Annotated in this window: 105 protein-coding genes and 5 pseudogenes (1 of these 110 cut by a window edge); 38 read left to right on the top strand and 72 right to left on the bottom strand. The window is 63.6% G+C overall.

Annotated features, from left to right (window positions below; translation table 11 throughout):
- The first annotated feature begins 553 nt into the window (after positions 1 to 553).
- From ABL838_RS32760 to ABL838_RS32775, 4 genes are all read left to right on the top strand, one after another.
- Complete coding sequence (locus ABL838_RS32760) at positions 554 to 913, top strand: DUF2958 domain-containing protein (protein ID WP_418126510.1); 360 nt, start codon at positions 554 to 556, stop codon at positions 911 to 913.
- A 129-nt stretch (positions 914 to 1,042) separates the two neighbouring features.
- A complete protein-coding gene (locus tag ABL838_RS32765) occupies positions 1,043 to 1,459 on the top strand; it encodes a hypothetical protein (RefSeq protein ID WP_418126512.1) in 417 nt (138 codons plus the stop codon).
- 198 nt (positions 1,460 to 1,657) lie between these two features.
- Positions 1,658 to 1,867, top strand: coding sequence for a hypothetical protein (locus tag ABL838_RS32770; protein WP_418126514.1), 210 nt, complete (start codon positions 1,658 to 1,660; stop codon positions 1,865 to 1,867).
- Positions 1,868 to 1,874: 7 nt separating this feature from the next.
- The gene (locus ABL838_RS32775; RefSeq protein ID WP_418126516.1) at positions 1,875 to 2,480 is read left to right on the top strand and encodes a type IV toxin-antitoxin system AbiEi family antitoxin domain-containing protein; all 606 of its coding nucleotides are present in this window, start codon (positions 1,875 to 1,877) and stop codon (positions 2,478 to 2,480) included.
- On the opposite strand, the gene ABL838_RS32780 is transcribed toward ABL838_RS32775, so the two are convergent.
- From ABL838_RS32780 to ABL838_RS32800, 5 genes are all read right to left on the bottom strand, one after another.
- A complete protein-coding gene (locus ABL838_RS32780) occupies positions 2,459 to 2,830 on the bottom strand; it encodes a helix-turn-helix domain-containing protein (protein WP_418126518.1) in 372 nt (123 codons plus the stop codon). The genes ABL838_RS32775 and ABL838_RS32780 overlap by 22 nt on opposite strands.
- A 294-nt stretch (positions 2,831 to 3,124) precedes the next feature.
- The gene (locus tag ABL838_RS32785) at positions 3,125 to 3,364 is read right to left on the bottom strand and encodes a hypothetical protein (RefSeq protein WP_418126520.1); all 240 of its coding nucleotides are present in this window, start codon (positions 3,362 to 3,364) and stop codon (positions 3,125 to 3,127) included.
- A 9-nt stretch (positions 3,365 to 3,373) separates the two neighbouring features.
- Positions 3,374 to 3,553, bottom strand: a complete 180-nt coding sequence (locus tag ABL838_RS32790; protein ID WP_418126521.1) for a hypothetical protein — start codon at positions 3,551 to 3,553, stop codon at positions 3,374 to 3,376.
- Entirely contained in the window at positions 3,543 to 3,854 is a 312-nt protein-coding gene (locus ABL838_RS32795; protein ID WP_418126523.1) for a type II toxin-antitoxin system Phd/YefM family antitoxin, read from the bottom strand. The genes ABL838_RS32790 and ABL838_RS32795 overlap by 11 nt, the downstream gene beginning before the upstream one ends.
- A gap of 511 nt (positions 3,855 to 4,365) precedes the next feature.
- Positions 4,366 to 4,641 (bottom strand): nucleotidyl transferase AbiEii/AbiGii toxin family protein, encoded by a 276-nt coding sequence (locus tag ABL838_RS32800; protein ID WP_418126543.1) that lies wholly within the window; start codon positions 4,639 to 4,641, stop codon positions 4,366 to 4,368.
- Between the two features lie 429 nt (positions 4,642 to 5,070).
- Between ABL838_RS32800 and ABL838_RS32805 the strand changes: the two genes are divergently transcribed.
- Both ABL838_RS32805 and ABL838_RS32810 read left to right on the top strand, forming a co-directional pair.
- On the top strand, positions 5,071 to 5,652 hold the full coding sequence (locus ABL838_RS32805) for a hypothetical protein (RefSeq protein ID WP_418126524.1): 582 nt from the start codon (positions 5,071 to 5,073) through the stop codon (positions 5,650 to 5,652).
- Positions 5,645 to 6,751 carry a relaxase/mobilization nuclease domain-containing protein gene (locus ABL838_RS32810; protein WP_418126526.1) on the top strand — a complete coding sequence of 369 codons (1,107 nt, stop codon included), beginning with the start codon at positions 5,645 to 5,647 and terminating at the stop codon, positions 6,749 to 6,751. Before ABL838_RS32805 ends, ABL838_RS32810 begins: the two co-directional genes overlap by 8 nt.
- A 197-nt stretch (positions 6,752 to 6,948) precedes the next feature.
- Here ABL838_RS32810 and ABL838_RS32815 read toward each other — a convergent pair.
- A pseudogene (locus ABL838_RS32815) lies at positions 6,949 to 7,046 on the bottom strand (integrase); the annotation flags it as partial.
- Positions 7,047 to 7,231: 185 nt separating this feature from the next.
- Between ABL838_RS32815 and ABL838_RS32820 the strand changes: the two are divergent.
- A pseudogene (locus tag ABL838_RS32820) lies at positions 7,232 to 7,635 on the top strand (VOC family protein).
- Between the two features lie 178 nt (positions 7,636 to 7,813).
- On the opposite strand, the gene ABL838_RS32825 reads toward ABL838_RS32820, so the two are convergent.
- Positions 7,814 to 7,936: an excalibur calcium-binding domain-containing protein gene (locus ABL838_RS32825; protein WP_418125935.1), complete on the bottom strand. Its 123-nt coding sequence runs from the start codon at positions 7,934 to 7,936 to the stop codon at positions 7,814 to 7,816.
- A 159-nt stretch (positions 7,937 to 8,095) separates the two neighbouring features.
- Positions 8,096 to 8,332 carry a hypothetical protein gene (locus ABL838_RS32830; RefSeq protein WP_418125936.1) on the bottom strand — a complete coding sequence of 79 codons (237 nt, stop codon included), beginning with the start codon at positions 8,330 to 8,332 and terminating at the stop codon, positions 8,096 to 8,098.
- Positions 8,333 to 8,692: 360 nt separating this feature from the next.
- Here ABL838_RS32830 and ABL838_RS32835 point away from each other — a divergent pair, with 360 nt between their 5' ends.
- Entirely contained in the window at positions 8,693 to 10,159 is a 1,467-nt protein-coding gene (locus ABL838_RS32835) for a PLP-dependent aminotransferase family protein (protein WP_418125937.1), read from the top strand.
- Between the two features lie 216 nt (positions 10,160 to 10,375).
- Here ABL838_RS32835 and ABL838_RS32840 read toward each other — a convergent pair whose 3' ends face one another.
- Genes ABL838_RS32840 through ABL838_RS32850 form a run of 3 tightly spaced genes read right to left on the bottom strand, consistent with a single transcriptional unit; the run spans position 10,376 to position 11,771 of the window.
- Positions 10,376 to 10,567 carry a hypothetical protein gene (locus ABL838_RS32840; RefSeq protein ID WP_418125938.1) on the bottom strand — a complete coding sequence of 64 codons (192 nt, stop codon included), beginning with the start codon at positions 10,565 to 10,567 and terminating at the stop codon, positions 10,376 to 10,378.
- A 40-nt stretch (positions 10,568 to 10,607) separates the two neighbouring features.
- Complete coding sequence (cynS, locus tag ABL838_RS32845; RefSeq protein WP_418125939.1) at positions 10,608 to 11,078, bottom strand: cyanase; 471 nt, start codon at positions 11,076 to 11,078, stop codon at positions 10,608 to 10,610.
- A 30-nt stretch (positions 11,079 to 11,108) separates the two neighbouring features.
- Positions 11,109 to 11,771 carry a carbonic anhydrase gene (locus ABL838_RS32850; protein ID WP_418125940.1) on the bottom strand — a complete coding sequence of 221 codons (663 nt, stop codon included), beginning with the start codon at positions 11,769 to 11,771 and terminating at the stop codon, positions 11,109 to 11,111.
- A 123-nt stretch (positions 11,772 to 11,894) separates the two neighbouring features.
- Between ABL838_RS32850 and cynR the strand changes: the two genes are divergently transcribed.
- Complete coding sequence (gene cynR, locus ABL838_RS32855; protein WP_418125941.1) at positions 11,895 to 12,776, top strand: transcriptional regulator CynR; 882 nt, start codon at positions 11,895 to 11,897, stop codon at positions 12,774 to 12,776.
- Between the two features lie 152 nt (positions 12,777 to 12,928).
- On the opposite strand, the gene ABL838_RS32860 is transcribed toward cynR, so the two are convergent.
- Positions 12,929 to 13,516: a TetR/AcrR family transcriptional regulator gene (locus ABL838_RS32860; protein WP_418125942.1), complete on the bottom strand. Its 588-nt coding sequence runs from the start codon at positions 13,514 to 13,516 to the stop codon at positions 12,929 to 12,931.
- 117 nt (positions 13,517 to 13,633) lie between these two features.
- Here ABL838_RS32860 and ABL838_RS32865 point away from each other — a divergent pair, with 117 nt between their 5' ends.
- Complete coding sequence (locus tag ABL838_RS32865; protein WP_418125943.1) at positions 13,634 to 14,101, top strand: DUF1348 family protein; 468 nt, start codon at positions 13,634 to 13,636, stop codon at positions 14,099 to 14,101.
- A 405-nt stretch (positions 14,102 to 14,506) separates the two neighbouring features.
- Here the strand turns inward: ABL838_RS32865 and ABL838_RS32870 are convergent, their stop codons facing one another.
- The 3 genes from ABL838_RS32870 to ABL838_RS32880 all read right to left on the bottom strand — a co-directional run bounded on the left by ABL838_RS32870 (position 14,507) and on the right by ABL838_RS32880 (position 16,551).
- The gene (locus tag ABL838_RS32870; RefSeq protein ID WP_418125944.1) at positions 14,507 to 15,136 is read right to left on the bottom strand and encodes a DsbA family oxidoreductase; all 630 of its coding nucleotides are present in this window, start codon (positions 15,134 to 15,136) and stop codon (positions 14,507 to 14,509) included.
- Positions 15,137 to 15,153: 17 nt separating this feature from the next.
- Positions 15,154 to 15,795: an NAD(P)-dependent oxidoreductase gene (locus tag ABL838_RS32875; RefSeq protein ID WP_418125945.1), complete on the bottom strand. Its 642-nt coding sequence runs from the start codon at positions 15,793 to 15,795 to the stop codon at positions 15,154 to 15,156.
- Positions 15,796 to 15,933: 138 nt separating this feature from the next.
- The gene (locus tag ABL838_RS32880) at positions 15,934 to 16,551 is read right to left on the bottom strand and encodes an FMN-dependent NADH-azoreductase (protein ID WP_418125946.1); all 618 of its coding nucleotides are present in this window, start codon (positions 16,549 to 16,551) and stop codon (positions 15,934 to 15,936) included.
- 111 nt (positions 16,552 to 16,662) lie between these two features.
- Between ABL838_RS32880 and ABL838_RS32885 the strand changes: the two genes are divergently transcribed.
- The gene (locus ABL838_RS32885) at positions 16,663 to 17,097 is read left to right on the top strand and encodes a winged helix-turn-helix transcriptional regulator (RefSeq protein WP_418125947.1); all 435 of its coding nucleotides are present in this window, start codon (positions 16,663 to 16,665) and stop codon (positions 17,095 to 17,097) included.
- Positions 17,098 to 17,683: 586 nt separating this feature from the next.
- Here the strand turns inward: ABL838_RS32885 and ABL838_RS32890 are convergent.
- From ABL838_RS32890 to ABL838_RS32900, 3 genes are all read right to left on the bottom strand, one after another.
- Complete coding sequence (locus ABL838_RS32890; protein WP_418125948.1) at positions 17,684 to 17,968, bottom strand: hypothetical protein; 285 nt, start codon at positions 17,966 to 17,968, stop codon at positions 17,684 to 17,686.
- A gap of 126 nt (positions 17,969 to 18,094) precedes the next feature.
- Complete coding sequence (locus tag ABL838_RS32895; protein ID WP_418125949.1) at positions 18,095 to 18,655, bottom strand: suppressor of fused domain protein; 561 nt, start codon at positions 18,653 to 18,655, stop codon at positions 18,095 to 18,097.
- A 119-nt stretch (positions 18,656 to 18,774) separates the two neighbouring features.
- A complete protein-coding gene (locus ABL838_RS32900) occupies positions 18,775 to 19,155 on the bottom strand; it encodes a winged helix-turn-helix transcriptional regulator (RefSeq protein WP_418126545.1) in 381 nt (126 codons plus the stop codon).
- 325 nt (positions 19,156 to 19,480) lie between these two features.
- Between ABL838_RS32900 and ABL838_RS32905 the strand changes: the two genes are divergently transcribed.
- Positions 19,481 to 20,305 (top strand): SDR family oxidoreductase, encoded by an 825-nt coding sequence (locus tag ABL838_RS32905; RefSeq protein ID WP_418126547.1) that lies wholly within the window; start codon positions 19,481 to 19,483, stop codon positions 20,303 to 20,305.
- Positions 20,306 to 20,750: 445 nt separating this feature from the next.
- Here the strand turns inward: ABL838_RS32905 and ABL838_RS32910 are convergent, their stop codons facing one another.
- From ABL838_RS32910 to ABL838_RS32975, 14 genes are all read right to left on the bottom strand, one after another.
- Positions 20,751 to 21,350, bottom strand: a complete 600-nt coding sequence (locus ABL838_RS32910) for a TraX family protein (RefSeq protein WP_418125950.1) — start codon at positions 21,348 to 21,350, stop codon at positions 20,751 to 20,753.
- A gap of 142 nt (positions 21,351 to 21,492) precedes the next feature.
- Positions 21,493 to 22,074 (bottom strand): phospholipase D family protein, encoded by a 582-nt coding sequence (locus ABL838_RS32915; protein ID WP_418125951.1) that lies wholly within the window; start codon positions 22,072 to 22,074, stop codon positions 21,493 to 21,495.
- A complete protein-coding gene (locus ABL838_RS32920; RefSeq protein ID WP_418125952.1) occupies positions 22,061 to 23,173 on the bottom strand; it encodes an LPD7 domain-containing protein in 1,113 nt (370 codons plus the stop codon). The genes ABL838_RS32915 and ABL838_RS32920 overlap by 14 nt, the downstream gene beginning before the upstream one ends.
- A 47-nt stretch (positions 23,174 to 23,220) precedes the next feature.
- Positions 23,221 to 25,125 carry a type IV secretory system conjugative DNA transfer family protein gene (locus tag ABL838_RS32925; protein WP_418125953.1) on the bottom strand — a complete coding sequence of 635 codons (1,905 nt, stop codon included), beginning with the start codon at positions 25,123 to 25,125 and terminating at the stop codon, positions 23,221 to 23,223.
- On the bottom strand, positions 25,091 to 26,239 hold the full coding sequence (gene virB11, locus ABL838_RS32930) for a P-type DNA transfer ATPase VirB11 (RefSeq protein WP_418125954.1): 1,149 nt from the start codon (positions 26,237 to 26,239) through the stop codon (positions 25,091 to 25,093). The genes ABL838_RS32925 and virB11 overlap by 35 nt, the downstream gene beginning before the upstream one ends.
- Positions 26,208 to 27,533, bottom strand: a complete 1,326-nt coding sequence (gene virB10 / locus ABL838_RS32935) for a type IV secretion system protein VirB10 (RefSeq protein ID WP_418125955.1) — start codon at positions 27,531 to 27,533, stop codon at positions 26,208 to 26,210. Before virB10 ends, virB11 begins: the two co-directional genes overlap by 32 nt.
- Positions 27,530 to 28,360 (bottom strand): TrbG/VirB9 family P-type conjugative transfer protein, encoded by an 831-nt coding sequence (locus ABL838_RS32940; protein ID WP_418125956.1) that lies wholly within the window; start codon positions 28,358 to 28,360, stop codon positions 27,530 to 27,532. The genes virB10 and ABL838_RS32940 overlap by 4 nt, the downstream gene beginning before the upstream one ends.
- Positions 28,357 to 29,079, bottom strand: coding sequence for a virB8 family protein (locus ABL838_RS32945; RefSeq protein WP_418125957.1), 723 nt, complete (start codon positions 29,077 to 29,079; stop codon positions 28,357 to 28,359). Before ABL838_RS32945 ends, ABL838_RS32940 begins: the two co-directional genes overlap by 4 nt.
- 153 nt (positions 29,080 to 29,232) lie before the next feature.
- The gene (locus ABL838_RS32950) at positions 29,233 to 30,285 is read right to left on the bottom strand and encodes a type IV secretion system protein (protein WP_418125958.1); all 1,053 of its coding nucleotides are present in this window, start codon (positions 30,283 to 30,285) and stop codon (positions 29,233 to 29,235) included.
- Positions 30,286 to 30,556: 271 nt separating this feature from the next.
- Positions 30,557 to 31,294: a P-type DNA transfer protein VirB5 gene (virB5, locus tag ABL838_RS32955; protein ID WP_418125959.1), complete on the bottom strand. Its 738-nt coding sequence runs from the start codon at positions 31,292 to 31,294 to the stop codon at positions 30,557 to 30,559.
- On the bottom strand, positions 31,287 to 33,794 hold the full coding sequence (locus ABL838_RS32960) for a VirB4 family type IV secretion/conjugal transfer ATPase (protein ID WP_418125960.1): 2,508 nt from the start codon (positions 33,792 to 33,794) through the stop codon (positions 31,287 to 31,289). Before ABL838_RS32960 ends, virB5 begins: the two co-directional genes overlap by 8 nt.
- A 23-nt stretch (positions 33,795 to 33,817) precedes the next feature.
- A complete protein-coding gene (locus ABL838_RS32965; RefSeq protein WP_418125961.1) occupies positions 33,818 to 34,183 on the bottom strand; it encodes a type IV secretion system protein VirB3 in 366 nt (121 codons plus the stop codon).
- 11 nt (positions 34,184 to 34,194) lie between these two features.
- Complete coding sequence (locus ABL838_RS32970; RefSeq protein WP_418125962.1) at positions 34,195 to 34,572, bottom strand: TrbC/VirB2 family protein; 378 nt, start codon at positions 34,570 to 34,572, stop codon at positions 34,195 to 34,197.
- Positions 34,569 to 35,114 (bottom strand): hypothetical protein, encoded by a 546-nt coding sequence (locus tag ABL838_RS32975; protein WP_418125963.1) that lies wholly within the window; start codon positions 35,112 to 35,114, stop codon positions 34,569 to 34,571. The genes ABL838_RS32970 and ABL838_RS32975 overlap by 4 nt, the downstream gene beginning before the upstream one ends.
- A gap of 157 nt (positions 35,115 to 35,271) precedes the next feature.
- Here ABL838_RS32975 and ABL838_RS32980 point away from each other — a divergent pair, with 157 nt between their 5' ends.
- A complete protein-coding gene (locus ABL838_RS32980; RefSeq protein WP_418125965.1) occupies positions 35,272 to 36,078 on the top strand; it encodes a ParA family protein in 807 nt (268 codons plus the stop codon).
- Complete coding sequence (locus tag ABL838_RS32985) at positions 36,032 to 36,982, top strand: ParB/RepB/Spo0J family partition protein (protein WP_418125967.1); 951 nt, start codon at positions 36,032 to 36,034, stop codon at positions 36,980 to 36,982. The genes ABL838_RS32980 and ABL838_RS32985 overlap by 47 nt, the downstream gene beginning before the upstream one ends.
- Positions 36,983 to 37,013: 31 nt before the next feature.
- On the opposite strand, the gene ABL838_RS32990 is transcribed toward ABL838_RS32985, so the two are convergent.
- A complete protein-coding gene (locus ABL838_RS32990) occupies positions 37,014 to 38,006 on the bottom strand; it encodes a GlxA family transcriptional regulator (RefSeq protein ID WP_418125968.1) in 993 nt (330 codons plus the stop codon).
- A 246-nt stretch (positions 38,007 to 38,252) separates the two neighbouring features.
- On the opposite strand from ABL838_RS32990, the gene ABL838_RS32995 reads away from it, so the two are divergent.
- A complete protein-coding gene (locus ABL838_RS32995; protein WP_184642318.1) occupies positions 38,253 to 38,963 on the top strand; it encodes an autoinducer binding domain-containing protein in 711 nt (236 codons plus the stop codon).
- A gap of 50 nt (positions 38,964 to 39,013) precedes the next feature.
- On the opposite strand, the gene ABL838_RS33000 is transcribed toward ABL838_RS32995, so the two are convergent.
- A complete protein-coding gene (locus ABL838_RS33000) occupies positions 39,014 to 39,598 on the bottom strand; it encodes an acyl-homoserine-lactone synthase (RefSeq protein ID WP_418125969.1) in 585 nt (194 codons plus the stop codon).
- Positions 39,599 to 40,069: 471 nt separating this feature from the next.
- Between ABL838_RS33000 and ABL838_RS33005 the strand changes: the two genes are divergently transcribed.
- On the top strand, positions 40,070 to 40,642 hold the full coding sequence (locus tag ABL838_RS33005; RefSeq protein ID WP_418126549.1) for a helix-turn-helix domain-containing protein: 573 nt from the start codon (positions 40,070 to 40,072) through the stop codon (positions 40,640 to 40,642).
- Positions 40,643 to 40,720: 78 nt separating this feature from the next.
- On the opposite strand, the gene ABL838_RS33010 is transcribed toward ABL838_RS33005, so the two are convergent.
- The 3 genes from ABL838_RS33010 to ABL838_RS33020 all read right to left on the bottom strand — a co-directional run bounded on the left by ABL838_RS33010 (position 40,721) and on the right by ABL838_RS33020 (position 45,810).
- Positions 40,721 to 41,545 (bottom strand): DMT family transporter, encoded by an 825-nt coding sequence (locus tag ABL838_RS33010; RefSeq protein ID WP_418125970.1) that lies wholly within the window; start codon positions 41,543 to 41,545, stop codon positions 40,721 to 40,723.
- 31 nt (positions 41,546 to 41,576) lie between these two features.
- Entirely contained in the window at positions 41,577 to 43,718 is a 2,142-nt protein-coding gene (pabB, locus tag ABL838_RS33015) for an aminodeoxychorismate synthase component I (RefSeq protein WP_418125971.1), read from the bottom strand.
- Between the two features lie 382 nt (positions 43,719 to 44,100).
- On the bottom strand, positions 44,101 to 45,810 hold the full coding sequence (locus ABL838_RS33020) for a tannase/feruloyl esterase family alpha/beta hydrolase (RefSeq protein ID WP_418125972.1): 1,710 nt from the start codon (positions 45,808 to 45,810) through the stop codon (positions 44,101 to 44,103).
- A 237-nt stretch (positions 45,811 to 46,047) separates the two neighbouring features.
- Here ABL838_RS33020 and ABL838_RS33025 point away from each other — a divergent pair, with 237 nt between their 5' ends.
- Positions 46,048 to 47,751, top strand: a complete 1,704-nt coding sequence (locus ABL838_RS33025; protein ID WP_418125973.1) for a phage integrase family protein — start codon at positions 46,048 to 46,050, stop codon at positions 47,749 to 47,751.
- 150 nt (positions 47,752 to 47,901) lie between these two features.
- Positions 47,902 to 48,337: pseudogene (locus ABL838_RS33030) on the top strand (helix-turn-helix domain-containing protein); the annotation flags it as partial.
- Here ABL838_RS33030 and ABL838_RS33035 read toward each other — a convergent pair.
- Together ABL838_RS33035 and ABL838_RS33040 are read right to left on the bottom strand one after the other, a co-directional pair.
- A pseudogene (locus ABL838_RS33035) lies at positions 48,329 to 48,445 on the bottom strand (IS3 family transposase); the annotation flags it as partial. The pseudogenes ABL838_RS33030 and ABL838_RS33035 sit on opposite strands and share 9 nt — an antisense overlap.
- A 74-nt stretch (positions 48,446 to 48,519) precedes the next feature.
- Positions 48,520 to 49,440, bottom strand: a complete 921-nt coding sequence (locus ABL838_RS33040; protein ID WP_418125974.1) for a LysR substrate-binding domain-containing protein — start codon at positions 49,438 to 49,440, stop codon at positions 48,520 to 48,522.
- An 83-nt stretch (positions 49,441 to 49,523) separates the two neighbouring features.
- Between ABL838_RS33040 and ABL838_RS33045 the strand changes: the two genes are divergently transcribed.
- The 5 genes from ABL838_RS33045 to ABL838_RS33065 all read left to right on the top strand — a co-directional run bounded on the left by ABL838_RS33045 (position 49,524) and on the right by ABL838_RS33065 (position 53,938).
- Positions 49,524 to 50,492 carry a Bug family tripartite tricarboxylate transporter substrate binding protein gene (locus tag ABL838_RS33045; protein ID WP_418125975.1) on the top strand — a complete coding sequence of 323 codons (969 nt, stop codon included), beginning with the start codon at positions 49,524 to 49,526 and terminating at the stop codon, positions 50,490 to 50,492.
- A 22-nt stretch (positions 50,493 to 50,514) separates the two neighbouring features.
- A complete protein-coding gene (locus ABL838_RS33050) occupies positions 50,515 to 51,435 on the top strand; it encodes an SMP-30/gluconolactonase/LRE family protein (RefSeq protein ID WP_418125976.1) in 921 nt (306 codons plus the stop codon).
- 71 nt (positions 51,436 to 51,506) lie between these two features.
- Positions 51,507 to 51,932, top strand: coding sequence for a carboxymuconolactone decarboxylase family protein (locus tag ABL838_RS33055; RefSeq protein ID WP_418125977.1), 426 nt, complete (start codon positions 51,507 to 51,509; stop codon positions 51,930 to 51,932).
- A gap of 14 nt (positions 51,933 to 51,946) precedes the next feature.
- Entirely contained in the window at positions 51,947 to 52,936 is a 990-nt protein-coding gene (locus ABL838_RS33060; RefSeq protein ID WP_418125978.1) for a tripartite tricarboxylate transporter substrate binding protein, read from the top strand.
- Positions 52,937 to 52,993: 57 nt separating this feature from the next.
- Positions 52,994 to 53,938 (top strand): LysR family transcriptional regulator, encoded by a 945-nt coding sequence (locus tag ABL838_RS33065; RefSeq protein WP_418125979.1) that lies wholly within the window; start codon positions 52,994 to 52,996, stop codon positions 53,936 to 53,938.
- Between the two features lie 16 nt (positions 53,939 to 53,954).
- Here the strand turns inward: ABL838_RS33065 and ABL838_RS33070 are convergent, their stop codons facing one another.
- The 15 genes from ABL838_RS33070 to ABL838_RS33140 all read right to left on the bottom strand — a co-directional run bounded on the left by ABL838_RS33070 (position 53,955) and on the right by ABL838_RS33140 (position 69,742).
- A complete protein-coding gene (locus ABL838_RS33070; protein WP_418125980.1) occupies positions 53,955 to 54,662 on the bottom strand; it encodes a substrate-binding domain-containing protein in 708 nt (235 codons plus the stop codon).
- 89 nt (positions 54,663 to 54,751) lie between these two features.
- Positions 54,752 to 55,585 carry a Bug family tripartite tricarboxylate transporter substrate binding protein gene (locus ABL838_RS33075; protein WP_418125981.1) on the bottom strand — a complete coding sequence of 278 codons (834 nt, stop codon included), beginning with the start codon at positions 55,583 to 55,585 and terminating at the stop codon, positions 54,752 to 54,754.
- 330 nt (positions 55,586 to 55,915) lie between these two features.
- The gene (locus ABL838_RS33080) at positions 55,916 to 56,644 is read right to left on the bottom strand and encodes an alpha/beta fold hydrolase (protein ID WP_418125982.1); all 729 of its coding nucleotides are present in this window, start codon (positions 56,642 to 56,644) and stop codon (positions 55,916 to 55,918) included.
- Positions 56,645 to 56,696: 52 nt separating this feature from the next.
- Positions 56,697 to 58,580 (bottom strand): glycoside hydrolase family 3 protein, encoded by a 1,884-nt coding sequence (locus ABL838_RS33085; protein WP_418125983.1) that lies wholly within the window; start codon positions 58,578 to 58,580, stop codon positions 56,697 to 56,699.
- 79 nt (positions 58,581 to 58,659) lie between these two features.
- Positions 58,660 to 59,703, bottom strand: a complete 1,044-nt coding sequence (locus ABL838_RS33090) for a porin (RefSeq protein ID WP_418125984.1) — start codon at positions 59,701 to 59,703, stop codon at positions 58,660 to 58,662.
- A 183-nt stretch (positions 59,704 to 59,886) separates the two neighbouring features.
- Positions 59,887 to 60,981, bottom strand: a complete 1,095-nt coding sequence (locus tag ABL838_RS33095) for an ABC transporter ATP-binding protein (RefSeq protein ID WP_418125985.1) — start codon at positions 60,979 to 60,981, stop codon at positions 59,887 to 59,889.
- A 34-nt stretch (positions 60,982 to 61,015) separates the two neighbouring features.
- The gene (locus ABL838_RS33100; protein ID WP_418126551.1) at positions 61,016 to 61,876 is read right to left on the bottom strand and encodes a carbohydrate ABC transporter permease; all 861 of its coding nucleotides are present in this window, start codon (positions 61,874 to 61,876) and stop codon (positions 61,016 to 61,018) included.
- A gap of 48 nt (positions 61,877 to 61,924) precedes the next feature.
- Positions 61,925 to 62,809, bottom strand: a complete 885-nt coding sequence (locus ABL838_RS33105) for a carbohydrate ABC transporter permease (RefSeq protein WP_418126553.1) — start codon at positions 62,807 to 62,809, stop codon at positions 61,925 to 61,927.
- A 63-nt stretch (positions 62,810 to 62,872) separates the two neighbouring features.
- Complete coding sequence (locus ABL838_RS33110) at positions 62,873 to 64,108, bottom strand: ABC transporter substrate-binding protein (RefSeq protein WP_418125986.1); 1,236 nt, start codon at positions 64,106 to 64,108, stop codon at positions 62,873 to 62,875.
- A gap of 166 nt (positions 64,109 to 64,274) precedes the next feature.
- Positions 64,275 to 64,697, bottom strand: a complete 423-nt coding sequence (locus ABL838_RS33115; protein WP_418125987.1) for a cupin domain-containing protein — start codon at positions 64,695 to 64,697, stop codon at positions 64,275 to 64,277.
- Positions 64,698 to 65,005: 308 nt separating this feature from the next.
- Positions 65,006 to 65,299: a tripartite tricarboxylate transporter substrate-binding protein gene (locus tag ABL838_RS33120; protein ID WP_418125988.1), complete on the bottom strand. Its 294-nt coding sequence runs from the start codon at positions 65,297 to 65,299 to the stop codon at positions 65,006 to 65,008.
- 160 nt (positions 65,300 to 65,459) lie between these two features.
- A complete protein-coding gene (locus tag ABL838_RS33125; protein ID WP_418125989.1) occupies positions 65,460 to 66,770 on the bottom strand; it encodes an NAD(P)/FAD-dependent oxidoreductase in 1,311 nt (436 codons plus the stop codon).
- A 142-nt stretch (positions 66,771 to 66,912) separates the two neighbouring features.
- Complete coding sequence (locus tag ABL838_RS33130; protein WP_418125990.1) at positions 66,913 to 67,923, bottom strand: 2-dehydropantoate 2-reductase; 1,011 nt, start codon at positions 67,921 to 67,923, stop codon at positions 66,913 to 66,915.
- A 12-nt stretch (positions 67,924 to 67,935) separates the two neighbouring features.
- Positions 67,936 to 68,703, bottom strand: coding sequence for a class II aldolase/adducin family protein (locus ABL838_RS33135; RefSeq protein ID WP_418125991.1), 768 nt, complete (start codon positions 68,701 to 68,703; stop codon positions 67,936 to 67,938).
- A 160-nt stretch (positions 68,704 to 68,863) separates the two neighbouring features.
- Positions 68,864 to 69,742, bottom strand: coding sequence for an alpha/beta fold hydrolase (locus ABL838_RS33140; protein WP_418125993.1), 879 nt, complete (start codon positions 69,740 to 69,742; stop codon positions 68,864 to 68,866).
- Between the two features lie 158 nt (positions 69,743 to 69,900).
- Here ABL838_RS33140 and ABL838_RS33145 point away from each other — a divergent pair, with 158 nt between their 5' ends.
- Together ABL838_RS33145 and ABL838_RS33150 are read left to right on the top strand one after the other, a co-directional pair.
- Entirely contained in the window at positions 69,901 to 71,202 is a 1,302-nt protein-coding gene (locus tag ABL838_RS33145) for a protoporphyrinogen/coproporphyrinogen oxidase (RefSeq protein ID WP_418125994.1), read from the top strand.
- A gap of 67 nt (positions 71,203 to 71,269) precedes the next feature.
- Positions 71,270 to 71,995 carry a TetR/AcrR family transcriptional regulator gene (locus ABL838_RS33150; protein ID WP_418125995.1) on the top strand — a complete coding sequence of 242 codons (726 nt, stop codon included), beginning with the start codon at positions 71,270 to 71,272 and terminating at the stop codon, positions 71,993 to 71,995.
- A 107-nt stretch (positions 71,996 to 72,102) separates the two neighbouring features.
- Here the strand turns inward: ABL838_RS33150 and ABL838_RS33155 are convergent, their stop codons facing one another.
- From ABL838_RS33155 to ABL838_RS33190, 8 genes are all read right to left on the bottom strand, one after another.
- Positions 72,103 to 73,071: a WD40/YVTN/BNR-like repeat-containing protein gene (locus ABL838_RS33155; protein WP_418126554.1), complete on the bottom strand. Its 969-nt coding sequence runs from the start codon at positions 73,069 to 73,071 to the stop codon at positions 72,103 to 72,105.
- 14 nt (positions 73,072 to 73,085) lie between these two features.
- Positions 73,086 to 75,467 (bottom strand): efflux RND transporter permease subunit, encoded by a 2,382-nt coding sequence (locus ABL838_RS33160; RefSeq protein ID WP_418125996.1) that lies wholly within the window; start codon positions 75,465 to 75,467, stop codon positions 73,086 to 73,088.
- Between the two features lie 25 nt (positions 75,468 to 75,492).
- Positions 75,493 to 77,202: a DUF1302 domain-containing protein gene (locus tag ABL838_RS33165; protein WP_418125997.1), complete on the bottom strand. Its 1,710-nt coding sequence runs from the start codon at positions 77,200 to 77,202 to the stop codon at positions 75,493 to 75,495.
- A 19-nt stretch (positions 77,203 to 77,221) separates the two neighbouring features.
- The gene (locus ABL838_RS33170; RefSeq protein ID WP_418126555.1) at positions 77,222 to 78,577 is read right to left on the bottom strand and encodes a DUF1329 domain-containing protein; all 1,356 of its coding nucleotides are present in this window, start codon (positions 78,575 to 78,577) and stop codon (positions 77,222 to 77,224) included.
- 701 nt (positions 78,578 to 79,278) lie between these two features.
- On the bottom strand, positions 79,279 to 80,667 hold the full coding sequence (locus ABL838_RS33175; protein WP_418125998.1) for an L-serine ammonia-lyase: 1,389 nt from the start codon (positions 80,665 to 80,667) through the stop codon (positions 79,279 to 79,281).
- Between the two features lie 115 nt (positions 80,668 to 80,782).
- Positions 80,783 to 81,946: an MFS transporter gene (locus tag ABL838_RS33180; protein ID WP_418125999.1), complete on the bottom strand. Its 1,164-nt coding sequence runs from the start codon at positions 81,944 to 81,946 to the stop codon at positions 80,783 to 80,785.
- Positions 81,947 to 82,061: 115 nt separating this feature from the next.
- On the bottom strand, positions 82,062 to 82,841 hold the full coding sequence (locus ABL838_RS33185) for a class II aldolase/adducin family protein (protein ID WP_418126000.1): 780 nt from the start codon (positions 82,839 to 82,841) through the stop codon (positions 82,062 to 82,064).
- A gap of 50 nt (positions 82,842 to 82,891) precedes the next feature.
- Positions 82,892 to 83,389 (bottom strand): VOC family protein, encoded by a 498-nt coding sequence (locus ABL838_RS33190; RefSeq protein WP_418126001.1) that lies wholly within the window; start codon positions 83,387 to 83,389, stop codon positions 82,892 to 82,894.
- Positions 83,390 to 83,766: 377 nt separating this feature from the next.
- On the opposite strand from ABL838_RS33190, the gene ABL838_RS33195 reads away from it, so the two are divergent.
- Both ABL838_RS33195 and ABL838_RS33200 read left to right on the top strand, forming a co-directional pair.
- The gene (locus tag ABL838_RS33195) at positions 83,767 to 85,362 is read left to right on the top strand and encodes a GMC family oxidoreductase (RefSeq protein WP_418126002.1); all 1,596 of its coding nucleotides are present in this window, start codon (positions 83,767 to 83,769) and stop codon (positions 85,360 to 85,362) included.
- 118 nt (positions 85,363 to 85,480) lie between these two features.
- The gene (locus ABL838_RS33200; protein WP_418126003.1) at positions 85,481 to 86,803 is read left to right on the top strand and encodes a D-serine ammonia-lyase; all 1,323 of its coding nucleotides are present in this window, start codon (positions 85,481 to 85,483) and stop codon (positions 86,801 to 86,803) included.
- 129 nt (positions 86,804 to 86,932) lie between these two features.
- On the opposite strand, the pseudogene ABL838_RS33205 reads toward ABL838_RS33200, so the two are convergent.
- Positions 86,933 to 87,574 (bottom strand): annotated as a pseudogene (locus ABL838_RS33205) (integrase core domain-containing protein); the annotation flags it as partial.
- A gap of 61 nt (positions 87,575 to 87,635) precedes the next feature.
- On the opposite strand from ABL838_RS33205, the gene ABL838_RS33210 reads away from it, so the two are divergent.
- A complete protein-coding gene (locus tag ABL838_RS33210; RefSeq protein WP_418126005.1) occupies positions 87,636 to 88,121 on the top strand; it encodes a hypothetical protein in 486 nt (161 codons plus the stop codon).
- A gap of 339 nt (positions 88,122 to 88,460) precedes the next feature.
- Here the strand turns inward: ABL838_RS33210 and ABL838_RS33215 are convergent, their stop codons facing one another.
- On the bottom strand, positions 88,461 to 88,991 hold the full coding sequence (locus tag ABL838_RS33215; RefSeq protein WP_418126006.1) for a hypothetical protein: 531 nt from the start codon (positions 88,989 to 88,991) through the stop codon (positions 88,461 to 88,463).
- Positions 88,992 to 89,410: 419 nt separating this feature from the next.
- On the opposite strand from ABL838_RS33215, the gene ABL838_RS33220 reads away from it, so the two are divergent.
- On the top strand, positions 89,411 to 89,713 hold the full coding sequence (locus tag ABL838_RS33220) for a hypothetical protein (protein WP_418126007.1): 303 nt from the start codon (positions 89,411 to 89,413) through the stop codon (positions 89,711 to 89,713).
- A 113-nt stretch (positions 89,714 to 89,826) separates the two neighbouring features.
- Here the strand turns inward: ABL838_RS33220 and ABL838_RS33225 are convergent, their stop codons facing one another.
- From ABL838_RS33225 to ABL838_RS33235, 3 genes are all read right to left on the bottom strand, one after another.
- Positions 89,827 to 90,420 (bottom strand): DJ-1/PfpI family protein, encoded by a 594-nt coding sequence (locus ABL838_RS33225; RefSeq protein WP_418126008.1) that lies wholly within the window; start codon positions 90,418 to 90,420, stop codon positions 89,827 to 89,829.
- Between the two features lie 400 nt (positions 90,421 to 90,820).
- Positions 90,821 to 91,960 carry an ABC transporter substrate-binding protein gene (locus ABL838_RS33230; protein ID WP_418126009.1) on the bottom strand — a complete coding sequence of 380 codons (1,140 nt, stop codon included), beginning with the start codon at positions 91,958 to 91,960 and terminating at the stop codon, positions 90,821 to 90,823.
- Positions 91,961 to 92,084: 124 nt separating this feature from the next.
- Entirely contained in the window at positions 92,085 to 92,579 is a 495-nt protein-coding gene (locus ABL838_RS33235; protein WP_418126010.1) for an ABC transporter transmembrane domain-containing protein, read from the bottom strand.
- Between the two features lie 415 nt (positions 92,580 to 92,994).
- Between ABL838_RS33235 and ABL838_RS33240 the strand changes: the two genes are divergently transcribed.
- Complete coding sequence (locus ABL838_RS33240; protein WP_418126011.1) at positions 92,995 to 93,684, top strand: response regulator; 690 nt, start codon at positions 92,995 to 92,997, stop codon at positions 93,682 to 93,684.
- A gap of 53 nt (positions 93,685 to 93,737) precedes the next feature.
- Positions 93,738 to 94,883, top strand: coding sequence for an ATP-binding protein (locus ABL838_RS33245; protein WP_418126012.1), 1,146 nt, complete (start codon positions 93,738 to 93,740; stop codon positions 94,881 to 94,883).
- 824 nt (positions 94,884 to 95,707) lie between these two features.
- Here the strand turns inward: ABL838_RS33245 and hmpA are convergent.
- Positions 95,708 to 96,892 (bottom strand): NO-inducible flavohemoprotein, encoded by a 1,185-nt coding sequence (gene hmpA, locus ABL838_RS33250; protein WP_418126013.1) that lies wholly within the window; start codon positions 96,890 to 96,892, stop codon positions 95,708 to 95,710.
- A 131-nt stretch (positions 96,893 to 97,023) separates the two neighbouring features.
- On the opposite strand from hmpA, the gene norR reads away from it, so the two are divergent.
- Positions 97,024 to 98,628 (top strand): nitric oxide reductase transcriptional regulator NorR, encoded by a 1,605-nt coding sequence (gene norR / locus ABL838_RS33255; protein ID WP_418126014.1) that lies wholly within the window; start codon positions 97,024 to 97,026, stop codon positions 98,626 to 98,628.
- A 123-nt stretch (positions 98,629 to 98,751) separates the two neighbouring features.
- Here norR and ABL838_RS33260 read toward each other — a convergent pair whose 3' ends face one another.
- Positions 98,752 to 99,078: a YkgJ family cysteine cluster protein gene (locus ABL838_RS33260; RefSeq protein ID WP_418126015.1), complete on the bottom strand. Its 327-nt coding sequence runs from the start codon at positions 99,076 to 99,078 to the stop codon at positions 98,752 to 98,754.
- A 914-nt stretch (positions 99,079 to 99,992) separates the two neighbouring features.
- Between ABL838_RS33260 and ABL838_RS33265 the strand changes: the two genes are divergently transcribed.
- From ABL838_RS33265 to ABL838_RS33280, 4 genes are all read left to right on the top strand, one after another.
- Positions 99,993 to 101,030: a tyrosine-type recombinase/integrase gene (locus ABL838_RS33265; protein WP_418126016.1), complete on the top strand. Its 1,038-nt coding sequence runs from the start codon at positions 99,993 to 99,995 to the stop codon at positions 101,028 to 101,030.
- 349 nt (positions 101,031 to 101,379) lie between these two features.
- The gene (locus ABL838_RS33270; protein WP_418126017.1) at positions 101,380 to 102,582 is read left to right on the top strand and encodes an efflux RND transporter periplasmic adaptor subunit; all 1,203 of its coding nucleotides are present in this window, start codon (positions 101,380 to 101,382) and stop codon (positions 102,580 to 102,582) included.
- Between the two features lie 2 nt (positions 102,583 to 102,584).
- Positions 102,585 to 104,534 carry a MacB family efflux pump subunit gene (locus ABL838_RS33275; RefSeq protein WP_418126018.1) on the top strand — a complete coding sequence of 650 codons (1,950 nt, stop codon included), beginning with the start codon at positions 102,585 to 102,587 and terminating at the stop codon, positions 104,532 to 104,534.
- Between the two features lie 35 nt (positions 104,535 to 104,569).
- Entirely contained in the window at positions 104,570 to 105,994 is a 1,425-nt protein-coding gene (locus ABL838_RS33280) for an efflux transporter outer membrane subunit (RefSeq protein ID WP_418126019.1), read from the top strand.
- Positions 105,995 to 106,436: 442 nt separating this feature from the next.
- Here ABL838_RS33280 and ABL838_RS33285 read toward each other — a convergent pair whose 3' ends face one another.
- The 3 genes from ABL838_RS33285 to ABL838_RS33295 all read right to left on the bottom strand — a co-directional run bounded on the left by ABL838_RS33285 (position 106,437) and on the right by ABL838_RS33295 (position 110,179).
- Positions 106,437 to 107,390 (bottom strand): ChbG/HpnK family deacetylase, encoded by a 954-nt coding sequence (locus ABL838_RS33285; RefSeq protein ID WP_418126020.1) that lies wholly within the window; start codon positions 107,388 to 107,390, stop codon positions 106,437 to 106,439.
- 157 nt (positions 107,391 to 107,547) lie between these two features.
- The gene (locus ABL838_RS33290) at positions 107,548 to 108,570 is read right to left on the bottom strand and encodes a glycosyltransferase family 2 protein (protein WP_418126021.1); all 1,023 of its coding nucleotides are present in this window, start codon (positions 108,568 to 108,570) and stop codon (positions 107,548 to 107,550) included.
- Between the two features lie 49 nt (positions 108,571 to 108,619).
- Entirely contained in the window at positions 108,620 to 110,179 is a 1,560-nt protein-coding gene (locus ABL838_RS33295) for a glycosyltransferase family 39 protein (RefSeq protein WP_418126022.1), read from the bottom strand.
- A 925-nt stretch (positions 110,180 to 111,104) separates the two neighbouring features.
- Between ABL838_RS33295 and ABL838_RS33300 the strand changes: the two genes are divergently transcribed.
- Positions 111,105 to 111,599, top strand: coding sequence for an ABC transporter ATP-binding protein (locus ABL838_RS33300; protein WP_418126023.1), 495 nt, complete (start codon positions 111,105 to 111,107; stop codon positions 111,597 to 111,599).
- Between the two features lie 162 nt (positions 111,600 to 111,761).
- Positions 111,762 to 112,959: the 5' portion of a type IV pilus secretin PilQ gene (gene pilQ / locus ABL838_RS33305; protein WP_418126024.1), read on the top strand. The gene runs 959 nt beyond the window's last position; the window shows 1,198 of its 2,157 coding nt (coding positions 1-1,198); the start codon lies at positions 111,762 to 111,764; the stop codon falls past the right edge of the window.

Below are 112,959 nucleotides of genomic sequence, written 5' to 3' on the forward strand. Positions count from 1 at the left end.
CCGTGCTGGACCTCCAGCCCGGAGGCCGGCCGTCACGCGCGTCCATGGCGCGCGTGCGTCGCGAACCTTCGGCTCTGGCCGAGACGGCTACCGATCGCCGGGCGGCGCGCCAGTCTTGCGCGTGTGCGATTTCTCGCACAACCGGTGCGAGAAATGCCGGCGCGTTGCAGACCGGATGGAATCGGCGTCTGCGCGCTGGCCCGCTATCGACAAGCCGCCGCCACGGGCTACGGGGTGCGAGGCGGTCCGGGTTGGCGGCGGGCTCAGCGACACCGACGGCCCGGCGTGTGCGAACGAGCGATCACCGGCGCGCACCGAAGCTGAGAAAGCGGGGAAGGCAGCATCAGGGAGAAAGAAGAAAGAGGCCGTGATGTGAGTGAGTGGCTGGCTAGCTGGCTCCTTCAGCGTGGCACACCGTTCTCGCCGTCAAGGTCTGCGCGCGCCGCTGGCGCGCTCGCGGCCTCTCGGCCGTCTTCGAACCTTGACCGCTGCGCTGCGGCGTGCCGGCGACGGTGCCGGGCCATCCCGCCCGCAACCGTTCAAGGAGAACGTCATGGCTGCTTCCAGTTTTCCCTTTCTCACCGATGCGCAGTTCGACCAGCTGCTGGCCAACGGCCGGCAGTCGCAGGTGCAGTCGGACTTCTATCCGCTGCCCGTGGTCAAGCTGTTCACGCCCGATGCCGGTGCCACCTGGCTGCTGGGCGGGATCGATCCCGATGCACCCGATATCGCCTTCGGCCTGTGCGACCTCGGGCTGGGCTTTCCGGAGTTGGGCTGCGTGAGCCTCGCCGAGCTGTCCCAGCTGCGCGGGATGCTGAATCTGCCGATCGAGCAGGACCTGCATTTCCGCGCCGACCGGCGCCTGAGCGTCTATGCGAGGGAGGCCCGCAGTGCGGGGCGCATCCAGGCCTGACGCGCTGGTCGACGCACGCCGGGGCATGCGCGTTCTTCATGTGCGTGCCTTGCGAGCGTTTTTCGCGCACCGTGTGGCGGCGCGCGATCTGCGCCAGGTGCCAGCACGCGTCCGGCGTGCGCATTTCCTGTGTCGTGCATCATTCCTTGGCGTCAACTGAATTTGGTACTGGTGGTGGAGGCCGCGCAGCGCATTGCTGGCGAGTTCGCCCGGGTGGGCGAGGCGGTCGAGGCGATGCGCGGTACCGTGCTTTCGGGCGCGCAGCAGCTGGACTTCGCATGCGAGGCGCTCGCGCTGCGGTACCCGGGGCAGGAGGCGCCGCCGGTGCAGCCGGCGCAGTGGCTCGAGCGGCGGCGCCTGGCCGACGTCGGTGACGATGTCTGGCGGACCTTCAACGCGATCCACGAGCATGCACTGCGCGGCGGCGTATGCGGCCGTACGGCCGCGGGACACGCCATGCACGCGCGCGGCATCCGCGCCATCCGTGAGACCGTGCGGCTGAATGCGGGCCTGTGGCGTCTTGCGCTCGCGCGCATCGGCCGCTGATCTGGCAGGCCGGGGCCTCGGCTGCGGCCTTTTCTTTTTCCTTCTCCTTTGCGTCTCGGCCCCGGCGGACAGCAGGCGCCGAGGCCTCTGGTTCATTTCTTGATGCAAGGGTGGTGGAATCTTTCAAGCGCCGTGCACCGATCGCCCTGGGGGCGCAGCGCGGACCTCGTGGCTTCCTTCTTTCACGTTCTCAGGAGCATGGACATCAGCACCCTGGAAAAAACCTGGCGGCTTCTCTCGCCCGCGCAGATGAGTGCACATCCGAACGCGCTGGCATGGGCCGGCAGTGCGCGCCATGCAGGCATCCTGGATGAGCGAGCGCGTGGCCCGGGCCCCGGTGCGCACGCGCCGGCGCGTCTCGCCATCGGCGCGGGCTCATGCCTGCCTGCGTCCCATGCTCGCAACTGACAACGACATGGCCCCTGCTGCCCGGGTCGTCCGGCGGGACATCCGCGACCGGCGCACCCTCGATCTACCCACCCGCGAGGGGATCCTGCGTTCGGACGATGGCCATGCCATCGGGGCGTCCTGGGCCGCCCTCGCGGATGCCGGACTCGGCCGGTACCCGCATCGCCTGTCTGTGGGCGACGATGCCGAGCACGCGCGCCTCGCGGCCGTCGCGACCAGGATCCCGCGGGCGGTCTTCTGCCTGCTCAGCGCACTGCATCTCCATGGACTGACCACACAGCCGCCGCGCGATGTCTGGATCGCGATGCCCAGTGGCAGCCATGTGCCCCGGGTCGATCACTTGCAGTTGCAGATCGTCCGGGCCTTCGGCGATGCCTATGTGGCCGGCATCGAGACTATCGAACGGGGCCATGTCCCGCTGCGCGTCCATGGTGTGGCCAAGACGGTGGCGGACTGCTTCAAGCACCGCAACAGGGTCGGCCTGGACGTGGCGCTGGAAGCCTTGCGGGAGGTGCGCACCCAGCAGAAGGCCTCGGTGGCCGAGCTCTGGCACTACGCCAAGATCTGCCGCGTTGCCCGCGTGATGCATCCCTACCTGACGGTGATCGGCTGAGCAGCGCGTCCTGCCGTGGACCTGCGCATTGTCTGCGCGAGCCTCGGGCCGTTGGCGATCTCATCGGTTTGGATCCTTTCCGGAAACGGGTCAGGTGGGGAAGTGGGTGGCAGCGCCCGTGTGTGCAGGTCGATCGAAAGCCCCAGCGCTTCCAGCGCGTTCATGTAGGCCCCCATCGTGACCGAGGGCACGCCGCGCTCGATCCTGAGCAGCGTCACACGCGAGATGTTCGCGGCTTGTGCGATCGCCTGGGCGCTGATCTTCATCGCCTTGCGATGTGCGTGAATGCGTTGGCCCAAGGCGGCGAGGTGGTTCGCCTCGGCAATGAGGACGGGGGAAGGAGAGGGCATCTGGGGTTCCTGAATCGGTCCGCAACGCAAGGCATCTTCTCATCAAGTCTGGGGCCGAATTGCTCCGTCGGTCGCGCCGCAACTGCGACGAGGGCTCGGCGCATGCCTCCTCTGACCGCCGATAGGACGCCGCAGACTGGGCGGCTGGCGATCCGGCAGCGAAAGACGCAGCCTTACCGAGGCAAGGCATTAGGGAGTAAGGTCAGGCCGCACTGCGGCGTGCCTGCGGGCAGGTGAACAGATTGCAGGCGGGTCTTCCTTCGGGCAAGGCACGAGAAGCGCTGCTTTTTTCGATCATCGTCCTGTAAGCAGGTCAAAGCCGAGCTGCTTCTGATGCCTGATCGCCAGTAAATGCACAGCGCTTGATTGCTTGGCCTTGGCAGGGAAGTGAACGTAGAGAACCAAGTACTCGTCCATCACGTATTCTCGAATCTGGGCATTTCGTGCCAGGCCGGTCAGTCGAGACGCAATGCGCTTGACGATTCGTTCGGCTTCAACCGAGCCGATAACTCTTTCGAAAAACGGGCGCCCCATGCCTCGATGTCACTCCAGATTGAGAACAACGACTCCGCTCAATACGTCCGGGAGGCGGTCGTAGCCTTCGGCCAAACCGTTCTCCGACCAGTACGCCTCGATATTCTCAATATTGAGCGCAAAGTTGGCCGTGTACAGCACGGCCGTCAGCGACTGGTCCTCGCCTGCGTGCCGCATCTCAGCCGGCAACACGCCCGCCGGCCGCCTTGCGCGCCCGCTTCAAGGCGTTGATGCCTGCCTTGGCGTCAACGGTACGCCCAGCCTTGACATCCGCCAAACCCTGGTCTACTTCTTCCAGCAAGAGCAAATGAATGCGCGCGCGCTCCAGCCGGTGGTAGTGATCAAGCCGCTTGGCATCGATCACCGCCACTGCGGGCTCACCGTTTTTTGTGATGATCTTTTCCGCGCCATTCTGAACTTCCAGCACAAGATCAGACAAATGCGTTCGAGCCGTAGAGAAAGGGACGATGTCGCGCACCGCAATGGCCATGAGATGTTCTCCTGTGAGCCTGAAATTGCTCACTATTTTGCTCATCAAGAAGAAGTCCTGCTCTTGGGGAGTGGATGGAGCTCGTTCCTTGGGCAATGTTTCCACTGCGCACAGCCTCTGGCCTGTGAGGCGGTCTGCTTGGAAAACGTGGACTTGTTGCGGCATTGCACTGTCAGGCTAGAGGGCTTGCGCGGGCTATCTGTACTGCTGCGCGTGCTCGCGACAGCCACGCTGCTCGACGGGAGGTCAGGGGGCGGAGTCGTCTGCGTCTTTTCACCTTTCGCCTTCCGCGAGATGTTCGGCATGCCGAACACCCCGCAAGGCAAGCGGTGCCGGCGGCCGGGCGGTTGTCGACGATCACGCTTTGCCCCAGCTTCTGTGCCAGCAGCCTCGCCTGGACGTCGCCACCGCCGCCCGGGGGAAAAGGGATCACGAGGGTGATCGCCCGGGTGGGGAAGCTGCCCTGGGCCGGGGCGGCCTGCATGCCCAGGGTGCTAAGCGGCACAGCTCATCAGCTATCCGGCGCCAACGACGTAGTAGCGATGCGCATCACGGATATGGGGATTCCGAATGCCGTCTCCATACTGAAGCAGCGGGAAATCCAGCGCTTCCAGCAGCTTGGCAATTCGGCGTGAAGCCTCTTGAGGCGGGCATGATCGCCGCGCCCCTTGGTAAACGGCTTTTCCGGCGGGGTGAGGAGAAGTTTGATGTCGACGTCCTCGGACATCCGATTGGTGAGGCTGTGCGCCTGTGACAGGCAGGTGCCGCCCGCGAATACAAGCTGAATCCCTGTGTCGTGCCGAGCTTTCTAGCCCCTCTTCATGTCGCTGAAAAAGTCATGCTCGACACGCAAGTCTCCTAGCGCGCGAAGGACCCCGTCTGGTACACCGCGCAAGCTGCGCGCCGTCCATCACGCGGATTGGTGCCCTCTGATGTTGCTTGGGAGATGAACTGCTTTTTGCATCTCTCCAGACTTGCAGCATGAGGCCAAAAAGGAGGCCCCGAGACGTGATGGAAAAGTACGTTGCTCACCTGGCAACGCATGATTCTTAACGAGCGCGGCGTAGTGAGGTGAAGTGCGGCAGGCGTGGCGCTCAGCCGGTGCGAGCTTGGACGGAAAGCGAAAGAAAGACTGGCTGCCAACCGTCGGGTTCTTGTGCGGCGATGAGGGCAGGATAGACTGCCGTCAGACATTGTCTACAGCGATGGTGTTGCGATGGCCCAGATCCCTCAATCAAGCAGCGTGATCAGTACGCGAGTGCCACTCGGCATGAGGGCGAGCTTCGCTGCGCTGGCCTCGCACCATCAACTCAGCGAATCCAGCTTGCTGGCCAAGTTGATCGACGATGTACTGACAGCCCACGGCGCAGGCGCGAGCAACATGAGCGGACGGTGGGGCTCGCGTGATGCGACCGCCGATGCCGCCGCTGCGGATCGCATCACACTGCGGCTTCGTCCCGGCGACCGAGCGCTGGCGGCGCAGCGCGCCGAGGCCCGCGGGATGAAGACGGGCAGCTACCTGGTCATGCTGATCCACAACCATGTTCGCGGCTCGACCGTGATGCCGCCGAACGAACTGGGCCAGATCAAGGCGGTCTGCGCTCAGCTGGCGGCGCTCGGGCGGCAGCTCAAAGTGTTCGGCATGCCGAACACTTTGGCTCAAAAAGTGGATTTGGAGCCGGGTGATGTGCTCGAATCGATTCGGCGAGAGGTCGAAGCTGCGCGCGAGGCCACCGCTGCCGTCGTGCGCTGGAACCTCATGAGCTGGGAAAGCGATCGCGAGGCAGGCCATGCCTAAGCAGACCGTGCGCATGGGCAGAAGCCGTGGCGGGCCGAACGGTGCATCGCGCGACATGGCGCTGGACATCGTGAGCTACGGCCGGCGCGGACCCGGCGGCACCCTGCGCCTCGGTGCCGGCGAGATCGCGCAGATCCAGCGCACGGTGGGCCGCACGCCCGAGGTGATGGTGAAGGTCTCCGGCGGTGGTCGCGATGCCGGCGGCGTCAAGGCGCATCTGGACTACATCGGACGCCACGGCAAGCTGCCCATCGAGACCGACGAAGGGCTGCCGCGTCAGGGGCGAAGCGCAGCCGGGGAGATCACGCTCGACTGGCAACTGGACCTCTGCAGAGGCCAGTACAAGCCCAGGCCGGAGCCCGGCCAGAAGGACACCCGCGCGAAGCTCGCCCACAACATCGTCTTGTCGATGCCGGCGGGCACGCCTCCGGAGAAGGTGCTGGCCGCGGCGCGCATCTTTGCGCGCGAGAACTTCGCGCTGCAGTACCGCTACGCCATGGTGCTGCACACCGACCAGGCGCATCCACACGTGCATCTGGTGGTCAAGTGCGAGCACGAGTTCGAGCCAGGCAAGCGCCTGTTCATCCGCAAGGACACGCTGCGTCAGTGGCGCGAACAGTTCGCCGCGCTGATGCGGGAGCAGGGCGTGGCGGCCAATGCGACGCCGCGGCAGGTGCGCGGGCAGATCCGCAAGCCCCAGAAGGACGCCATCCATCATCGGCTGCGTGCACTTCGGGCGTTCGGGCAACTGCCGACGGGCGAGCGGGCAGGGCAGCGGCCGCCGAAGACCTCGACCTTCATGCGCGCCAAGCTGGGGGGCGTGCTCCAGGTTCTTCGGACGAGGCGAGGCGCCTTGAATGCTGGTCAGGACGTGATGCAGGGTACCCGCGAGCAGGTCTTGGCAAACTGGCGCGAGACCGCCGAGGTCCTGCGACGGCAGGGTGAATCCGGACTGGCGGTTCAGGTGGAGCGCTTTGTCCAGCGCATGCCCTCTGTGCGGACCGATGCGCAGCGCATGGCCGAGCGCTGGGGGGAGGCGGAGAGAAACCGAGTGCAGGAGCGTGCGGATGCCAAGTTACCGGGGGCGCCTGTTCGGTGACCCTGGAATTCCTGCAACGGCCGATAGCTTTTCGCAAGGCCGTAGCTCTGCGCTGTTAGTGAGAGCCACCGATTTGGCTGACGGTGCCCTGTGAGACCAGCGTGCCGTTCACGCAGCGCGCGACAGCAGTCTCTGCTTCATTTGCTCCAGTTGCTGTCACGGGCTGCGATAGAAGATCCAATGTTGCAGCCGCATCCGAGCGCCCAAATGTCCTTGAGCTTGAAGGGCGCCTTCTGGCCGACAATCTTGCCTTTGTCCAGGGCGCGCGGCAGGTTGCAGTGTTTGCTGATCCCATGAAGGTCTCCCATTGAGTTGAGGGAGTCTCAGCATGCGCGCGCCGGAGTGCAGTTGTCCTTGATGCAGCGCTTGCTTTCCATGGCAGGCATCAGCTTTCGCGGCTATGTCTGACCCACGGCAAAGGGCACAATCGGCCAACACCTGACAGTCGAAGCTGTCCTCCAGATTTCCTGAGGAGCCAACGTGTTTTCCCACATCTTTGTGAGCGTCAGTGATTTCGAACGCGCCTTGCGCTTCTACGGCGCGGTGATGGGTAGCCTTGGTGTGGAGCTGCGCTTCTGTGAGCGAGACAGGCCGTGGGCCGGCTGGCACAGCGCAGGTGGCGCTCGCCCCTTCTTCGTCATCTGCAAACCGTACGACGGACAGCCGCACGAGCCCGGGAATGGGCAAATGGTCGCCTTTGCCGCTGCCACGAGGGCGGTGGTCCGAGCTGTGTACCAGACCGCCTTGGAGTATGGCGGCACATGTGAAGGCCCTCCAGGGCTTCGCCCGCACTACCACGACAGCTACTACGGCGCTTATTTTCGAGACCCCGACGGGACAAGCTTTGCGCTGCCTGTCATGCTCCGCCGCCCGACGACGCATGAGGGGGTCAGCGAACGCCTCGGATGGCTACAGTCGGCCAGTACCGGCCGGCCGCCGACCCCGCTCAATTTGACTGTAAGCAGACATTCGCGACGCGTGCTCGCAACGGGTTGAGTGCGGGCCGCTCAAGCTTCGCTGGAAGCGCGCGCGGACCAAGAGCGGCCGGTCAGATGCGCGGGCCTATTTGGGAAGAAGGCCGGTGCACCATCGCTGTTCGCAAGGCACGCCATCATGGTTCCTATCCATTTGGGTGCCGGGGCAGTTCTTGAGGAAGAACTTTGCCTCAGTGCATGACGACGTCATCTGCGAGCATTACCTGCATCCGTCGCACTAGCGGCTGCCAGACAGGGGCATCGAGGCCTGCCGCGTCTTGTGACGCCACCGCAGGACTTTGGCCGCGACCTTTGAGGCGCACCGGTCGTACTTCCCATAGCTGAATGCGCCCAATGCAAAACGAAAACATCACCGCATGGTCAGGTCCAGACCGATCCACTTGCAAAACTCAAAGGTGAGGAAGAGCACGAGGAACGCAGAAGCGACGAACGCCGAGCCCACCTTGATGGATGTCAGGACCACTGCAGCTGTCTTTTGATTCTTGTACTTCTGTCCCCGTTCGTAATGCCACTTGACGGCCAAATACATGCCCACGCTGAGCACGAGAACCTTGAAAATAACAAAGGAGACAGGGATTGAATTCATGATTGAAAAGACATCAGGTGACAGACCAAGAAATGCCCGAGTGCGGCGAGCAGCTCAATAGACCGATGAAGAAGCGGAAAGATTAATTAATTGGTTGATTAATCAATCCAACGAAACGGGAACGGTCACGTGAATGGGCGTCTGCAAGACGCGTCGAAAGGCGGAGCGGTCCGCCTGCACACAGAAGCACTCTCATCGTGCTGTCGAGTGTTCATCTTCCAGTCTGATACGTACAGAACCAGATCAGCTGAAAATTTCCGTATCAGATGCAAGGAGGCCGGTAGTCGCGTCGGGCAGGCCGACGTCTGATACGACAATCTCGGGAGCGGTCCAGAACGCCCGTATCAGAAAGAGATTCCCATGAACCGCTACGAGAAGCTTGCCGACAACATCGCCCAGCGTATTCGCGCGGGTAGCCTGAAGGCGAACGATCGCCTTCCCTCCGTGCGCGAACTGAAGTCGCAAATGGGCATCAGTGCGTCCACCGTGTTCTCTGCCTACTACCTGCTGGAGGCGCAAGGGCTTGTCGAAGCGCGGCAGCGGTCGGGATACTTCGTTCGAGCGGGGGCGGAAATGCCGACCAATGAACTCGCCGCCAGCGAGCCTGTCCTCCGGTCCATGCCGGTCGACGTCTCGTCGCTTGTCTTTCAGGTCCTTGCGCAGGCTCGCGAGCGCGACATGGTCCCGCTCGGCTCGGCCTTTCCGTCGCCAGAGCTGTTTCCCTTCGAACAACTTGCCGCCGGCCTGACGCGAGCGCTCAAGCGGATGGATCCCTGGCAGACCGTCGAAGATCTGTCACCAGGAAACGCCCAACTACGCCATCAGATCTCCCTGCGTTACGGCAGCGTCGGAATGAATGTTCCTGCGTCTGAACTGGTCATCACCAGCGGGGCGATGGAGGCCCTCAATCTTGCGCTCGAATCGGTGACGCAGCCGGGCGACGTCGTGGCGATCGAAACGCCGACCTTCTATGGTGCGTTGCAGGCACTGGAGCGGCGCGGTCTTCGCGCGGTCGAGGTCGAGACCCACCCGCGTACAGGCGTAGATCTCAGCTCTCTTGCTCGGGTGATCGACCAGCATCCGGTGAAGGCCTGCTGGTTCATGCCGACCTTCCAGAATCCAATGGGCTGCACTATGAGCGACGGAGCCAAGGAGCAACTGGTCAGCATGCTCGCCACCCGCGCCATACCGCTGATCGAAGACGACGTGTACGGCGAGCTCGCGCATGGGGCTCGGAGACCGCCACCAGCCAAGGCCTGGGACCGGGCTGGCTGGGTGCTGCACTGCAGTTCCTTCTCGAAATCCCTGGCACCCGGATATCGCATCGGTTGGGTAGCGGGCGGTCGCTTCGCGGCCACTTTGGGTCGGAACAAGTTGATGAGCTCGCTGGCGACGGCACTCCCCTCGCAACTGGCGTTGCAGGAGTACCTCCAACACCGGAGTTTTGATCGTCACCTGCGCGTCCTGCGGCGTTCGCTTAGCCGCCAGCAAGCTGCATGCTTGCGACTTATCGATCGATACTTTCCGACTGGAACGCGGGTCACACGCCCCGAGGGTGGCTATTTCCTGTGGCTCGCGCTGCCAGAAGGCGTCGACTCGCTCGCACTGCACCAGGACGCTCTTCAGCTCGGCATAGGCGTAGCGCCGGGCCATTTGTTTTCAGCCGACCGCCGATACACCCGGCACCTGCGCATCAACTACGGGCATCTCGGCGACCCGCGCTTGGAAGGGGCTATAAGAAATCTTGGAGAACTCGCCAACGCGCAGCTTAAATCTACAACCGGAAAATCGGGGCCGATCTTCGAGGAGCGTTCGTCGAGACCCTAGTTGGCGTCGATGCAGGTCGAGGTTCGCTGCCTTCGACTGACTCTCAACGTCACGCGCGCCGCTTCTGTCCAGTCGTCGGCGCTTCGCCGCAAGATTGACGGGCACCTCCAAGTCTTGGAAGGTGCCCGCCGAAATGGATGCAGGGGGCACGCTGCCCGCCCACCGGTCCGATCAGCGATCCGATCACGAAACACGAGATCAGACCGACGACCGCGATCACTCATAGGCCGATTTGTGACTCATGATGAAGGTCCACGTCACCGCTACGCGCGGCGTTTCCCCGTACGACATCGGGAAGCCGTCCAGACTCGCCAGCCACCCCTCGGGGATCTGGTGAAGGGTGAGGCGCCGCGCCGTCACCAGTGGCTTGCTCCACGCAAGCATGAGTTCGTTTTCGTCCGTATTCATCGCGGCGCCCTTCATTCATGTGGGAAAGACCGATGGCGAGTCAGAAGGGCTTGTTGGGCAGGAACTTCCCATCCAGCGTGATCACTGCTCGTGAGCCGCCTTCGGGATCCTCTACCTTCTTGATGTCGAGCTTGAAGTTGATGGCGCTGATGACGCCGTCGCCGAACTGCTCGTGAACGAGCGCCTTGAGCGTGGTGCCGTAGATCTGGACCATCTCGTAGAAGCGGTAGACGGTGGGGTCGGTCGGCACTCCGCCGGGGATGCTGCCGCGCAAGGGAATCGCCCGCAGTTCTTTGGCATCGGCAGCGTCCAGGCCAAGTCGGCTGCAGACCAACTCTGCGGCGTGCTGCGGCAGGGCGTGCTGCCCCAGCAGTGCGGCGGTGACATAGGCCACCCGAAGGCCGGTGCCTTCTGCCAATTCACCGAAGCTGATGTCTTTGCTTGCCTTTGCACCAAGCACGCGGGAGGTCAATTCGACGCGAGAATCTTGGGTCACATTGGAATGAAGCATTGCAGTTTTCCTTTCAAAGGGGAGGGAGAGTCAGGCCGCTTTCAGCTGCGGGTGGGGCTCGGAAGCGACGGTGTCGGGATGCTTGGCAAGGCTGACAAAAATGCCGTGCTTGCCATCGAGAGCTTTGACGTCACCGGATTCAATGTCGTAGACCCAGCCATGCAGACTGAGCCGGCCCTGTTCGAGCGCAAGCGCAACGGTCGGGTGGGTCCGTATGTTGGCCAGCTGGGCCACCACATTGGCGTACACCATGGAGCTGACCTTTGCTATCGGCGTGTCATGGGTATGCGCCTCGTTCACCGCCTTGGCGGCGTCGGCATGGCGCAACCAGCCTGCTACCGCGGGAAGGTGATCCAGACAGGTATGCTTGGCGATGGCCGTCATGGCGCCGCAGTCGCTGTGACCACAGACCACAATGTCGGTCACACCCAGCACACCGACCGCATACTCGACGCTGGCGGTGACGCCGCCAGATTCTGAGCTGTAGGACGGGACAATGTTGCCGGCGTTGCGGATCACAAAGACATCGCCAGGCTGTTGTTGGGTCAGCAACTCCGGAATGACGCGGCTGTCGGAGCAGGTGATGAAGAGGGCACTGGGGTTCTGGCTAGTCGCCAGTGTCTTGAACAGGCTCGACATCTTGGGGAAGACATCGGCCTGAAACTTCATCGCGCCTTTGATGAACGGTTTCATGTTAATCACCGTGTTGTTGCGAGGAGTTCATCGTCAATCGTTTCCTCCGGCCGGTCCAAGACCGGTTTCGGATGGACCCGATAGGAACCACCAATAGCACTCTCACCACCGGAAAGGCTGGGCATGCAGCTTCGTCATATTCGCTATCTACTTGCCGTTGCTGAACACGGAAATTTCACGCGCGCCGCGGAGGCCCTTCATGTCTCCCAGCCAACCCTGTCGCAGCAGATCATCCAACTGGAGGAGACGCTGGGTGTGGCGCTTCTAGACCGCAGCGGCAGGACCGTGAAGGTGACAGACGCGGGCAGCGTCTACATTGACCATGCGCGCCGGGCGCTGTATGAATTGGCTGCTGCTCGACGGGCCATCCATGACGTGCAGGATCTCCAGCGCGGCGAACTGCGTCTGGCGACGACGCCGACCTTCACCGCCTACCTGGTCGGCCCCTTGGTGACGGCCTTTCATTTCAAGTATCCCGGGATCGTTATTCGGCTGAAGGAGATGTCTCTCGACACCATTGCTGCAGCGGTTGCGGCCGACGAGGTGGACCTGGGCATCGCGTTCCATGTCTCGCCACCTGCGGACAACATTGAGTGCGAGACCGTTCTGGTGGAGCGACTGAGCGTCGTTGTTGGCCGCGGCCACCGCTTCGCCGCTCTGGGCGAGGCCGTCACGCCTCAGATGTTGTCGGTTGAACGGCTTGGGGTGCTGAGTCCTGATTTCGCAACGCGCGCCCACGTGGACGAGTATTTGAGGTCTCAGGCCATATCGCCATCCATCGCCATAGAGGCCAACACCATCAGCGCCCTGCTTGAGGTCGTCAGGCGTAGCCATGTGGTCACCATTCTTCCCGAAGCCATTGGCGAGCAGCATCCGGATCTGTGCAATATCGCGATCTCCCCGGCACCCGACCCGCGCACAGCCGCCCTGTTACGTCGAAGGGATGCTTACCAGTCTGCAGCCGCCTTGGCGTTTGCACAGCTGTCCAGGACTGTTTGCGGGTGAGCAAGATTGCTCTTGCTCCCACTCCTTGCGGGTCTTCTTGGATAGCGGCTCAAGGCCAAGCGTGATCTGTCCATGCCCAGCATCGTCCTATTCGCTTACGCCTCTCGCCGCCGGACTGACGCGAGGCTTTGCAGACCTTTCCTCAACGGCACTCAGGCTTTGTTGGTCACCTTGTCAGCAATGAATTGGAGGGCTCGCAGAGCGGGTGCCGGATCACCGCTGTACTGGGCCTGCACGATGGCGCCATCCACGGCGCTGGCCAGGGCCTCGGCCGTCCGCTTTCGCTGACCCGACTGCGGCAGCAACGCTTCGATGACGTCGGTCATCTGCTGCTTGTGCTGGCGAGTGGCTTGGACGACAGCTGGCATCGTGGGTCCCATCTCGCTGACGCCATTGAGGAAGGCGCAGCCTCGGAAATCGCCGAGCGCCCTGCCACGGAACCATTCCTTCATCACTGGCGGGAGCGCCTGAGCGCCTTTTGACGCGCCGCCGTGGCGCTCCAATGCCTCAGTGAACCACTTCATCCACCGTTCGTGGCGAAGGTTCAGGTACGTCAGGATGAGGTCGTTCTTGCTCGGAAAGTGCCTGTAGAAGGTCACCTTGGTCACGCCCGCCTCGGCGATGACGCGGTCGATCCCGGTGGCTCGAAGGCCTTCGGCGTAGAAGAGGTCGTGCGCGGTGCGCAGGATGCGTTCTCTAGCCGGTAGGTCACTGTTGCTGATGCTGACAACTTTATTCATGGGTCGACTATAGACAGACTTGTCTACTTGCGCCAGAATGCGCCCACGTAGACAGAGCTGTCTACCTGCCGCAGGTCTGCGGCTCACGACAGACCCTTGATTGATAAAGGAATTGCCATGGAAACCCGTCCCCCCCTGCCCCCGTTCACTCTCGAAACTGCGATCCAGAAGGTTCGCCTAGCGGAAGACGGCTGGAACAGCCGTGATCCGGCCAAGATCGTGTTGGCCTACAGTCCTGACACCAACTGGCGCAACCGGGCCGAGTTCCCGCAGGGCCGTGCCGAGGCCAAGGCGCTGCTGGAGCGCAAGTGGGCACGAGAGCTTGACTACCGCCTGATCAAGGAGCTCTGGGCCTATACCGGCAACCGCATCGCGGTGCGCTTTGTTTATGAATGGCACGACGACGCCGGCAACTGGTTCCGCAGCCACGGCAACGAGAACTGGGAGTTCGACGAGAACGGCCTGATGACCGACCGCCATGCCAGCATCAACGACAAGCCCATCAAGGCCGAGGAACGCAAGTTCCACTGGCCGCTCGGCCGCCGTCCGGACGACCACCCGGGTCTGACCGAACTGGGTCTTTGACGGCGACGCACTGTGCCATCTTTTCGCAAGCTATGCGGAGCACACTTGCGAACGAGGTCGGCATTAGGCCCATGGGCTAACGCCATCTGCGCGGCAGGCGCTGCACGTTGCGGGCATGTTGCCTGCACGTGCCGCTTTAGATCGGGCACGTGGCGCCGCGGGCTCACGCGCTTGAAGTGGGTCACCGCGTGCTTAGCTTCGTCATCGATGGCCTGACGTTCTACCACCGCGGGCAGCGGCAGCTCAAGACGAACGCTGCATCCAGCCTTGACCGCATTCGAGCGGGGCGCGATGACCACTAAGAAGCAGCCCGATGACCGATGGGGGCCCAAAGCCGTCCTTCGGCCACCCTATCGGAGTGCCTGGTACCGGTACCGATCGCGCTGCCACCACCGCGGCATTTGGTCAACGCGATGCTACTTCGCAGATGGCCTGGGCAATCTCGTCTTCACTCCGGCCGCCATTGATTGCGACATGGCCGCCAAAGACGAAGTGCGGAACGGAGTGCACGCCGGCGGCAGCGGAGGCGGCCGCCGACTGCTCGACCCGCGCGCGCCATGCCGGATCACGCGCAATGGCGAGAGCTTCGTCGCGCTCGAACCCGTGTGCTACGGCGATGTCGGCCAGCACATCGGCCTTGCCAATATTCCTCGCCTGCAGGAAGTGGGCCTCCGTGAACGCGACCGCGAGCTGGTGCTGCGTGCCGCGCGCACCCGCCGCCTTGATGAGCGCATGGGCCGCCTGCGTCGGATAGGCATAGGGTTGACGCCCAAGATCGAGGTCGAGCCCGGACGCACGGGCTTCGGCTTCGGCTCGAGCAAAGGAGGCCTTTGGGTCGGTCACCCCATATCGCTTGAACAGCAAGTCAGGGATATACAGCCCCTCAGCCGGTGTGTCCGGCATCAGCAGGACGGGATGGTGACGAATGTCTACCGGGAGGTCCGGAAAGCGCTCTTTCAGAACCTTGTCGAGGCGGTGCTGGCCGATGATGCACCAGGGGCAGGTGATCTCGGTATAGAGGTCGATTTGCAACATGCTGGTCTTCCCTTGTTTCAGTCGTCAGCGATGCCGGGCGCGGAGCGCACGAACCGTTTGTCGGCAATCTGGCTCACAAGGAACTTCGCCAGATTGCCCCGCGAGAGCTTCGAGCCGAGCTTGGCTCTTCCGTACCAGCCCACAGCGATCCCTCCGTGCGCAGGGCCGTCTTGGAGGAACGGAATCCGCACGATCGTCCAGTCCAGGTCCGAATTGGCGATCAGTTCGCCAGTCGCTCTGATGTCGTCGTAAGCCTTGCGAACAACCACCTTGAAGAACAGCACGGCCGCGCGCGAGCTGAGGTCGAAACCATCCTTGGGGTCGCGATAGCTCGCCGTGGAGACCTGGAGAAGACGCCGCACGCCCAATCGCCGCATTGCGGCCATGATGTTGGACAGGCCGTGCATGATGGGTCGGTCACCCTGCACCTTCAAACCGTTCGGGCCCAAGGCGCTGATGACAGCGTCAGCACCCTGGACACACTTCGCAATCGCGTCCCGGTCTTGCAGATCACCAACAACGATTTCGACTTTCCCGGCGAACGCGGCGAGCTTCTTGGCATCGCGCGTATAGACAGACAAGGCGTAGCCTTGCTTCAAGGCTTCTTCGATGATGTGCCGTCCGGTCGACCCGGTGGCTCCGAATAGGGCGAGCTTCATTACGCCCCTCCCTGATGGTTCGCGGGCATGGCCGGGAGATTCGAGTCCACACGATCGCGTTTGGTGACAAGCGACCAGATCTCTTCCGCGATCACGTCGGGATCGATAAGCGGCAGGGTTTTGCTCGCTGCCATGGCTTCACGCCGCTTCCGTCAACAAGGACTGCACGGTCGCTTCGGCCTTCGTGATGGCGGCCCTGACGGCGTCCGGACCGAGCACTGTGCCTTCGATGCGCACGAGCTCGACGTTGGTCAGCCCGATGAAGCCGAGCAGGTGCAGGAGATAGTTGGTCTGAAAATCGAAGGGTGCATAAACCCCCTCGGAGAACACGCCGCCGGCAGCGGTGACCAAGTAGACCTTCTTGCCCGTCAGCAACCCCTGAGGCGCACCGGTCCCGTAGCTGAAAGTGACGCCTGGCCAAGTCACGTGGTCGAACCAAGCCTTGAGTTGCGAGGACGGACCGAAATTCATCATGCCTGAGCCGAGCACGATCACGTCGGCGCCCTGCAGTTCATCGACCAGCGTCTGGGCGTTCCCGACGGCCTCGACCTGCTGCGGGGTGCGCGCTTCGGGGGACGTGACGCGGCCTTGGATGTAGGCCGCTGTGATGTGCGGCGCCGGGTCCGCGGCAAGGTCGCGAACCGTCAGCGTAGCGCCGAGGCGGGCCTTGACGCCTTCGGCAATCTCGGTCGCGAAGCGGGTGGACAGACTGTCGGCCCCGCGAGGGCTTGAAGTGATCAATAGAACGTTGCTCATAGCATGGATCCTTGGTATTTGAGAGGAACTAGGTACCTCATAGACTCTGAATTACTAAACAATACCAAGGAGGGTAGGATTCCCGCCTGCGTTCCACAAGAAGGCACATCCATGTCACTGAGTCACACAGCCCTGCCCGCCGAACTGCCGGCCCCTGAAACCGGGGGCTGCCGCGCGACCCGCGAAATCCTGAATCGCGTAGGCGACAAATGGAGCCTCTACATCGTTGCCTCGCTTGCCAACGGAACGCGGCGCTTCAATGAGTTGCGGCGCGGGATCGACGGCATCTCCCAGCGCATGCTTACGCTGACATTGCGGGGAATGGAGCGTGATGGATTGGTTACCCGGACGATCTACCCGACCATCCCGCCACGCGTCGACTACGACCTCACCGAATTGGGTCGGACACTGTTAGAGCCGGTTATGGCGCTCGTCAACTGGGCGAACGACAACCAGTTCGCCATCGCCGAAGCACATCGCCGCTTCGACGAAGCGCCAGAGCCGGGGACCGTCCCTGCACAAGGCGTTGTCCATCGACGGCGCTAAGGCGGCGGAAACATGCGCGAACCTGCCGGCTGCTGGCTCCGCGACATGCGGCTGAACAAGGAGAAGATGAAGCCGCTGCCGGCAATCAAATCGACGGGCTTGACGTTGACGTTACGCCACGCATCTGATGAAGGCTCTCGGAGCCACCAAAGTCGTCGCCTGTACGTAGCGGCGCCACACAAAGTTCGGCGGCTGCTATGAAGGTGGCGCATTAGGTAGCTGAACGCCACTTTGTCGCCGACGCGTCTGCATTCACTCGCGCCGGCGACCGCGCCGAAGGTATCGCACCAATGCTGCCGTCCGCGAATGTCGGGAAGTGGCCGGGAGTGTCTACATCTGCTCGACCAGTTCGCAGCAACCCGTTGACGTGAATACGCGCACCCGAACGTCTGGGGGATCAACTACCGCTACCGCTGCATCCAAGGCTCCAGGCACTGAAGATGACTTCTGCGAAGCCCTGGCTATCCTCGACTACCCCTTCCAGCCGCTCGAAAGCAATACGACGTGAGGCCAGGAATTGGGCCGCATATGCGACGGCTTCAGAATTTTTCATCAGAGAACGGGGGCGAGTGTCTGGTTTTGGCCGTCAGACGTCGGCGGAGCCGAGAAGGTACACCTTCGAGCCTACGGGAAGACTGGACTTCGCGACCGCACGAGGCAAGGAAAACGGCGCGTGAACCATAGGCCGCCCTCGGTTAATCATCTCGAAGGCGACGATGTTCGTCCGAACCTGCGTGCCCTGCGGAGTCTCGATGAGGAGCTGCGCCCCAGTCTTCACGTCCTGTCCGAACGCATACGGGACGCCCGGCACGAGCACACAACCTCGGCCGCCGATATCAAACACGTCTTCGATTTCGAACAAGAACTGCATCTTGATGGTCGTTGGGGAAGAACTGGAGGGCCGAGGCGAACTTCTGCTTTTGGCCGCATTCTGCCGCAGGCGCGTTGGCGTCAGCGGGCTCATACCGGGTGTACGACGGGGACCTAAACCGGACCTTCACTGGACCATTCTCATGACCTCGCGTTGCGGGTTAAGCGGATCCCAACCCGGGTGATGCCAGAACGCTTCGAGTTGAATCTGCTCGTATAGATCAAGCTCAGAGCCGTACAGCGGGTATACGCCGGCAATGAAGCAGTCGTATTTGTTCATCCGCACAGCTTTTTGCTCTCGGTCCAGATGGGGCGGAGCAAAGATCAAGAAGGCGTCCATATCGGATTCTTCGCTGATCGAGCGCCCATATTTGATCGTGTTCCCGTAACTAAAAGGGCAGCGACCGCGAAGACGGCTTACAAGAAAGCCGATGGCGAACGGCCAGGCATGTACCAGTGACTCCATTGAGATCATTAGCTCACATCGCCCTCGCTTCCAATCGGGGTGATTGGCCAGAGACAAACCGTATGTGAATGCCGTTATGAACCCCGGCTTCGGCCAATTTTCATAGGTCAGCACCGCTACATCGGGAAGCTGCGCATCTTCCGACTGAACCATGCGTATGTCCGGCTCCAGATTTCCGGTAATGCTGGCGAGATGGGCGAGAAAGATTTCTTTGTCTGTCATTTGCTCGATGCGAGTCGCCAGTTCTGGCCGCATTCTTCCGGAGTGGTGAATGGCCGCTCCTGGCCGAATGCCGAGCTTGGAGTTCCAAACGGCTCCCGCTTCGGCGGCCGCTTGACATCCTATTCAACGCTGTACTGCTCCCGTAGTTCAGCCCATTTCAGCATGCTGTCCAATGCCGGGCACAGCTGTTGCCCCCAGGCCGTCATCCGATAGTCGACCCGGGGTGGCACTTGCGAGTGGACGGTGCGTTCAACGATGCCGTCCGCCTCAAGCTGTCGCAATTGCTGGGAGAGCATTTTCTGGGAGATACCGGTGATGCATTTCTCCAGGTCCGAGAACCGCAGCACCTTCCCACCAAAGAGGTGGAACAAGATGACGAGCTTCCAGCGCCCCTCCAGAAGGCTGAAGCAAGCCTCGACGTCGATGGCGGCAGTGAGCGGCGTGTAGGCCTTGCGCTCCGCGGCGGGCCGAGCACTAACTTTTTGGTGCGTACTTGTCATGAGGTGAGCGTAAGCCGAGCATCCGTGCATTGCAACTTGCTCACCGATTTCCATGAAAGTCCAAGCTCCTTCCGCTATCGCCCGCTACCTTGAATCTTGTGGAGTAGACGACGGGGTCTCGCTCAACGAATATTTCCACGCGGATGCCATTGTTCGAGACGAGGGCGAGACCCTCCGCGGCCTGGACGCAATCAAGGGCTGGAAGACGGCAGCTGAAGCCAGGTACCAGTATCGGCTGACGCCACTCGGCCTCTCGCGGGTAGGCGACACGTTCAAACTGCTGGCGCATCTCGAAGGCAACTTCCCCGGCAACCGAGTCGAATTGATGCACGTCTTTGGCCTCAAGGACGGCCTCATCGACTTTCTTGAAATCCGTACACCTGTCGACCTCGAGGGCCGCAGGGTGCTCGTTACGGGCGGTACCAAAGGAATTGGAGCCGCCGTGGTCGCGCAACTGAGCCAGGCTGGAGCCACGGTGTTGACCGCAGCCCGCTCCGCGCCTGCAAACCTTGGGAAAGCGGCCTTTGTGGGCGCAGACCTGTCCACTGCAACTGGCTGCGACGACGTTGTGCGCGCCGTCGAGGAACAGCTCGGCGGCGTGGACGTCGTGGTCCATGTGGCGGGCGGCTCTTCGGCACCGGCCGGCGGCTTTGCCGCGCTCGATGACGACGAATGGCAAAAGGCCCTCGCCATGAACCTCTATGCTGCCGTGCGCATTGACCGAGCCCTGCTGCCAGGCATGCTTGCCCGCGGTGTTGGCGTCATCGTTCATATCACCTCCATCCAGCGGCAGATGCCATTGCCGGAGGCGACCACCGCCTACGCGGCCGCGAAGGCCGGCCTGTCGACGTACAGCAAGAGCCTGTCCAAGGAGGTCAGTCCAAAGGGGGTGCGCGTGGTGCGCGTGGCACCCGGTTGGGTGGAGACCGAAGCTGCGGTGAGTCTTGTCGAGAGGATCGCCTCGGAGAACGGGACAGACTACGAGGGTGCACGCCGCTCCCTCATGAACTCCCTTGGCGGCATACCGCTTGGGCGTCCTGCCAAACCTCAGGAAGTCGCAGACCTGGTCGGATTCCTAGTGTCACAGCGTGCCGCCTCCATCACGGGGGTCGAGTACGTTATCGACGGGGGAACAGTCCCTGTTGTGTGAGGCATGGTGCAGCGCAGGGCCGGTCTACGCGGAGTGCGACCGGCAAGGGCCAGGAAGCCAAATGAAGCACTCGAGCTCGAATCAGAAGGTCGGGCCGAACGTCAACTTCTGCCCGGCTACGGTAGTTCGCGAGCATAACCCAAGGGCTACTCTCGCTGCGAAGCGGGCATCGCTCTCGTTGAGTGACCGATAGGTAAACGCAACGCAGACGCGGCTGGAAAGATATCCGGTCGTAGCCTGCGCCCATTTCCCCGCCGCCGAATCGTGCGATGAACTTAAGAAGTTCTGTGGAAATGTGCGACTCGAGATTTGCATTTCACGGGGCCTTGGGCGGTCTGGCGTATCCCAAGGCGTACCTGGAGAAAAGGAATAGAGAGCGAAAGCGCTCGCTCGAGCGGGCCGCGCGAGCTTTTCGATCCAGACCCAGCCCCGTCCCCAGGAAATTTCACGCCCATCGTTGCACGATCGCGATCAGCAGGAGGTGCAGTGGATAGAGAACATAGAAGATCCATCGGCTGCGTGGGACCGAAATGTCGATCTGACCCGCCCCCCAGATCAGAGGTAACGCGGCCAAGGCCGCGAAGTTGCCATTGATGATGACGAGCGAGGCCGTCGCCAGAATCCACAGCAGAAGCCGAAGACGTCCCGGGCTGCGCACGAAGGCCCAGGCGCCTAGACAGTAAAGCAGTGCTGGCCACCAGAACTCGACGATCGAGCCACCGAAGAGAAAGACGATCGCTGCGGTGCATCGGCGGAGCCGTCCGCCACGTTCGATCAGCCAGACGATCAGCACGGCCAGCAGGAGTGTGGCCAAGATATTCAAGGGCCACCAGCCCACCAGTTGAACGAAGGGCGGTGTGGCCAGCAACGCAAAGACCGCCAGTCGTTTCATGGTACGCACATGCACGCCGATCGCCAGAGAGGTGGCGTGCGCCAGATGGGCCATGAGCACGAAGCCGAAGAGCGGCATCGCCATGCGTCCGAGTGCATAGAGCGCCGGGATCGCTCCATGCAGCAGGTACTTGTTGATGTGGTCGCCTGTCATGAGCGCGAGGCCTATCCACTTGAGTGCTTCGAGAGAGCGGGCCGAGATCGACCAAGGGGATATTGCCGCCGGAAGGTTCGTTCGGGCGCGCGCGGCTGGGTTTCGTGCCATGGAGAGAGCGGGCTGGGGACGCTGGCACGTGTCAGTACCCAGGGCGCAGGTCGATGCCTTCGTCCCACGGCTTTTGCCATTCAGTGCCGTACTGTGCGGCGAGTGCCGGTGCGTTGCGCACCACCAGCACATTTTCGGCGTTGCGTTGTGCCGCCGAGGAGGTGTGGTTGAAGCTACCGGTCTGCACGAAGGTTCCATCCGCAACGATGAACTTGTTGTGCTGTTGCGCGTAGCGCGCATTCGTGCGGATCGGTACCCGTCCATCGGTCAGGAAGCGGGCAGCGGAGTAGGCCTTGGCAGCCTCGTCGGCATCGATCACCACGAACACCCGGACACCCCGGCGTTGTGCGTCGCGCAGGGCGATGGCCACGGGGCGGCTGGTGAAGCCGTAGGCCGCAACCAGGAGTGTCGAGCGGGCGTTTCGTATGGTGTCCAGCACGAGTGGCAAGGCCGAGCCGGGAATGAAGGCTGCCGTGTAGGGCACGGTCTGCGTGAGGGGCGGGGCAGGTGTTGCGAGTTGCGCAAGCCCCGTTGAGGGCGCGACACAGGTGAAGCTTGCGACGGTGGCCGCGAATTTCAGTGGCACGCTCGCGCAGAGCCTAGACACGCTCATGGCTCGGCTCCCCGCGATCGCGCGTCGGATGCAGGCGGACATGTTGCGCCGCATGACGAAGACGTCGCTCCGGAAGGTGAATGGAGCGACCCTGTGCCAATGCATCGGCCATCCGCACGCGAATCAGCTGCATCAGTCGCTGCTGTCCAGCCTGATCTGTGGTCAGGCGGTCGGCGTATTGCTCGGCCAGCCTGAGGCATTGGGTCGCCGTGCGCAGTTCCGGTTGTTCGGGCGCCGCCGCGTCGGGCTGAAGCGCTCCGGTGCGCACTTGGTGGATGAACCGTTCCATCGCCTGGATGTGATCCGGCGTTTCAATACGCCACCGGGTACGTTGCACGACGATCTTCTGCTCGCCGATCGTTTCGCCTTCCGTGTTGCGGGTCGCCACGCGAACGTTGACCGGATGGGTGCCTTGCTGCGTGAGCACGACCTGGTCGCCCATGTGCGGTTGCGAAACCGATTCAGCAAGGGCGCGTTCGAGATCGGATCCCCAGATTGTGCGGTCGCCGTCCTCCGTACGAAGCTGCACGTAGAAGGACATCCGCTCGCTCGGATCGAACCGGTACGGCGCCGGCGCGGCTGCCAGCAGGATGCCCTGCATCTGTTGCTTTGAAGAGGCGCCATCTTCGTGCGTCGTCGCTGCCTGCGGGGTTGGCTTCCGTTCGGTCTCCTGCGGGGGCTGTGAGCTCTTTAGAGTACGTTGGACCTGAAGTACTTCGGGCGGGGTTGGCTTGTAACCCTGGACCTCGATGCCGCGCAGGGTGGCTTCGCGCCACATGCTTTGCCGAAAGGACTCCGTGCCCTTGATCCTGAGCACCTGCCAGCCGCGCGCTTGGGCAATCGCCACGACCCCCTGCAGCACGGCGCGGTTTTCGGTTTGCACGCGGATGCGATCACCATCGTCGATGAAGGCCAGGGTGCGGTCGGGGAAGAAGTAGCGATCGCCGATATGCAGGTAGAGACGCTCGACGGCATCGGGCACTCTGGGGCCGCCGTGGCTCGCAGCAGGCTTGTCACCCTGGGCTTCACCGGCAAAGCCTTGTGAGGCGGTGTCCTCGATGTCCGTCGGGGACTTTTCGGGGGAGGGATCTCTGGGCATAGAAGTTGTTCCAGGCGGGCGCAGCCATGCGAGCGTGAGGTTGTCCGTCAGTCCAGGATTCGCGCCATGAACTCATCGGCGTGGCGCCGGAGTTCCCCGTCGCTGAGCTGCTCGGCGGGGATCACCACATCTCCGAAGTCGAAGGAGAAGTCGTCCAGATTCAGGTCGCCACCTGTTGTGTGGCTGGTAAAGGGTTGGACACGCCTGTCGGTTGTTCCCTGTTCGGCATCGGCCGGGGCCGCGCAGGCGGGTGTGGCGAGCTGGCCGTGTTGGCCCACGTCCAGCTTCGGGACCGATGGCGGCGGCAGCTCGCGCGCGGCAAAGAACCTGTCGCGGAAATAGAAGATGCGGCGCGCGAGCACCGGGCGCAGGCCTTCGTAGAACAGGATCATCCGATCCGGTCCCAGTTCCTTGACCTCCTGGGGCAGGAGCAGGCGACGTGCCTGTTCGCTGATGCTGACCGTCGACGCCCTGCCTGGACCGTCGGTGCCGCCCCACATCGGCCTGCTCACGGTCTTCTGGCGAACGGTACATGTTCCCAGTTCGCGCGAGATCGCTTCCGCATCCTCGTATTCCTTGGGCGGGAACACGATGCGCGCGGCCAGCATCTTGCGGATCGACTTCGCGCCCTCGCTGCCGTATTTCTCGATCAGCTGCGAGCCGGACTGCACGATGACGACGGTGCGCACGTTGTAGCCGGGCAGGAAAGCCGTGGATTCGGCGATGACGGGAATGCGACCGAGGGCGGGGAACTCATCGAGCATCAGCAAGAGCTGCAGACGAAGCTCTGGGTTGGCCTCGGGGAGTTCCCGTGTCTGCAAGCCGATGGCCTGCTGGAAGAAGAGATTGAGCAGAGGCTGCAGCCGGGCCATGTTGTCGGGATTGATCTGCACGTAGATCGAGATCGCTCGCTTGCGCAGATCCCGCAGATCGAAGTCGTTGGCCGAGGTCGCGGCATCGATCATCGGGTTGAGCCACAGGTCCAGACGGCTGGTGAAGGTCTTGCGGATGCTGGATGCTGTGGTCGGTGCCAGGTCGATCACGTCGTAGAGGCTTCGCACCGCCTCCTGCGACAAGGGGTAGCCGGCACGCTCGCATGCCTCGATCACGCGCTTCCAGTGCTTCTGGAAGCCCTCGGCATCGCTGGCCATCCCTTGACGCAGCACCTCGCCCAGGGTCCGAGTCGCGCCCTCGGTCTCGAAGAGATAGAGGGCGATGCCCAGGAACAAGGAGCGGGCCGACGAGGTCCAGAACGGATCGCCGGCGAACGGGTCGGGAAAAAGCATCGTCCCGATGCGCTGCAAGTCATCGATGCAGCGGTAGGGCGATTCGGACACATAGCCGAGTGGATTCCAGCGCGCCGAGCACTCGCGTTCCGACAGGGGGTCGAACAGATGCACCTGCTGGCCGTGCGCGGTTCGAAAACCCGCCGTGCGCATGAAATTCTCGCCTTTGATGTCGCTCACGATGGCGGAGCCGGGCCAGTTCAGCAGGTTGGGAATCACGACGCCGACGCCTTTGCCGCTGCGCGGTGGCGCCTCGAGTTCGACGCCCTGCTGGCCGGGCAGGACCAGGTAGCGATGCCCCAGGCGCCCGAGAATGATGCCGTTCTCCTTGAGAAGGCCCGCCTGTCCGATCTCGCGCCGGGTGGCGAAGCGCGCATTCCCGTGCAAGGGCCGGCGCTTGGGGCACATCGCCACACCCACCAAGCCCAGCGCCAGTGCCTGAGAGCCAGCCAACGCCATGATCAGCGTACGCCGCACATCAGGCCGCTCGCCGTGGGCCCTCCAGTAGCGGTGAAGCGTGAGCAACGGGGCTTCCTGTGTCGGCAGTCCCAAAGCCATCAGAAAGACATGGGCCGAGACATACAGGCCGACCGCCGCCGCAACCAGCAGCGCGACCGCAATCCTGAACGGGCTAGGCCAACGCTCGGAGCTTGGTGCCAGGGTCATACCAGATCTCCCGCACGATGCGCCGCTGCCGGCCGTCCTGGCGGTCTCTCGCGCATTGCACGACGATGTCCACGCTCATCTGCGCCAGCTCCACGCCCTCGCGGGTGCTCATGCCATGGCCCGCCTGGCTGCGCTTCATGAGCTGCGCCAGCGCCACGAAGGCCAGTTCGGCGCTGTCCGCGTGCACGCTGGTGATGGAGCCCGGGTGGCCGGTGTTCACGGACACCAGGTAGTCGTAGACCTCCTCGCCCGTACGCAACTCGGACACGAACACCCGGTCGGGTCGCTGTCGCTTTGCGCTGGCCAGCAACTGGCCGGGCGTGACTTCGGCCTGCCCCTGGGCGCCCTGCGAATAGAAGAGCCTCACATGGTTCGGCTGGTTGCGCAGCGAAAGCTCCTTGACATCCTCGATGGTGATGAGGCGGTCCTCGGCAGGCACCTCGAGAATCAGTGCCTTGCTGACGGTCGTCTTGCCGGACCCGGTTGCACCGGACAGGAGAATGTTCTTGCGCAGTTGGACGGCGCGGCGCAGGAACGGTGCGAACTGCATGCGCGCGAGAAGGGCCGCCAGTTCCCTGTCTTCGCCAGATCGGGCTGTGGCGTCCGATTGCCTCTCCAGCGTCGCGGGAATACAGCGTGTCGGCGCGAAGATCTGCATGCCCTCCAGGTCTTCGAGCGTCCAGAGGGCGTTGGACGGACGGCGCACAGTGATCGAAACTGTCCGCTCCAGCGTTGCGGGCGGCAGCACGACCTGGATTCGCTCGCCACCTGGCAGGGTTGCAGACAACAGGGGCTCGTTCGCCGAGACACGCTGCCTGGTGAAGTTGGCCACAAGCTTGGCGATAGCCATGCACCAGTCGAAGCTGGCGAACGGCAGTGCCTCGCGGGTCCAGCCCGATTGTCGTTCCACGAAGGCCACACCGGGCTCGTTGATGCAGATCTCGGTGACTTCGGGATCGCCAAGGAGACGGTCGAGCGGGCCCAGGAAGAGGGCGAGGGAGGAGGGCGTCTCCGCGGATGCCGCGGTCAGCGCGGACTCACGCGCCGCTTGCCCGTTTTGTGCGGCGCCGCCGCACTCCCGGTCAAGGTGTGGTGGGGGTCGCTCGAAGCGCATAGACGCTCCTGAAGTCCATGTCGCGGGCGACCAGGATCTGGATCCGCTCGCCCTGGTTCTTGATGACCGTGGGCGGGATCGCGATGGTGTTGCGCAGCACCTCCGTGATGACGTCCCGGTTGCCCTGAGGCGCCAGCACCACGCCGCTGCCGAGACGGGGACCGCGCTGCTGGTGGGCGGTGATGGCCTGCATCGTGCCGTCGATCACCGAGATCAGGATCGCAGCACCGAAACGATCCCAGAAATGGGTGTCGACGAATCCCGGGAGGCCGTTGCGTCCCAGCTCATCCGTGCCAGGTGAGGCCAACTGAACCACCACGCCAGCAGGCGTGCGGGCTTCGTTCCACACGACGAAGACCCGGCCCTGTCCCTGGCGCGGAACGCCACGCTGCTCGCCGACGTACTTCGTGCCGCGCTCCAGCAGGACGACCTTCCCGTCCGCACCGTAGATGTCGCTGCTGCCGATGCAGGTGGTCATGCCTTCGTAGGTCGAGTCGATGGCTGTTTCCAGAGTGCAATCGATGAAAGCCCCCCTGGGCAGCAGCATTCGCCGCGTGGGAAGCATCTGGGCTGCAACCGCCGGGGTGGAGGTGGAGCGAAGGCTGGTGGCGAGGCCACCGCTCCCGGTCGCTGCCGAGACAGCCTGAGGCGCCTGCAACGCCCCGATCAACTGCGCCATCCCCGGAACGCCACTGGACGCCATCGCCGGCTCTGCCGATGCCTGAGATGTCAGGGCTGCTCCTTGCGATAGCGACTGGGCGCGTCGCAGCACAGGGAGGCCCAATTGGCGCTCCAGAGCGATCTGCTCGGGCGTCTTTGGTGGTGGTCCCGCGTTGGGAGGTGTTGCCGACGGTGGTGCGGACGGGTTGACGGCCACCGGCGCCGGGCCTGGCGGCGCCCCGGGAAGGGCCAAGCGGCCCAGCGGCGGCACTTTCATCTCTCCGTCAGCGCGGGCCGCGTTCGTCTTTTGCGCGGTCTCTTCGGCATCCTTTGTTCTGGCGTACTGCGTGCTGTAGTACCAGAAAAGGAATCCAGCACCCAGAAGGATGATTGTGGCCAGCGCCAGGGATCCGCTGACCCGGGATTGGATGGAGCGCTCGCGATTGACCGAGGGGATGGTGCGCTCGCCCGGGATCGCCGCATTTCCTTCGGTTGAAGAAGAAGGCTCGCGCTGTGAACTCGAGGCACGTCGTGATGACAGGATCTCCCCGGTGTCCGGGTCGACATCAGGCACTGTGGATTCCTTCGAAGGCTCGATCCGGGCGTTGTGGGGGAAGCGTTCTGGATCGGTCATGGACCGTCTCCCGTGATGACACGCTGTACGCTGGGGGCGGTGGTGTGATTCGGCGCGCGTGCGCCACCGCCGGCGAAGGATCGATTGACGATGCAGCCGACCAGCATGCCCCGGCGCGCCACCAGGCGACGCGCGACGCGGTGGACGACGACCTCGTCTTCTTCGACATGGAAGTTCAGCAGCGATTCGGATCCGTCGTCGTTCTGAACGAAGAGCGCCGGGAATTCCGAGCGCGCCTGGAAACGCAGCCGGGTGTGCACGCCGTCGTCATAGACGCTCACAGGCCTGAGCGAATCGCTGCCGCAAAACCAGTAGTCCGTGTTGCGCGGCCGGTCGGCCGCCTCCCGTTCCAAGCGGGTCTCGGCGCGGCGATGTTCCCGAGCCGCTGCCGCCGCGCGTGCGTCGTCTTCCGGATAGACGAAGCGCACCGAATAGATCATCCGCCTGGTGGCCGCGCCGGCGGGCGCCGTCGTGGAGACGGCGTAGTCGAAGTGGTAAACCCGACGGTTGGTCAGCACGGTGAAGTTGGTGGAGGCGTGCGACTCCTTGGGCTTGATGAAGAAGTGATTGCGCTCGGTGCCGACGTCGAAGGCGCCGTTGTCGCCCGAGCCCAGGTTCACGAACTCCTCGCCCTCAGCGAACTGCAGGTGGATCTGGTAGCCGACGTAGCCCTGCAGTGTGACGACATCGTTGGCGTTGTAGGCGACCACCCGCACCCGTGCGTCGACCTTCCCGGCCGGAGGTACGGTGGCAGCCGTGACGAAGGGCGCGGCGAACACCAGGCTCACCGCAAAGCCGATCGCGCGCTGTGCGCCTTGGGGCGTCATCGTCCATCCTGCCTGCCGGATGCCACGTCCGTTGCGGTGACCTCGGGCTCGCGTCGGTACTCCACGACACGGAAGCCCAAGGGATTGAGCGAGCGCGTCTTGTTGTCCTTCGACGGGCGTACATAGGCGAACTCGATCGTGGAAACCCAGTGACTGGACTGCTCTTCCCCCGTGCCGCCCGGCCGCATGAGGCGGGTGAAGCGTACCTGCGCCAGGCGGTCCTTGCCGCTGTCCAGCTTCAGGAAGGTGATCGAGCGAACTTGCGTGCGAATGGAGGTCCCATCCTTGTAGACGTTCAGTGGTGAGACCGGGTTGTCGACGGCCCACAGGTTCGCCCATTCCTGGTTCAGTCGCGGCGAGTTCTGGGAGGCGACCAGTTCGTAGTCCGCCTCCGCGGTGCCGGAGAAGTAGCGCTCGCGCGCGAGCACATAGTTCTGCAGGAGGTTGCGGGTCACCAACGGCTCGATGTCGGCTGTTCCTTCGTAGGTCGGAACGATGTCGACGATCCCGCTGCTGCTGTCGACTCGGATCAGAACGGGGACGGGTTGCTTCAGGGGCGTGAGGCCCCCGACGGCAACGACCGCGAGGACTGCGATGACAGCCGCCACGGCGGCAACGATCCAGGCGACTCTGATAGAGCGTTCTGCTCTACGCGCGCGATCCAGTTCCCAGCTCTGGGCCTCGAGCAGGTAGGTCCGCGGCGCGGTGTCATGGGACATTGGCGGCTCCCGAGCGAAGCGCACCGACGGGCGCGTTGATCGGCGTGAGCGGGCCTTCGCATTGCGGCGGCCGGGGTGGGTGGGTGCCACATGCCGTCAGGAGTACGGTCAACAGGACAAATGCGATGGAGGGCTTCATTGCGTGCTCCACGGCTAGCGACCGCGAAGTGAGCCCGGCATGACTCGCTCCCTGGGAACAACAGTTCCGCCGCGGCGCGATGCTCCGATCTGACCGATGGAAGCGATGCCAGCGCCGGCGCGATTCCCCGCCAGGCGGCGCAGTGAATCCCATCGTCCGCCTGGTTCTCGCCGCAGGCCGTCGAGTACGCCACGGCCGAATTCGTTGCTGGTTCGCTTCGTGGTGCCGAGCCCCCATTGAAGCGCGCCGCTGATGACCCCGTAGGTACTCAGCGCGACACCGCTCGCAAGCCCGGCCGCGATCGGCATGACTTGGCGCATCACCAGGAAGACCAACGCTGAGGCGATGCAGACTCGCGCACTGGCTGCGATGGTGATTCCGGCACCTGCTGCCGCGGCACTGGCCGCGTAGGCTTTCACAATGTTGAGAAGCAACGCGGCGGCAAGTACAGTGAGCACGCCGACGAGCGCGTAGTTCGCCAACTGAGCGGTCCAGGATTCGAAGAATCGCCGGGTGGCGTCAAAGAAGAGCAGGACAATGAAGATCGGACCCAGGGCGAGCAGGACCGCAACGGCCACCTTCGAGAGACCGAGCATGAATGCCGTGACGACCACAGTCAGGCCGACCAGCAGATAGACCAGGAAGCCTGCGATGTAGAACGCGAAGTCGCGATCAAACACGCTCCCTTTATTGAGAAGCTGCTCGGCAACTGACGTTCCGTCAAGCCAGACCTGATCAATCACATTCACGACGGTTGGCTCCCCAACGGCAGATGCCGCCAGCTGCTCGGGCGCGCGATAGAACGTATCCGTGATGACCTGGTTGTAGGTCCACAAACGAAGGCCTACGCCCAGAACGATTGCGATGGTGAGGATGCGTTTGACGCCCTCCCAGATGGGCTCTTGGATTCGCCCGGCGAGGCTGAGGCAGCCCCAGATCATCACGTAGATGGTCGCAAGCGTCACGGCCGCAGGCTCGATGGCGGACGCGACCCGCGTCGAGTGCAAACCAACGTAGTTAGCAAGCTGGCCGTCGAGCCACGAGAAGAATTGCGCAAAGAAGCCCATGATCAATCTCACTACTGAGCAACAGCCTCTGGTACGAGGACCGGCTTCAGCTCGCGCGTGTTGCTGATTCCTTCTGACTTTCGTCTGATCAGGTCGCCATCAAACGGTTTCGATGATGGCGCTCGGGAAATGGCTGGCCCTGCGTGTGCTGGCGGTGCCGTCTCCGCAGACCGATGTTGACCGAATTGATGCGCCCCGATTCCTGCCGTTGTAGCCACGATGATCGCGACGAGGAGTGAGTTTGGTTTCCGCATGGATCGGCCCTGCAGCACTAGTAGGTGACGGTGGAAAGAGACCTCGTGGAGCCGATGTCCGAGGCGGACTGCTCCCGGATGCGCTGTTTGCGCATGAGCTCTTCCGATTGAGCGACCTGATAGAGGCTCTGCAGCTTCGTCTGCTCATTGGTGAGCATGCTTTGTTCGGCCTGGATCCGCGCCTGAAGATCCTGGATGGCCTTGGGGTCCTGCGCGGTGGCGATGCGGTTGATCAGTTGCTGCAATGCCGAGAAGCGCTGGCTGGTGTTTTGATACGCGCTTTGGGTCATCCCGTTGAGCAGGGCTGCGGACTGTCGACCTTGCTCGACGATTTGGCGCAGTTCGGGGCTGAGCGCGTTCATCTGCGTTCCGGAGAGGACGCTGTTCGCTCTCATGATCGACTGCACGTGGTTCGCCAGCCCGGCATAGCCGGTCGTCGAGCCGTTGAGTGTGCTCATCAGCTCGCCGTAGCTGGGCGGCAGGTAGTTGCGCGCGAGCTCCGGGATCGGCAGCAACTGCTCCATGCCTCGTGTGCCCGTCATGGCGCCGTAGGTCTGGGCCAGTTGATCCTTTGAAGCCTTCAGCTGGTCGTAGTGTTTCTGCATGGAGGAGATCTGCTGCTGCCAGTACATGATCTGCTGCATCAGGTTGGCGACGGCCGTGACGTCGATCACCGGGATGCCGGCTTTCGCCCCCGGAGATGCCATGAATGCTGTTGCGGCAAAAAGAAGAGCAAGGAGAAGACGCCTACGCATGGGAGACCTCCCGGGGCGGGGTTGAACTTGCAGGGTTGCCGGCCAGGGCCGCACGGAAAGGAGGCAGCCATCGATCGGGATGAGGGCCGTGCCTTTCGATGAGCTCGCGCATGAGACGGACGTTGCCGGTGCGTCCGGAGATGACGTGCAAGGCTTCGTCGAAGCCTCGCAGATCGAGCTGTGCGACCACGCTCGCATGGTTCTGCTTGATCAGGAACTGGCGTGAGCCGGGCTCGAGCTCCTGCTTGATGAGCGCGAACTCGCGGTCCGTCAGGTTGAAACCACGGGTGTATTCGTCGTAGTCGGCATCCGGGTTGGGAAACAGGATCTTGGTCGGCGTCTGCTCGACAATGGTCCGGGCGATGCTGGACCCGAGCACGTGGCTGGTGCTCTGGGTGAAGGTGGCGATGTTCGCGTTCTTCTTGCGCCAGGTCTCCAGCCCGTTCTTGGCGAACTGCGCGAAGGCCGGGTCGCTGAGGAGCTTGGCGAACTCGTCCATCCAGCACACCAGGGGACGACCGTCCACCATGTGATGGACCAGATGGAAGAGGTACATGGTCAGTGGTGCCCGGACTGTCTCGTTGTCGAGGAAATCGGTCACGTCGAAGCCGATCAGGGCGTGACGAGCCAGCAGGGACGCCACTTCGTCGCGGTCGTTGTCGAAGACCCAGGCGTAGTCCCCGCGCTCCGAGGCACACCACTTGCGAAGGCGCGCGTGCACGCCTTCCGGGTCCGTGATGTCGAGGAAGGCCGCGAGCCGGGACAGCCGTCTGAAGGGCCTGGCAAGCTCGAGAGTCCCGCGCAGGGCCTGCTCGAGGTCGTCCTCCTGGCGCACCGTCAGGAGATCGTGCGGTGAGCGCATGACAAGGCGCCTGAGCCAGTGCCGCATGAACTCGAGGTTGTCGGGGACGGTGTCGTCCAGCTGAAGCGGATTGCAGCCGGTGGGCGCACCGTTCTTCAGCGGCAGATACTGGCCGCCGAGCGCCCGCACGAGGATATGCAGTCCCTCGTCCTTGTCGAAGATGATCTGGGTGGCATCGAGGCGGTTGCAGATGGCGACCATGCAAAAGCCCAGCAGGGTGGTTCGGCCGGAGCCGACCGGCCCCAGGGCCGTGATGTGCCCGACGTCCCGCCGGCTGCCGCCTTCCGGACTGCGCGGATCGCTGGTGTGCAGCGAGAAATAGTAGGGAGAGCCGGCCCTGGTCATGAACATGGTCAGCGCGTCGCCCCAGTAGTTGCCTGTCGCGCGGCCGGTGGGGAAATTGTGGAAGGGCGACATGGCCGCGAAGTTGCGGCTGGTGATGGGAGCCTTGCGGCTGCGGTAGGTGAAATTTCCCGGCAATTGGGCCCAGAAGGCCGCCTCCAGCGCCAGGTCCTCCCTGGCCACCACCATGCCGGTGTCGCCGAGCAGGTAACGGGCCCGCGCCACGCTGTCGTTGAGCTGCTTCAGCCTGTGGGTCGGTGCTGATTCGCCGAGGGTGTCGTCGCTGTCGGACAGCACATGAAGGCTGAAATGGTGGTCGCCCACCACGAACCGGTTGCTCATCAGGTCGTCGAGTGCATCCTCGAGTTCTTCGGCCTGCGAGACCGCCAAATCCCCCGCGGCCGCCATGCGGTGGTGCTGCCGGCTCATCATGTCGGTGGCGGTGCCCTTGGCGAGGAAGGTGAAACTCTGGGTCAGGACGAACGGGAAAGGGGCTGTCAGCAGGGCGCTCAACATCCCGGGCGCGGTGGGCGTCGGATATTCCTTGATTCCCAGGAAAGCGCCGATGCGGGTGCGCGTATCCATGCGGTACTCCATGGCCTCGTTGCCGAAGAAGGGGCGGGTGGTGGCCAGGACTTCATTCAGTGCGGTGCGAGGCAAGGGCATGCGCCGCCACTCCCCGTTGACCAACAGGCCGTGGAACTCAAGCAGTGAGGAAAAAAGCGCGTCCTTCTCCGGCAACCGGTAGATGCCCAGTACCTCGGGGTCATAGCGCTCCAGGGCTGCAAGCAATTCCTGGCGCAGCTTGCCGCAGGCATCGAGGGCATCGTCCAGTTCCATTCGTGCGCCTGCCGGATCCGTGCGCCTGAGAACGCGCAGCGCAGCGCTGCCGATGTGCGTGGGTTGCGGCCGGAAGACCAGCGACAGGTACAGCTCGTTGACCATGAGCCGCTCGCGGGCCATCTTCTGGCGGTAGCGCTGTTCCACCTCGCGGGCGAAACCGGGCACCGTCCGGCCCTGCGGGCAGGTCATCTCGCGGCGCCGGATCACGTGGGTCCACAGCGCCAGGTTGGGGGAGGCGATGTTGCGCAGCAGGACATTGAGCCGTTCGTGCCAGTTGTTGATGTCCTCGTCGTCCGCGCTCTCGAAGGAGGCGCCGGCCAGCCGCAAGGTCTGGACATAGTCGCCTGCACTTGCCCGGGCCACATGCTCGTCCACATGGGCCACGAGCGGGATCATGGCTGCCGCTCGGAGCTCGCGGCGCAGGGTCTTCTCGGATCGGGAGAGCAGTGGCATGGCGTACACCCCGGACTGGACGCCTAGACGACGACGTCGGCACAGCTTGAGCGCCGGCGGCCGCGGTGGTCCGGAAGATCCACGCCCAGCGGGCTGTAGGAGCTGGCACGCCAGAACCGCAGGTTGCCAACCAGCAGCGCCCGCAGGCGCGTGCGCCCCCACAGGTGCAGCAGATCGAAGAACCTGGGCTCGTACAGGCACACCAGGTAGAGCATCCCGTGGATCGGCACGAAGGCCAGGAGCCAGGCAAGATTCGTTGTCACGATGAAGGATTCGGTCGTGACGACGATGTTGAACATCATGGCCGCGTAGGTCACACCGCAGACCATCGGGGGCCGGGTCATCCCCACGAACAGCGGATCGGCGACGATGCCTTGGCTGCGGCTCATGGTCGATCTCCTCAGACCCCGAACAGGCCCCGGATCCAGGACACGATCTGCGGCCCCCCGAAAACCAGCACGGTGCCGATCACCACGGCGACCATCCACCACCAGCTCAGGCGTCCGAACCAGGCCATCGCCCCGGAAACCATCACGGCGACCGCTGCCAGCGGCGTCAGGATCGCCACCAGTTGCTGCTGCGTGGCGTTCGCGCCGGTGGCGAAGGGGCTGCCTCCGAAGGCGATCGCAGGGAGACTCGCTGCGAGCACCACAACCAGCAGCAGCGCGGCGCGGCCGGGACGGCGATCCCTTGCATGCAAGGGGCTTGGATGTTCCGGCGCGGCGATGCTCCCGGAGCAGGTGAGGGGTTTCGCCCTGTGGATCAGGTAGGCGGTCATGGGGTTGCTCCGGCGGATGGGAGGGGAAGAGCAGGAGCGACTCGGGCGTCCTGCTCCGGCGCGGCGGCCTCAGCGGGCATCACAGGGCGCTTGCTGCCGTGGTCGTTGCCGTAGACATCCCACCAGGGGCGTGGTGCTTCGGTCCAGCCCGCGATCGCGCGATGCCTGCCTGGGGCGACGATGGGTTTCGTCGGCAACGCACGCCCGGCATCGCGGAGTGCCGAGGCTGTCTCTCGCTGGAGGGCTGCGATGTCACCGAGCAGACGGGCATGCTGTTCGTCGGCCTCGCGGACGGCCTGCATGTCGGACAAGGCCAGGCGCTCTGCCCTGCGGCGGGCGAGGCTTTCAAGCTGCTCCTCGGATTTCTTCAGCTCCTGGCGAAGAATGTCGATGCGTTCCTGGTCGCGAGTTTCCTGTCCGGCCGCAGCGATCGCTTGCGCCGAGGCGGGGCGGGACTGCGCGGACAGGTCGCTTGCGAAGGCAACCTGTCCCACGAAGGCGCTCAGCAAGAGGCAGGCGGCTCGTCCGCCTTCCAGTGTCATGCCGATGCGGTGAGCATTCCTTGCGTGCATGGCCGCACTGTCTACCCGTGACTGCGCGCGTGTCCACTGACTCTTTTATCAGTGGCGGTGCAGCGAGTCCGGGCGCTAGATTCGCGCGATCGACCCCAGCGCGGGCACGAGTCGCGAGGAACAAGCCATGGGCCATGTGGTCGTCTTCGGCAATCAGAAGGGCGGTGTCGGCAAGTCGACACTGGCCGTTCTGTACGCATACTGGCTGGCCGAGATCCGTCGTCAATCCGTGTGCCTGATCGATCTCGATGCGCAGGGCAACAGCTCGAAGTCGCTAAGCCGGTTCGCAACCGGCACCGGGGCGATCGCTTTGTTCGGGGAGGCAGAGACCTCGGTCGAGATGCCCAGCGGGCAAGCCATCGCGATCGCGACGATGGCAGGCTGCAAGCAACTGGCCGATGTCGAACTCGCGAGGCCGGAGGTGGTGATTCCCGCATTCCGCAGGCAAGTGATCTGCTTGGCGCGGGACTTCGACACGGTCGTGATCGACACACCGCCGGCGCTCGGTTTGCGCATGAGCGCGGCACTGATCGCCGCGACAGCCGCAGTCTGTCCGATCGAGCTGGAGGAATACAGCATCGACGGTGTCACTGACATGCTCAAGACGATCTTCGGCGTCAGGCAGCGCTACAACCCGCGGCTGCGGCTGGCTGGCATCGTGCTGAACCGGTTCAACCCGCATTCGCTGCGGCAGAAATCTGCGATGCAGGAGCTGGCCTTGAACTTCCGCGAATTCGTCATTCCTGCTCGTATCTCGATTCGGTCGGCGATTCCGGAATCGCTGGCCGAGGGGCTCCCGGTGTGGCAGTTGCCGAAGAGCGCAGCCCGCGCGGCGAGCACCGAGGTGATGCAGGCGTTCGAGTTGCTGCAGCAGCGCGTCGAGGGGGATGGCGAAGTCGTACGGGCAGGGACGGGAGGTGAATGTGGGCGGTAGCCTGGATCTGAGTGCGCTGTGCCAGTTCAGGGCAACCGACCTGCTGGCGCAGGCGGCTGCCGTCCATACCGCGGCGGGCGCGCCGCTGCACGTGATGCTGGACAGCATCGAGTTCGATCCTGCCCAACCGCGTCGTGCCATGCGGGATGAGGGGCTTGCGGAGCTCGCCGAGTCGATTCGACTGCACGGCGTGCTGGAGCCGGTGTCTCTTCGATCGCATCCGGGGCAGGCGAACTGCTACATCGTCAATCGAGGGGAGCGCAGGGTGCGTGCCGCACGCCGGGCCGGTCTGAGCGTCATTCCTGCTTTCTTGGACGAGCGCGTCGATCCATTCGCCCAGGCATCCGAGAACCTGCATCGCGAGGACATGTCGCCGTTCGATCTGTCCACTTTCATCATGGAGCGGGAGAGGGAAGGGCATTCGCGCGCAGAGATCGCACGCCGGCTGGGCAAGCCGCGCTCTTTCATCACCGAGGTTGCAAAGCTCTGCGAGGCACCGCAGGACCTGCGCCGAGCGGTGCAGGAAGGACGTATCGGTGGGGATGTGCGGTTGCTGTATCGGCTGGTAGGGGTCGCGCGCGACCGGCCGGAGGCGGTTCAAGCACTTCTGGCGGAAGGTGAGCCGATCAGTCGGGCCGTCCTTGAAGCGATGGCTGCTGGGCTTCCGCCTCCAGCGCCAAGAAGTTCCCCTGGGTCGACGACAGCGTCGGTGGACATGCGCGCGCCAACCAAGGTGGTCAGCGGTGGCCACACGGTCTTGGTGGTGGAGCACGATGGGCGACGCGGAGCCCTGCGCCTCAAGGCCCAAGATGGCAACGTTGGCGAGGTTCGCTTCGGTGATGGCCAGCACAGCCTGGTTCCCCTGGCGAATCTGCGGCCGGTGTGCTGGGCGACGGAGGAATAGCGACGCGGCCGTCCTGTCTCGCTGCTGCCGGCTACGAGGACGGTAGGGCGCTCGTTGTTGTCGAAACGGCGTGAAGGCGCCGGTATTCACGGGGCGTCATTTTCAGGCCGCGCACAAAGGCTCTGCGCATCACTTCCTGGGACCCATAGCCGCATTGCGCGGCAACGGCCTTCAGAGGGCGTGTGCTCGTTTCGATCAGTCGGCAGGCCGAATCGAGACGGATCTGCTGGACGCCGCATCCCGGCGTGAGCCCAGTCGCGCGCACATAAAAGCGCGCGAATGAGCGCGTGGACATGTGGATCTGCTTGGCCAGCCGCTGAATGCTGAGGTCCTCGCGCAGATGCATCGCGATCCACCGATGCAGTGCGATGAGCCGGGCGTCGTCCGAGGGTTGCTCGATCAATGGACTGCGATAGCGCTTCGCGCCGTAGCGTTGGCTGCGCGGATAGGGCAGGTTCGAAGCGAGCGTGTTCGCGAAGGCTTCTCCCCAGTCTTCTGCGAGCCATGACAGGGCCAGGTCTAGCCCCTGACCCGGCTCGATGCTCGGCCACCCGTGTGTGGCGATGCGCTCGGCGAAAGAAGCCGCCCTTTCGCGCACCTGCAATGAAGCCCGCACCACAGGGGCCCTTTGCCGCGGCGCAACGCCAATATCCGGCCCGGGTGGCGATGGGGATCCGGTTTCCAGGACGGCACAACGCACCAGGTGCCCTCGGCTGCTCATGAGCCAGGCATTCAGGCCCAACGCATTCGCTGCCTCGCTGGTAGCCGGCAAGAGCTCCGGCCTGCGGGTCACGACGAGCGTGTTCGCGCGACCCACGAGCTGGGGCGGCAAGGCATTCGTGGACAGCGGCACGCCACTGGAGCTGAGGACGGGACCTCCCGAGACGGAGGCCAGATGCACCTCGTAAGCGCTTTCGCGGTCTTCACGTTCGTGCGCGGCATTGGCCGCTTCGAAGACCGCCAGCATGCTGCTGACGTCGACGAGAGGGAATCCGGGCAGCAGCAGGAGCCATACCTTGTGCATTGCGTGAGACCATTGTTTTCATGTTGGGAACAGAGTCGCAGTTCGAACCATCTTCCTGAACCCACGCTGAACCTCATCGCCTGGTGAAGTCAGAGTCCGCCAGATTGGCAGAAATGGTGGTCATTTGCCGCCTCAGGAGCTCGCGGCGCTTCTAGACTGTCTGCCCGTCACCCTCACGGCCCGTGGGAGAGCACCCATGCGCCAATGGTCGAACTGGGGGTGACGGCGAGGTGGGAAGAGCATCTGATGAACGACTGGACACAAGAGGTACTTGGTCATTTGCTTGAAGCAAGCGAGCCGTCCCAAGTGCTCGAGCAGGTCAGCGCGGCGGCAAGACACCTCGGCTTCGAGCAATGTGCCTACGGATTGCGCACCTTCCTGCCATTCACCCGACCCAAGACCCGGATGCTCAGCACCTACGACGCGCGCTGGAACCACCGGTATCTGGAAGCGGGCTATCTGCAGATCGATCCCACGATCGCCCATGGGGTGCGCAGCGCGGCACCCGTGATCTGGAGCGATCAGGTTTTCCGCAGAACGCCGCAGATGTGGGACGAGGCCCGCTCCTTCGGTCTTTGCATCGGTTGGGCACAGTCCGTCTTTGAACCCGACGCGCGCATCGGCATGCTGTCGCTGGCGCGTTCGAGCGAGCCGCTCACGGCCGCCGAGATGCGTGCCAAGGACCCCTGGCTTCAATGGCTGGTGAACACCGCTCACCATGCGCTCATGGATCATCTGGGTGGCAGTCCCCTCGCTGGAATCGAGCCGCTCACAAGGCGGCAGCTGGAGGTGTTGCGCTGGACGGCCGACGGCAAGACGAGCGCGGAGATTGCCGTCATCCTGGGCATGTCGAAGTCGACGGTCAACTATCACCTGCGCAACGCCATCGCCAGGCTGCACGCCAACAACAAGAACTCGGCCGTGGCGCTCTCCGCGCGCCTCGGGCTCTTGAACTGAGCGAAGGTCATTGACCGGGACGTGGGATGGCGCCTCTGGTATGGGGCTGCCTAGCTCGAGGAAATCCGGTGCGGGCGCCACGCGCCATCCACGTCGATGAAGCAGGCGAACAGGTACTGGCCCTCCACCAGCATCGGCGTCGCCATCCGGTGCACGTACAGGCCAGCCCGGCGAAGGATGCGCTCGATGCCCATGGGCGAGACACTGACCAGTCGCTGTCCGCCCTCGCCGGCAACCACCTGCATCGCCACGCCCAGCATGTCCAGCGCAAGCGAAGGCTCGCCGGGAACCTCGTTGCCTCCGAAATGTGTGCCGTCGACCACTGCGAATCGCGACAGCTCCCATATCTGGGGCGAGCAGGGTGCCGGGATGTCGCCAAGCAACTGGGGGAAAACGGTGGCCAGCAGGTAGGGCCGATGCGTGGGAAGCAGGCGGCTGGTCCCGACGATCTCACCTTTCGGATTGCGCGCGATCAGGTAGATGGTGTCCTTCCGATCGAACTCGTCCAGTTCGAACCGCGCACGCGTATGCAGCTGCCAGCCCAGCTTCTCGACGAAGACCTGGTGTCGGTAGCGCGCCATGTCGAACAAAAGCCCGGCGGAGAATGAATCGACGGTTCCTGCGATGAACTCCATGGCATGTTTCCTCTCGACGAACGAGGCCGGATTACAGCTTGATGAGAAGCGCGAGGACACTGACAGAGTTGACAGGGGCGGCGACGGGTATTCGCCCCTTCGAGGTGTCCGAGCATCTTGCACACGACGCAAGCCAATCGGACGAATCGCAGGCAGCAGCTGGGCTGACCATCTCAAGAGCTGTTGGCGAAATGACGCCGTGCGCAATGGTTGATCTAGGGAGCGGTCCCGGGAAGACTCTTTCCTTTCTCTCGAGCTTGGCCGTGCCTCCTTTCAGCTTCTGTCTCGTCAGTCATCGGCGACGCCCTGGTCGCGTGGCAGATTCCGCCGCGCGCACGGCGGTGGCGGCACCGCGCGCTTCGGCAAGGGGCTGAGCACGTGGCGCACAAGCAAATCGCATCCCCGTTTCCTTCGGTCCGACGGCTCAGGCTCCCCGCATCGGTCACAGCGCCGCGCGCGCCAGCGACGCCGGTGCGAAGTCTCTGCGCTTCGCGCATCGGAGCACAGATCAAGGCGCTTCGCATCGCGTCCGGTGTGTCGGGCGGGCAACTCGCGCAGCACACCGGCCTCTCGGCCTCCATGCTGTCGCGCGTCGAACGTGGCCTGGTCTCCCCCTCGGTGGAGACACTGGAGCGCATCGCCAGCGGACTGGGGGTGGCTGTCTCCCGCTTTTTTTCCGAGAGTTCCGGCAGGGCCGACTTCAGCCACGTGCCGGCCGGCCAGGGCTTGCGCGTGGACTGCGCCGGCGCGATGGAAGGCTACGGCTACGAGTTGCTCGGGCGGCTGCAGTCCCGAGAGCTAGCCGTCGAGCCCTATCTGATGCACCTGGCGCAAGGCGCACGGCCCGATACATCGTCGCAGCACCCAGGGCTCACGTTCCTCTACGTGCTCTCGGGGCGATTGAGCTATCGCTATGGCACGAAGGTGGTGGAGGTCGGACCGGGGGATTCGCTGCTTTTCGAGGCTGGTGCACCGCACGGGGTTGACGGCGTCGCCGAAAGCCCGGTCGTCTGCCTGAGCGCTGTCTTCTCGTTGCGCGATTGAGCGCAGCGGACTGGCCGGCCACTGGCGTCGACCGCGCGCGCGTGGTGGCCTCCATGCGGCGCCCGGTTGATCATGTGCTCATGATCGACGCGTCGACCGGATGGTGAAGGCCCCTGCCGCGATGATCAGGATGAGCCCGAGTGCTGCAGAGGGGGCCGGCACGTCTGCCCAGATCACGTAGCCCAGTAGCAAGGCCCAGACGATGAAGCTGTAGCGAAAGGGCGTCACAACGGACAGATCAACATCGCGGCAGGCGGCGACCAGTGCGTAGCTGCCGAGCGTTGCGCAGCTGGCGGCGGCGGCCAGGGCGGTGATCTCATGCCGTGCAAGCGCCTTCCAGTGCTCGGTGAGGCCCAGGAACACACCGGCCAGGCACGCGGCGAGCGTCGCCGCGGCGGTGATGACCACCGAGGGGATCGCACCCGGGATTCGACGCGTCACCAGGTCGCGCGCGGCCAGCGAGGCGGCACACAGCACGGCGCACGCGTGGCCGCTGCCTGCGACATCGGGCCTCGCGGATGGCTGGATCACCAGCAGGACCCCCACGAAGCCAACGGCGGCTGCCACAAGCCGGCTGCTCTGCCACGGCTCCCAATGCAAAGCCATGGCAGTGACCGCAATCATGAGCGGCGCAGTCATCATGAGCGTGCTGACCGTGGCAAGAGGCGCCAGCGACAGGGCAAGCACGGAGGTGAGCGCGGTCGCGATCTCGAGCCCGCAGCGCGCCCCGACGAGTGGGCACAACGCTGTCCGCCAACGGGTGCGCGCTCCCCAAGCAAGGGCCACGGCGAAGAGGCTGGCGAAGAAGCCGCGCACGGCGAGAACCTGGCCAGGAGGCAGCTGCTGCGCAGACAGTTTGACGAAAACGTCGTTGAGCACATAGCAGCCCATTGCCACCAGCATGAGGGCGATCCCTCGGCGGTTGGCAGGTGCGCTAGCCATTGCAGGCAGAGGACGGGGGCGACGGCGGGTCTTGCATGGGCGCCGTCTGTGCCGTCGTTCCCGGCCTCGGCCCGAGCGGTGCCCCGCAGCGCTTGAGCACGTCCCAGAGGGACTGTGCCTTCAGGACGATCTCCTCGACCTCGGCATCCGGGTCGGACATCGCAACGATGGCACCCCCGGCGCCGATGGAAATCCGGCCGTTGGCAGCCACGAGGGTACGGATCACGATGTTGAGCTGGGCTGCGCCGTTGAGCGACAGATAGCCGATGCTGCCCGAGTAGATGCCGCGCGCCGCGCCCTCGAGTTCATCCAGGATCTTCATCGTGCGCACCTTGGGGGCACCGGTCATCGAACCTCCCGGGAAGGTTGCGCGCACGCAGTCCACGGCCCCGAGGTCCGGACGCAGCCGGCCGCGGATGGTGCTGACCAGTTGGTGCACCGTTGCGTAGGTTTCCACCGCGAACAGGCTGGGCACGTGGACGCTGTCGATCTCGCACACCCGGTTGAGGTCGTTTCGCAGCAGGTCGACGATCATGAGGTTCTCCGCGCGCGTCTTTTCGTCGGCGGCCATCGCCTCGGCGATCTCCAGGTCTTCGTCCGATGTGGCTCCGCGTGCTGCGGTGCCCTTGATGGGCTTGGATTCCACGGACCGATCGGCCGATACATGCAGGAAGAGCTCGGGGGAGGCGCACAGCACGGCATGCCCTCCCATGCGCAGGTAGGCTGCATAAGGGGCGGGGTTGTGCTTGCGCAGAGCCCGGTAGACATGGAAGAGATCGATGCGCCCCTCGCCGACCAGTTGGTTCGTGAGACAGACCTCGTAGGTCTCGCCCTGCAGGATCTCGTGCTGGCAACGAAGAATGAGATCGCGGTAGGCGCTCAGGTCCATGCGCCATTGCAGCGATTGCAGATCGCGGGCCGCATCCGCGCTTGCGCCGCCGTTCGGGGGTTGGGGGCTTTCGATGCATTCGCGCATGGCTTGCATCCAACGTCGGTTCTTGTCGCCCAGGACCGCGTCGTCCAGAGAGGCGATCCAGACCTGCTGCTCGGCATGGTCGAAGGCAAGGAAGCGGTCGGCGAGGATCCACATCGCGTCCGGCGTGTCGGCGTCGTGCATCAGCGCGCCATCCAGCTCCCGCTTGAGCTCGTAGCCGAAATACCCCACGAAGCCGCCGGCGAATTCGAAAGGCAGCCGCGGCCCGGCGGGTTGCTGGCCGGGAATGTGGTCGCGCAGGTAGTCGAAGATGCTTTCTGCGCGTACCTGGCCGATGTCGCCGCGGCGTACCAGCAGCTCGCGCGGCGCCGTGCGGTAGGTCAGTTCCAGGGCGCGAGGACCACTCGCATCACCCATGAAGGAAAAACGTGCCCTCCCGACTTCGGCAAGGCTGCTGTCCAACCAGAAAGCGCTGTCGCTGCGGGCGAACGCGGCCGCGAAGACGGTTTCGGCATCGACCGCAGTGTCCAGGCATTCTGCGTGGAGTGTGAGCGCCTGTGGCCCCTCGAGCCGCAGCGACGGTCCGAGGCGATCCTGGGCCTCGCGCCACGACGCTTGCGCATGCCATTTCTGCGTCAATTCCCTGAAATTGCGCAGCAGCCTTGCGCCGAACTCCGTGCAGATCGACTCCGGGTGGAACTGCACGCCCCACCAGGGGCGCGAGACATGGCGTAGCGCCATCAGGGTTCCGTCAGACGTCCAGGCGAGCGGCTCCAGGGAGGCTGGCAGTTGCGTGACCGCGAGCGAGTGGTAGCGCACGGCCTCGAAGCGGTCGGGGATGCCGAGAAAAAGGTCGCGCTGGGTGTGCGAGATGCGGTCCAGGCGTCCGTGCATGGGCCGTACGGCCAGATCGACGAGAGCTCCGCAATGGTGGGCGATGGCCTGGTGGCCCAGGCAGACGCCGAGGACGGGCTTGCGGGAGCGCCGCAGCGCATCCGCCGATATGCCCAGATCTGCGGGGCGCTGCGGACGCCCGGGGCCTGGCGAGATCACGATGTTGTCGAACGGCATGCGCTCGACCTCGTCCCAACTCATTTCATCGTTACGGACGACGACGGGCGGCTCGGCGTTGCAGGCGGCCAGGTACTGATACAGGTTGTAGGTGAACGAGTCGTGGTTGTCGATCAAGAGGGTGCGCATGGGGACTCCTGGACGCGTGGCCGCACTTGCATCGTTGACGAACCGGAGGTGGATAGCCACTGCGCAATGTGTCAGTTGCCTCAGAGAAGACCATGTGCGAAGTACGCGCTCAGGAAAGGGGTGACCGCGACAGCGCAGAACCACGAATCTCGCGGCTGCGGTGCCTGGAGGCACACGAGGGGCGGTCCATTCGCCGGGCGTTCCGGGAAGCGCGCCCGCCATCGTGCTCACCTCGCCGGTGAGCCTGATCGCGTCCAGGGCCGCCGACCAGCTTCGAGAGCCAGTCCAGTCCCTTCGACAGGGCCGGCGGACTGCCCACCGCGCGAAGCTCGGCGAATGCAGCCGTCTGGGTTCCTATAAGTTCGGACCTCCTTGCCGCTGTTCAGGGATGCCGGCACTCGTAGCTGGACGCCTGTGCACGGTCACCGCCGATGTAGTGCGGGTAGCCGGGATAGCGGCACATGGGGCGCGAGGCTTGCATCGCAAACGGCGGAAGGGGCGCCTTCACGACCTGCACCAGCGCATTCGGGGGTGCGTCGCCGGCGCTCACCCACCGGTCCAACGGACCCAGCAGGTCCACCATGGTCGGTAGCGCCGGCCCGCCCGCGACCGCGCGGGAGTTGCCGGAATGCGTCGACCCGGGCGAGACGTAAAGCCGCACAGACCGTTCGGTTGCCGCGGCGCCCATGCGCGCCACGAGGGCATCGTGATACTGGATGCCCATGAGCGCACTCTGCGCGCGATCTCCCGCATTCTCTCGAAGGATCAGCTTGCCGCCGCGAGCGAAGAAAGCCGAGAGGTCCGGGTTCGTGGAGTCCATCAGCGCCGAGGTCGCCTGCACCCGCTCGCGGAAGTCCTCGGGGCGGTAGTGGCGCACGTCGTAGTTCTTGTCGCGCGCGATCCCATAACGGATCCAACTGCTCCCATAGATCCACTGCGTGGAGTTGCGTGCGGCGTCCGGAGGCACCGCGGGGGCCGCGGAGCCGGTCACCCAGCGCACCATGCTGACGGCGGAGGGGCCATCGAGGCTGTCCTCGTGGCCGTAGAGCCATTGGGGATAGGTCGTGAGGCCGTTGGCGATGGTGAAGGGAAATACGTAGGGGGAGTGGACGGCTCGCATCAGGCGCAGCTCGGCGTCGGACAGGCAGTGCGTGCCCGCATCGTTGCCGTCAGGGCAGCGCAGGGGCTGCAAGTCCACCCGGGCTTGGCAGCCCATGTAGTTGTTCACGACGCCGTCCGCCAGCCCGTCCAGCGCATCGCAAGCCTCGGAGGTGGCCTTGGCGATGAGCGCCACCTTCCCGGCCTGCAGCCAGTCCTTCTGTTGCGGGACCTGGTTTCGAACGAAGGCGTGGAAAAGGCCGGTCCAGTTGATCACGGGAACGACGCTGACGATGCCGTCGTAGTCGGCCGGAAACCGCTGTGCCATGGTCAGCCCTTCACGCCCCCCTTCGGAGCCACCGAAGTAGTACATGCGCTGCGGTGCACGCGCGTAGTACGCGCCCATGACGTCCACGGCCACATCCTTTACCTTCTTGTACGAGGCGAAGGCGAAGTTCTCAAGCATCTCGTCGTTCATTGCAAAGGCGCCGGGCTCGCCAGCGGGGAATGCCGAGGATTGGTGGCCGGAGTCTTGGCCGAAGGTCGCATAGCCTCGCGCGATCGGGAGAGCGTCGTCCGGCGCCGCATCTCGCAGAGGCGTCAAGCCCGTGATCAGCACGCCATTGAAGCCTCCGCCCCCGTACTGGACGGCCTTGCCGTTCCAAGTCGTCGGCAGGTTCAATTGGAAATTGATCGCCTGGGCTGCGGGGTCGCGCGATGCAATCGTTCCGCTGACCTTGCAGAACTGCGGAAGCGCAGGCGTGAACGCGCCGCCGCCAACGGTCGCGGCCGAGGCTGGAACAAGAACAGCCGACGTGATCAAGGCCTTGCCGCTGGGCAAAGCCATCGCGCCCGGTGCGACGGCATGGCGGGCAAGGTCGGCGCAGGAGCCTGCGAGCTTGTCGGCGGTCGGGGCCGAGCCACACGCCGACAGGGTCAACGCAAGCAGTGCGAAGCCGGCACGCAAGAGTGCCCGGATATTGAGCTGATTCATGGTGTCTCCAGATTCCTTGAATTCAACCAGCTGTCGTGGTCGCAGCACCAATGTACACAGACATGCGGTGGTCCACATTGACCAGGCGTGTTCGCAAGGCTGCCGTGTGGGCGGCCCGGAACGCCATTTGAACGCGGCACCGGGCCTGCCAGGCATGGCTCGACGCGTTCGAAATCAATGCTATGCAGATAAGTATTCTTATCACGATAGCTTCTTCGATTGGCTAAACTGGCGAGCATGGAAATGACCACAGCATGTGGAGGCGGCGCAGAAAGCGGTGAGTTCCCGACCCCGTCGCAGTTGGCTGCGCTGCGTGCGTGGTATGCCGGCCTGTCGGCTCGGGTTGCGGTGGCCCAATACCTCGGGCAGAGCAGGGCGACGGGCCAGTCGTCCCGCGCTATCCTGGGAGGAATCCGGCGCCAACTGGCGCAGTACGCGCGGCGGCGGCACCGGGACGACCTGGCCTCGTTGATCACTCATCCTGCAGCGGAGCGGGAGGTGCGTGCTCGGGCGGTGCGAGACGCGATCGAAAAGCTGCGGCAGTTGCCGGTGCCCGTACCGATGGTGACCGATGCTGTCGATCGCTGGCTGCCGGTGCGCGCAGCGCGTGCTCTGCAAGGCTGCGGCATTCGGACGCTTGCGGATCTGACGGTCCGGGTGCCGCGCCGGCGCAGATGGTGGGCTGCCGTGCCCGGACTGGGGGCACGCAGCGCATGCCAGATCGAGGAGTTCTTTGCTGCGAACCCTGTCCTGACCGAGCGGGCGAGGGCGCTGGTGGTCATGCCCAGGACCGAGATTTCGCCTTGGGAGCACTTGGTTGTGCCGCAGGAGGTCGATGGCTCCAGAGGTGCCTTCAGGGCCCCACAGGCCACCTGCACACTGTCGGCGCAAGACGACTACCAGGCAGTCCAGGCCTGGCTTTCGCTGCAGGAATCCGCAGCCACGCAGCGAGCCTATCGAAAGGAGGCCGAGCGGCTCATGCTGTGGGCCATCCTCGAGCGTGGCAAGGCGCTGTCGTCATTGACGACGGAAGATGCCATCGCATACCGCGCCTTCTTGCGTCGACCATCTCCGCAGGATCGATGGGTCGGTCCGGTACGGCCACGCACCTCCTTCGAGTGGAGGCCCTTCCAGGGCGCGCTGGCGCCGCGTTCGATCGCATATGCACTGTCCGTGATCGGGGCGTTGTACCGCTGGCTGATCGAGCAGCGCTACGCGCTGGCCAATCCCTTCGCCGGCGTGAAGGTCAAGGGTGCGGGGCGCAGCGGTGCATTCGATGGATCCCGAGTGTTCACAGAACACGACTGGACACTGATCCGTACCACGGCCGACGGCATCGAATGGATCGGTGGTTGGAGCAGGGAGGGGGCCCAGCGACTGCGCTTCGTGCTGGATTTCTGGTACGCGACAGGCCTTCGACCCAGTGAAATGGCCGACGCTCGACTGGGCGACATCGAGCACGATGCTCAGGGCGATGTTTGGCTGAGAGTTGTGGGCAAAGGCCTCAAGTACGGCAGAGTCGCCTTGCCGCTGCTGGCCCGTGGTGCGCTTGACCAGTATTTGGCGCAGCGGGGTTTGCCGGTGTCCCCGGCGCACTGGAGCCCCAAGACCGCCCTGATACCTGGCTTGGCCGAGGACGAAACCGGTATCGGTGCATCGCGCCTGTGGTCCGTGATGCGCCGCTTTTTCCTTCACGCCGCACACGCGCTGGAAAAGGTGAACGCGTCCACTGCAGACAAGCTCAGACGCGCAACCCCACACTGGATGCGGCATACCCATGCAACCCATGCCTTGGCACGTGGCGCCGAACTGGTGACCGTGCGAGACAACTTGCGGCACGCCTCGGTAGCGACCACCTCGGTGTACCTGCATACGGACGAGGTCAAGAGGGCGCGGCAAATGGGAGAGGCTTTTCCGGCTCGCTCCTCCAGCGCGGCGTAGGTTACTGCTCGTTTAAGGGGCTAACCAGTTGCTTTATTTAACATAATATAAATTATATAAATTCCATGTGTGGGAGCAAAGTTGTAATGTCGCATTCCAGCAAAGTTCAAATGTCGCAAAGTCGGCTGCCCCGAGCTCGGAGGCATGGCCATGGCGACGCCTGCTGCGACGATCACTATGACGATGCGCGAAGTCGATCGCCTCAAAACCATCCAGGCGGTGGTCGGCCGGATGCTGCGGGTTGCCAAGCGGCGCAGCGGCTGGGGCTGAGCCGACGTCAGCTCGAGCGGCTGGTCCAGCGCTACAAGGACGAAGGCGCTTCCGGGCTGGTCTCGCGAAAGCGAGGCCGCCCCAGCAACCGTCAACTGGCACCTGGCCTGGCCCAAAGCGCGACTACGCTGATCAAGAGCGCTACGCTGACTTCGGGCCCACGCTGGCATGCGAGGAGCTGCGCGAGTGCCACGGCCTGCCGCTGGCCAAGGAGACCATCAGGTTGCTGATGATGGCCGCAGGTCTCTGGACTCCCCGCAAACAGCGGGCCACGACGATCCACCAGCCGCGCAACCGGCGTTCGTGTTACCCCGAAGGCGGTGTTCAGCGCGTGAATGTCCAGGTGGGCTTCGGCCAGCAGCTTCTTGAGCTTGTTGTTCTCCGCCTCCAGTTCACGCAGGCGCCTCGCATCGCTAATCAGCATTTGGCCAAGCCGTAACTCACCGCCGAGTGGCCGGTCGCTTAGTAAGTCCAAACCCGTTAGCGAGCTCGGGCCTGCTACTTCATCGACTGTGCCACGCGGCGGACGATGGCCGCGAACGCGGCGGTCGTCGGCGTCCGCACTTGGCCTTCGGGCCATAGCAGACCCGGCGTGCGTTGCAGCGATGGGCCCTCCAGCGGGATTGCGACCAAGCCGAGGTGATCTGCCAGAGCACTGCGCGAGACGATGGTCGCCATCGGCGCCTCCTGCACCAGCGCGAGCATCCCAGCAATGGACGACGTCTCCACCACGACGTGCGGCTGCGCACCGGCCGCACGAAGTGCCTCGTCGATCTGCATGCGGGTCGTGTACTTGCGCGCCGGCAAGGCCATGTCGCGTCCATGCAGTTCGATCATGCGAAGACGCCGGCGCCTGGCGAAAGGATGCTTCTGGTTGACTGCGACCACCAACTCTTCCGAATAGAGCGGCTCGAACAAGAGGCCTTCGAGTTCGAAGGGCCTGTACGCGAGGATCAGGTCCAGACGGCCTGCGAGCATGTCGGCGATCAGGTCGTCCGCGGTGTTCTCCTCGACCATCAGGCGCATCGATGGATGGGCGCGGGAGAACTGTGCGAGGCACTTCGGCACGAGTCCCATGTTCAGCGTCATGGTCGTGCCCAGCGAGAGCGTTCCCTCGAACGCCTTCTCGGGCGCACCGATCAGCGCGATGCCGACATCGATCTCGGCGAGCGCCTTCGCCGCCTGCGGCAGGAAGAGTTCGCCCGCGGCCGTGAGCGTGACACGACGCGCGCTGCGATCGAACAGCTGTTGGCCCAGCTCGCTCTCCAGTTGGCTGATCTGGTGCGACAGCGTCGACTGGGTGACGTGGAGTTGCACGGCAGCCTGCGTGAAACTGAGGCGTTCCGCCAGTGCAAGGAAGTAGCGTAGGTGTCGGAGTTCCATGCATTTCAACCTGCCGGTCGCACGAATCGATGCCATCGATGATAGCGACCGAAATTTGTCATTTGTCTTGCAGCCCGGTGCTCGCCTATCTTCGGCGCTCCAGACAACGAGACAAGCCCATGCGACGCATATCCACCGCACTCCTGGCGGCCCTGACACTCTGCACGGCCATCGCCCATGCCCAAACGGAAAGCTGGCCGAGCCGCACCGTCAAGCTGGTCGTTCCCTACCCGCCCGGCGGCACCACCGACTACGCGGCGCGCCAGATCGCACAGGCCCTCACGGTGCAGACGGGCAAGACCTTCTACGTCGAGAACAAGGCCGGAGCCAGCGGCACGATCGGCTCGGACCTGGTGGCCAAGTCGGCGCCCGACGGCAATACCTTCCTCATCAACGACACCACCTACGCCATGCTTCCGCATCTGTTCAGGAAGCTGCCGTGGGACCACGCGAACGGCCTGGTACCTGTCACGAACATCGTCGATACGCCGCTGGTCGTGCTGGTCGGCGCGGGCTCGCCGTACAAGACCATCAAGGACCTCATCGACGCTGCACGCCGCAACCCCGGCCAGCTGACCTTCGGCTCCGGCGGGATGGGAAGCTCCACACACCTCGGCGGAGAACTGCTCAAGCAGAACGCGCAGCTCGCGCTGACGCACGTCCCTTACAAGGGCGCGGGCGAAGCGCTGCTCGGCGTGGTGTCCGGCCAGGTCGATGTGCTGGTGACCGCATCGCCGACCGCGATCGCCCAGGTCAAGGGCGCGAAGGTGCGGGCGCTGCTGGTGACGGCGCCGCAGAGAATCGCCGCGCTTCCAGATACGCCCACCAGCGCCGAAGCGGGCCTGAAGGACTTCACCGCAACCAACTGGTTCGGCGTCGCCGCCCCGAAGGGAACGCCCCAGCCAGTCATCGAGAAGATGCAGGCCGAGGTCAAGCGTGCGCTGGAGTCACCCGAATTGCGCGCGCGCTTCGGCGAGCAAGGCGCGACGGTCGGCGGCATGGCGCCGGCCGCCTTCCAGGATTTCGTGCGCAGCCAGACGCAGGCCTGGGGTCGCGTCGTCAAGGCCGCGGGCGTCCAACCGGAATAGCGCGGCATCAGGAACCAGGCGCATGTGGAACCTCAGCTTCACGCCTCCGGAAATCATTGAAGCCAAGGTGCTCACGACGATGCCGGCGGACCTTCGCCGCACCGGGCCCAACGCCTGGGCCGAAGCGAACAAGCCGGGACAGCCGGTCGACAGCTTCCTCGAAGGGCCAGTATTCGATGCACTGGGCAACCTGTACCTGACGGACATTCCCTCCGGCAGGATCCTGTGCATCACGCCGCAGCTCGAATGGCGCGTGGTGGCGGAGTACGACGGCTGGCCCAACGGCATGGCGATGCATGCGGACGGGAGCCTCTGGATCGCCGACTACAGGGGCGGCATCCTCAGGCTCGACCCCGCCAGAGGTGGCGTCGAACCCGTGCTGGCCCATCGCAACAGCGAATCCTTCAAGGGGGTCAACGACCTCGTCTTCGATGCGAAGGGCAGCCTGTACTTCACGGACCAAGGCCAGACGGGCCTGCACGATCCCACGGGCCGGGTCTACCGCCTGGGCCAGGACGGCCGGCTCGACCTCCTGCTCGCGAACGTGCCCAGCCCGAACGGCATTGCGCTCGATCCCTCAGGCCATGTGTTGTTCGTCGCGGTCACGCGCGGCAACCAGGTCTGGCGCGCACCGGTCATGCGCGACGGCAGCCTCACGAAGGTGGCCGCTTTCCAGAGCTTCTTCGGCACCAGCGGGCCCGACGGCCTCGCCGCCACCGCGCAAGGCGGGCTCGTGGTGGCGCACGCGAGCCTCGGTGCCGCGTTCGTGCTGAATGCGGCCGGCGAAGTCACCCACCTCGTTCGCAGTCCGGGCGGCAAGACCGTCACTAACCTGGCCTTCCGGCCCGGGAGCAACACGCTGGTAATGACGGAATCGTCCACCGGCGCGATCCTGGAAGCGCAACTGCCCGCCGCAGTCCCGGGCCAGGCCTCTTTCACGTGACCGCATCGGCCGCGGCAATGCGCGGCCCTCGTGCGCGGGGACTCTTCGATTCACCTCTTCAGGAACATCACATGACGAACAACGAGCTTTACGAAAAGGGAACGAAGCGCAGACGCCTCGTCCTGGGCGACGCGCACGTGGATCGAGCCAGCGCGGCAACGACCGACGTGACGCGCGACTTCCAGGATCTGATCGTGCGCTACGGCTGGGGCGAGATCTGGACGAGGCCCGACCTGGGCCTTCGGGAGCGCCGCATCCTCGTCATGGGCACGATGATCGCGCTCGGACGCTGGGACGAACTGCGGCTGCATCTGCGCGCGGCGCTGCAGAGCCAGATGTCGCTGTGCGACATCAAGGAGGTGCTGCTGCAGCAGGCAATCTATTGCGGCATTCCGGCGGCTAACACGGCCTATCACCATCTGTCGGCAGTCCTGGCCGAACTCGCCACCGAAGGCACCGAGATCAATCGCGCGCCAACGGCTGCGGCCGAAGCCTGAAGAAGATTCAAGCCATGAGTTTCCATCGCACCTTCACACGCCGTGTTCTGGCCTCGCTGGCCCTCGCAACGGTAGGCGCCGCGCTCCTCCCGCTCGCGGCCGCCGCCGAACAATGGCCCGCAAAGCCGATCCGCCTGATCGTTCCCTACTCCGCTGGGGGTGGCGCCGACAACGCAGCCCGGATTCTTGCCCAGCGCCTCGGTACCGCGCTGCGCACGCAGGTCGTCATCGATAACCGGCCGGGTGCCAGCGGCATCATCGGCGCGCAGGCAGTCGCGAAGGCCGACCCCGACGGCTATACCGTGCTGTACGACGCGTCGACGTTCGCGGTGAATCCGCTGCTGCGCAAGATGCCTTTCGATGCGGCGACGGACCTGGTGCCGGTGTCGCTGGCGCTGACCGTTCCAAACGTCCTCGTGGTGCCGCCGAATTCGCCCGACGCCGACTTCAAGGCCTTCGTGGCACGCGCACGAATCCAACCCGGCAAGATATCGTTCGCGTCTTACGGCGCTGGCAGCCCCGCCCACCTCGCGGGTGAGTTGCTCAACCGCGAGGCGCGCACCGGCATGCTGCATGTGCCCTACAAGGGAGGCGCCCCTGCACTGGCCGACGTCATGGGCGGTCACGTGGATGCCTACTTCGCCAACGCCGGCTCGGCCTTGGGCTATCTGCAGTCGGGGCAGCTGCGCGCCTTGGCGGTCACCTCCGCCCGGCGCATGGCCGCGCTGCCGCAGGTGCCCACCGTCGCGGAAAACGGCTTGCCGAACTTCGAAGTGCTCGAGTGGAATGGCTTTTTCGTTCCCAAGGGCACACCGCGGCCGATCGTCGAACGCCTCTCCGCCGAAGTCCAGGCCGCCGTGCGAGACCCTCAGACGCGCGCACGGCTGGTCGCGCTGGGCGCTGACCCGGTGGGTGGGTCACCAACCGAATTCGCCACCTTCATCGCCGGCGAGTCCCGGCGCTGGGCGCAGCTGATCAAGGCCAACAAGATCGCCGCCGAGTGACCCGCGCGCGTCGCGGCCGCCTTTGCGAGTCATCCCCGAGCCTGTATGGTTGACGTCATGGATCTGCGCCAGCTTCGCTATTTCGTCACCGTCGCCGAGGAGCTGAACTTCAGCCGGGCGGCGGTGCGCCTGCACATGAGCCAGCCGCCCTTGTCCCATCAGATCAAGGCGCTGGAAGAAGAGCTCGGCGTGCTCCTGCTTTTTCGCAACCGCCGCGAAGTGCGGCTCACCGACGCCGGGCGCGCGTTCCTGCGCGACGCGCGCCAACTCCTCGACCAGGCGCAAGCGGCAACCCAGAGGGCCAAGCTCGCGGCGCAGGGCGACGGGGGGACGCTGCGCGTGGGGATGGCCACCTCGGCCATCGATCATGTCATGCCGGACTTCATCCACAGGCTACGGACCTGCCTGCCAGCAGTCCAGCTACTGGTGACCGACATGGGCTCGCAGGAACAGGTGCGCGCCGTCGCCGCCGACAAGCTGGACTTGGGCTTTGTGCACGCACGCACGAGCACGCTCGGCCTGGCACGCCAGCTTCTCTACACCGAGGGGTTCTCGCTCGTGATGCCGTTGGCCCACCCGCTGGCCGCGCGCGATACGCTGACGCTCAGGGATTTCGCCGAGGAGCCGATGATCAGCTTCTCCCGTGAGCACAGATCCGCCTTATTCGACTCGCTTGTCGCCGCCTGCATGCAGGCCGGGTTCAGCCCTCGCCTGCTTCACGTGGCGCGCCACCCGATGAGCATGTTCCAGATGGTTCGTCACGGCCTCGGAGTGGCCCTCGTGCCCGCCTCTTATGCCGAGGTTGGCGGCAGAGACCTGCGAGTGGTGGCGCTTCCACCGTCGGCGGGCACACTGCAGATCGATGTCGTCTGGCGCGAGGACAACGAGAGCGAACTCCTGGAGTGCGTTCGCAACGAAGTGCTGGCGAACTGGAGCGTCGGCGAACCTACGGTGCGGGCCGCCGATGCCAGTCCGACAACCCGGACTCCGTCCGCTCTTTGAGCCAACCGTTGGAGCTTCACCCAAGACACGAGTCCAGACCCGCGTCCGCCAAGGGACCGGCAGCTTCGGCCGAACAAAGGAACTGCATGAAGCTGCGCGCAGCCTCGGGCTCGGCTGCGCCCGCCGACCTACCCGCGGCGATCACGGTGACGTGCTGTAGGTCGTCGGGTAGCGGACCAGCAAAGCACACACCCGGCTGGCCAAGGATCTCACTGATCTGCTGAAAGCCCAGCTCCGCGTCGCCCCGCGCCACCGCTGCGGCGACAGGCTCATCACGCACCTGAACCGCGCGCACCTGCGCCGGCTCGATACCGAGCTTGCCGAACAGCACCTGCGAGACGTAGACACCGCTCCCGGCCTGCGAATAGGCGACACCGCGCGCCTGCACGATCGCAAGACGTAGCGCCTGCGCGCTGCCAATATCGACGCGGGGATGATCCTGCGACACGCAAGCGCCGATGCGCGAGCGCATCACCTCCGTGCAAGACCCCTCATCCACCCGGCCGGCCTGCACCTGCAGCGCCAGCAGCGCCGCAGGCAGCAGCACGACGTCCGCAGCTTCGCCTCGCTCCAGCCGCTGCACCAGCGCCTGGGGCGAGGAGCCACCCGCCGGCCCCCAGAGCCACTGCACGCGGACACGAGCCACTTGCTCGAACAACGAGCCTACCGCAGTTAGTGGGATCTGAAAGGCCTGCGGGGCAAGCACGCGGATGGTGACATTCATGGAAGCTCCCTGGTTCGTCCGCTTGTGCGCGGGTGACTCGTGATCCAGCAGGCGGCCCGGAGCGACGCCGTCGCGCAATCCCGGGGCATTCATTCCAGCGTGATGCCTGTTTCGTGAGTGATCGCTGCCCATTCGCGACGCTGCTCGGCGAGCACAGCCGCGAAGTCGATGCCGGCGGGGGCGGGGTCCATGCCGACTGTGCGTATGGATTCGGCCATCTGTGGGCTGGCGATCGCCTGCGCCAGCGCAGCGCGCAATGTCTTCAATACAGGCGCGGGCGTTCGCGCAGGCGCCATGAGCCCGTACCAGTTGAGCGATGGCACACCCTGGACACCGCTTTCCTCGAGCGTGGGCACCTCCGGAAACTCGGCCAGTCTTGTCTTACCGGTCACAGCAAGCGCGCGAAGCATGTTCTTGCGAACCAGCGGCGAAAGTGCGGCCCTGTTGGTCACGACCATCGAGAGATGCCCGCCAAGCGAATCCTGGATCGCCGGGCTGGCGCCCTTGTAGGGCACGAAAGTGATGTCGGCACCAGTGCGCCGCTTGAACATCTCGATAGCGAAGTGCGGTCCGATGCCAGGGGCGGATCCCGCGTTGAGCTTGCCGGGGTTGCGCCTGCTGTAGCGGATCAGGTCCTGGACGCTGCCGGCGGGCACGCCCGGGTGGATGGCCATGATCATCGGATCGCTGGCGAGCGCGCCGACCGGCTCGAAATCGGCCACCGGGTCGTAGTTCAGTTTCGGGTAGACCGCCGGCACCACCACGTTGAGGTTGGTGCCGCCCATCATCAGCGTGTAGCCGTCCGCCTGTGAGGAAGCCACGGTTTTGGAGCCGATACGGCCACCCGCTCCGCCGATGTTGGTCACGACCACGGGCTGCCCGAGGCTCATTGAGAGCGCGGGCGCGATCAAACGCGCAGCCACGTCGTTCGGGCCTCCTGGCGCGAAGGGCACGATCAGCTTAATCGAATGCGAGGGATAGGCCGGTGCTGCGTGTACGCCTCGCGGCCACAGCAAGGGAATTGCTGTGGCCGCGAACAGGGCCCTGAGCGCCGTTCTGCGGTCGCAAGGCGATATGAGCGCAGGAGCCGGGTTCATGTTGTCGTGATCCTTCGGGCGTCCGTGCCGTATTCGGCCCATGGATAACTCTAGGCAGGTTGCCGGGAGGCGTCCAATACCTTGGACGAAACACTGTCATCGCGATTGCGAATAAGGCAGCAGCGGGTGCGGGCTACACGGCGGGCCTAGCAGTGCTCATCGGGGCTCGAGCAGCCCAAGCAGCAAATCGGCGAGAGCCTCAGGCGCGTCGACCATCGGATCGTGGCCGCAGTCGGCCATCACGGCGGTCTGCCAGCCTGCATCAGCGCGGCAGCGCTCAAGGGCGGCATCGAACAGGGGCTGCGGAAACAGCGGAGTGCGCACGTAGAGCTTGCGCGCGACGCGTTCCCGTGCGCCCGTCAGTTCGACCGGCTGCATCGACACGCCGATCGGCTGCGGTGTGATCTTCGAATCGAGCCAGCGCGCGTCCTCGACTCTCTGGATCTTCAGTGCGGTGCTCGTCGGCCCCGGACGGGAGAGTTCACCACGCGCCTGAGCCTCAAGCACCGCAGCCCTCTGAGCGTCGTTGAGCAGATCGAAGCCGCGCTGGCCGTTCTCGGGAAGGAAGGCGTCGACGAAGGCAATGGCCGAGAGACGATCCTCCAGCGACTCGGCCGCCGCCGAGGCCACCCAGCCCGCATACGAATGCCCGACCAACACCGCACCGCGCAGGTCCTCCCAGCGGAAAAGATTGACGATGTCGCGGACATGGGTCTGCAGCGTGATGTCGGCGCTCATCAGATGGGAGCGGTCGGCCAGCCCAGTGAGCGATGGCGCATAGACACGATGACCACGCCGCGTGAGCAATGCAGCGAGCTTCTGCCAGGCCCAGCCGCCATGGCCGGAGCCCGCGACGAGGACGAAGGGTTGAGGGGATGTATTCAAAGCGATTTCTCCTGTAAATAGACGCCGGCACGACATGCGCCGGACGAAGGAATCAGAACGACAGGCTCTCTCCGCGCCGCAGGGCCAGCCCAGCCGGAGACGGCGTCGACTGCAGCCAGGGCAGGTCGAACGGCAGGCGGCCGGCGGGCATGTACTGACCTGACAGCACTTCGAAAAGTGCCTGTTCCTGCAGGCCGAAATGCAGGACGATGCCAGCGACCAGCGGTTCAAGCGCGCCAAGGTCCGCAGGGCGGTCCATGTAGACGCTGGCTACCGTGGGCACCTGCGCCGCAATCACACGCACCCGCTCCAGATCGGCATCGCCGGCCAGCCAGCCCGTACGCCCCTCGCGGTAGCGGCTACCGAAGAAATGCTGCGGATGCAACAGTTCGTGGGGCGTGCGCAGGCCGACGATGGCGAGTTCGGCGTCGCCCGGACGCCCCACCACCGTGAAGCCAGCAGCCCAGGCCGCCTGGGACTCGATGCCTTCGAGGAACAGCTTCCTCCCACGAGCGAGCGGGAGCACGGAACCGGCGTTTCTGGCGACGACCAGCGACCTGCGCTGTGCATCGAGCGCCATTGCCTTCAGTCCCGCTCGGCCGACGACGCAGGCCGCCGCGTCCTCATCGACGTAGGGGTTCTCGAAAAGCCCCAGGCTGAATTTCTGCACCAGGATGCGCAGGACGGCCCGATCGATCAGCGATTGGGGCAGCAGGCCGTCGCGCACCGCAGAGATGATCCAGCGTGGATCGTCCGCGCCGCCGAACTGATCGACACCGGCCTGGATCGCCTTGGCGAAGCGCCCGGGCCTGCCCAGGTGCTCCACCCCCCAGGGCATGGCGATGTCGGCGGCGCCGGGGCGCTCGCCTTCCTCGACACCCTCGATACAAGCACGCGAGCAGTCGTCGGTGACATGCCAGTCGGAAATCACGACGCCGTCAAAGCCGAAGCGCCCTCGCAGCACGCCGGTGACCATCTGACGGTTGAAGCTCATGCCGACCTGTTCGATGTCGCCCGCGACATCCGGCATCCGAAGCCCGGGGAGCGGCATGCCGTAGGAAGGCATCACTCCCCCGACACCAGCCTCGAAGGCACCGGTGAAGGCGCGGATATGGTCCTCGATGCCCTCGCTGCGCAGATCCAGCAGCCGACCGTAGTGGTTATGCGCGTCGAAGCCCTCGGGGCCCGTCGCGCCGTAGCCCACCCAGTGCTTGACCACGGAGACGACGCTTTGCGGACCGATCCCGTCCATGCCGCCTTGCATCCCTACCACGTAGGCCTGCACGAGCGATCGCACGTCTTCAGGCGAACTGCCGAAGCAGCCGCTGCAGCGGTGCCAACGCGGCTGCAACGCGAGGTCCGCCATCGGCGACAAGGCCATGCGTATGCCGACCGCGCGGTACTCCTCGCGCACGCCGTCGGCGAATGCGCGTACCAGTTCTGCGTCGCCGGCCGCGCCGAAGCCCGGCGCATCGGGCCATTGGGTGAATCCACCGGCTGCGACGCTCACGCCCTGCGAATGGCTGAAATGGCTGCGCGGATCGGAGGAAAGCATCACCGGGATGCCGAGCCGCCCCTCCTCCGCCAGGGCTTGCAGCGCGTTGGCCTGCCGAGCGAGATCCGCGGGCGGCGCCTGCAAGCGATTGAGGAAAGCTCCCACATGCCGTTGCAGGACCAGCTCGCGCATCGAGGCGAAGTCCCAGGCCGAGCCGGCACCGGGAATCGCCGCTGCCTGCGTCGTCGGCGGGTTCGCATGGAGCATCGCGCCGACCTTCTCCTGGATGGTCATCCGGCCGAGAAGATCGGCGGCTCTTTCCCGCGGCGTTAGCCGCCAATCCTCGTAGGGATCGAGCCGGCCATTGCCGTTGTGATCCTTGAAGAGAAGTCCGTCGACCCGAAGCTGCCCGATGCTGCGCGCGCAAAGTTCAGGCTGCATGGCGCGCCGGCTCCTTCCTCATCGAATCACCCGGACGAACGCATGAAGGGACAGAGAACGCATCGGCTGCACGCACACCTCAGAACCTGTGGCTGATGCCGAATTCCGTGCCGCGCGACCTCTTGCCCGGCGAGGCGGCGGGCGGCGTGCCGACCGCGAAGTTGGCGTCGCCCTTGTTCGAGATGGCCGCATACGTCGCATAGAGCGTCGTCCGCTTGGACAGGTCGTATGCGTAGCCGATCGCCACCTGGGCGGCGTCGTTGCGGTCCAGCAATGCCTTGCCGAGGACGCCCGAGGCGTCGGCCCTGGTGTAGTTGAGCTTGATCTTGTGCAGCCCGGCCACCGTGACCACCGTGCCGACCTGCGTCACCAGCCGCGAGGCGCCGAGATAGGCATTGCGTACCACCGAGCCGTAGAACTTCGCCGGGCCCCACTCATAGCTGCCGGCCACGGAACTGCGCCTGAGCGTGTTGCCGCCGATGCCGTCGAACAGGCCATAGGCCGCGGTCACGTGCACCGGCCCCTGCGCGTAGCCGATGCGACCACCGCGGTACTTCTTGGATGGTGCGCCCTCGCCCATCGCAACCGCGAGCTGCCCGTAGAAGCCGCCGAGCGTGTTCGGCGTGAGGTACTCGACCATGTTGTCGGCGCGCGCCCAGACACCGGTCGCGTCGATGCCGCTGCCGAAGACGCCGGCTGCCGTCGAATAGAACTTGCCCTGGTCGGCGAGCCCGCTGACGCCGAAGGTATCGAACTCTCCGAAGCCCGTGTACGAGGGCGTGAGGTCGTGGCCCAGCCGCACCTCGCCGAACGGCCCCGAGAGGCTTACCGTCGAGCGGCGGTTGAAGAAACGCGCGGCGTTGGTCGTGCCGTCGTCGAAGTTCACTGTGCTCTCCAGCCATGCGCTGGCCGCGTACCCGCCGCCCAGATCCTCCACGACGCGAAAGCCGAGGCGGCTTGCCGCCGCACCGCCGCTGGACAGGCCGGTGACCGTTGCCGGGCCGTTGGTGATGCGGCGCACGCTCAGGTCCGCGACGCCGAACACTGTGGCGGTGGACTGCGCGTTGGCGCAGCTGGCCGTCGCCGCGAGGGCGATGCAGAAGGCGATTCGATGGGGGTTCAAGGATGTCTCCTGGTGTAGTGGTTTGGAATCGGATCTGGATTTGCCCGGTACCCGTAAACCTCCGGTGCGCTCGCGATGCCGTCGCGGTTCATGGGTGCCTGTCGTTGCTAGATTTCGGGGCGCAACGATCCAAGCGGCGCGCTGCGAGCCGCTGAATCGACTTCAGGTGGATGGAAGAGGGATCTAGATCTCGATGCGCTTCTCGGTCGACGGATCGAATAGCGAGGCGCTCGCCATATCCGGCCGCACACGAACCTGCTCGCCTGCATGGCGCATCGGCTTAGGCGGCAATCGGATGCCGATGCGCTGACCGTTCATTTCGGCGAAGCCGAAGGTGTCGGCGCCGGTCGGTTCCACCAGTTGGAGAGTGACGGCTAGCGCGCCGGACTCTCCCTCTTCGGCGAGCCGCCAATGCTCAGGCCGCAGTCCCAGCACCGCGTCGCGCTCCCCTGTGGCCGCATATCCGGCCGGAGCTGCAGGCAGTCGCACGGACGAGTCGCCGCTACGCAGCTCCGCCATCCAATGCCCCGATTCGGAGCGCAGCCTGACCGGCAGCAGGTTCATCGTCGGCGAGCCCATGAACGCGGCTACGTACAGGTTCGCGGGCCGCTCGTAGATGTCCTGTGGCGTGCCCAGTTGCTGCACGCGGCCGTCCTTCATCACCGCGATGCGGTCGCCTAGGGTCATTGCCTCGACCTGGTCGTGGGTCACGTAGACGATGGTGCTCTTCAGCCGTTGGTGCAGCGCCTTGATCTCGGCGCGCATCTCGACGCGCAGCTTGGCGTCCAGGTTGGACAGCGGCTCATCGAAGAGAAATACCTTGGGATTGCGCGCCAGGGCCCGCCCCATCGCCACGCGCTGGCGCTGTCCGCCGGAGAGCTGCGCGGGCCGGCGATCGAGCAGGTGACCGATCTGAAGGGTCCTGGCCACGCGCTCGACCACGGCCTCCCGCTCGGCCTTGGGCACCTTGCGCATCTCCATCGCGAAGGCAATGTTCTCGCCGACGGTCATGCTCGGGTACAGCGCATAGCTCTGGAACACCATGGCAATGTCGCGGTCCTTCGGCCCCACGTCGTTGACGACGCGGCTATCGATCGCGATCTCCCCCTCGCTGATGCTGTCCAGCCCGGCGATCATCGACAGCAGCGTGCTCTTGCCGCAGCCGGACGGTCCCACCAGGATCAGGAACTCGCCATCGGCGACTTCGATATCGATGCCGTGCAGCACGGTCACCGAACCGTAGCGTCTGCGCACGTTGCGAATGCTTACGCTGGCCATGGGTGTGGCTCCTTCTTTTTCAGGTTTAGATCGATCAGCCCTTGACCGCGCCCGCGGTCAGCCCGCGAACGAAGTACTTGCCGGCCAGCATGTACAGCACCATGGTTGGCGCGCCGGCGATGATCGCGGCGGCCATGTAGGCGTTGTAGCGGGGCACATCTTCTTGGACGTTGGTCAGGTTGTTGAGCCCCACAGTCACGAGTTGCTGGTCGCTCGGCGCGAGTACCAGCGCGAAGATGAAGTCGTTCCAGATCGCGGTGAACTGCATGATGCCCACCACCACCAGGATCGGCTTGGCCGTGGGCAGCACCACGCGCCGGAAGATCGTCCACAGGCCCGCGCCGTCGATGCGCGCGGCCTTGATCAGCTCGCCGGGGAAACCCACAAAGTAGTTTCGGAAGTACAGCGCAACCGGCACGCTGTAGATCGTGTGCACCACGACCAAACCGAACAGTGACTGCGACAGGTGCAGCTTGGCGAACACCATCGACAGCGGGAAGACGAACAGCGCCGCTGGCATGAACACGCCGAACATCAGCAGGAAGAGCGCGCCGTCAACGCCGCGGAAGCGCCACTTGGCCAGCACGTAGCCGTTGAAGCAGCCCCACAGCGTGGAGATCACCGTGGAAGGCACGACCACGATGAGCGAGTCGAAGAAGTAGCGCGACAGACCGGTGCACTGCTCGGCGCCGGTGCAGGCCGTGGCCCAAGCCTCGATCCACGGCTCGATGGTCCAGCGCTGCGGCAGCCCCAGCACGTTGCCGGCCTGCAGCTCGGCCAGTGGCTTGAGCGAGTTGACGACGGCGAACCACGCGGGCAGCGCATAGAACGCCACCGCGAGAAGCAGCCCCAGGTAGACCAGCGCGCGGCCCGCACCGAGCCGCTCGCCCGGCATGCGATCGCGCTGCACAGGACGGCGCAGGAATGAAGGAATAGCCATGAGTCAGTCTCCGCGATGCTTCTTCAGCTCGCTCAGGATGTAGGGCACGGCCACCATTGCACAGGTGAACAGAAGCACCATGGCCGAGGCAGACCCCAGGCCCATCTGGTCGCGCCGGAAGAAGCGGTCGAACACGTAGAAGGCCGGCAGCACGCTGCTCTGCCCTGGTCCGCCCTGCGTCAGTACGACCACCAGGTCGAAGGTGCGCAGTGCCGCGGGCAGCAGGATCAGCGCGGCGCTGAACACCGTGGGCCGCAGAGCCGGCAGTACCACGCGCCAGTAGATGCGCGGCAGGCTGGCGCCATCGATCATCGCGGCCTTGAAGACGGACTCGTCGATGCTGCGCAGGCCGGCGATAAACATCGACATCACGAAGCCGGTGCTGTGCCAGACGGCAACGACCACCAGCGCGAAGATCGAGTACCTGGGCTGGACGATCCAGTCGAACAGGGCGTTCTCGAAGCCCATGCCGTGCAGCCACTTCTCGATGCCGGTGTCGGGCGACAGCAGCCAGCGCCAGATCGTGCCGGCGACGATCCAACTCAGCGCCAGCGGGTACAGGATGACGGTGCGTATGCCGTTCTCCAGCCGCACCTTCTGGTCGAGCAGGATCGCGAGGAAGCAGCCCAGCACCAGTGGCAGGCCCACGACCAGGGGCAGGTAGAGGGCCAGATTCCACAGGGCCCGCCACCAGTTGTCGTCGGAGAACAGTCGCCGGTACTGGTCCAGGCCCACCCAGTTCCAGCTGATCGCGCCAGCAGAATCGGTGAACGAGACCGCCGCGACCCAGGCAGTCAGGCCGTAGAAGAAGAGCAGGCTCACGGCCAGGGCCGGCGAGATGGCCAGCTGCGGCAGCCATCGTTCGAACCGGTCGGAGAAGCCGCGCACTTCAGGATGGGCGGATGCGCCCGACGGAGATGTTGCTGTCACGATGCGTTCCCGGACCCGGCCTCAGTTCGACTTAGCGGCCGAAGCCATCTTTGCTGCGGCCTGCTGGGCTGTCATGTCCGGGTCGTTCCAGAAGCCGAGTACCACATCGCGCCAGGCGCCCAGGCGCGCTGGGGTTTGCATCAGGTTGGGGGATGCAGCGACCGTTCCGTCCTTGGCGCCAGCAACGAAATCGGCATAGCTCTGGCGGGCGCATTCGTCGAAGCCCGACACGTCAGCATCCGTGCGGGCCGGCACCGAGCCCTTCGCCTGGCTGAACGCAACCTGCGCGTCGCGGTCCATGAACACCTCGGCAAGGTCCATCTGCGCCTTTGAGGTCTTCTGCTGCTTGAAGAAGAGGAACGCGTCCGAGGTGAACAGGTGGCTGCGGCCGCTGCCAGGCACGGCCGCGCAAAGATAGTCCACGCCGGGTTTCTTGCCAGCAATGTTGAATTCGCCCTTGGCGAAGTCACCCATGACCTGCGCCAGCGCCCGCCCCTGGATGACCATCTGCGTGGCCTCGTTCCATTTGCGCGTCGGCGCGCTGCGGTCCACGTATCCGCGAAGCCTGCGCATCACTTCGAAGGCCTTCACCACGCCCGGGCCTCTGAGCTGCGCGTCGTCCAGGTCGTAGAAGGCCCGGCGGAACTCGTCCGGCTTCATCGTCGTGAAGGCTACCTGCATAAAGGTGAAGTTCACCCAGATGTCATCGCCCATTGCCAGCGGCACCATGCCCGCGGCCTTGGCCTTGTCGGCCAGTGCGAAGAACTCGTCCCAGGTCTTCGGCGCGGACGTGGCGCCGAGCTTCTTCAGGGCCTCTGCGTTGATCCACATGACGTTCTGGCGATGCACATTCACTGGCACCGCGACGTAGCTCTTGCCGCCCTGGCGCGCGAAGCGACGCAGGGGCTCGGGCAGCACCTCGTCCCACTTTCCCTTGGCGGCCACTTCGTCGAGGTTGGCGAGGTTGTCGCGGTTAGCGGCATAGCTGCGCACGTCGGCGTTGATCTGCGCCGCATCCGGCGGCGTTCCCTTGCCCACGCGCGCCTTCAACAGGATGCGCTGGTTGTCGCCGCCGCCAACGGCCAGGTCTTTCCAGACCAGTCCGCGCCTGCTCGCAGCCTCCCTGAACTTGCCGACGGCTGCCGTCTCGCTGGAGCTGGTCCACCAGTGAATGACCTCGACGGTCTCCGCGGCGTGGACGAAGGAAGGAACGAGGGTCGCGGCGGCACAAGCGAGGCTGAACGTCAGGCGGAACATCTGGACTCCGAGGCAATGAAATGCGGAAATGCGGAAATGCGGAAATGCGGAAATGCGGAAATGCGGAAATGCGGAATGTGGAATGTGGAATGTGGAACGGGGAACGGGGAACGGGGAACGGGGAATGCGGGATGCGGGATGCGGGATGCGGGATGCAGAGGCGAAGTCAGAACAGATCGACCTCGAGGAACACGACCGGCACGCTGCCGCGGTTGAGCAGCGCGTGGGGCCGGCGATGGGTCGAATACGCCTGCCCGGCCTCGACGACGACTGGTTCGTCCTGGCCCTCGAGGTACTCGGTCATGCACCCCTGCAGCACATAGGCCACTGCCGGGCGGTCCGCGTGCGAATGCATCGGCAGGAAGCCTCCGGGCGCAATGGTGACCTCGCGCATGCGCAGCAGGAGCTCCCTGGAAGCGCCGAAGCCGCCCGGCAGCTCGACCTTGGCGATGACGGTTCCCGAGATGCCGACGCGCTCGCTGGGCAGCGACTGCAGCGCGGGCGCCCGCTCCTGCGCATCGCCAGAACTCGATGCCGGAACCACTGCAGGCCGCAGCGCTGCAAGGAGCTTCGAAACCCAACGCTTCATAAATACATCTCCAGGTAGATGCCCACCTGATTGCGGCAGACTGGTCGAGTGGCAATGGACTTTAGGAATCCGGGGGGATGCGGTCCAATACCGTATTCATCAAACTGTCATCTCGCTTGCGAATAAGGAGCTTCCATATCAGAGGGCTAGCGCCTCGTGCGAGGAAAAATCGGTTCCGCTGCTCCTTCGGAGCACAGTAGTCAACCAGGCTCTCGAGTGCGATCGAGGCTCCTGCATCGCAGGTGAAATGCGCACTGCGTCAAGGTGCCCGGTGCGGACTAGCAATGAGAGAAGCACGACATGCCGCCTCAGGATGCTGCGGCATGGAGACAAGAAACGCGAGCGCGCGAATGCACGAAGCTTGGACCGCGTTCGCCATCGCATCGGCGATCGACCAGGGAGTCGTTGATCGCGACGGCCGACGTCGTCAGCAGTAGGGTGTAGTCATCCGGCAGCGCCTTCGCCACGATGTCGGTGCCGATCACCGTGCCCGCGCCGGGCTTGTTGTCGATGATGAGCGACTGCCCCAGCAGGCTCTGCATGCCCATGATCAGGGTGCGTCCCACCACATCGGTGCCACCACCCGGTGTGAAGGGCGCCACGACGCGGATCGTTCGCGAGTGAAAGGCAGGCTCGGCGCGAGCTTGCAGCGGCCCTAATAGCGACGCAAGGGGAGCGAATGCCCCTGCACCCAGGAGCCAACGACGGCGTGCTGAATGCGGTTCAGCAGGTCAAGATCGCGTCGGCATTCACATGGAACACCTACTTCTCGAAGACGAGTCGCGGCCGCATCTTTCGTCCAATCTTTCGGATATCGCGGCGCATGGCGGCACTCAGGCCGCGAAACACCGGCGACACGATCATCCGGCTGGGCCAATCGATTTTGTTGCGAGTCACAAGCCAGGACTCCGCATCCGTTGCCTGGCGATTGAGCATGAGCCCGGCAAGAGTCCGTCCATTCCTGGCGCCTAGCGGCATGCCGTGACCCCAACATCCGTTTGCGTACCCGATCCGATCATCGGCAAACAAGCCCACATGCGGAATGAAGTCCCGCGTTGTCGAGATCGGCCCCCCCCAGCTCTGAACAGTCCTGAGATCAGAGAGAGTGGGAAAAAAGGATGCCAGATGGCGAGGCCCCTCCCTGAGGAAGTCACTGCTGATGTCCGGCGACATTTCATTGCCATGCGGAACCCTCGCGTAATAGCCACCAACGTAGAGCAGCCGGCCATCGCGGGTTGGCGCAAAAGAATAGAACAGCTTCGACATGAGGTTGACGCCCGCTCTGCGCGGCCAGTTCAGGGCCCTCCAGTGCGACTCTGACAGGGGTTCGGTCACGTTGGCGTAGACAAACACCGGTGACTGGGATCGCCGCATTCCCAGATCTTCAAGCCCCGGAAGAAGGTGGGAATATGCGTTCGTTGCGACGACCAGCTTCTGGCAGCGCAAGGTACCGCTTCCGGTATGCAGGCGGATGCAGCTTGCTTCGCGCTCGATGCACACCACAGGACTGTTCTCGTGAACCTGAACTCCCGACCTCTGCGCCACAAGCTTCAGAGCTCGCAGGTACTTCAGCGGATTGAACTGGCCACCGCGCCGATCGAAGACGGCTCGGCCAAAGTATGGACTTTGAAAGGAGCGCGCAACCTCCGCCTCCGGGATCGGCTCGAGGAATGAGTCCTGGCCGATCTTCCGGCAAAACGCGAGGTACTCGTCAAGCGTTCTATTGCCGTCGGCTCTGAGCCCCATCTCGAAGTAGCCAGTCTGCTCATGGTCGCAGTCGATGTCATGCTCATCGATCAGAGCTTCGATCGTCGAGATGCCTTCCTGGATGTAGGTATACGCCTCTCGCAATTTCGCCGTGCCATGGCGTTTCATCTGAGCCTTGAAGTCGCTCTCGCCGAACGCAACGATCAGCTGCCCCGCATTGCGGCCGCTCGCACCGAACCCCACCACCTCGCTCTCGAGCAAAGCCACCGAGACATGCCGGTCCAGATTCTTCAGGTGATATGCGGTCGAGAGGCCAGTAACACCGCCACCCACCACGCAAACATCCACGTCGAGAACACCCTCCAAGGGTGCACTGGGCGCGTAGGGCTCTGCGGAATGGAACCAATGGGATCGGCTTCGATGTAGCAAGTGCGTCCTCGGTGGAGTCGGGGCGGGTGGTTTCATCCGGATGGCGATCAGAGCGCAGCCCCAGCAAAGATGTGGAGGACTATTCCAGGCCGAGTGCCCGGAGCAAGGCGTCGGGTGACATATGCCGATCACCACCCTTTTCAGCGGCGTGGATCAGTTCGCATATCGCGCTGTTCGTTTCCGCCGCTCTCCCGTGCCGTGCCGCGAGCCGAACCACTTCGCCATTCAAATGGTCGATTTCAGTTGGCCTACCTGCTTCCAGGTCCTCCCACATCGACGACCGCGCCTGGGGATCCATGGCAGAGATCGCTGGGACCACGGACAGATACTCCTGATCTTCCAGGCGAAGCAGGGCTGGAATCTTGTCGCATGGAAGTCCGCCGACGGCCGCTGGCTTGATCGAAGCAGCATCAAGTGCCATCAATGCCTCCTCGACGAGTGCGGCCAACACGCGTCGGTAGCCACGGATCGAGAGCTGCACGCGCAGCGGCTCACCCGACAAGGCATTGATCGGGTTGTTGAGGTTGAGGAGGAGCTTTCCCCATTGCACCTCCACAAAATCGGTTCGGAGCGTCAAAGGGAGCCGCGCATCCGAGAACAGCGAAAGCCAGGGATGCCATGCCTCGTGGCCTTCCGCCATCAGTTCGCCAAGTGTCGCGCGATGAAAGCGGCCGTCAGGAAGCTGCACGACATTGAAGGGAATCATTGCTCCCAGCACGATGTGGTTCGGCAGCGCGCTTCGAAGCTTCTGAACATTGTCGACTCCGTTCTGGAAGCTCGCCACGATCGAACCCGGCTTCGCGAGACGCCGGATGTCCGGCAGCACGCCTTCCGTGTCGGCGCTCTTCACCGCGACGATCAAGAGATCGCTCGGCGGGATGCCGTCGACGCGATCCGAGAATCGGACGGCGTCGGCAGAAATGGAAGCGTCCCAGCCGTGGAGATCGGAGACATGCAAGCCATGCTTCGAGATCCGTTGCCCCATGGCGCTGCGACCGATGAGACGAACGTCGGCGCCGGCGCTCAGCAATGCTCCGCCGACAAAGGCGCCGATCGAGCCCGCGCCAAGAACGGTGACAGTCGATGCCAAGGTCGCACTCCTTCAGGCAGAGTAGCCTGGATCAAGCCGGTCGAGCTTGCGCAGGAGCGATGGCCAAACGAACTCCCCCGCCTTCCCTCCGGTTTGCACCTTGGTTGCGTGAGCCACTCCCGCGAGGATCTTGGGGTCCACGTGGACGAGTTCACTTCCTCCCGATTGAGCCGCGATCTGGATCTGGCAGGTCGTCTCGAGCGTGTACATCGCGAGGAAGGCATCGGCGATGGTCCTTCCACAGGTCAAAAGACCGTGGTTGCGCAACACGAGAAAGTTCGCGTTCCCCAGGTCCGCCTGCAGACGCGGCTTCTCGTCGTCGTGAATCGCGACGCCTTCGTAGTCGTGATAGGCCAGGGACGAGAGTACGAAGGTCGCCTGCTGGCTGATGGGCAAGATGCCGTTCTTTTGCGCACTGACAGCAATGCCCGAGCGCGTATGTGTGTGAAGGACGCACTGGATGTCCTCACGCACGGCGTGCACCGCGCTGTGAATCACGAAGCCAGCGGGATTCACCGGATACGGCGAGTCGATGATCTTCTTGCAGTTCTGGTCCACCTTGATCAGGTTCGAGGCCGTGATCTCCTCGAACATCAGTCCGTAGGGGTTGATCAGGAAATGATGCTCCGGTCCTGGAATGCGTACGCTGATGTGGGTAAAGACCAGATCGCTCCAGCCGTGCAGAGCGACCAGACGATAGCAAGCCGCGAGATCGACTCGGAGTTGCCACTCCTCGGCGGAAACGAGACGTTGCACGTCAGATTGAACAGGCTCGTTCATGGATCATCGGTTATCTTGAGTCACTGATATGCGTTTGGAGCGGTAGGCAATCCCCGGGAAGCCGGAGGAGGTCCCGGATCGAGGGCGACGGTCAGGCGAACAAGCGCGGGGTACCCCGGTTTTTGGTTGGGGGAATCCGTCAACCCATGTCCAAGAGGCATCACACGTCTGCGGATGCCTTCCGAAGCAGTGCACGAATGGCTTCGAGAGATTCGGGTTCGTCGAGAAGCGGCGGGTGGCCGCGCCCCTTCACTGTCGTGAGCACCGTGTCGGGGTGGCTTTTGATCATGCGCTCGACCGTGTCGGCCGTCAGAAAGTCGGAATGCTCGCCGCGCAGCAGTGCGATGGGCACCCCGCGCGTCGCGAGATACGCGCCCCATGCATCTGGACTCTCCCGACCCATCCGAGCAGCGTCTGCGAGAACGAGCAGATCGAAGTCACGGGCGTACCTCCCGGGAGTCATCTCGCGATAGGCTCGAAGCATCAGCTTGACCCATTGTTCTTCTTCCAGATCCGGGTACTGGGCACTGAAGTGGTCCTTCACCCGTGCCAATGCGACATCGAAGCTGTAGTCTGCATCTTCCGCGTGTCCGGCAGATCTTTTCACGGATGCCGGACCGATCTCCGCGCCGATGTCATTGAGGACTAGCCCGCGCACTCGCGCAGGAGCCTCTCCCGCCATGTTCAGTCCTATGAGCCCCCCCAATGCAGTGCCGAGAACCGCGACACGGTGGACGCCGAGGTGATCAAGGAGACTCCAGACGTCCTGCACGAGAAGGTCAAAGTGGTACTCCTTGACGTCTGCGTAGCGCGTGGAAAACCCCCTGCCCCGCAGGTCCGGAGCGATCACTCGCACGCCCGATTCAGCAAGCGCGGGCCCCAACTCCTCGAAATCGCGTGAGTTGCGCATGAAACCGTGCAGGCACAAGAGCGGAACGGCCCCAGCGCAAGTGCGAGGCACGAAGTCCCTGTAGAAGATGCTCGCCCCAGAGGGCGAGGCAAACCGATCCTCAGCGAGCCGGATCTCATTCTTGGCCATCAGAGAACTCCTGTGAGTGAAAAGTAGGGCGCGCCCGGCGCCACCATCGAAGTGATCCTTGAACGGCGTCACTGTAGCATTTATTCGATGTTAATCAAGTTTGGGTTAGACTGATGTTGCGCGCGGGCGCGCTTCACATTCACCAAGCAAGCAAAGACATGAGCGACACGAACATCGTCATTGGCGCCGGCATCACGGGTCTGACTGCAGCCATCACTCTTCAGAATGCAGGCAAGAAGGTCATCGTCGTCGAAGCGTCAGAACGGCCAGGCGGCAGGCTGGTGAGAATCGAACGAAACGGCGACGCAGCGGAGGCAGGCGGCCAAGGAATTCATTCGAACTACCGGGACATGCTCGGGCTCATCCGCGCCGAAGGCCTCAGTGGTGACCTCATGCCGCAGTTGAACCATCAAGCCGGCCATTTGAATCGACAAGGTGCTCTTTGCTATCCCAAAGGGAATTTGGGCCTGGCCAAATTGATGGGTCCACGAGGCACGCGAGACCTGGCGTGGTTCGTCACACGATATCTCGTGTTGTCGAAGAAGTTCGACCTGTTCGAATCGTCGGTCGATATTCCGGCCTATGACAATGCGACCGCTGCCGAAGCATTCAGTTGGGCGGGCGACGAATTTCGAGACTATGTTTTGCGCCCTTCGGCACATGCCATGTCAAACACGACACCAGAATTCACGAATTTCTATTTTTTGCTGAATTTGATGAAGCTGGTCGCCACCACGAAGGTAATGACGCTGCGCCACGGCAACGTCTCCATTGCAGAACATCTGGCAAAAAAACTCGATGTTCGATATGGCATTGGCGCAAAGAAAATCCTGACAAACAAGGGCAAGACGGAAGGGGTACTTCTGGAGGATGGGAAAGCGCTAACTGCACGCCATGTGATTTTGACTGCCCCCATGAATTGCGCAGCAGAAATAATTCCCGATGACCTGGTCGCGGAACAAAGATTTTTCTCTGAATTCCCGAACTCCCCTTTTGTTCTGGTCTATTTCTTTCTTGACCGCCCCCTCCCGACCGAGGCATTCGTCTACGTCGGACATGCATTTCGCGATGTTGCCTTCAACATGGCACTCAACCATACGGTGAAGACCCCTCACTTGGTGAGGAGCGGCAAGGCGATCATCTCTGCATGGTCCAGCTTCCCCAAGTCGGGGGAACTGATCGGTAAGCCTGACAGTGAAGTTATCCAGCAGGCATTGAACGAGATCGAAGTCTTCTTTCCAGGGATTTCCCGATGGGTAGAGGAGGCTCGTGTCCAGCGGCACCATTGGGGAATAGCGCGCCTCTCCCCCGGCCAGCACGGTAAGATCCTCGAATTCAAGAGAAACGTCGAAGCACTGAGCGGGATTTCGTTCGCAGGCAACGATTACGACGGCGTTCATATGGAATCCGGCGTACGAGGAGGCTTACGTGCAGCGCAACGTGCTCTGAAGCACAATTAGCCCGCCGCCTAGCGCGTCGACCTCCCGTTATCTCTTCGAGTCACGCGAAAAATAGGATTCCAACGAAATGACCGACGAAATTCCGGACACAAGCACAATGCCATCTGTGCGCCCGAAGGCGTCCCACCGCAAAGGTCGTACCCCCGAAACCAGCAGAACGCCTCGCGTTCCAACGCAGGAGCGGAGCAAGGCGCGCTACCTGGCGATCATCAAGGCTGCAGAGGAGTTGCTGGAAAGATCCAATATCGAGGATCTCAGTCTCTACGATATCGCGAAGCAATCCGGCATCGCACCAGCGTCCGTGCACTATCTTTTCAGCACGATCACGGCAGTGCATCTCGAGTTGCATCGACTGCATAACGACAAGCTCACGGAGCGGGTGATCGAGAGTTCGGCCCCTTTAATTGCTCAAAGGAATCCCAGCTGGCAGGAATGGATATACACGAGCATGAAGGAGGCTCGAGATGCGCTGAACAGCAGCCGGCCCATGTCGGAAGTCATGCTCGGGCCGACCATGCACAGGCAAACCCGTTTGACGAACCTTAAAACCAACTTCTCGCTGGGGCAAAAGGCCGTCGAATACATGCACGCTGTTTTCATAATGCCCGACATCCCGCATCTTGATCGCTACTACGGCTATGCAGCCGAGTTCAGCGATGCATTGTGGTCGGGTGCCTACTCGGCGCACGGGCGAATCGACGATGAGACATTCGCCGAGTCGGTCAGGGCAACAGTTGCATACCTCCGGTGCTTCCTACCCGAGACTTTGCACCTTCGAACATCGAAACCGTAGTCCTCATTCGAGGCTTGATAAACCGAAAAACTCGATGTAAGCCAAATATCTGAAGCTCTGTGCCGAGGTAATACAAGCCTCCCCCTGGGTCTGGCTTTCGGGCACATCTACTTCGCGTCTCCCACGACACCACGCTTCGAAAGCAGGATCCATCGCCGCTCATCGGTGGCCAAAGCCGCAGTCAGCGAGTCACCCGACGGGCGGACAGCGACCGAGAACGTCCGTCCACCGTCGCGGCTCTGAGCTTGCAAGCCATCGAGGCCAACAACCAGGACGTCGTCGCCATGGACCGATATGGCCGTCACCGAGCTTTTGCTTTGAAGATCGATCGACTGCCACTGTTGGGTGGTTTCATTGCGGCGCAGCAAGGTGCCGCGCTGGCCTCCCACGAGCAATGTGCCGTCAGACAGCACAGCGCCTGCCCAAAGCGACCCTTTGTAGCCGGTATCAAGGTAAGTCCACGTATGCCCCTGATCCATCGACCGCAGAACTTGGCCCCGCTCCGCAGTTGCATAGATGGCCCCCTGCTTGTCCGCAAACAGGCCCAGTAGATTCAGATCGGCTTTCTTGCCTCCCGGGGGCGGCGCGATGTTCTGGGGCGCCCACGTCTCGCCCCCGTCGTCCGTCGTCAGCACGAGAGACCACAAGCCGACAGCAACGCCATGCGTGGAATCAAAGAAGTGGACGGCGAAAAGGGGCCGATCTTCGTCGGTCGAGAGCCTCTGGATCTTCCAGTTCTCGCCGCCGTCGCCGGTGGAGAGCACAACGCCCCAGTGACCCACAGCCCAACCGTGAGCCGCGTCTGCAAAGCTCACGCTCGTGAGCGTCGAGCTGACCGGTACCTGGTGCGCCTGGCGAAAGGTTGATCCCTGATCATCGGACAGGAGCACAACGCCGTTGGCACCGACCGACACGGCACGCTTTCCGCTCCAGGCGGCCCCCAGCATCATCGCCTGGGTGGCGATCGGCGTCCGCACCGCCGCCACAGGGCGGAGTGCGGGAGCCTCGGTCGCTTGCACGACCACAACGCTGGTTGCAAGGCTGATTGCTGCTGTGGCACGAAAAATACATTTCATATCTGACTCTTTGCTCAATGTGCCAGCGCTCCAACCGCACGCACGGGCCTGCGTCGGGGAAATATCCGCTCCAGCCAGACTGCAAACGCGGGCAGCACCGTGATCGCCATCACCATGTTGACGATGAACATGAAAGCCAGCAGCTTGCCCATGTCGGCCTGGAACTTCAGAGAAGAGAACGACCACGTCACGACACCGGCAGCCAAGGTGATCGCGGTGAAGATCGTGGCAGTACCGACCTCCAGAATTGCGTGCTCGAACGCCTCGACGATTCCGAGTCCGTTCGCAAGGTGCAACTGCAGGCGGTTGTAGATGTAGAACGCGTAATCCACGCCTATACCGACGGCCAGCACCATCACGGGGAGGGTCGCGACGGTCAATCCGATATCGAGCTCCTTCATGAACCAGTAGCCGATAAAGGTGCCGATCGTCAGAGGAAGGCAGCACGCAAGTACCGCACGAAGATCCCGATAGGCAACGAACACGAGCAACACGATCGTCGCGTAGACATACAGCATCATCGGCAGTTCGCTGTGCTCGATCTCGTCATTGATCGCCGCCAACACCCCAGCATTGCCGGACGCGAGACGGATCTTTACGCCATCCATCGGGTATTTCGCGCGGAAATCCTTTACCGCTGCGATGACTCCATTGATAGTGGTCGCCTTGTGGTCGGCCAAGTAGATGTGAGCCGCGGTCATGCTGCAGTCCTTGCGCATGGTTCCGGGAATCCGGCTTATCTCTACAGCGAGTGCAGAGTAGTTCCCGGAATCGATCGGCACCACGGACATCTTCGGGTTCCCTTCGTTGTATCCCTCGTTGTATTGCCGCAGAAGGGAAGAAAACGAAACGACCGAGAGGACACCCGGCACCGGCTGCATCCACCAGGCAAACCGTTCCTGGTAAGCCCCGATCGCGACGTTGTCGCAAGAATCCGGCGGGGCTTCGAAAGCGACGCTGAGCCAGTCCAGCCCGACGTCGTAGCTCGCGCCGATCGATTGCGCATCACGATTGAAGCGCGCGTCCGGCCGCAGTTCCGGAGCTCCCGCTTGCAGCGTTCCTATGACGCGGTCCCTGCTCTCCCAGGCTGAAGCCACCAGAACGACCGCGGCCGAGAGCAGAACCACCAAGGCAACCCGGGGTTCGGCCACGCAGGTGACAAACCGAAGCCAGCGGGCCCGCTCCGCGCCCTTGCGTTCAGCTCCAGCGGCATACGCCTGGTCCACCTGGACCAGGGAGGCGGCGATGGGCAGCATCACCAAGTTCGTGATGATCTTGTAGGCGACGCCAAGTGATGCCGTCACCGCGAGTTCGCGCACCATCGGAATGGGGACCAGTAGCAGCGTGATGAACGACACGAATGCCGTCACCAGGGCGAGCGTCCCCGGTACGAGCAAGCCTCGAAAACTTGACCTCGCCGCCTGTTCGGTTGTCTTGCCTTGCGATATCTCGCGAACGATGAAGTTGATCTGCTGAACACCGTGCGATACGCCGATCGCAAACACGAGGAACGGCACCAGGACGCCAAGCGGGTCAAGGCCATAGCCCAGAAGATGCAGCGTCGCAAACTGCCAGACCAGAGACGTCAGTGAACATGCGATCGGCAGCAGCGTGAGCTTCATCGAGCGGCAGTACCAGTACACTGCGGCCGCGGTCAGAAGGAGAGCCAACCCGCAAAACTCGAGGACAGATGACGCCCCCTCTGCGATGTCACCGATCTGCTTGGCGAAGCCGATGATTTGGATCTCGTAGTTCCGATCTTCGAACTTGGAGCGAAGCTCGGATTCAAGCAGACGGCCGAATGAAACATAGTCGATCCGCTGGCCTTGGGCATCGAACTCGTTGAGGTCGGCGGTGATCATCGCGCTGGTCTGGTCGCGCGACACGAGGCTGCCGATGTAGCCGCCCTGGGCGGTCGACCGTTTGATCGCCTCGACGGCACCGGCATCAAGACGGTCCGGCGTGACGGTCCCTGGAATGATGGGGTCGGCCCGGAACCCGTCCTCGGTGATCTCGTTGACGAACGAATTCGGCGTCCACAGCGATTGCACGCTGCTTCGAGAGATGTACGGCAAGAACGTGAGAGCCTGGGTGACTTCGCTGAGCTTCTTTAGCCCTTCGGGCGTCCAGATGGATCCCGCTCTTGCCTTGACCACGATGGTGAGGCGGTTCGCTCCCAGGAAGTCGTTGCGGTAGGCGTTGAAGGTTTGGACATATTCATGTCCCACCGGCAACTGCTTCTCAAAGCCCGCATCCATCCTCAACTTGAGGGCGAAGAAGCCCATGAACACTGTAAAGACGGCCAGCCCGATCAGGACGGCGCGCCGGCGAGCGAACAGGATGGCTTCGATCCTTGCAAGGAACCGCTGCGACGCGGTGGCTCCGCCGGGAGCCATTGCACTTGTCTCTTTCACATCGGACCTAGAAGTTGCGGGACACAACGATGCCGAAGAAATCACGATCGCGTACGGGGTTGTCGAGCAATGTGCGTCCACCCATGAAGCGCGTGTAGTTGGCGCTGACCTGCCAGGTCGCGGGATTCTGAATGAAGTTCACGTAGTAGTTCACCGCTGTGACACCCTTCATGAACTGGGAAGAAATCCCGGGGGTTCGACCGAACAGGCCTCTCCGAATGTAGATACCCGGATTGACCTGCCAGCCCTTGATCAGGGAGCCGTCGTACACCCAGTTGAAATCCACGTTGATCCCGCCCGAATACTTGGTACCTACCGCCGATCCGGGGGTGAACAGAGCACCGGTCTGGACCACGTCATTCAGTTCATTTCCCCACAGCAACCCTCCCGAAGCAATCGGAGAGCCTGCGTAGCTGGACTTGAGATTCGGATAGCCAATGACAACCGTCTCGGTCGTCAGCGTCGCGGTGTCCGCCTTGAGAAGGCTGAGAATCGGACCAGCGTTGCCAGGCTGAAGTGCGAGAAGCGATGTCAGGTGCCACTGGTAGCGCTCAGTATCCGCCCAGCATTTCCCCCCTTGGGTCACGCACCCGCTTGCGGGATTCAGAGGCACCGCGTCTTTCGGCCGGTACGACAGTTCGGTGCCGATGGCCCAGTCTCCCACCGGAAAGTTCGCACTCAGGCCGAACATGCGGCGATTCTCCGGGTAGCGATAGATGGTCGCGCCTTCAGGACTCAGAGACGTCTGGGGCAGCTTGTCGTGATAGTTCATCACGTAGGCGCCGAGGTTCAGGTCGGTCCCTTTTGGCTGATAGCGCAGCGCGAGTCCCCATTGACCGGAATCTTTTGCCCGGGTGGTCGTCACGCCGTAGGCGTTGCTTCCGACGCCGACGACGGAGGTCGAAAAGTAGCTGCCCACAGGCGGCAAGTAGCTCTTGTTCCAGCCCACCTGCACATAGCCCTCAACATTCACCCCCCCGCCCAGGCCAGCAGCGACGCTCACCATGGGGGCTGGCAGCACGAACTCTTTGACCTGCGCCCCTGGCTGAGCGGCCCGGTTGACGTCGATTGAGTTGGTGGCGTTGATGCCACCGATCTCATAGAGACTCTCGCCCCAACTGATGACCTGGTTGCCTGCACGAACACGCACCTGCTGCCCCGCCACGTCGAAGGTCTTGCTGACCCAGAAGTCAAGGAGGCGCGCCTTGAACCGCAGGTCTCTGCGCGCATCTGCGGACAGACCACCCTGGATGTTGGGCGGCACAGCAGACACAAAGTCCTGACCGCTCACCGCGCCCGTCGTGTGGGTCGCGGAGAAGTCTCGGACCCATGCGGCACGCGCCATGAAAGACAAGCCCTCCGAAGGCATCTTGAGCAAAAGCTCATGGGTGCCCTTGAGGTACGTTGTGAACGGCCTGCCCTCCTTGTAGTTGATGTTCCCCTGGTCGCTCAGGCCGCTGAATTGCCCCATGATGCCTCCGCCCGTGCGCGCGAGGGTCGTGCTGTCATACGTAGGAGAGACCAGAGAGTTGCTCGGGGATTCGGTCCGGATCCCGGTTCCGATCGAGACGGTCGAGTCGAAGCTGCCCTGGATCGATCCGTCGGCGTTTTTGAAGGTTGCCGCCTGCGCGGCACCCGTTGCCAGGGCAATCGCTGCCAGCTGATAGCGAACGACTCGCGTCGAGCGGCTCGAGGAGCGAAGGATGATGTTGTTCATTGCTTTTACTCCGCTCGAATCAACGCTCACTGCGCGCGCGCAGGCTTTCGGCAGAGTAGTAGTCAGGCTTCATCCGGGGGTTGCCCGTGCCGTCGACGACCCATTTCATGTCGGTGCCGTTGGCGAGGGCGGCCCCATCGATGAGGTAGCGGCCTTCCGCCAAGTTGTGCTGGACGAAAGCAACCGAGTCGCAAGACCCGGTTTCGTAGACAGGGATGACGAATCCCTCTCGAACCTTCCAGGCCTTGCCTTGCGCGTCGTAGTCGACCGCACCCACAAAGGTCCAGCTGTCCTCGTCGATATAGAACTCCCGCTTAGGCGACGAGTGGCGCAATCCTGGTTTGACGGTGGCCTCCACAACCCAGACGCGATGCATCTCATACCGGCGATGCGTGGGGGAGATGAACTCCGGTTTCAAGACATCGTCGGCCTTGGCCTTGAAGTCGTATGGACCGAAGGCGTTGTAAGGAATCACCATTTCCTTCTTTCCAACGAGCTTCCAGTCGAAGCGGTCTAGTGCGCCGTTGAACACATAGGCTTCATCGATGTTGTACTGATTCTCGTAGCCGATTTGAGGGGCGTCGTAGGCATAGGCCGGCATCCGACGCGTGCGCCGCTGGCCAGGAAAATAGTAGAAAGTTTCCGAAGCTTTGTTGGACGGCGCCACGAACACGGCGCCCTGCCCCGCCAACGCCGTCGGCGACTGATAGCTCATGGTGTAGTACGACTCGATCTGCTCGGCCTTGGCGAAGGTCGTACTGTTCTTGTCCGCCCATGGCATGTAGGTGAAGCTGTCGGCTGTCACCTTGATCCACTCGCTGCTGCCCTTGCGAGGAGACACATACACGATCTGGTTCACCATCTCGATGCCCGCGCCGCGGTAGTGCATCTTCGCGTTGATCATCACCTCCGCCCCGCTCTTGGGCATCGGAAATGGAATGCCGGGAACGAATGCATCCGAGAGACTCAGGCCATCCGGATTCAACTTCGCGAAGCCGACGTTCTTCTTTGTATTTTCTGCCACGACACCCGGCGCCCCGCATGTGCGGCGGCTGGGGTAGACATCCATGCTGTAGCCCTTCGTGGACTTGATCAGGGCCACCTGGCCTGCGTTCAGCTTGTCCGCATACTTGTCGACATTGGTGGCATCGATGGTGTAGAGAGGCTTGTCCGACTTGTATTTGAAGAAGTCGGAGCGCAGCGCGCCGAAGGTCCAACCTTGACCCACCGCACCGGGCGGCGTCCATTCAGGGATTCCGCTGGCGGTGCTCGCCTTTTCCGCTCCCATGGGCGTGAGCTCCGTGCCGAGCTTGCCTGCGTCACCGCTCTGGGCAACTGCCATGGTCGCCACACCCGTGAAGGCAAGAGTCAACATCATGGTGCTTGATAGCTTGGCGAACCCCGTGGCGCGAGGAGGAAGAATGCATTTGGACCTCATGAGATATCTCCAGTTGGAAAGTTGACCTCGCCTGCGGCAAGCACTGACCGCTGCTCGCCGGGATCGCTTCAGCAGGCAAATAAACTGACTAATAGCGACTTTTAAGCCAGACAATCGCGGTAAGCAGAAGTCGTGCCCAACGCAGCTCGCGACAAATATCTGACTAAAGTCGATTTTTATCTTCTGGCGGGGCCGAAACAATAGGGTTAACCTCACTGAAACCTGATGCGGCACTCCTAAGTACGAGCGATGCACTTTGGTTGTGCATGGCTGCACCATGTGGGCCTCAGCGGCGGCAGCATTTGTGCAACATCGAATACCAAACGGCCTGAGCCTTTAGGCATGGCTCGCGACGAACGCTTGTAAGTTGCTTAAGATCTATTCATAAACGAGAGTGGCCGAACGAATCGATAGACCTAGCAGTTCAGCCGCAAGCTCGACAGCACGATTGCTCGCCCGTGCAAATCTACCGGCACCTGGCGCGAAAGCGCAGATGTACGCCCTATCAGCCAGCTATCGTGTGAAGGATCGCAAGTTCCTCTGGAGCGAAACGCATCGACCGGCTCACCCTCAAGATCGCGGTGCTCACTCAACGCACCGTCACTCAGATTGACTTCCACCGAGCCGGCGAGCAGCCTTCAGCATTCGACGATGTTCACGGCCAGACCGCCGCGCGCGGTCTCCTTGTATTTGGTCAGCATGTCGGCCCCCGTCTCTCGCATGGTCTTGATGACCTTGTCCAGGCTCACATGGTGAGCGCCGTCGCCATGCATAGCCATGCGTGCTGCGTTGATCGCCTTGACCGACGCGATAGCGTTTCTCTCGATACAGGGTATCTGCACGAGTCCCCCCACGGGGTCGCAGGTCAAGCCCAAGTGATGCTCCATTCCGATCTCGGCGGCGTTTTCCACCTGCATCGGACTGCCGCCCATGGCAGCGCAAAGCCCTGCGGCCGCCATGGAGCAGGCGACCCCCACTTCGCCTTGGCACCCGACCTCCGCACCGGATATTGAAGCGTTCTCCTTGTAAAGGAGACCGATTGCCGCGGCAGTCAACAGGAAATCAACGACACCTTCGTCAGTCGCGTCCACGACGTGACGCGAGTAGTAGTGCAGAACAGCCGGGATGATGCCCGCCGCGCCGTTTGTTGGGGCCGTGACTACGCGCCCGCCGGCGGCGTTTTCTTCGTTGACTGCGAGAGCGTAGAGGTTGACCCAGTCCATCACCTGAAGCGGGTCGGGTGGTCCCGCGTTGGGCGCGCTCAGGCTCCTGAAAAGTGCTGCCGCTCTCCGTCGGACCTTGAAACCGCCCGGCAGCACGCCTTCCGTACGACATCCCCGCTCGACGCACAGCTGCATCACCCGCCAGATCTCCAGTATTCCGGCTCGCGTCTCGGCGTCGCTGCGCCAGTGGCGCTCATTGCACCTCATGACTTCCGCAATGCTGCATCTGTTTTGTGCAGTAAGCCTTAGAAGGTCTGCGCCACTGTGAAATGGCAGCGGCAGGACGGAGGTGTCCGGTGCGATGGCCTTTTGCTTCGAGCGATCATGAGCCAACTCTTCGGTAACGACGAACCCGCCCCCTACCGAGTAATATTTCTTCTCCGACACGAGCTCGCCACCAGCACCGTAGGCCCTGAACCGCATGCCATTGGCATGAAACGGCAGCGCCTCGCTCCGGTAGAAAAGCAGATCCGACTTTTCGGTGAACGCGATCGCTCGCATGCCGTTCAAAGTGATCACGCGCTGCTTTCGGACGTCGTTCAGCAGCTCCTCTATCTTCTCTACATCGACGGTGTCGGGTGCGTGGCCGAGGAGGCCAAGCACTACCGCCTTGTCGGTCCCGTGGCCTTTTCCAGTCGCGCCAAGGGAACCGTACATCTCTGAGCAGATCCTAGCGACAGAATTAAGCTTCCCCGCATCGACAAGCGAATGCACGAACATCCGGGCCGCACGCATGGGCCCGACCGTATGAGAACTCGAAGGACCGATGCCGACTTTGAACAAGTCGAAAATGCTGACTGCCAAGATTGATTTTCCCTCGTGCCAGGTTATTCACACGCGTGCGCGGCGCAGCCTATCAAGATTGACACTCGACGACTGAAGTCGCCCGTAGCGCCCAAGCCCGCCTTCTGGAGCGATGTCAGGCCCGCTTAGCAAGCGGGGGCGTGCGCCCATACTGCGCCGTTGAACGAGAAGCGGCAAACACTGTGAGGATAGCCAACACAAGGAGGCCAGCTGCCACCCAACCCACCGGACGCACGCCACCGAATCCGAACACAACACTGGCAAGCGCTGGGCCTATCGCCAAGCCGAAATTCGTGACGGACCCCGCCAAAGCGGCGCTTTCTCCTGTTTCGTCCAGCTCAGCAAGAACGCTCAGGAGGTAGGGATTGGCAATGACCACACCCGCATTGATCAGGCTCAGAGCAACAAAGAAGCCCCAGCGGCTCCAGCCCTCGTACATTCCCAGGGCGGTGCCAATGAGGATCGCAAGCCCCCAATAGATCGGCTTGAATGCCCCCGCGCGATTACCCATCCAGTTCGTGAGAAGAGCGGCAGGAATCTGAACCAACGCGGCGATCGTGAAGGTCAGGCCGAGCTTCTCATCGTCGATCATCAAAGAATGGCTCGACGGCCCTGCAAAACTGATGGTGACGGACTGGGAAATGAACAGGGCAAACACTGCGATCAACATCCAAACAATGCCGATGCTTCGCGTCGTGGGCTTCTGACTCATGCTCGTTGTCCAAGACAGGCTGGCCACGGGCATCTTCGGCGAGAGAACAAGCCCCAATGCCATCATCGCAAGTTGCACAATCTCCGCGCCGGTGGGGCCGTACCTTCCGATGAGAAGAGGCGCGATATACATGGCAATACCGTAAACCACGGCGATCACGATCGCAGCTTGTGCGAACCATTTCTCCGGATGCTCATAGTACGAGGCGAGGCCGTAGACACACGCCACGAGAACGCCGGCAGCAACGCCGAAAACGATCTTCAGTGCCGCGTAGATATACAGGTCATGAGCAAAGATCATGGCTGCCGTGGCCCCAAAGCCCAAGAAACAGGCACCCATCGACCAGGTTCTTTTGCTTAGCCGAGAGATCCACCTGCTCATCAATAGCGCTGTGAACGACAAGACCAGCAGCTGGGCGGAAGCAAGCCAGCCGACGTGATCTTCGGTCAGGCTGAAACGCTTCATCGCCGTCATCACATCGTAGGGAAGCAGGTAGTTGGGCAACCAGCCGAGGGTCGCGAGATACAGCACTGCGCATTTCTCAAGGCCGACGAGCTTGCTTTTCATGGTGGAGTCCTTGGCAAGGAGATGTGAACGAAGGGAAGTGAGTGCTACGCCGGCCGACCTTTCCCGCTCCTCCGCTCACCACCTCGGCACACAAGCGAGTCTCGGGAGATGGGTCTCAGTCCATGAAACTGGGGTCCAGCTTCACAAGCTTGCGCACTAGGCCATCCCATGGATCACTCGTGCCATCGCCGTTGACCACGCGCTGCAGTTCGGCCTTGAACATCTCCAGCAACGGTGGTCCGAACTGAATGAGCTCGCCACCCTTGGTCGACGTCGCCATCATCTGGATCCTGCAAGCCTTGCGGATGTTGTAGTGCCGAAGGAAGGCGTGTTTTGCAAAGTAGCCGATCGTGATCAGTCCATGGTTCCGCAACAGCAAGGCGTTGTTGTGGAGCCCCAGGCTGGCCTGCAGGCCAGCAGCGCATTCCGGATGAGTCTCCACCCCTTCATAGGCGTGGTAGCCGATCCCGTCGGCGAGCGCGAAGGCGGCGGACTGGGAGATGGGAAGAAGCCCCTGGGAATTGCAAGCCACCGCGGCGATGATGTCATCGTGCGTGTGGATCACGAAGTTGGCATCGGCCCGAGCTTCGTGAACCGCGCGCATGGGATACCAAGAACAAGGGACAACGCCAAATGGCGTTTCGGAAACCACCCGCTCATCGACTGTGATCTTCACCAGGCTCGACGCCGTAACCTCTTCGAACAATAGACCGTTGGGGCCGACGAGATAGTGCTCACCCACCCGCGCAGAGATCAACTGCATCGAAAGATCATCCCATCCCATCAACGGAATGAGACGGAAGAGCGCTGCGGTGTGGACTCTGATTTCCCATTCTTCGTCCGAGACCTTTCCCTTCAATGACGGGTAGGCGGTATCACCAATTTTCAATTCCATCTCTGCTCCAAAGTAAGTTGCCGAATCCGATGAGTCGCGCAGAGTCCGCCTCAGAATTCGAAGTACGCGGGCCCTGAGCGGTCCCAGGTCGCACTGGCAGCTTTCATCTGGGCGAAGCCGTCTTCAACAGCCGGTGAGGATTGGATCAACTCGATGACGCTGCCTCCATCCAGCTCCGCCTCGAAGAATCGCGTTTCGACACCGATTACTGAAACCCAGCGACTGATCGGTTTCAAACCGCGTTCGACAAATGCCGCCGCATCTGCGTCGATGTCTTTCGACAGGATGCCGAGGTGGTGCGATCCAAAGCCGTGCACCGACTTGAACTCCGTGAGCGAGGACGGCGCATCGTTGTGCTGCTGCATGAGTTCGATCTGGAGATCTCCGGCGTATGCGAACGCAGCACTGATGTCGGCGGAGATGTCTTCGCCGCGATGCGTTTGCACCGCGTACTTCAGATGCCGGCCGACAAAGAAGGGCCCTACGCCCATGGCGGTCCAGCGCGCCACGGCCTTGTCGATGTCCTCCACCAGGTAAGCGACCTGCATGATCGCGCCGACTCCACCGCTCGCCATAAGCAATTCTCCAAAGTAGTGCACCGGTTCCGCCACAGCGCCCGCTACCGCACCAGAAATCCGTTGTTAATCTAATATTAGTCGCTTTTCAGAGGTGATGCAACGGGCCGTCAACAGGAAAATCCTCATATTTTCCCGATTACAGTCACCTCGCGTGCCGCCGCCGATCCAGTTTCAGAATTTTAATAGTAGACTAACAACAGCTTTTAGGCGGCTCTGCTGTGCAATCAGGGGCAGCTACGCGCGGGGCACGCGCCGATGCCTCGAAGGAACTCGAGCGGCTGCTCCGGGCATGCCGCGTCTTCTGCACGGCAACAGCTCTACCGAATGGTTTCGAATCGGAAAGAGTCATGAATCAAACGTTCGACTTCGTCATCGTGGGTGCCGGCTCCGCCGGCTGTGTGCTTGCAAATCGACTGTCTCGAGACCCCAGCGTGCGTGTCCTGCTTCTAGAGGCCGGCGGATGGGATAAGGACCCGATGATCGGCCTTCCCGTCGGCATCAAACCGATGACCGCCAAGAAGCAGTACCGATGGGTGGACACCTCAGACCCCGACGAAGGCCTGAATGGTCGCATCAATGAGGTGCTCCACGGCAAGGTGATCGGGGGAGGCTCATCGATCAACTACATGGCGCATACACGCGGCCATCCCCGCGACTACGAACGCTGGGTCGCCGCTGGCGCTGATGGCTGGGGATTCGAGGATGTCGCCCCCTTCTTCAAGGAATGCGAGGCTTGGGAGCACGGGGAGAACGCCACCCGGGGCGGCGTCGGAGAGATCGGCGCTCAACTGGGACGACTTGATGATCCCGTCTTCGCTGCATGGTTCGATGCGCTTTGTGCCCTTGGCTACGATAGGACTGACGACTACAACGCATCTCACCCCGAAGGCTTTTGTGCGGTGCAGTACTCCATCAGAAACGGGCGCCGCTCTTCGGCCGCGCGGGAGTTTCTTCACCCTGTTCTCCAGCGCCCCAACCTGACCGTCCAAGTCGAATCGATGGCGACAAAGATCCTCTTCGACAAAACGAGGGCCGTCGGTGCCGAATACGTTACCAAGGGCCAAAAACAAGCGGCGCGCGCCGGGCGGGTTGTGCTGAGTCTGGGAGCCATCAATACGCCGCATCTTCTGATGCTCTCGGGCATCGGACCTGCGGCGCACCTGCGCTCGATGGGCATTTCACCCTTGGTAAACCTTCCTGTGGGGCAAGGCCTGGAAGACCATCTGGGTGTCGAAGTCATGTGGGAGCGGAAGCAGCCGGGGACGTTTCATCAATCGCTCAGATTGGATCGAGCGGTCTTCAGCATGTTTCGGGGGCTGGCGTTTCGCAGCGGCCCGGCTTCGCGTCTGCCAGGCGTCATACTCGGTTTCGCAAAATCAAACTCGGCTTTGCCGCAGCCTGACTTGCAGTACTACCTGCAGACACCTCCGCCCTATGCCGACGTCTGGTTCCCAGGGCTGAAGCGCCCCTATCAAGACACGCTCAGCGTGAAGATGAATTTGCTGAGCCAGCAAAGCAGAGGTGAAATCCTGCTTCGTTCCACAGATCCGACCGAGCGGCCGCGCATTGTCTACAACTCGCTGTCCGAGCCGAGAGACATTGAAACCTTGCGGGAAGGCGTGATGCGCGCTCAAGCCATGCTCGAGTCAGCGGAACTCTCTCCGTTCCGAGGCAACCCCCTCATGCCCGATCGTCCTTTCCGGAACAACGCCGAGGTCGACGCATACATCCGGTCTCATGCGTTCCAACAATATCATCCTGCGTGCACCTGCAAGATGGGCAAGGACGAAACGGACTCTGTTCTGAACCCGGACCTGAGTGTCCGGGGCCTCGATGGACTGAGCGTGGCGGATGCATCGGTCATGCCAAACCTCGTCTCCGCCAACCCCAACATTCCCGTCGTGATGCTCGCTGCCAAGGCGGCAGCGATGTGGTTGGGTTGAGAGTGAGCGCATTGCTCGACTCCACCTTCGCCATCACCACTTTGCGGATGATGGGTTCTAGCAAGTCGCCACGACAAATAGGCCTTCCTCTTCAGGACCTGGAGCCGTTCGAGCAATCATGAAATTCAATGACAAGCAGCGCGATTCTGAATTGGTCGAAAACATTCGAACGCGCAAACCAGTGTTCTGGACGAACCCTTCCCGGGCAGAAAACGGACGCATGGGAAGTACTTGGGGTGACCGGCCAATTGGCCGTGAAGACGTACGCGCAGCAGAAGACCGGTTTCGAAGGTTCAGTCGCGTTCTAACGGACATGTTTCCGGAGTTGCGGGACACGCGCGGTGCAATTGAGTCCGCCGTCCTTCCGGTTCCGGCTCTTCAAAGCCACTTGGGCATCCCCGTGGAATCGGGACGCGTACTCATCAAGGCGGACCATGCGCTGCCGGTCGCGGGCTCCATCAAGGCCCGAGGCGGCATTCACGAGGTGCTGGAATTCGCTGAGAAGCAGTTGCTAAAAAGTTCAGCAGGTACGCTCGACGGCATTGGCGACCTTTCGTTCGAGACGATTCGCGAGAGGCTCGGCAAGTATCGGGTTGCAGTTGGTTCCACGGGCAACCTCGGCCTCAGCATTGGTGTGATCGCATCGGCCTTGGGCCTGGGGGCCACTGTTCACATGTCTGCGGATGCAAAGCGCTGGAAGAAGGATCGACTGCGCAAGCGAGGTGTTCAAGTCGTAGAGCACGAAGGCGACTATGGCGCCGCTGTAGAGGCCGGCCGTACGGCGGCCGCAGCCGATCCCAATTGCCATTTTGTCGATGACGAGGGATCGCTTTCCTTGTTCATGGGCTATAGCACCGCCGCGAGTGAGCTCCGGACTCAATTGAGCGGCCTTGGGATTCGCGTCGACGCGGACCGTCCACTTTTTGTCTATCTTCCCTGTGGCGTCGGGGGAGCACCGGGGGGGATTGCGTTCGGTCTTTCCCATGTATTCGGCCCGCACGTGCATTGCTTCTTTGCAGAGCCAACGGCCTCGCCCTGCTTTCTTCTCTCGCTGCTCGACGAAAGCGGCTCGAACCCGAGCGTCTACGACATCGGCCTGGACAACGCCACGGAAGCTGACGGTCTCGCGGTGCCGCGCGCGTCAGCACGCGCAGTCGAAGTGATGAGATCAGGAATTGGGGGCGTCTTCACGGTGCAAGACGACGCGCTCTTCAAGAACTTGCACGCTGCGGCGATCACGGAGGGGATCCGTGTCGAGCCTTCGGCAACAGCTGCTTTTGAAGGCCCGCGATGGCTGACTTCATCCGGTCCTGGAAACGAGTACCTCGCACGTCACGGACTCACTGGAAGTCTTCCGAAGGCGACACACCTGATCTGGACAACGGGCGGCCTTTTCGTGCCGGATAACGAATACCAGGCGTTCTTCGAGCGCGGCGCCTAGACATTTCGCAGGCAGCGAGCCACATCCCGATCTCGTCGCGCACCAGCCTTTCGACGCTGGAGTCGATCAACACCATCATGCAGGATCTCGGGCCCTCTGAGCTGCTCGGTTTAATCGAAACAGTTTTTCCTAGAAGATGGTGGGTTGCAGTTCTTTGCGGAGTTCGAGTTTGAACTTCGCCGGGGTCAAGTATTGCAGGCTGCTGTGGGGACGTACTTTGTTGTAGTGACTGCGCCAGGCTTCGATCAGGACAGCGGCTTCGCGGCGCGAGCGGAACCACTCGATGGAGAGACACTCGTCGCGGAACTTGCCGTTGAACCTCTCGTCGGTGCCGTTCTGCCAAGGCTTGTCAGGCTCGCTGAGCACGGTGGCGATGCCGGCGTGCGCGATCCACTCCAGGATGGCTTGGCTGACGAACTCGGGCCCGTTGTCCGAGCGCATGAACAGCGGGACCCCGTGCAGGCTCGCCAGGCGCGACAGCACCTCGATCACCCGTTTTGACCGAATGGCCCCGGCCACATCGATGGCCAGGCACTCGCGGGTGTATTCGTCCACCACGGTCAGGCATTTGATCTGCTGACCACTGGCCGTGGTGTCGAAAACGAGGTCATAGGCCCAGACCATGTTGGCCTTGAACGGCGTGTAGATGCGCGGGCGCACCGAGGCGATGCGCTTGCGTGGCACCAGCAGGCCTGCCTGGCGCCATAGGCAATGTGTGCGTGACCAGCGCGGCTTGAAGCCGCTGCGCTGCCCGATGGTCTGCAGGTGTCTCGCACGGCGCTTCACGAATTGGGGGACGAAGAACTGCTTTGTCGAGTACGACCTGTACACCATGCACTTCGGTCCGATCGTCAACGACGACGTGGAGAAATACCTCTTTGGCGTCATCGACGATCAGGGAGCGAAAGCAGTCCGAGCTTTCGTGCTCGGCAATCACGCTGACGTGCATGAGTCGTTTCAGGACTTCTTCGAGCACATGGCAACGCAGAAGCTGTGCACGCCCAAAGGCCTGGACTGGATCCGCTCGTGCTACGGCGCGCTGGGCCAAGTCGACTTGATGATTGAGATGCAGGCTCTGCGCCCGATGCATTGCGCCATGTGGGTCGAGGGCGTGCGAGAGATCGTCTCGGCGCAAGACTCCGATGCGAAGTTCCCGGTGACGGTCTACAACGCGGCGGCGGATCCGAAGTCCACGCAGTGCGCCTACCCTCAGGGTCCGCCTGTAGCGGCCATGGGCTCCCAGACAGTCTTCGCGCTGGACGCCAATTGCGCATTCTGTGCTTCGAAGTGCGCCCTGTGTCATTGCCCTTCAGCTTGAAGCTGGGCTTCTTGGCGCGCTAGCGCTTTGCGCGCCTCGACCTGCGCATCCATCCAGAGAGAGCTTGTTCGCAGCGGTGCGCAGCATCGGCGGGATATTGTGATCCCATGCTGAGTATCGAACCACCAAAAACGCGGAAACAGCGGCGCAGTCTGCCGCAGATCCGCACATCCAACTAAAAAGGAGAACACCAAGCACTTATCCCATTGTGAGGCCTTGGATCTCACCAAATGGGGTCGGTATTCGGTGGAAATGCAGGGTCAGAGATCGGGGGAATTCAGCACTCCGATGGATGCTCAGCCACCATCTAGTCGTCGTGTAGCTTTCGTGCCTGTCGGCTTACCTTGGTCGAGCAATTTCGTCTCGCCCCAGGGCCGTGATGCGAATGATGAGCGCCTGCCTGGGAACATCCGGATAGTCTTCGGAGATCGGGCTGATTGACGCGTCGATGAAACCCGCCGCCTTGAGTACCAAGATGCTCCTGATCGAGGCTCCGCCTTCGATGCGAAGAGGGAAAGGAGAGTCCGCGATGAGGCACAGATATTCAAGCGGCGAGAGGAAGTTGCCCACTGTCCTTCGCGTTGACCTTAGAAGATCACGACTCGTATCGGCCAGCTCCTCCAAACCGTTCTCAGTAATCCTGCGGACTGTTGCGGCCGTGGTTTCTCCGTAGCAGGGTTTTCGGTTTCCCGACGTGTACACCTCGGCCTCAATCAGCCCTGTCGCTTTGAGCAAGGAAACCAGCTTCAACTCGTGCCGGTCTACGACATATGCAGGCAGGCGCATTTGAAGCAGTTCAAGCAGGTAGGCATAGGGTGTGTTAGCCCTTAGTCCCTCGGCCATATTTCCGGATCGGATTTCCGCGTTCATCGCCCCTCCATGGGAAATATTCACATTTGCATGAAGCGAAGGGCGGATATGTAGGACAAAAGATACGAAATATGGAAAGCAACGCCGCGGCGTTTTCCGCTGTCAGGAAAAGCAGATTCCCTAGCATGTAGCGGGCGAATGGATGGCTTCTATCGGGAATGCAAATTTCTCGGTAGCCTCGCCATCCATCAGGGCCGCTAGGACTCGCGGGTTAGCGTCGCAATTGCTTCTGCCTTGTTCGTATACGACACTGCTTAATGTGCGCTAGTGTGCTTCTTACTTTTCGACAAACTGACGCAACCTAGGCCGGCACGCAATTACGTGCGCGCGCCGTCTCCGGCGACCGCCGTTCCCGCACAGGCAGGCCGTCGATGGTGACGGAAACGCAAGGATGAAACCCGAACTGTGAACTCCCATCCATGAGGCGAAAAACACTTACCGCACGCCAGTTGCGCGCGGCCAGTTACCTCGAGCAGCTCGAGATGCTGTCGCGGCTGCAACTGCCGGCCGTGTGCTCCAAGCGCGAGGAGATCGACTGCATCCTCGCGCTGCGCAGTGCCTCGCTGCTGGAGGCGCTCACCGAGCCGCCGGTGGTTCTGCGCACCGGCGAGCGATTCATTCCACGCGCGATCGTCACCAGCATCACGCCCGAAGGGCGCATGGCGCTGCTGCGCGGGCGTCGCGCCATGCCGCGCGAGATCCCGTTCAATCCCCCTCGCTGAGCGGGCGTCCCGATCGCGAGCCGCCCCGGTGCCAGGCGAACCAGGCGCGCGGAAGAGGCGTGTCCGGGCATGTCCGCGCTCGCCGGCGCGGTGGCGTTGCCCCGGGGCAGCAGTCACACCATGGGCGGATCGGTTTCGCGCTCGAGGTGCCGGTGCATGCCCGCGGCGGCGATGAATGCCCGGCTCGCATCGGCGGCATCCTTCGCCTCGGCGAGGATCAGGCCCGGATCGGGCGAGCCATCGGGCAAGGTCATCGGAATGCCCGCCTCCGCCAGCAGCGCCTGCGAGGCGCCGAAGGCCAGGATGGTCTTGCAGTGCCTGTACTGCTCCTTCACGAACTCCATCGTGTGGCCATCCTGCGTCAGCGACTCCAGGGCCGCGAGGCCGTCCGGCAGCACCAGCGCATCGAAGAGGACATTGGGGCTGTTCTCCATGCTGGCGTCCGCCTCGAAGGCCGTACCGTCCGCCGCCGTGCAGCGGCCCAGGCGCGATCCCACCAGCCGCGGCACGGCCCCCGCGCCCACCAGCGCCGACACCAGCCCGGCGATCGGGCCGCCCTCGATCCCGTCGGCGACCAGGATCGCGATCTTGCGCGTGCGGATGCCTCCGTCGCCCGGCCGTGCCAGCAGCGAAAGCGCGGGCGAGCGGTCGACCTCGGGCGCGGTCGGCACGTCCAGCACGCGCGGCAGCGGCGCGGGCAATTCCATGCCGAGCCCTTGCGGGACCTGCTGTGCCCCGACATGAGGCGAGATTTCGCGCGCGGCGGCGGCGCTTCGCGGTAGGACGTCGCGCTCAGCGCAGGCGCGTATGGCCGCACCCGGAAAAAAAGAAGCCCGGCAAGACGCCGGGCCGCAAGCCGATGCAGTCACGCATCAAGCACCCGCTCAGGGAGGAAAAGCGGGGATGGATCGCTCCACCGGGACGAATGGTGAATGCGGGGGCGCAAGCCGCGAACGGGAAGCGCCCCCTCTTCGCTCGTAGGACCCGCCGCACAGCCGTTGCGCCCGCGCCTCAGTCGGACTCGCGCTGGTATTTCTTGAGCTCCTTGTGGCGATCGCAGTGCTCGAAGATCGCGAGAAACACTGGCGCTCTCGGAAGCGGCGTGTGTCACTGCTGAACCTTGCCACTTCCGTTCACGATCGAAAGCTCGACGAACTTCGAGCCGTTGCGCTCGCCGCCGCCGAAGCCGATGAGGTAGTCCCCGAGGTCGTAGTCGCTCATCGCGTTCAGCGTGGCGATCGTTCCCTCGCGCGTGGGCGTGCGGCCTTGGCGCTGCACGGCCTCCACGATCACGCGACCGGCGATGTAGCCCTCCATCATCAAGTAGCTCTTCGGTTCCTTGGGCTTGTGCTGGCTGGCGGCCTCGGTGAACTCGCGCTGCAGCCGACTGGTGCTCTTGTAGGGGTTCGGCGTGACCTGGGAGATCACCACGCCCTTGAGGTGGTCCTCGCCCAGGCGCTGTGACAGCTGCTCGATGTCCGCACCCGAATACGCGAAGAGCTGCGCCGTGCCGCCGCTGACCCGGTAGGCCTCGATGAAGGCCGCGGTCGGTGCGCCATTGGCCACCAGGATGATGGCTTGCGGCGTGGACTTGGTGAACACCTGTACCGCTTCTGAGATGGACGTGTTCGCGCCCCGGCTGCTGCCGGTGTAGGAAGCACGCGTCACGAAGCGGACCTTGGCCTGCGCCGCTGCCTGGTCGGCCGCCGCGACGATGGCGTCGCTTCCGGGGCCGGCTTCGTAGAGCAGGCCCAGCTTGCTGATGCCCACCGTCGACAGCTGCGAGGTGAGCTTGGCCAGCTCGCTCGGGATGTCGGCGCGCACGTTGAAGAGCTGCGCGTGCGCGGGCGCGATGTCGGTGGTGCGGTAGCCCACCAGCGCCATGCGCTGCTGTTCCAGCAGCCGCGTGGCCAGCAGCTCGCGCAGATTCTGGCTGCCGAAGTAGCCGGCCAGTACCAGCGGCCGCTTCTCGATGAGCAGCTTGCGGGTCTGCTCGACGGTGGATTCGGGCCGGCTGCCGTCGTCCTCCGTCGCCAGCGCGAAGGTGTGGCCGTTCACGCCGCTCTTGCGGTTCGCCGCGTCGAAAGCCAGGCGCATGCCGGCCGCATAGCCCTGGCCCTGCTTGGCCTCCAGGCCGCGCATCGGGGCTACCTGAACGACCATCACCTCGATGGCAAAGGCATGGCTCGTTGCCGATGCCGTGATCGCCATGGCTGCCAGCCAACGCGCGAGCTTGCTTCGATTCATGGCCGGCTCCATCTCTTGTCTTAAGGAGTGCTGAGTATGTGCAGCACATTGACACATGATCCGGGGCATTCCCGGATCGCCGCAAGGGGCTGAGGTCGACGGTGTGACATCGTCACGGCGGTTCCTAAATCCAGATCTTGGCCGTCACATAGGTAAGCACGACGCCGATCGCCGCAGCACTGAACATGAAGAGGACGGGAGAGAGCTTCAGCAAGTAGATCGCACAGCCAGCGGTGACCGCAAACGCCGCCGCATGGCCCGCGAACTCCGAAGTGAATGTGCTGATGGTGTTGATGTCCTCGTTGAGGATCGCCTGCAGCCGGTGGCTCTTCATGCGCTCGATTGAGGCGACAGGCGTGTGCAGGATTCGGAGCGAGACATCCTTGCGCAGCGCTGCGACGACCCTTTGCCCTGTGAAGCTGTTGACGATGCCCGCCAATGCGTGCCCGCCGACCGAGAACAGCCCCAACGCAGCCAATCCCACCGCAGCGGAGCGCTCGATGGCCGCGTTGCCATGCATGGCACTGTTGATCTGCTCCAGCAGCAACGCGGTGGCCATGCCACTCACGCATCCCAACAGCGTCGCCAGGACGATCACGTAGGCGAAGGGCCTGAGCAAGCGCCGAGTTTCAGCAGAGAAGGTCGAGTGTGTGTTCAAAAGCGATGCATTCAGAGATGGCGGCGTCCAGTGCACGATCGCGGATGGCACAGGCTCGCTGCAACTGGAATGGTGTCGGTGGGAGGCTGGGAGGTTGTGTTCAGCGAGCGCCTGATGCTGTGGTGCTTGGCGTGGATCCCCTCCTCATTCTTTTGTTGTCGCATGAAGGATCGCTCAACGAATTGCCAAGATTTGATCAAGATCCGCGCCGTGCCGAATGGTCGTTGCGCGATGCGGATTCCCATGACAAGAAGGCGGTGTTTAGGAGGCCGAAATCGAATGAAGGCGCCGCATAATGCGCACCCGCCGCGGGCACCCTGTTCCGCCCAGGTCGGGGCGCCATTGCCCTTCAGCGGCGGCGCACATTGAATCCCTTATGGCCGACGAACGTATCCTGATTGTTGAAGACGACCCGCAGATTGCCGAGGTGCTTTCTGCCTACCTGCAGCGTGAAGGGTTCCAAACGGCGCACAGCCGTGATGGTGAGGAGGCGCTGCGGATGTTCGGGCAGTGGCAGCCGGCGCTGGTGCTGCTGGACTACATGTTGCCGCGACTGAGTGGCAGTGAGGTCCTGGCCGCCATGCGCCGCACGAGCGATGTCCCGGTCATCATGGTGACGGCCATCAATGACGAAGCCGAAAAGCTCGGCGCGCTGCGCTACGGTGCGGACGACTATGTGGTCAAGCCCTTCAACCCGAAGGAGGTCGTCGCACGCGTGCAGGTGGTTCTTCGGCGTTCGCGGGCTTCGTCGTTCGCTGCGAAGTCCCGGCTTTCTCATGGGGCGCTCGAACTCGATCTCGATGCCGTGACGGTGCACGTCGACGGTGATGCCAATCCGCTTGAATTGACGATCACCGAATTCAAGCTGCTGTCGACCATGATGCGGCATCCGCGCAAGGCCTTCACTCGGTTCGAGCTGCTGCAAGCCTGCCTGCCCGAAAGCGATGCGCTCGAACGGGTGGTCGACACGCACGTGCACAACCTGCGGCGCAAGCTGGAGGAGCGCGGTGTCACGGGCATCCCCCTCGCTGTGCGAGGCGTTGGCTATCGCCTGGGCGGTTCGTAGCGATGCGCTCGCGTCGATCACTTTGGGCGTGGCTCACTTGGCGGATGGTTGTCTTGGCCATTGCCGCGACCGCAGCGGTGCAAGCCGGGATGTGGGGGCGCTACAACTACCTGGAAGCAAAGGCTGAGTCCAAACTGCCGCCCGCGGTGGCCGCAGAGATGCGGCGTCTTGAGATTGAGCCGGAAAAGAACGCAAAGCGGTTGCAGGAAATCTATGCCATGTACGGTGAGATTTTCGCGCCGCCGTCCGATACCGAGGATCTGATCGTGCAGGCGCTGTTGAGCCTGGCCATCGTTCCCTTTGTGGTGGCGTTCGGCCTGATTCTGGCGCGCCGTATCGTTCGACCGGTCTCGCACGTGGTCGCGGCCGCAGAGTCGGTGGCGACGGGACGCTTCTCGGCCCGGGCACCGGTGCTCGAAGCGGCGCCTGCTGAACTCCAGCGCCTCGCGATGCACTTCAACAAGATGGCGCAGCGCTTGGAGGCGTACGACAGGGAGCTCCACGATTCGAGTGCGGCCATCGCGCATGAACTTCGCACGCCCTTGACTGCGGCGATGGGACGACTGCAGGGCATTCTGGATCGGGTGTTCCCGTACGAAGAGGGCCAGATCGCCACGGTTCTGGATCAGCTGGAGCAGATCCAGCGCATCATCGGTGACCTGCAGGTTCTTTCGCTTGCGCAGGGTGGTCGACTGCATCTGGAGATCAGCGAGTTCGCCGCGCGGCAATTCGTCGACGAAAGAATCCATTGGGCCAGCCCCGCCTTGCAGGCGCGCAGCGTGCGGGCCGTCAACCATGTCGAGGCCGGGCAGACGCTGCGCGCAGACAGGACGCGGCTCGGTCAGGCTCTGTCGGCCCTCATCGACAACGCGGTGCGCTACGCAGGTGACGGTGGCATCGTGGAGATTGACCTTGTGGAGCGAGACCTGGGCGTTGAACTGATCGTTCGCGACCGGGGCACAGGTGTTTCATCCGATGACGAGGACTTCTCGCGCTTCTTCGAGCGCTTCTGGCGCAGCGAGCAGTCTCGCTCGCGACACGCCGGCGGAACCGGCCTGGGCCTGTCGGTCGTGCAGGCGATCTGCAGGGCCCATGGCGGCCACGCGAGCGCTTCAGCACGCGCCGGTGGCGGCGCAGAAGTGCGCATCTGTTTGCCGTACACGGGAGCGGCGATGGATTCAGGCACGTTGGTGGCCTAACGATACGGTCGGAAGCGTGAACAGGCGGCGCGTGATTTCTTGCAGCACCGCTTCCAGCGCAATCTCGCGTGACGGGGGGACTCCGCCCGCCCGTGCTCAAGACCTCGGCTCGGTGTGCGATTTGCACCGTGCGCTGAGCGGTGAAAGCGATTCGGCATAGCCGTGGTCGAAGGTGAGGGTTTCCTTGCGAGCTGAATTCTTCGGCGGCGAGTTGAAAAGGTTTTTCGTGACGACAGCAGCGGGTTTGCTTTTTCCTGCGGCGACGCGAGGATCTCAATGGGCACTTGCAGTTGGGGAGTGCGACTGTCCCAGATCGCGCGCGTCACCGGTTCCATTTACATCGTGACTGGCAGGCTGCTCAGCCCGGACCACGTGTCGCGGATCCTGGGCAAGCGGCCGCACAAGATCTCCATCATCGCGACTGCCAGGGCGCGCAGGGAGGCGAGTGTGATCAAGCGCAGCTTCCCTGATGTGCGCGTCGCCCAGCACAGCGATTGCGATGCCAAGGGGGGCTTGTCGAGCCCGACACGGTCTGGGTCTCGAGCGCGGACTGCGGCAGGTCCGCGATGATCGAGTCCACCGTCGGTCCGCATTCGATCCAGCGTTTTCAACAGAGCCCTGGAATTCTTTTTCCGCGAGCTCTGGTCTCAGTCGCGCTCGAGATCCAGTGACCTTGTTCCGACGTCCGCCCTCCCCACTGACAGCCAGATCTCCTGAAACGTTCTTCCTTTCCGGCGGCAGCGCCCTGTCGAGGGCGCTGCGGATCGTCCTGCGGCCGTCGCGGGCCACCTGACGGGTGGCGATGCGTGAGCCTCGCGTGTGTTCTAGGACTCGAGCGTTTCCAGCGGGCCGAAGAACTCGTAGCGCAACTGCTGCTTCGGTATGCCAAGCGCCAGCCCGTCGGCATAGACGGCCTTCATGAAGGGCTTGGGTCCGAGAAAATACAGGTCCACGTCGCGGTCGGATGGCAGCAGCCGGGCCAGAAGTTCTCGGTTCACGAAGCCGATTGCATGTGGCCGGTCGGCGGCGCGCGGCGTGTCGTAGACGTACAGCGGCTTCACGTTCGCATGCGTCGCAGCCAGAGCATCCACGCGTGCGCGGAAGGCGTGGGCGCCGCCGTGACGGGCCGCATGCACGAAATGCACCGGCCGACCGGTGTGCGCCATGGATTCCAGCATGCTCATCGCCGGCGTGATGCCCACGCCCCCGGTGACCAGCACCAGCGGACGGGTTTGTTCTCCTGCGGGGTGCAGCACGAAGTCGCCGCACGGCGCCTGGACCTGCAGTCGCGCGCCGACGGTCGCAGTGCTGTGCAGCCAGTTCGAAGCCCGGCCCCCCTCCTCCTTCTTGACGCTGATGCGGTACCACGGCTTGCCTGGCGCGTCGGACAGCGAATAGTTGCGTCGCACCGGCTGGCCGTCGATGTCCAGCACGAGCGTGATGTACTGGCCAGGCGAGAAGGCGAGCAGCGCGCCGCCGTCGGTGGGCTCCAGGTAGAACGAGGTGATGACATCGCTTTCATCCTCGCGACGCGCGACGCGGAACTCGCGCGTTCCGCGCCAGCCTCCGGGTTGTGCTGCGTTGGCGCTGTAGACCTTTTCCTCAGCGGCAATCAGCAGGTCGGCCAGTGCGCCGTAGGCCTCGCCCCAGGCGGCAATGACTTCATCGGCGGCGGCGGCGCCCAGCACATCCTTGATGGCACGCAGCAGGTAGCTGCCGACGATGGGGTAGTGCTCGGGCAGCACGCCGAGTGCCGCATGCTTCTGGATGATGCGCGGCAGCGCATCGCCAATGGCTTCCAGACGGTCGATGTGTGCTCCATAGGCGACGACCGCACCTGCCAGCGCCCGAGCCTGGCTGCCGGCCGCTTGGTGGGCTTCGTTGAAGAATGCCTTCAGCTGAGGATGCCCCTCGAGCATGAGGCGGTAGAAGTGGCGGGTAATGGCCTCGCCGTGCACCTGAAGCGCAGGCACGGTGGACTTGACGATGGCGATGGTTTGCGGGTTCATGGCTTTTCCGAATTGATGTTGGCGGTGTCGACATCTCACGATCTGTGCCAGCGACAACCATGAGCCAAGTCCCTGTCGCCATTGGTGATTTTTTGCAATGGTCAAATTGACAACTTCAAGCAGTTGTATTTATGACCACAAATGATGTCAGTTTGACCCATGACCTTCCGCCTTCGGCGGCTGAAGCGAGCAGATACCGATCGCTTCTGGCCGCGGCGCGCGGACTCGTTCAATGCGATGCGGCTGCTCTCTTGCAACTCGAAGGCGATGTTCTCCGGCCGATGGCCGTGGACGGCTTGAGCGACGAGACACTCGGACGCCAGTTCCCGGTGGCTGCCCACCCGCGTTTTGCGCGTCTGCTCGACAGTCCGCGAGGCCTGCGGTTCGCCCATGACTGCGGTTTGCCGGACCCTTACGATGGCCTGATCGTGGGGCAGCCTGGCATCCTGCCGGTGCATGACTGCATGGGCGCACCGCTGCGTCTGCGTGGCATCCCATGGGGCTTGCTCACGCTCGACGCCCTCGAGCCGCACACGTTCGACGCGGTGAGCCCGGCCCAGGTCGAGGCGCTCGTGGCACTCGTGGAAGCGGGCGTGGAGGCCGTCCAGACGATCCGCGAGATGGAAGCTCGCGCCGCGCGCGAGCAGGCCGTGGCTCACGCCCTGCGCGCCGGGCGCGGCGCACCGCGCGAATTGCTGGGCAGCGGCGCGGCCATGAAGCAGCTTTACAGCGAGATCGAGACGGTCGCCGTGTCTGACCTGACGGTGCTGCTGCTGGGCGAGACGGGCGTGGGCAAGGACCTGGTGGCGCAACGCCTGCACGCGCGCTCGCGTCGCAGCGAGCAGCCGCTCGTGCAGGTCAACTGTGCAGCACTGCCCGAGGCGCTGGCGGACAGCGAGCTCTTCGGCCACAAGCGCGGCGCGTTCACGGGCGCCATGCACGACCGCGATGGCAAGTTCGAGATCGCGGACGGTGGCACGCTCTTTCTGGACGAGGTCGGAGAATTGCCGCTGAGCGTGCAAGCCAAGCTGCTGCGCGTGCTGCAAAGCGGTGAAGTGCAGCGCCCTGGGAGCGATCGCACATTGAAGGTCGACGTCCGCGTGATTGCGGCCACCAACCGTGACTTGCCCGCGGCGATCGCGCAGGGACGGTTTCGCGCGGATCTCTACCACCGGCTTTCGGTCTATCCGCTGGTCGTCGCGCCGCTGCGCGAACGGGGACGCGATGTGCTCGCGCTCGCCGGCGGCTTCCTCGAGGAAAACCAGCATCGCTTGGGCGCGCGCAATCTACGGCTCTCGCCGGCGTCGAAGTCTGCCTTGTTGGCGCACGTCTGGCCAGGCAACGTGCGCGAGCTTGAGCATGTGATCAGCCGCGCATCACTGCGGGCCGTCAGGGAGCAGCCCCGCGGGGCACGCTGGACGGCCATCGAACCACGCCACCTGGCGTTGGAGAGCTCCGCAGTTGGCGCTCCGGCTGACCTGAGGAGGAAGGCCGTGTCCTTACCGGCAGAGGGCCAGGTCCCTGCGGTTGCGGTGCGCAGCACATTGCGTGAAGCCACGCTGGCGTTCCAGCGAGCCTGGCTCGATGAGATGTTGACGCGGCATCAGGGTCACCTGGCCAACGCCGCGCGTGAAGCTGGGATGGACCGCAGCAACTTCCACCGGACACTGCGCAAACTCGGCCTGCTGCAAGCCGATGATGCGGACGCCCGCAATCAGTCCGGCGCGAACCTGTGAAGGCCCCGCGCGCCTGCGTTCAGCAAGCAGTGCCTTGCAAAAAGGGCCGGGTGCCGATTCCAGCTGCGCATCCCGAGCTTTCCCTGTCTGTTTCTTCCTCCCAAGCACGCACCGTGGAGAGGGCTAGAGTCCATCCCGCATGCTTGGAAAGAAGTCCCGAATATCCGCGTATTGCGTGTCAGCCTGCGCCATCAGTGCAAAGGCCTTGAGCTTTGTGGCGTCGGCATAGGGAACCTGGGAGCTCCCTCCGCCCGAATGCCGGCACAGCAGATCGTCGTCATCCAGGTTGAGCAAGGTGCGGCATGCCACCGGGCGAGCCTCGTAGACGGTGCAACGGTCTGCACGAAGAAACGGGCAAGGCGTCAGCGGACCCGTTTGCAACTGCCGTTCCATCTCGGACAGGTTTTCGGCCTGCGCGTGGTCTGCGACGCGCAGGCTGCGTCTTGGCACGCTCGGCGCCCTTGCCGCTGGCGCGACCCAGCAGACGGGCCTCGATCAGAGAGATCGTCACCGGGATCTGGCAGCAATGACTGCACCCTGCTCGGCAAGCTGAGAGTGCCTCCATCGGTCGAGCCCAGGCCGAAGCAGCTCGCTGCAGCCAGATTATCCGCTGTGCCACCGTCTTTGCTTTTTGGGAGGCCTTCAGCAAAGGCGTGGCCTCCCCGGAGGGCGCAAGACAGGCAAGCTTCTCCTGTGCACGCTGCATGGCCAATGGCAGGCGGTCGCGCTGCCGCTGAGCCAAGTCCACTGCTGCAGCGCCCGCCGCCAAACTCATGAATTCGATCCGACGCAAGTTGTTGATCGACTAGCCTACCACCTGCGTCGGGGTTGCTTGCCCCCCCGTTCAGCGCTGAAAGCCTCAGAAGTCCCGTCGCTGAGCACTGTCGCAGGCGCAGGCGCTAGATTCCTGCCGTGACCGAGGCAACGGGCCGATCTTCCAATCGGTCCTCCAGCATTCAAGTCTGGGTGCTTTGTCGACCGCGCTGAAGCCAAAGACGGCATACCTCTGCGCTGTCCATGCGGCGGGCGGTTTCTCGACGCATCGCTCGCGACGCATGAACGGCCACAGACGCAAGACGAAGCGGCCGAAGGGCCTGGGTCGACGGCTCGTCTTCACATCTGGAGGCCGCTCGCGCGTATGAGGCCTCCAACCGTGCAGAAGACATGCTGCCCTAGAGGCCCTCGGCGTCCAGCTCTTGCGGGAGGACCGCGAGGAAGAAACCTGATTTACGGCAATCTTGCTTCGGACGAAGTTTTCCGCCGCCCAACAAATAGACTAACGGCAGACAGTTTCCTGCCAGAGGAACACACAAAACCTCCGCCTCCCAGTCATAATCCGTGCCGTTAGTATGTTTCCTCTGCCGATGGCATCCGATTCGACATTGCCCCTTTTCAATGAGTCGCCCGATTCAAACCATGTGAGCGCTTTCCGCGAAGCCTTCGAAGCTTGGCTTGGCGACCAGCGCGGCTCGGGGTTGCTGCGTCGCGAGGGCTCGGTATCGGTCTACGAAGACATGTGGGAGGCGTTCGCGACCTGGTGTCTCGGGCAATCGCCTGCGGTGACCTTGTCGACCCTTGAACTGGCTGACCTGCAGGCCTTCCAAGCGGCCCGGTTCGGACGCAAGACCTCCGATTTGTCCTTGACGCCGCGCTACGCGTTGCGGCTGATGCGGCTGATCGACCGGGTGCTGCGCCACCATGCATCCCGAGCGGACACCATGGCCAACTCGGCGGCGGCGGACTGGATTGCGGCCAATCCTGAGATTCGCTATGCCGACGCTGCACACGCCGATCCCCTGCCTGACTACCTCTCAGTGAGCGAGGCCCGGCACCTCATTGCGTTTCTCTCGACCGCACGACCGCGGCCCGGAAAATCCCGCAATGCCCAAATGCCGCTGACCTGGCAGGAGGTGCGCAATCGCGCCTCGGTGGCCTTGCAGCTCGGCGCCGGCCTCACGCCCGGCGATGTCCGTGCCCTGACGCTGGACTCGCCCGTCTCACAAGGCGGTCGCGTGCGGGAGCGGCCGTGGAAGCTCCAGGTACCCGGAAATGGCAATTCGCCACCACGCGAAACGCCCGTGGCGCCATGGGCCGCGGAGTTGCTGCAGCACTGGCTGAGCGTGCGCGCCGAAGCTGGCATCGCAGGGCCCTTCCTATTCCCTTCCACGCGCACCGGTAAACAATGGCAAAAACCCTCACAGTACGAATGCGCGAAGCGAGTGCTCGAGGAAGCCGGGGCCGACTCACGCGAAGGAGGTTCCTTCCGCTTGCGGCACACGTTCGCTCTTCGGCAGTTGCGACGAGGGACGGCGCCAGAGCAGATTGCGGGATGGCTCGGCATCGAGCCCGCGAAGATGAAGCGCTACGAACGCGTGCTGCCGGGCGTGATCGACGTCGTGTGACTGGTAAGCAACTGTACCGAGGGGCTCATCCTCGGTGCCTCGCGCAGCGAAGTTGCCAACGCCTCTGAACCAAGCCTGCGCCACGGGGCCCCCCCCGCCTGGGTGCGCTACTTCCGCGCACTTCACTTCGACGCCGCTGCATGGTTCAAGGCAGTGCCGACACCGGACGGCAGTGCGCAAATGGAGGCATGGCTTCGCGCATGCCGGACTTGCCTCGTCGCCACGTGCGATGCCGTCTCGACACGTTCTCCATGAAGACCCCAAGGATTCTGAACAGGTCCGCGCAACATTCACCTCTCGTCGGTGATCTGCGCGGAGCAAGGATTCGATCGGTTTCAGAAGGGGATGAATGAGGTTGGTGTTTCGACGATATGCGCTGCTCGGCCTGCTCCTCGCAGCGGCAGTCACGGGAATCTGGATAGGCGTTGCGGAATCGAGCTCGGGCCCCGAGTTGGCCACGGCGAGCGTGACCATCGGTGATCTGGAGCAGACGGTACTGGCCGTAGGCCGATTGCATCCCAAGGCACTGGTCGCCGTCGGCGCTCAGGTTTCCGGGCAGGTCAAGCGACTGCATGTGGCGCTGGGACAGCCGGTGAAGACCGGCGATCTCATCGCAGAGGTTGACGACCAGCCGCAGCGGATCTCGATGCGCAACGCGCAGGCCGCAGCGACCTCGCTGCAGGCGCAGCTGGCCGCAAGGCGCGCGGCCCTGGCGCAGGCTGAACTCGCCTTCGAGCGCCAGGAGGCCTTGCTCGCGGCAGAAGCCACGGCAAGGTCCGACCAGGAGGCCGCCAAGGCAGCATTGGAAACCGCACGCGCCGAGGCCCGCTCGCTGGAGGCCCAGATCGAACAGGCGCACACCCAGATCGAGACCGCACGCATCAACCTTGGATATACCCGCATCCTGGCCCCGATGGACGGCGTCGTCGTGGCCATCGTCACCAAGCAGGGCCAGACGCTCAATTCCTTTCAGACAACGCCCACGATCGTCATGCTCGCCAAGCTGGACGTCATGACGGTGCGCGCCGAAATCGCAGAAGCCGACGTACAGAAGGTCGAGCGTGGCCAGCAGGTGACCTTCACCACCCTGGGTGACAAGCGGGACAAGTACGTCGCGCAGATCGAGCGGGTCGAGATCGCACCCACGTCCATCGTGAACGAGGTGGGCGGCGCAGGTTCAGCCGGCGCAGGGGGCTCATCGGGCACGCCGACCTCCTCGCGCGCGATCTACTACAACGCCGTCTTCGACGTCCCTAATCCGAAGGGCCAGCTGCGCCCCTCCATGACCGCGCAGGTCTCCGTGCTGATCTCCCATCTCAGGCAGACGCTGCTGGTTCCCACCGCCGCGCTGGGCGAGCGCGATGCGCATGACGCCTATACGGTGCGCGTGGTCGACCCGAAGGGACGGGTCTCGGTGCGCCAGGTGCGCATCGGCATGCGGACCAACGCGACTGCACAGGTCCTGTCGGGCCTCCAATCCGGCGACGCCGTGCTGATCGGCGAGACGGTGCCCACCACGGCGCCGGGTGGCGCAGGGCTGCTGGGGTTCTGAGCATGGGCCAGCCGCTGTTGGAGTTGCGCGCGCTGCGCCGGGAATTTCCTTCCGGGGACGGCACCATGGTGATCCTGAAGGACATCGACCTGAAGATCGACGCGGGAGAGATGGTGGCCATCGTCGGCGCGTCCGGGTCGGGCAAATCGACCCTGATGAACATCCTCGGCTGCCTCGATCGACCCACGGCAGGCAGCTACAGGGTCGCCGGCACGGAAACAGGGGAGCTAGGCCCCGACGAGCTGGCCGCCCTTCGGCGCGAGCACTTCGGCTTCATCTTCCAGCGCTATCAGCTGCTCACGGATCTCTGCGCCGCAGCGAACGTCGAGCTGCCGGCGATCTACACCGGGCTGGCCGCCTCGGCGCGTCAGGCACGCGCGCAGTCGCTGCTCACGCGCCTCGGCCTGCAGGAGCGCATGAACCACCGCCCAAGCCAGCTCTCGGGCGGCCAGCAGCAGCGCGTTTCCATTGCACGCGCGCTGATGAACGGGGGCGCAGTCATCCTGGCCGATGAACCGACGGGCGCACTCGACAGCGCCAGTGGCGAAGAGGTCATGCGCATCCTGCAGGAATTGCACGCCGATGGCCACACGATCATCCTTGTCACCCATGACATGTCGGTCGCATCTCATGCCGCACGGGTGATAGAGATCAGCGATGGTGTCATCGTCGCCGACCGGCAAACGGCAGCCCGCACCGCATCGAAGCCCCCGGGGCTGGCTTCGCCCTCGCCCGCCGCCGCCTTGATGCGAGCGGGCGCGGATCGTTTCGCTCAGGCGTTCCGTATGGCCCTTCGGGCAATGAACGCGCACCGGCTGCGCACCTTCCTCACCATGCTCAGCATCATCATCGGCATCGCGGCGGTCGTCTCGGTGGTCGCGCTCGGCAGGGGCGCGCAGGCACAGGTGATGGCGCAGGTCCGCGAACTGGGGACCAACACGCTCGATGTCTTCCCCGGCAAGGATTTTGGCGACACCCACGCCGCGGCCATCGAGACGCTGGTCGCCGCCGATGCAGAGGCCCTTGCCGATCAGCCCTACGTGGACAGTGCCACGCCGAACCTCTCGATCAACGTCACCGCGCTTTATCGCGAGCTCGCGGTCGCCGGCCAGGTCACTGGCGTGGGTGCCGGGCATTTCCGCGTGCGTGGGCTGAAACTTGCATCGGGCCGCTTCTTCGATGCCCTCGACGTCGAACGTCACGGCCAGGTCGCCGTGATCGATCCGAAAGCGGCCACGACCCTGTTCAAGTCCGCGACCCGAGCCATCGGCGAGATCGTGCTGCTGGGCAACATGCCGGTCGAAATCATCGGAGTGCTCCAGCCTGTGCAAAGCAGCTCCAACACTTCCACCCCGACCTTCTACGTACCCTATGCGGCGGTGGCAACGCGCCTGTCCGGACAATCCCATCTCGACAGCATCAGTCTGCGCGTGCGCGACGCCGTCTCCAGCCAGGCCGTGCAGCAGGCAGTGACCGCGATGCTGAGCGAGCGACACGGCCGAAAGGACTTCTTCATCTTCAGCTCCGACCAGATCCGACAGGCCGTCACCCGCACCAGCACCACCCTCACGGTGTTGATCTCAGGCATCGCCATGATCGCGTTGCTCGTCGGTGGCATCGGCGTGATGAACATCATGCTGGTGTCCGTGACCGAGCGCACCCAGGAAATCGGCGTGCGCATGGCGATCGGTGCCCGTCAATCCGACATCCTTCAGCAGTTCCTGATCGAGGCGATGCTGGTATGCCTCATCGGCGGCGTCCTGGGCGTGCTGATTGCGTTGGGCCTGGGCCTGGCGGCCGACCTGATGGGGCTCGGCCTCCAGATGTCCTTCTCCGTCGCTTCCATCGTGCTGGCTGTCGCCTGCTCCACCCTGATCGGGATCACCTTTGGTTTCCTGCCGGCGCGCAATGCGGCCCGGCTGGATCCGGTCCAAGCGCTGGCGAGGGACTGATGCGTTTTCCTATCCCGTGTCACGCCAAGAGGACCATGACTGCCGCGGCGGCGGTGAGCGTCTTGCTGGTCCTTGCAGGTTGCGCGGCCCTCGCCCGCACACCCTACCAGCAACCGGCCGTGCCCCTGCCGGCGCGCTTCGAACACTCGGATATCGCCGCCGGTGTCCCGCGCAATGAGGCATGGTGGCGCTCATTCGACGACCCGCAACTCAACGGATGGATCGATCTGGCGCTCCAGCACAATCCCGACCTGGCAATCGCAGGCTTCCGGGCGCGCCGCGCCTCGCTGGAAGCGCAGCTGGCCGGCAATGCCCTGCGGCCGGTGTGGGAAGGTGCCCTTTCGAGCAGCGCAAGCCGCGCTTTGTCGGGAGAGAACCGACGCACCAACGAGACCGTCAATGCCCAGATCGGCGTGCGCTGGGAGATCGATCTGTTCGATCGCCTCGGTGCGCAGCGAGATGCGGCCAGCTTCGAGGCACGGGCCAGCGCGCAGGATCGCGAGGCGATCGCCCTGTCCCTCGTCGCGGCAGTCGCGAACCTGTACTGGCAAATCGGATTTGCCAACGAGCGCATCGCGTCCGAAAGGCAGAGCCTGGCGTACAGCCACCGCACACGCGAGCTGATCGACGCGCAGTACCGGGCAGGCTCGGTCTCCCGCCTCGAACTGCGCGAAGTCGAGCAATCGGTGGCTGAGCAGCAAGCCCTGCTGAGCCAGCTCGTACAGACAAGCAACGAACTGCGTCAGGCGCTGATGGTCTTGTTCGACGGGTCGCTGCCGCCCGGTCCGGAACCCCTGCATTTGCCAGACGCAATGCCCGCGCCTGTCGGTGCAGGCCTCCCCGCAGAGTTGCTCGGGCGGCGCCCCGACCTGCGCGCAGCCGAGCTCCGCCTGCGCGCCTCGCTGGCCAGCCGCGATGCCACAGCTGCGCGCTTTTATCCGACGTTCTCGCTCACGGGCAGCCTGGGAACTTCCAGCGCGTCGCTGCTGGAGGTGCTGCGCAATCCGGTCGCCACCTTGGGTTCCGAGATGGCGCTGCCCTTCCTCAACGTGCGCGGGATGCAACTGAGCAATGCCGTCGCCCGGACACGCCATGAGGAAGCGATCCTGGGCTTCAGGAAGTCGCTCTACGCGGCGCTCGCAGAAGTCGAGCGGGCGCTTTCAGCGCGCACGCAACTGTCACTGCAGGCGCTCGCACGCCGGCGCGCCCGGGACGAAGCAACCGAGAGCGAGATGCTCTACGAAGTTCGATATCGCAAGGGGCAGGTTGCCCTGCGCGCCTGGCTCGATGCGCAGGAGCGCAGGCGCGTGGCAGAAGTGGCTCATGCGTCGGTCCGCCTGGCCTTGCTGCAGAACCATATGACGCTGAATCAGGTGCTGGGCGGCGCCGTTCCTCCCATGGACAAGATCGGGGAAATGCCGAGTGACGGGGGCCCGAACCGTGTGACGCGATCGCCCTGAAGAACCTCTCGCTTGCAACCTCGGCCCTCCCCGCGCCCCCCTCGGAGCCTGAGCCCAATTCCGTGCGACTGCTCCACCCTACCCGAAGTCTTCGCATGCACGTGTTCATGGCCCGAACCAGAAGACAAGCCACAGGGCAACGGCCCCGAGCGTGGCGAGCAGCAGGAGCGTTTCGGCTTTTCGGCGCAGCCAGCCAGAGCATTTCGCCTTCCAACGCCCGATCGCGGTCTTGCCTCGCGCGAAGACCCCCGACGGACCGACCCGACGCGCTATGCCGTTCTCACGGCGGGTTCTACGCGGCGGCGCGAGATGGCCCATGGCGGCAAGCGGCACCGTCGATCAAGGGCAAGGCGGCTCGTGAAGCACGGCGCGGCAATGACGCAGCGATGCGCTTCGAGCGGGTAGCTGTCGCCATCCTGGAGATGCCTTCAATCATCGGCACTCAGGGCATTCGCTCGGCCAGCGTTGCGCCAAGGCCTGACATCGGCGCGACGCGGACACCCACAGTCCGCAGCAAGTCGGGCAAGCCAGGATCAGCCCACACCATGAATTCGACGCCGCGTCCGTGGCGAATGAGGTCACCCATTCTTGGCGTGCCCGGATGACACATCAGAAGGTCACCGTTTCGGGCGTGCCTGAGCCAATGCCGCAACAGCGAACCGTATCCACTCTCGGTGGCCTTGAAGTCGTAGACGCCAAGCAGGCGGCGATTCGCGAGAAAGCCGAGCGAGCGCGCACGGCGGCGGAAATCCTCCGCCCCCACCAGGCGATCGATAAGCCACGCCTTGCGGCCGTCGGGACGCTGCACCGAATCCATCAGGGACGAGGTCGGCGCGGCACTCACACGCACCCACGGCAGGGAACTTCCGTAGCGTCGCATCAGTACATCGAGCACGATGTCACGTATTTCCGGCAAGTGGTGCACGTGCTCGTGACTGTCGAGGTGGGCCGGTGCGCGGAACATTTCCTCCTCGAAGGCATCGAGCTGATCCAGCAAGGCTTCGCGTATGCGCCGCAGAGGCAGCAGCCGCAGATGGGCGGCCGCGATGAGCGTTCGCACCGACCCCAGCGCTGGCGCGCCATTGAACGGCAGGGTCAAATTGAAATGCAGGCCGATGTCGACGTGGTGGACGTCGAGGTAGCGCGCACGCGCGGCGCCCTCCTCCCAGTCCGGCGCCTGCGTCATGGCGCTCAAGGCGCTCACGCGCCGCATCTCGGCCAACTGCAATGCCGCCGCGTTGACACCTTGGTTCAGGCCGAAGTCGTCCACGCAAACAGCAATGCTTCGTTGCTCGGGGCGGGACAGCCCATCGTCGACGGAGGGCGGCCTTGCAGCGGCATGCCCGGACAGGCCACTGGATGCCGACGGACCGTTGCGTGCAGCTTGGTGGCTCATCCGGCAACCTTTCTGATCAAGACCTGTTGCCGGCCCTGCGGCGGCAGTGAGGCAGGTCGAGCGCCTGGCCTTTGCTGGGCGCGGGTGACGTGCTGGCGCACCGAGGTCGCCCCGGGTCCAGGGATGCAGAGCCGGCTCGGCTTCAGCACGGGCATCCTCATGGCTGGCGCTCCCTCGAGGCGGCTTCACGGGATCGCTTGACGAGATAGAGAGGCCGTCCCTTCACTTCATCGAACACCCGCGCCAGGTACTCGCCGATCACGCCGAGCGAGATCAGTTGCACGCCGGCCAGCAGCAGCATGGCGACAACGATCGTGGTCCAGCCCGATACTTCGTTGCCCCAGAGCATGTACGACACGGCCAATCCGACGCCGTAGCCGAACGAGACAAGTGCAAGCGCGCCTCCCACCACGCTCGCGGCACGCAACGGCCAGCTGGTGAACATGGTGATGCCGGTCAAGGACAGGCTGCACAGTGCGCGCAAGCTGTAGTGGCTGCGCCCATGAGGTCGGGGCGGCGGAACATAGACGATCTGTTCCACGCGGAAGCCGACCCAGGCGAACAGACCCTTCATGAACCGACTGCGCTCGGGAAGCGCACGCAAGGCTTCAACCACCTGGCGGTCCAGCAGACGAAAGTCGCCCGCGCCCGCCGGGACCCGATAGCGCCGGTCCCGGTCGATGAGGCCATAGAACAGGCGGGTGCCAAAGCGCTTCATCCAGCTTTCGGTCTTCCGGTCGGTGCGCACCATGCAGACCATGTCGGCCCCCTGAGTCCAGCGCGCGACCATGTCGGGAATCAACTCGGGCGGATGCTGGCCGTCACCGTCCATCAGGACAACGAGATCTCCCCGCGCCACGTCCAGCCCGGCGCTCAGTGCAGCTTCCTTGCCGAAGTTGCGGGAGAGTTCCAGCGACCGAACGCCATGGTCCCGCCAGCGCAGCGCCACCTCAGCGGTGGTATCCGTGCTTCCGTCGTCGACGACGACGATCTCCCACTCGCGAGCGAGGCTCGAGAGCACGACCACGAGTTGCGGCAAGAGCAACGCAAGATTCCTCGCTTCGTTGCGGCAGGGAATGACGCAACTCAGAAAGGCCACGCGGGCTCTGGAAGTCCGCTCGGCAAGCGAGTCCTGCGCAAGGTTGCCGGCGCACGCGCGCGGCATGAGGGTCGGGGACATGGTGTCGGAGGCTCCCGCGTCGCGCTTTCTCGGGCGCACCACGCGTGAATCAATGGGTGACATTGGGCTGTCCAGTGCACCGTGCCGAGATGGAAGCCGGCGCGATCACGCGCCAGTGCAAGCCCGGAAAGTTGTCCCCCACCGGGCGATAGCCGACGTCCGGAGCTGCAGCCCTGCTGAGTTCCAGAACACCGCATTCATCGGCCAATTTCTTGTCCACCCATGGACTGATGTCGAAGCGACCGTGGAGCAGGACCAAGGGTTGCTCGGGAAGTCGCAATGCCAGCGCACCGGCTTCGGCCGGGGGCCCCGCCACCACGCGGATCGGACCTCCGAGTTCGATGCGAGCCGCTGGCACTACCGCGTCAGCCAGCCCCTGCGCGTCGAAGTTGCGCCAATGATGCCGCTGCCATCGCACCTCTCCATTGGCGGAGATCATTTGCCCCCAGAGCAGCAGCAGCAACTGAACCAGGCCAAAGGCCTTGAGGGCGGACCTCAGCGAGATGGCGGACCACAACCGCCTCCAGCGGCCCAGTTCCATGGCCGCCGGGACGGCCAGCAGAAGGAACGGCGCGCCCCAATGCAGTTGGAGGTCCGCGCCGACGAAAAGTCCCAGCGCACAGGTGAAGACCAGCGGCGTGGCGCCGAAGCACAGCAGCAGGCATCGGCTCATGCCTGCATCGACCACCATAGCCGTGGGTTGGTGCGCGGGATCCGGCCGCGCTGCGCGCTCGAACGCCCACAGCGCCAGCAGCAGAAAGAGCCATGCGGGAAGCGCGCGGTTCAGAAGCTGATCCACCAACCAGCGTGCGCTGCCGCTCCATCGACTCGCGCCCTGCAGGTCGAGCCCCAGCGACGACTCCATGGCATAGCGGATGGGCCCCAGGTCGTTGTACCAAAGCCAGTACAGATGCGGAGACACCAATGCCAGGGCGGTCACCATCGCCAGCAGCAAGCCACGCCGATGGCTCGTATCTCGCCAACCACGCTGCCAACCCCAGAACACGATGATTGCCAGGGCCATCACCGCGATGTGGTACTTGGCAAGGGCGCCCAGACCCAGGCACACACCCAGGGCAAGCCACCAGCGCGATTGCCGTGTACAAAACGCCTTCCAGGTGAACGCGGCGCTGGCGACCGCAAAGGGCATCAGCACCACTTCGTGGTTGTAGTAATAGAGGCGCCCGTTGTAGTAAGTGATGCAAAGTGCCGCGAGGACAGCGATGGTCGCGTGCACGGGTCCCCGCAGAGCCGCAAGGAACCGCCAGAGCACGCCCATGGCTGCCAGCGCGAATATCGCGCCCAGAACATAGGTGGTGGCGCCCGACAGCCCCATTACCTGCACCGGCAGCCAAAGCACCCAGGTGGGCAGCGGCGGATGCTTGTAGTAGCCCCATTCGAGACTGCGCACCCAGGTGAGCTGCTCGATGTTGTCCGTGGGTGGCACGAGGCTCGAATGAGCCAGATGCGGCAGCCAGACAGCGGCAAACAGAACCAGCAACAAGGTGAGCCAGGCGCCGTCGGGGCGGGGCGAGCACGCCGCCATTGCGCGGCGCAGGACGGCTGCCAGGTGAGCGCCGTCGGGACGCGCCACGCCGATGCGAGACACCGGGACCGAAGGATCCGCAGCTTCTGACAGGGATGGAGTTGAAGCGGTGTCTGCAGGCGGGGAATGCATTCGGGGGCGCGAGCTGGAAAAGCTTCGTGGGTGGACGAAGGCGCCATGCTCGTTCGCCATCGTTCAGAAGTGCTGCAATTTCCATCAACATTCGATCAAGCGACGTACGAATCCCTGCCTTCGGCGCAGATTGATATGCGCTGTCGTCGCCCGGCTGGCCGCACATCGCAGCCAAGAGCGATGGCGCGGCCCTCCTGGCTCGCGCCCGTTGAGGAAGAGCGGGACTTCAGCATCTCCATCAGATCTGGATCAGGCGCAAGCCCGTTCTCCACGGGTTTTCACAAGAATCGTCGTCAGGCCGCTGGCTTGGCAGGTTCTCGATGCAGCAGCTTCTCTCGCCTCAGCGATGACCGCCCCGAGGGTGCTGCATGCGTTCACCCTCGAGCGCGCGGCCCGTTCGAGTCCACGCAAATCCAACTGGCCGGTTCGCTCGCCCATTCCGAGGCATGCACTCCCGCCTCCTTTTTTCCAGCCCTGCACGTCGTCAATTGATGAAGAAAACCGAATCCGTTCTCCTCCCCCGTGAGGATGCGCACCTTCACCCACCAGGGGCGATTTCGCCTGGCCCATCCAACGGATGGAGCGCGCAGCTGATGCGCCTGCGGGGCGCAGCCATCGCCTGTCGAACAGCCCTGATCTGGGCATGCGAAGACTTCGCCACGGCGCAACGCCTGATGCTGGTACGCATCGATCGGCAGTCGCCTGCGTCGCGGCCTGCGTGATGACGCGTCTCGTTGAGCGCGACGCCCGCACGCGCGAGCCCCACTCCGGTGGATCACACCTCTGGGGCCTCATGCAGCGGTGCGATTGCCTGCAAGGCGCAGAAGACCTCTCGAGGCACGCTGCTCGCCGCCACATGCTGGCTGTGCTCGCTGCCGCATGCTGCTGGCTGGCCGGTGCATCGACGGTTGCTGCGCAGGACATCGCCGCACGGCCTCTGGACTCGAACGAGATGAAATGGGAGTGGATGTTTTCGCCCTACGCCCATCATTTCCGCCGCAGCAGTGAACACCGCAACGTATACCTCATCGGTGTAGAGCGGTATCAGACCGAAAACTGGCTGGTGGGCGCGGGCGTGTTCAGCAACTCGTTCGGCCAACCCTCCGCCTATGCCTACGGCGGCTACCAGTGGACTGGGCTGTTCGGTCAACCGAGGCTCTACCTCAAGCTGACAGCCGGCGTCATGTACGGCTATGTCGGAGAGCACAAGGACAAGGTGCCGTTCAACCGCAACGGATGGTCACCCCTGGTGGTGCCTGCCATCGGCTACAGGCTCGACTCCCGAAACAGCCTCCAGGTATCGGCCCTCGGGACCGCAGGCCTGCTGTTCTCCTACCACTACCGTCCGTGAGGCCAGTGGTTCGCTGCGGTGCAGCGCTTCATCTTCACAGTACCTGGACATTCAGTGAAGAGTTTCTCCACGAACAAGCAAGACCATCGCGCGGATCTGCACGGCCTCAACGGATTGAGACGGCTCCGGCGCCGCAGATCATCAACGGAGAGAGGGAAAATCATGAAGCCACGCGCGCGCCTGCCCAGCGCCCCGCACCTGCGTCCCTATCTGCGCCCTTATCTGCGCCTTTATCTGCGCCGATGGGTTGGCGCCGTGTCCACGGTGTTGCTGTCGATAGCGACACAGACCAACGCGCAGGCCCAGGTGGAAGGGCCGCGGGCGCCATCGACACCGCCCAACGCCATTGAATCCATCACCGGCTCGACCCGTGCGGACGTGGACTTGTTGCGCATCGACTTCACCCGCCCGCTCGCTGCGCTGCCCGCGGGTTTCGTGGTGCAATCCCCCGCGCGCATCGCGCTCGACTTCCCAGGGATCACCAGCGCCGTGGGGCGATCGGCCATCGCCTTCAATCTGGGCCATCTTCGCGCCGCCAATGTGGTCCAGGCGGAAGAGCGCACCCGCGTGGTGCTGAGCCTGCGGCATGCGGCCACCTACCAGGCCGAGATCCAGGGGCGATCGCTGCTGGTCTCGCTGCAATCGAGCACGGGCCAGCCGCCGCGCACGCCGCCATATGGCGATTTTGCAGAGAACCGTGTCCGCAGCATCACGCCGCTGCAGGAGATCGACTTTCGGCGTGGCGAGGACGGTGCCGGCCGCATCATCGTGGCCATGGGCAGCCGCCAGATGGGGGTGGATGTGCGCCGCCAGGGCGCGACGCTGGTGGCCGATTTCATGCGGGCGTCGCTGCCCGAGGGATTGCGACGCCGGCTGGACGTGTCGGACTTCGGGACCACCGTCGACACAGTGCAGCCGCAGCAACTGGCGGACCGGGTCCGCCTCTCCATCGGCGCACACGGCGACTGGGAGCAGAGCGCCTACCAGACGGACGAGCAATTCGTCATCGAGGTGCGTCCGCGCAAGGCCGATCCGGGCAAGCTCACACCCGGCGCGGGCTATGCGGGCGAGAAACTCACACTCAACTTCCAGAACGTCGACATGCGGGCGCTGCTGCAGGTGATCGCGGACTTCACCGGCTTCAACGTGGTGACCTCGGATACCGTCTCCGGCACCCTCACCCTGCGGCTCAAGGACGTGCCGTGGGACCAGGCGCTGGATGTCATCCTGCAGGCCAAGAACCTGGGCATGCGCAAGAATGGCAGCGTTCTCTGGATCGCGCCGCTCGAGGAGATCAACGCCAGGGAAAAGTCCGACCTCGAGGCCCAGGCCTTGCTGGAGAACATGACGACACTGCAGA

It is taken from the genome of Variovorax sp. 160MFSha2.1 (assembly GCF_048305075.1).
Classification (GTDB): Bacteria; Pseudomonadota; Gammaproteobacteria; order Burkholderiales; family Burkholderiaceae_C; genus Variovorax; species Variovorax guangxiensis.

Coding starts and splice junctions, on each gene's coding strand:
- ABL838_RS33135 (WP_418125991.1), bottom strand. CDS start 68,703: ATGAACGAGCCTGTTCAATCTGACGTGCAACGTCTCGTTTCCGCCGAG.
- ABL838_RS33115 (WP_418125987.1), bottom strand. CDS start 64,697: ATGAAGCGTTGGGTTTCGAAGCTCCTTGCAGCGCTGCGGCCTGCAGTG.
- ABL838_RS32810 (WP_418126526.1), top strand. CDS start 5,645: ATGCCTAAGCAGACCGTGCGCATGGGCAGAAGCCGTGGCGGGCCGAAC.
- norR (WP_418126014.1), top strand. CDS start 97,024: ATGACCACAAATGATGTCAGTTTGACCCATGACCTTCCGCCTTCGGCG.
- ABL838_RS32850 (WP_418125940.1), bottom strand. CDS start 11,771: ATGAAACCGTTCATCAAAGGCGCGATGAAGTTTCAGGCCGATGTCTTC.
- cynS (WP_418125939.1), bottom strand. CDS start 11,078: ATGCTTCATTCCAATGTGACCCAAGATTCTCGCGTCGAATTGACCTCC.
- ABL838_RS32900 (WP_418126545.1), bottom strand. CDS start 19,155: ATGACAAGTACGCACCAAAAAGTTAGTGCTCGGCCCGCCGCGGAGCGC.
- ABL838_RS33110 (WP_418125986.1), bottom strand. CDS start 64,108: ATGTTCCGCCTGACGTTCAGCCTCGCTTGTGCCGCCGCGACCCTCGTT.
- ABL838_RS32780 (WP_418126518.1), bottom strand. CDS start 2,830: ATGCCCTCTCCTTCCCCCGTCCTCATTGCCGAGGCGAACCACCTCGCC.
- ABL838_RS33210 (WP_418126005.1), top strand. CDS start 87,636: ATGCACTTCGGTCCGATCGTCAACGACGACGTGGAGAAATACCTCTTT.
- ABL838_RS33060 (WP_418125978.1), top strand. CDS start 51,947: ATGAGTTTCCATCGCACCTTCACACGCCGTGTTCTGGCCTCGCTGGCC.
- ABL838_RS32785 (WP_418126520.1), bottom strand. CDS start 3,364: ATGGGGCGCCCGTTTTTCGAAAGAGTTATCGGCTCGGTTGAAGCCGAA.
- ABL838_RS32995 (WP_184642318.1), top strand. CDS start 38,253: ATGAACGACTGGACACAAGAGGTACTTGGTCATTTGCTTGAAGCAAGC.
- virB11 (WP_418125954.1), bottom strand. CDS start 26,239: ATGCGCTTCGAGCGACCCCCACCACACCTTGACCGGGAGTGCGGCGGC.
- ABL838_RS33275 (WP_418126018.1), top strand. CDS start 102,585: ATGGGCCAGCCGCTGTTGGAGTTGCGCGCGCTGCGCCGGGAATTTCCT.
- ABL838_RS32975 (WP_418125963.1), bottom strand. CDS start 35,114: ATGACACTGGAAGGCGGACGAGCCGCCTGCCTCTTGCTGAGCGCCTTC.
- ABL838_RS33040 (WP_418125974.1), bottom strand. CDS start 49,440: ATGGCATCGATTCGTGCGACCGGCAGGTTGAAATGCATGGAACTCCGA.
- ABL838_RS33045 (WP_418125975.1), top strand. CDS start 49,524: ATGCGACGCATATCCACCGCACTCCTGGCGGCCCTGACACTCTGCACG.
- ABL838_RS32860 (WP_418125942.1), bottom strand. CDS start 13,516: ATGAATAAAGTTGTCAGCATCAGCAACAGTGACCTACCGGCTAGAGAA.
- ABL838_RS32770 (WP_418126514.1), top strand. CDS start 1,658: ATGGACATCAGCACCCTGGAAAAAACCTGGCGGCTTCTCTCGCCCGCG.
- ABL838_RS32840 (WP_418125938.1), bottom strand. CDS start 10,567: ATGAATACGGACGAAAACGAACTCATGCTTGCGTGGAGCAAGCCACTG.
- cynR (WP_418125941.1), top strand. CDS start 11,895: ATGCAGCTTCGTCATATTCGCTATCTACTTGCCGTTGCTGAACACGGA.
- ABL838_RS32830 (WP_418125936.1), bottom strand. CDS start 8,332: ATGAATTCAATCCCTGTCTCCTTTGTTATTTTCAAGGTTCTCGTGCTC.
- ABL838_RS33050 (WP_418125976.1), top strand. CDS start 50,515: ATGTGGAACCTCAGCTTCACGCCTCCGGAAATCATTGAAGCCAAGGTG.
- ABL838_RS33070 (WP_418125980.1), bottom strand. CDS start 54,662: ATGAATGTCACCATCCGCGTGCTTGCCCCGCAGGCCTTTCAGATCCCA.
- ABL838_RS32885 (WP_418125947.1), top strand. CDS start 16,663: ATGTCACTGAGTCACACAGCCCTGCCCGCCGAACTGCCGGCCCCTGAA.
- ABL838_RS32880 (WP_418125946.1), bottom strand. CDS start 16,551: ATGAGCAACGTTCTATTGATCACTTCAAGCCCTCGCGGGGCCGACAGT.
- ABL838_RS33230 (WP_418126009.1), bottom strand. CDS start 91,960: ATGAATCGAAGCAAGCTCGCGCGTTGGCTGGCAGCCATGGCGATCACG.
- ABL838_RS32965 (WP_418125961.1), bottom strand. CDS start 34,183: ATGAGCCGCAGCCAAGGCATCGTCGCCGATCCGCTGTTCGTGGGGATG.
- virB10 (WP_418125955.1), bottom strand. CDS start 27,533: ATGACCGATCCAGAACGCTTCCCCCACAACGCCCGGATCGAGCCTTCG.
- ABL838_RS33300 (WP_418126023.1), top strand. CDS start 111,105: ATGCTGGCTGTGCTCGCTGCCGCATGCTGCTGGCTGGCCGGTGCATCG.
- ABL838_RS32950 (WP_418125958.1), bottom strand. CDS start 30,285: ATGGGCTTCTTTGCGCAATTCTTCTCGTGGCTCGACGGCCAGCTTGCT.
- ABL838_RS33240 (WP_418126011.1), top strand. CDS start 92,995: ATGGCCGACGAACGTATCCTGATTGTTGAAGACGACCCGCAGATTGCC.
- ABL838_RS33095 (WP_418125985.1), bottom strand. CDS start 60,981: ATGGCCAGCGTAAGCATTCGCAACGTGCGCAGACGCTACGGTTCGGTG.
- ABL838_RS33010 (WP_418125970.1), bottom strand. CDS start 41,545: ATGCTGGTGGCAATGGGCTGCTATGTGCTCAACGACGTTTTCGTCAAA.
- ABL838_RS33085 (WP_418125983.1), bottom strand. CDS start 58,580: ATGCAGCCTGAACTTTGCGCGCGCAGCATCGGGCAGCTTCGGGTCGAC.
- ABL838_RS33225 (WP_418126008.1), bottom strand. CDS start 90,420: ATGGAATTGCCCGCGCCGCTGCCGCGCGTGCTGGACGTGCCGACCGCG.
- ABL838_RS33020 (WP_418125972.1), bottom strand. CDS start 45,810: ATGAATCAGCTCAATATCCGGGCACTCTTGCGTGCCGGCTTCGCACTG.
- ABL838_RS33265 (WP_418126016.1), top strand. CDS start 99,993: ATGGCATCCGATTCGACATTGCCCCTTTTCAATGAGTCGCCCGATTCA.
- ABL838_RS32985 (WP_418125967.1), top strand. CDS start 36,032: ATGGCGAAGTCGTACGGGCAGGGACGGGAGGTGAATGTGGGCGGTAGC.
- ABL838_RS32915 (WP_418125951.1), bottom strand. CDS start 22,074: ATGAGCGTGTCTAGGCTCTGCGCGAGCGTGCCACTGAAATTCGCGGCC.
- hmpA (WP_418126013.1), bottom strand. CDS start 96,892: ATGAACCCGCAAACCATCGCCATCGTCAAGTCCACCGTGCCTGCGCTT.
- ABL838_RS33290 (WP_418126021.1), bottom strand. CDS start 108,570: ATGTCCCCGACCCTCATGCCGCGCGCGTGCGCCGGCAACCTTGCGCAG.
- ABL838_RS32865 (WP_418125943.1), top strand. CDS start 13,634: ATGGAAACCCGTCCCCCCCTGCCCCCGTTCACTCTCGAAACTGCGATC.
- ABL838_RS33025 (WP_418125973.1), top strand. CDS start 46,048: ATGGAAATGACCACAGCATGTGGAGGCGGCGCAGAAAGCGGTGAGTTC.
- virB5 (WP_418125959.1), bottom strand. CDS start 31,294: ATGCGTAGGCGTCTTCTCCTTGCTCTTCTTTTTGCCGCAACAGCATTC.
- ABL838_RS33160 (WP_418125996.1), bottom strand. CDS start 75,467: ATGGCTCCCGGCGGAGCCACCGCGTCGCAGCGGTTCCTTGCAAGGATC.
- ABL838_RS32945 (WP_418125957.1), bottom strand. CDS start 29,079: ATGTCCCATGACACCGCGCCGCGGACCTACCTGCTCGAGGCCCAGAGC.
- ABL838_RS33165 (WP_418125997.1), bottom strand. CDS start 77,202: ATGAACAACATCATCCTTCGCTCCTCGAGCCGCTCGACGCGAGTCGTT.
- ABL838_RS32875 (WP_418125945.1), bottom strand. CDS start 15,795: ATGAAGCTCGCCCTATTCGGAGCCACCGGGTCGACCGGACGGCACATC.
- ABL838_RS32980 (WP_418125965.1), top strand. CDS start 35,272: ATGGGCCATGTGGTCGTCTTCGGCAATCAGAAGGGCGGTGTCGGCAAG.
- ABL838_RS33150 (WP_418125995.1), top strand. CDS start 71,270: ATGACCGACGAAATTCCGGACACAAGCACAATGCCATCTGTGCGCCCG.
- ABL838_RS32760 (WP_418126510.1), top strand. CDS start 554: ATGGCTGCTTCCAGTTTTCCCTTTCTCACCGATGCGCAGTTCGACCAG.
- ABL838_RS33155 (WP_418126554.1), bottom strand. CDS start 73,071: ATGAAATGTATTTTTCGTGCCACAGCAGCAATCAGCCTTGCAACCAGC.
- ABL838_RS33220 (WP_418126007.1), top strand. CDS start 89,411: ATGAGGCGAAAAACACTTACCGCACGCCAGTTGCGCGCGGCCAGTTAC.
- ABL838_RS33185 (WP_418126000.1), bottom strand. CDS start 82,841: ATGGAATTGAAAATTGGTGATACCGCCTACCCGTCATTGAAGGGAAAG.
- ABL838_RS33180 (WP_418125999.1), bottom strand. CDS start 81,946: ATGAAAAGCAAGCTCGTCGGCCTTGAGAAATGCGCAGTGCTGTATCTC.
- ABL838_RS32925 (WP_418125953.1), bottom strand. CDS start 25,125: ATGACCCTGGCACCAAGCTCCGAGCGTTGGCCTAGCCCGTTCAGGATT.
- ABL838_RS32835 (WP_418125937.1), top strand. CDS start 8,693: ATGAACCGCTACGAGAAGCTTGCCGACAACATCGCCCAGCGTATTCGC.
- ABL838_RS33200 (WP_418126003.1), top strand. CDS start 85,481: ATGAAATTCAATGACAAGCAGCGCGATTCTGAATTGGTCGAAAACATT.
- ABL838_RS32805 (WP_418126524.1), top strand. CDS start 5,071: ATGGCCCAGATCCCTCAATCAAGCAGCGTGATCAGTACGCGAGTGCCA.
- ABL838_RS32910 (WP_418125950.1), bottom strand. CDS start 21,350: ATGACAGGCGACCACATCAACAAGTACCTGCTGCATGGAGCGATCCCG.
- ABL838_RS33270 (WP_418126017.1), top strand. CDS start 101,380: ATGAGGTTGGTGTTTCGACGATATGCGCTGCTCGGCCTGCTCCTCGCA.
- ABL838_RS33190 (WP_418126001.1), bottom strand. CDS start 83,389: ATGCAGGTCGCTTACCTGGTGGAGGACATCGACAAGGCCGTGGCGCGC.
- ABL838_RS33285 (WP_418126020.1), bottom strand. CDS start 107,390: ATGAGCCACCAAGCTGCACGCAACGGTCCGTCGGCATCCAGTGGCCTG.
- ABL838_RS33000 (WP_418125969.1), bottom strand. CDS start 39,598: ATGGAGTTCATCGCAGGAACCGTCGATTCATTCTCCGCCGGGCTTTTG.
- ABL838_RS33170 (WP_418126555.1), bottom strand. CDS start 78,577: ATGTTGACTCTTGCCTTCACGGGTGTGGCGACCATGGCAGTTGCCCAG.
- ABL838_RS32960 (WP_418125960.1), bottom strand. CDS start 33,794: ATGCCACTGCTCTCCCGATCCGAGAAGACCCTGCGCCGCGAGCTCCGA.
- ABL838_RS32775 (WP_418126516.1), top strand. CDS start 1,875: ATGGCCCCTGCTGCCCGGGTCGTCCGGCGGGACATCCGCGACCGGCGC.
- pabB (WP_418125971.1), bottom strand. CDS start 43,718: ATGCGCACCCTCTTGATCGACAACCACGACTCGTTCACCTACAACCTG.
- ABL838_RS32990 (WP_418125968.1), bottom strand. CDS start 38,006: ATGCACAAGGTATGGCTCCTGCTGCTGCCCGGATTCCCTCTCGTCGAC.
- ABL838_RS33055 (WP_418125977.1), top strand. CDS start 51,507: ATGACGAACAACGAGCTTTACGAAAAGGGAACGAAGCGCAGACGCCTC.
- ABL838_RS33195 (WP_418126002.1), top strand. CDS start 83,767: ATGAATCAAACGTTCGACTTCGTCATCGTGGGTGCCGGCTCCGCCGGC.
- ABL838_RS32795 (WP_418126523.1), bottom strand. CDS start 3,854: ATGGCCATTGCGGTGCGCGACATCGTCCCTTTCTCTACGGCTCGAACG.
- ABL838_RS33140 (WP_418125993.1), bottom strand. CDS start 69,742: ATGGCCAAGAATGAGATCCGGCTCGCTGAGGATCGGTTTGCCTCGCCC.
- ABL838_RS32870 (WP_418125944.1), bottom strand. CDS start 15,136: ATGTTGCAAATCGACCTCTATACCGAGATCACCTGCCCCTGGTGCATC.
- ABL838_RS32825 (WP_418125935.1), bottom strand. CDS start 7,936: ATGACGTCGTCATGCACTGAGGCAAAGTTCTTCCTCAAGAACTGCCCC.
- ABL838_RS33065 (WP_418125979.1), top strand. CDS start 52,994: ATGGATCTGCGCCAGCTTCGCTATTTCGTCACCGTCGCCGAGGAGCTG.
- ABL838_RS33280 (WP_418126019.1), top strand. CDS start 104,570: ATGACTGCCGCGGCGGCGGTGAGCGTCTTGCTGGTCCTTGCAGGTTGC.
- ABL838_RS33100 (WP_418126551.1), bottom strand. CDS start 61,876: ATGCCGGGCGAGCGGCTCGGTGCGGGCCGCGCGCTGGTCTACCTGGGG.
- ABL838_RS32970 (WP_418125962.1), bottom strand. CDS start 34,572: ATGACCGCCTACCTGATCCACAGGGCGAAACCCCTCACCTGCTCCGGG.
- ABL838_RS33215 (WP_418126006.1), bottom strand. CDS start 88,991: ATGAACGCGGAAATCCGATCCGGAAATATGGCCGAGGGACTAAGGGCT.
- ABL838_RS32905 (WP_418126547.1), top strand. CDS start 19,481: ATGCACGTCTTTGGCCTCAAGGACGGCCTCATCGACTTTCTTGAAATC.
- ABL838_RS32920 (WP_418125952.1), bottom strand. CDS start 23,173: ATGCCCAGAGATCCCTCCCCCGAAAAGTCCCCGACGGACATCGAGGAC.
- ABL838_RS32890 (WP_418125948.1), bottom strand. CDS start 17,968: ATGCAGTTCTTGTTCGAAATCGAAGACGTGTTTGATATCGGCGGCCGA.
- ABL838_RS33145 (WP_418125994.1), top strand. CDS start 69,901: ATGAGCGACACGAACATCGTCATTGGCGCCGGCATCACGGGTCTGACT.
- ABL838_RS32895 (WP_418125949.1), bottom strand. CDS start 18,655: ATGACAGACAAAGAAATCTTTCTCGCCCATCTCGCCAGCATTACCGGA.
- ABL838_RS32940 (WP_418125956.1), bottom strand. CDS start 28,360: ATGACGCCCCAAGGCGCACAGCGCGCGATCGGCTTTGCGGTGAGCCTG.